The organism is Vibrio variabilis, assembly GCF_003263785.1.
In the GTDB taxonomy this organism is placed as follows: domain Bacteria; phylum Pseudomonadota; class Gammaproteobacteria; order Enterobacterales; family Vibrionaceae; genus Vibrio; species Vibrio variabilis.
In genome coordinates, this window is sequence record NZ_JYJK01000139.1 from 1 (window position 1) to 81,360 (window position 81,360).

General features: G+C 47.8%; 58 protein-coding genes and 22 pseudogenes. 46 read left to right on the forward strand and 34 right to left on the reverse strand.

Annotated elements, in window-relative coordinates; genetic code table 11:
- Positions 1-344 precede the first annotated feature (344 nt).
- The 3 genes and pseudogenes from hemG to TZ48_RS23075 form a co-directional block, all read right to left on the reverse strand.
- A complete protein-coding gene (gene hemG / locus TZ48_RS23065; protein ID WP_112481022.1) occupies positions 345-872 on the reverse strand; it encodes a menaquinone-dependent protoporphyrinogen IX dehydrogenase in 528 nt (175 codons plus the stop codon).
- Positions 873-918: 46 nt separating this feature from the next.
- Positions 919-2,376, reverse strand: a complete 1,458-nt coding sequence (locus tag TZ48_RS23070; RefSeq protein ID WP_112460744.1) for a TrkH family potassium uptake protein — start codon at positions 2,374-2,376, stop codon at positions 919-921.
- A 31-nt stretch (positions 2,377-2,407) separates the two neighbouring features.
- Positions 2,408-3,030 (reverse strand): annotated as a pseudogene (locus TZ48_RS23075) (YigZ family protein).
- A 219-nt stretch (positions 3,031-3,249) separates the two neighbouring features.
- On the opposite strand from TZ48_RS23075, the pseudogene fadB reads away from it, so the two are divergent.
- From fadB to acuI, 3 genes and pseudogenes are all read left to right on the forward strand, one after another.
- Positions 3,250-5,417 (forward strand): annotated as a pseudogene (gene fadB / locus TZ48_RS23080) (fatty acid oxidation complex subunit alpha FadB).
- Between the two features lie 26 nt (positions 5,418-5,443).
- Positions 5,444-6,607 carry an acetyl-CoA C-acyltransferase FadA gene (gene fadA, locus TZ48_RS23085; protein WP_042478154.1) on the forward strand — a complete coding sequence of 388 codons (1,164 nt, stop codon included), beginning with the start codon at positions 5,444-5,446 and terminating at the stop codon, positions 6,605-6,607.
- 160 nt (positions 6,608-6,767) lie between these two features.
- Positions 6,768-7,747: pseudogene (gene acuI, locus TZ48_RS23090) on the forward strand (acrylyl-CoA reductase (NADPH)).
- 52 nt (positions 7,748-7,799) lie between these two features.
- On the opposite strand, the pseudogene TZ48_RS23095 reads toward acuI, so the two are convergent.
- Both TZ48_RS23095 and TZ48_RS23100 read right to left on the reverse strand, forming a co-directional pair.
- Positions 7,800-8,740: pseudogene (locus TZ48_RS23095) on the reverse strand (LysR family transcriptional regulator).
- Between the two features lie 159 nt (positions 8,741-8,899).
- Entirely contained in the window at positions 8,900-9,085 is a 186-nt protein-coding gene (locus TZ48_RS23100) for a hypothetical protein (protein ID WP_112481024.1), read from the reverse strand.
- Positions 9,086-9,218: 133 nt separating this feature from the next.
- Between TZ48_RS23100 and tusA the strand changes: the two genes are divergently transcribed.
- Entirely contained in the window at positions 9,219-9,467 is a 249-nt protein-coding gene (gene tusA / locus TZ48_RS23105; RefSeq protein ID WP_042502471.1) for a sulfurtransferase TusA, read from the forward strand.
- Positions 9,468-9,546: 79 nt separating this feature from the next.
- Here tusA and TZ48_RS23110 read toward each other — a convergent pair whose 3' ends face one another.
- Positions 9,547-9,807: a hypothetical protein gene (locus TZ48_RS23110; protein WP_112481026.1), complete on the reverse strand. Its 261-nt coding sequence runs from the start codon at positions 9,805-9,807 to the stop codon at positions 9,547-9,549.
- A 140-nt stretch (positions 9,808-9,947) separates the two neighbouring features.
- Complete coding sequence (locus TZ48_RS23115; protein ID WP_112481028.1) at positions 9,948-10,502, reverse strand: TMEM165/GDT1 family protein; 555 nt, start codon at positions 10,500-10,502, stop codon at positions 9,948-9,950.
- A gap of 414 nt (positions 10,503-10,916) precedes the next feature.
- On the opposite strand from TZ48_RS23115, the pseudogene glyQ reads away from it, so the two are divergent.
- The 4 pseudogenes from glyQ to TZ48_RS23135 all read left to right on the forward strand — a co-directional run bounded on the left by glyQ (position 10,917) and on the right by TZ48_RS23135 (position 17,663).
- Positions 10,917-11,838: pseudogene (glyQ, locus tag TZ48_RS23120) on the forward strand (glycine--tRNA ligase subunit alpha).
- A 2-nt stretch (positions 11,839-11,840) separates the two neighbouring features.
- A pseudogene (gene glyS / locus TZ48_RS23125) lies at positions 11,841-13,920 on the forward strand (glycine--tRNA ligase subunit beta).
- 205 nt (positions 13,921-14,125) lie between these two features.
- Positions 14,126-16,209: pseudogene (locus TZ48_RS23130) on the forward strand (alpha-amylase).
- A gap of 195 nt (positions 16,210-16,404) precedes the next feature.
- A pseudogene (locus TZ48_RS23135) lies at positions 16,405-17,663 on the forward strand (valine--pyruvate transaminase).
- 89 nt (positions 17,664-17,752) lie between these two features.
- On the opposite strand, the gene TZ48_RS23140 reads toward TZ48_RS23135, so the two are convergent.
- From TZ48_RS23140 to dnaA, 5 genes and pseudogenes are all read right to left on the reverse strand, one after another.
- On the reverse strand, positions 17,753-18,187 hold the full coding sequence (locus TZ48_RS23140; RefSeq protein ID WP_112481031.1) for an Hsp20 family protein: 435 nt from the start codon (positions 18,185-18,187) through the stop codon (positions 17,753-17,755).
- A gap of 482 nt (positions 18,188-18,669) precedes the next feature.
- Positions 18,670-21,086, reverse strand: a pseudogene (gyrB, locus tag TZ48_RS23145) (DNA topoisomerase (ATP-hydrolyzing) subunit B).
- Positions 21,087-21,098: 12 nt separating this feature from the next.
- A complete protein-coding gene (gene recF / locus TZ48_RS23150; RefSeq protein WP_042478135.1) occupies positions 21,099-22,181 on the reverse strand; it encodes a DNA replication/repair protein RecF in 1,083 nt (360 codons plus the stop codon).
- 15 nt (positions 22,182-22,196) lie between these two features.
- Entirely contained in the window at positions 22,197-23,297 is a 1,101-nt protein-coding gene (gene dnaN / locus TZ48_RS23155) for a DNA polymerase III subunit beta (RefSeq protein ID WP_042502452.1), read from the reverse strand.
- 87 nt (positions 23,298-23,384) lie between these two features.
- Positions 23,385-24,791, reverse strand: coding sequence for a chromosomal replication initiator protein DnaA (gene dnaA / locus TZ48_RS23160; protein WP_038224178.1), 1,407 nt, complete (start codon positions 24,789-24,791; stop codon positions 23,385-23,387).
- 407 nt (positions 24,792-25,198) lie between these two features.
- Here dnaA and TZ48_RS23165 point away from each other — a divergent pair, with 407 nt between their 5' ends.
- From TZ48_RS23165 to glmU, 23 genes and pseudogenes are all read left to right on the forward strand, one after another.
- Complete coding sequence (locus tag TZ48_RS23165; protein ID WP_112481033.1) at positions 25,199-25,963, forward strand: amino acid ABC transporter substrate-binding protein; 765 nt, start codon at positions 25,199-25,201, stop codon at positions 25,961-25,963.
- A 69-nt stretch (positions 25,964-26,032) separates the two neighbouring features.
- Positions 26,033-26,704 carry an amino acid ABC transporter permease gene (locus tag TZ48_RS23170; protein WP_112481035.1) on the forward strand — a complete coding sequence of 224 codons (672 nt, stop codon included), beginning with the start codon at positions 26,033-26,035 and terminating at the stop codon, positions 26,702-26,704.
- A pseudogene (locus TZ48_RS23175) lies at positions 26,701-27,434 on the forward strand (amino acid ABC transporter ATP-binding protein). Before TZ48_RS23170 ends, TZ48_RS23175 begins: the two are co-directional and overlap by 4 nt.
- A 221-nt stretch (positions 27,435-27,655) precedes the next feature.
- A pseudogene (rpmH, locus tag TZ48_RS23180) lies at positions 27,656-27,792 on the forward strand (50S ribosomal protein L34).
- Positions 27,793-27,834: 42 nt separating this feature from the next.
- Positions 27,835-28,157 (forward strand): annotated as a pseudogene (gene rnpA / locus TZ48_RS23185) (ribonuclease P protein component).
- Entirely contained in the window at positions 28,124-28,381 is a 258-nt protein-coding gene (yidD, locus tag TZ48_RS23190; RefSeq protein ID WP_081936191.1) for a membrane protein insertion efficiency factor YidD, read from the forward strand. Before rnpA ends, yidD begins: the two are co-directional and overlap by 34 nt.
- Positions 28,382-28,383: 2 nt before the next feature.
- Positions 28,384-30,005 (forward strand): annotated as a pseudogene (yidC, locus tag TZ48_RS23195) (membrane protein insertase YidC).
- 98 nt (positions 30,006-30,103) lie between these two features.
- Positions 30,104-31,465: a tRNA uridine-5-carboxymethylaminomethyl(34) synthesis GTPase MnmE gene (gene mnmE, locus TZ48_RS23200; RefSeq protein WP_112481037.1), complete on the forward strand. Its 1,362-nt coding sequence runs from the start codon at positions 30,104-30,106 to the stop codon at positions 31,463-31,465.
- 23 nt (positions 31,466-31,488) lie between these two features.
- Positions 31,489-31,926 carry an FMN-binding protein MioC gene (gene mioC / locus TZ48_RS23205; protein WP_112481039.1) on the forward strand — a complete coding sequence of 146 codons (438 nt, stop codon included), beginning with the start codon at positions 31,489-31,491 and terminating at the stop codon, positions 31,924-31,926.
- 487 nt (positions 31,927-32,413) lie between these two features.
- Positions 32,414-34,309, forward strand: a complete 1,896-nt coding sequence (gene mnmG, locus TZ48_RS23210; protein WP_112481041.1) for a tRNA uridine-5-carboxymethylaminomethyl(34) synthesis enzyme MnmG — start codon at positions 32,414-32,416, stop codon at positions 34,307-34,309.
- The gene (gene rsmG / locus TZ48_RS23215) at positions 34,306-34,938 is read left to right on the forward strand and encodes a 16S rRNA (guanine(527)-N(7))-methyltransferase RsmG (protein WP_112481042.1); all 633 of its coding nucleotides are present in this window, start codon (positions 34,306-34,308) and stop codon (positions 34,936-34,938) included. The genes mnmG and rsmG overlap by 4 nt, the downstream gene beginning before the upstream one ends.
- A 13-nt stretch (positions 34,939-34,951) precedes the next feature.
- Positions 34,952-35,725: a ParA family protein gene (locus TZ48_RS23220; protein ID WP_042502439.1), complete on the forward strand. Its 774-nt coding sequence runs from the start codon at positions 34,952-34,954 to the stop codon at positions 35,723-35,725.
- 20 nt (positions 35,726-35,745) lie between these two features.
- Entirely contained in the window at positions 35,746-36,627 is an 882-nt protein-coding gene (locus TZ48_RS23225; protein ID WP_112481044.1) for a ParB/RepB/Spo0J family partition protein, read from the forward strand.
- Between the two features lie 190 nt (positions 36,628-36,817).
- Positions 36,818-37,207 (forward strand): F0F1 ATP synthase subunit I, encoded by a 390-nt coding sequence (locus TZ48_RS23230; RefSeq protein ID WP_112460758.1) that lies wholly within the window; start codon positions 36,818-36,820, stop codon positions 37,205-37,207.
- Positions 37,208-37,215: 8 nt separating this feature from the next.
- Positions 37,216-38,019: a F0F1 ATP synthase subunit A gene (atpB, locus tag TZ48_RS23235; protein WP_112481046.1), complete on the forward strand. Its 804-nt coding sequence runs from the start codon at positions 37,216-37,218 to the stop codon at positions 38,017-38,019.
- Between the two features lie 57 nt (positions 38,020-38,076).
- Entirely contained in the window at positions 38,077-38,331 is a 255-nt protein-coding gene (gene atpE, locus TZ48_RS23240) for a F0F1 ATP synthase subunit C (RefSeq protein ID WP_006073065.1), read from the forward strand.
- A gap of 82 nt (positions 38,332-38,413) precedes the next feature.
- Positions 38,414-38,884: a F0F1 ATP synthase subunit B gene (gene atpF, locus TZ48_RS23245; protein ID WP_112481048.1), complete on the forward strand. Its 471-nt coding sequence runs from the start codon at positions 38,414-38,416 to the stop codon at positions 38,882-38,884.
- Between the two features lie 14 nt (positions 38,885-38,898).
- A complete protein-coding gene (gene atpH / locus TZ48_RS23250) occupies positions 38,899-39,432 on the forward strand; it encodes a F0F1 ATP synthase subunit delta (protein ID WP_042478162.1) in 534 nt (177 codons plus the stop codon).
- Positions 39,433-39,445: 13 nt separating this feature from the next.
- The gene (atpA, locus tag TZ48_RS23255; RefSeq protein WP_006073059.1) at positions 39,446-40,987 is read left to right on the forward strand and encodes a F0F1 ATP synthase subunit alpha; all 1,542 of its coding nucleotides are present in this window, start codon (positions 39,446-39,448) and stop codon (positions 40,985-40,987) included.
- 41 nt (positions 40,988-41,028) lie between these two features.
- Entirely contained in the window at positions 41,029-41,895 is an 867-nt protein-coding gene (gene atpG / locus TZ48_RS23260) for a F0F1 ATP synthase subunit gamma (RefSeq protein WP_042478116.1), read from the forward strand.
- 35 nt (positions 41,896-41,930) lie between these two features.
- Positions 41,931-43,334: a F0F1 ATP synthase subunit beta gene (gene atpD, locus TZ48_RS23265; protein ID WP_006073055.1), complete on the forward strand. Its 1,404-nt coding sequence runs from the start codon at positions 41,931-41,933 to the stop codon at positions 43,332-43,334.
- A gap of 18 nt (positions 43,335-43,352) precedes the next feature.
- The gene (locus TZ48_RS23270) at positions 43,353-43,775 is read left to right on the forward strand and encodes a F0F1 ATP synthase subunit epsilon (protein WP_042478114.1); all 423 of its coding nucleotides are present in this window, start codon (positions 43,353-43,355) and stop codon (positions 43,773-43,775) included.
- Positions 43,776-43,927: 152 nt separating this feature from the next.
- A complete protein-coding gene (gene glmU, locus TZ48_RS23275) occupies positions 43,928-45,289 on the forward strand; it encodes a bifunctional UDP-N-acetylglucosamine diphosphorylase/glucosamine-1-phosphate N-acetyltransferase GlmU (RefSeq protein WP_112481050.1) in 1,362 nt (453 codons plus the stop codon).
- Positions 45,290-45,381: 92 nt separating this feature from the next.
- Here glmU and TZ48_RS23280 read toward each other — a convergent pair.
- Positions 45,382-46,124: pseudogene (locus TZ48_RS23280) on the reverse strand (amino acid ABC transporter permease).
- Positions 46,125-46,216: 92 nt separating this feature from the next.
- Here TZ48_RS23280 and TZ48_RS23285 point away from each other — a divergent pair.
- Positions 46,217-46,993, forward strand: coding sequence for a transporter substrate-binding domain-containing protein (locus TZ48_RS23285; RefSeq protein ID WP_112481052.1), 777 nt, complete (start codon positions 46,217-46,219; stop codon positions 46,991-46,993).
- A gap of 73 nt (positions 46,994-47,066) precedes the next feature.
- On the opposite strand, the gene punC is transcribed toward TZ48_RS23285, so the two are convergent.
- Positions 47,067-48,272 carry a purine nucleoside transporter PunC gene (gene punC, locus TZ48_RS23290; protein WP_112481054.1) on the reverse strand — a complete coding sequence of 402 codons (1,206 nt, stop codon included), beginning with the start codon at positions 48,270-48,272 and terminating at the stop codon, positions 47,067-47,069.
- Between the two features lie 138 nt (positions 48,273-48,410).
- Between punC and punR the strand changes: the two are divergent.
- Positions 48,411-49,309: pseudogene (punR, locus tag TZ48_RS23295) on the forward strand (DNA-binding transcriptional activator PunR).
- A 41-nt stretch (positions 49,310-49,350) separates the two neighbouring features.
- On the opposite strand, the pseudogene ilvA reads toward punR, so the two are convergent.
- From ilvA to ilvG, 5 genes and pseudogenes are all read right to left on the reverse strand, one after another.
- A pseudogene (ilvA, locus tag TZ48_RS23300) lies at positions 49,351-50,887 on the reverse strand (threonine ammonia-lyase, biosynthetic).
- Between the two features lie 2 nt (positions 50,888-50,889).
- Positions 50,890-52,731 (reverse strand): dihydroxy-acid dehydratase, encoded by a 1,842-nt coding sequence (gene ilvD / locus TZ48_RS23305; protein ID WP_112481056.1) that lies wholly within the window; start codon positions 52,729-52,731, stop codon positions 50,890-50,892.
- 29 nt (positions 52,732-52,760) lie between these two features.
- Positions 52,761-53,702: a branched-chain amino acid transaminase gene (locus TZ48_RS23310; protein WP_042502418.1), complete on the reverse strand. Its 942-nt coding sequence runs from the start codon at positions 53,700-53,702 to the stop codon at positions 52,761-52,763.
- Positions 53,703-53,716: 14 nt separating this feature from the next.
- Entirely contained in the window at positions 53,717-53,998 is a 282-nt protein-coding gene (gene ilvM, locus TZ48_RS23315) for an acetolactate synthase 2 small subunit (RefSeq protein ID WP_042502416.1), read from the reverse strand.
- Entirely contained in the window at positions 53,998-55,644 is a 1,647-nt protein-coding gene (gene ilvG, locus TZ48_RS23320; RefSeq protein ID WP_112481057.1) for an acetolactate synthase 2 catalytic subunit, read from the reverse strand. The genes ilvM and ilvG overlap by 1 nt, the downstream gene beginning before the upstream one ends.
- Positions 55,645-56,124: 480 nt before the next feature.
- Between ilvG and TZ48_RS23325 the strand changes: the two genes are divergently transcribed.
- Complete coding sequence (locus tag TZ48_RS23325; RefSeq protein ID WP_112481059.1) at positions 56,125-57,648, forward strand: YifB family Mg chelatase-like AAA ATPase; 1,524 nt, start codon at positions 56,125-56,127, stop codon at positions 57,646-57,648.
- Positions 57,649-57,662: 14 nt separating this feature from the next.
- Here TZ48_RS23325 and TZ48_RS23330 read toward each other — a convergent pair whose 3' ends face one another.
- The gene (locus TZ48_RS23330; RefSeq protein ID WP_112481061.1) at positions 57,663-58,616 is read right to left on the reverse strand and encodes a DUF2860 family protein; all 954 of its coding nucleotides are present in this window, start codon (positions 58,614-58,616) and stop codon (positions 57,663-57,665) included.
- A 142-nt stretch (positions 58,617-58,758) separates the two neighbouring features.
- On the reverse strand, positions 58,759-59,748 hold the full coding sequence (locus TZ48_RS23335) for a DUF2860 domain-containing protein (protein ID WP_112481063.1): 990 nt from the start codon (positions 59,746-59,748) through the stop codon (positions 58,759-58,761).
- A gap of 198 nt (positions 59,749-59,946) precedes the next feature.
- On the opposite strand from TZ48_RS23335, the gene TZ48_RS23340 reads away from it, so the two are divergent.
- Positions 59,947-60,831 carry an acyltransferase gene (locus tag TZ48_RS23340; protein WP_112481065.1) on the forward strand — a complete coding sequence of 295 codons (885 nt, stop codon included), beginning with the start codon at positions 59,947-59,949 and terminating at the stop codon, positions 60,829-60,831.
- A gap of 51 nt (positions 60,832-60,882) precedes the next feature.
- Here the strand turns inward: TZ48_RS23340 and TZ48_RS23345 are convergent, their stop codons facing one another.
- From TZ48_RS23345 to TZ48_RS23365, 5 genes are all read right to left on the reverse strand, one after another.
- Positions 60,883-61,482, reverse strand: a complete 600-nt coding sequence (locus TZ48_RS23345) for a thiol:disulfide interchange protein DsbA/DsbL (RefSeq protein ID WP_112481068.1) — start codon at positions 61,480-61,482, stop codon at positions 60,883-60,885.
- A 53-nt stretch (positions 61,483-61,535) separates the two neighbouring features.
- Positions 61,536-62,519 carry a serine/threonine protein kinase gene (locus TZ48_RS23350; protein ID WP_112481070.1) on the reverse strand — a complete coding sequence of 328 codons (984 nt, stop codon included), beginning with the start codon at positions 62,517-62,519 and terminating at the stop codon, positions 61,536-61,538.
- A 59-nt stretch (positions 62,520-62,578) separates the two neighbouring features.
- Positions 62,579-63,997, reverse strand: a complete 1,419-nt coding sequence (gene ccoG / locus TZ48_RS23355) for a cytochrome c oxidase accessory protein CcoG (protein WP_112481072.1) — start codon at positions 63,995-63,997, stop codon at positions 62,579-62,581.
- A gap of 247 nt (positions 63,998-64,244) precedes the next feature.
- On the reverse strand, positions 64,245-64,511 hold the full coding sequence (locus TZ48_RS23360) for a YihD family protein (RefSeq protein WP_112481074.1): 267 nt from the start codon (positions 64,509-64,511) through the stop codon (positions 64,245-64,247).
- 116 nt (positions 64,512-64,627) lie between these two features.
- Complete coding sequence (locus tag TZ48_RS23365) at positions 64,628-64,870, reverse strand: hypothetical protein (protein ID WP_162674702.1); 243 nt, start codon at positions 64,868-64,870, stop codon at positions 64,628-64,630.
- Between the two features lie 236 nt (positions 64,871-65,106).
- Here TZ48_RS23365 and TZ48_RS23370 point away from each other — a divergent pair.
- Both TZ48_RS23370 and trhA read left to right on the forward strand, forming a co-directional pair.
- Positions 65,107-65,905 (forward strand): annotated as a pseudogene (locus tag TZ48_RS23370) (sporulation protein).
- A gap of 70 nt (positions 65,906-65,975) precedes the next feature.
- On the forward strand, positions 65,976-66,626 hold the full coding sequence (gene trhA, locus TZ48_RS23375; RefSeq protein ID WP_112481078.1) for a PAQR family membrane homeostasis protein TrhA: 651 nt from the start codon (positions 65,976-65,978) through the stop codon (positions 66,624-66,626).
- A 17-nt stretch (positions 66,627-66,643) separates the two neighbouring features.
- On the opposite strand, the gene TZ48_RS23380 is transcribed toward trhA, so the two are convergent.
- From TZ48_RS23380 to def, 5 genes and pseudogenes are all read right to left on the reverse strand, one after another.
- Positions 66,644-68,089 (reverse strand): TrkH family potassium uptake protein, encoded by a 1,446-nt coding sequence (locus TZ48_RS23380; protein ID WP_112481080.1) that lies wholly within the window; start codon positions 68,087-68,089, stop codon positions 66,644-66,646.
- A 9-nt stretch (positions 68,090-68,098) separates the two neighbouring features.
- A complete protein-coding gene (trkA, locus tag TZ48_RS23385) occupies positions 68,099-69,475 on the reverse strand; it encodes a Trk system potassium transporter TrkA (RefSeq protein WP_042478065.1) in 1,377 nt (458 codons plus the stop codon).
- 101 nt (positions 69,476-69,576) lie between these two features.
- Positions 69,577-70,856 (reverse strand): annotated as a pseudogene (gene rsmB, locus TZ48_RS23390) (16S rRNA (cytosine(967)-C(5))-methyltransferase RsmB).
- Positions 70,857-70,946: 90 nt separating this feature from the next.
- Positions 70,947-71,893: pseudogene (fmt, locus tag TZ48_RS23395) on the reverse strand (methionyl-tRNA formyltransferase).
- A 36-nt stretch (positions 71,894-71,929) separates the two neighbouring features.
- The gene (gene def / locus TZ48_RS23400) at positions 71,930-72,439 is read right to left on the reverse strand and encodes a peptide deformylase (RefSeq protein WP_112481082.1); all 510 of its coding nucleotides are present in this window, start codon (positions 72,437-72,439) and stop codon (positions 71,930-71,932) included.
- Between the two features lie 114 nt (positions 72,440-72,553).
- Here def and TZ48_RS23405 point away from each other — a divergent pair, with 114 nt between their 5' ends.
- The 5 genes and pseudogenes from TZ48_RS23405 to TZ48_RS23420 all read left to right on the forward strand — a co-directional run bounded on the left by TZ48_RS23405 (position 72,554) and on the right by TZ48_RS23420 (position 75,845).
- A complete protein-coding gene (locus TZ48_RS23405; protein WP_112481084.1) occupies positions 72,554-73,471 on the forward strand; it encodes a LysM peptidoglycan-binding domain-containing protein in 918 nt (305 codons plus the stop codon).
- Positions 73,462-73,632 (forward strand): hypothetical protein, encoded by a 171-nt coding sequence (locus tag TZ48_RS24520; protein ID WP_162674703.1) that lies wholly within the window; start codon positions 73,462-73,464, stop codon positions 73,630-73,632. The genes TZ48_RS23405 and TZ48_RS24520 overlap by 10 nt, the downstream gene beginning before the upstream one ends.
- 11 nt (positions 73,633-73,643) lie before the next feature.
- A pseudogene (dprA, locus tag TZ48_RS23410) lies at positions 73,644-74,743 on the forward strand (DNA-processing protein DprA).
- A 2-nt stretch (positions 74,744-74,745) separates the two neighbouring features.
- A complete protein-coding gene (locus TZ48_RS23415; RefSeq protein WP_042502388.1) occupies positions 74,746-75,222 on the forward strand; it encodes a DUF494 family protein in 477 nt (158 codons plus the stop codon).
- Positions 75,223-75,267: 45 nt separating this feature from the next.
- Positions 75,268-75,845 (forward strand): annotated as a pseudogene (locus tag TZ48_RS23420) (DNA topoisomerase family protein).
- Positions 75,846-75,892: 47 nt separating this feature from the next.
- Here TZ48_RS23420 and TZ48_RS23425 read toward each other — a convergent pair.
- Both TZ48_RS23425 and purE read right to left on the reverse strand, forming a co-directional pair.
- Complete coding sequence (locus tag TZ48_RS23425) at positions 75,893-77,023, reverse strand: 5-(carboxyamino)imidazole ribonucleotide synthase (protein WP_112481086.1); 1,131 nt, start codon at positions 77,021-77,023, stop codon at positions 75,893-75,895.
- A 2-nt stretch (positions 77,024-77,025) separates the two neighbouring features.
- Positions 77,026-77,511 (reverse strand): 5-(carboxyamino)imidazole ribonucleotide mutase, encoded by a 486-nt coding sequence (gene purE, locus TZ48_RS23430; protein WP_042478050.1) that lies wholly within the window; start codon positions 77,509-77,511, stop codon positions 77,026-77,028.
- 183 nt (positions 77,512-77,694) lie between these two features.
- Here purE and tsaC point away from each other — a divergent pair, with 183 nt between their 5' ends.
- The 4 genes and pseudogenes from tsaC to TZ48_RS23450 all read left to right on the forward strand — a co-directional run bounded on the left by tsaC (position 77,695) and on the right by TZ48_RS23450 (position 80,361).
- Positions 77,695-78,252: an L-threonylcarbamoyladenylate synthase type 1 TsaC gene (gene tsaC, locus TZ48_RS23435; protein WP_112481089.1), complete on the forward strand. Its 558-nt coding sequence runs from the start codon at positions 77,695-77,697 to the stop codon at positions 78,250-78,252.
- Between the two features lie 9 nt (positions 78,253-78,261).
- A pseudogene (gene hemF, locus TZ48_RS23440) lies at positions 78,262-79,102 on the forward strand (oxygen-dependent coproporphyrinogen oxidase); the annotation flags it as partial.
- 163 nt (positions 79,103-79,265) lie between these two features.
- Positions 79,266-80,096, forward strand: a complete 831-nt coding sequence (gene aroE / locus TZ48_RS23445) for a shikimate dehydrogenase (RefSeq protein WP_112481091.1) — start codon at positions 79,266-79,268, stop codon at positions 80,094-80,096.
- 1 nt (position 80,097) lies between these two features.
- A complete protein-coding gene (locus TZ48_RS23450; protein WP_112481093.1) occupies positions 80,098-80,361 on the forward strand; it encodes a DUF1488 family protein in 264 nt (87 codons plus the stop codon).
- 11 nt (positions 80,362-80,372) lie between these two features.
- Here TZ48_RS23450 and TZ48_RS23455 read toward each other — a convergent pair whose 3' ends face one another.
- Entirely contained in the window at positions 80,373-80,921 is a 549-nt protein-coding gene (locus tag TZ48_RS23455) for a gamma carbonic anhydrase family protein (RefSeq protein ID WP_112481095.1), read from the reverse strand.
- Between the last annotated feature and the right edge of the window lie 439 nt (positions 80,922-81,360).

Genomic DNA, 81,360 nt, shown 5'->3' on the forward strand with positions numbered 1-81,360 from the left:
TAATTTGATACCGAGGTATCTAATTTGATTATCATCAACGAGTGCCCACACAGATTGATAGGTTTATATTGTTAAAGAGCTTGTTTCGAGCTTCGCTCAAAACGGACGGCCATTTTAGCGAGATAAGTTTTCGTGTCAACCACTTTTTTAACTTATTTTGCTAAGCTTCTTAGAAACTTGTGACCTTCTGACTCGTTGAGGATTTCGTTGTCCTTTCCCGTGTCAGCGAGGGGGCATTATAGAGATCGGATTAAAGTTGGCAACCCTTTTTTTAAAGTTTTTCGCTTTTTTTTATCGTTCGCTTAAAAACGAGCCAAAACGGCGTAAAAACCAACATTTTCTCTCTATAGCTGGGCAAATTTCTCAGCAAACAACCCCACTTTATCCCAATTTGTATACTCAACTTCCTTAGTGGTATCCGTTTCGCCACCTGTCATGGTCATAATTAGCTTAATCATAAAGCGATCAAACGAATTATAACGAGGGTAATAGAGGGCACCGGCAAATACACCAATAAGGGTCGGTTGCCAACGCGACTTTTTAAGAAACGTCTTTATGTAGGCACTGCCTTCTGGCGTATCTTTACCTTGGTCTTCTTTTCTTGCCGTCAGGTTCACGCAGAAAAACGCCGCCTTCATCTCACTCAGTTGCTGTTGGTTTGCTTCAATAAACTGGTACAGCTTCTTATTCAGATGGCCATAGCGAATAGAGGCACCAATGAGTACTTTGTCATAGTCACTCAGATTGACATCTGGGTTTTCATGCAGGTTAATAGAGGCAGCATCATTGTGACCAAGCTGCTCAGCGATACGTCCGATGATTTTCTTTGTTTGTCCTTCGCGAGAAGAATAGAGATAGAGAACTTTTTCCACGATGTTTTCCTTCGCTGCCATCTATTAGTAAATTGGTATTGATGAATTAGCTTCGCCAGAATGCTGGCGTTAGTAGTATAAGAAGAGTAAACACTTCTAATCGCCCAAATAGCATCGACACAATCAGTACCCATTTCGCCTTGTCGTTCACATCACCAAAGTGAAGCGCCACCTCACCAAGACCTGGACCAAGGTTATTTAGTGTCGCCGCTACGGCAGAGAAAGCACTGAGCTCATCCATACCCGTTGCGATAAGTGCCAACATACACACCACAAACACCAATGCATACGCGGAGAAGAAACCCCAAACTGCATCGACTACGCGCTGTGATAGAGCGGTTCCGCCGACTTTGATGGTATAGACCGCTCTTGGGTGAACCAAGCGCTTCATTTCACGGGCGCCTTGCAGTGTCAGTAGAAGGATACGAATAACCTTCATACCACCACCCGTTGAACCCGCGCAGCCACCAATAAATGATGAGAACAGCAGAAGTACCGGCAAGAACAGTGGCCACTCAGAGAAACCCGTTGTCGTAAAACCGGCCGTCGTCGATATTGAGACTGACTGGAACAGAGCCTGATCGAACGCATCGTACATGGAATTGTAGGAGTGATGCTCAAGTAAGATAAGGAAGCAGACCAAAAACAGAACCACCTGAATAAAGATGAAGGCTCTAAACTCAGGATCTTTCCAATAATATTTAGGATGCACGCCGCCAGAGGCAAAAGCCGCGAAGTGCAAAGAATAGTTACACGCAGAGATCAGCAGGAATACAACGGTAATCATGTTGATAGCCGGGCTGTTGAAATAACCCATACTCGCATCGTGTGTCGAGAAGCCGCCAATCGCAATCGTCGAGAAACTATGGGCGATGGCATCAAATGGTGTCATACCTGCCACCCAAAATGCCGCCGCACAGGCAATAGTTAAACTGAGATAGATGTACCAAAGCGCTTTTGCAGTCTCTGCAATACGTGGCGTCATCTTACTGTCTTTAACTGGCCCTGGGATCTCTGCTCGATAAAGCTGCATCCCACCGATGCCAAGTACCGGCAAGATGGCCACAGCAAGTACGATGATACCCATACCACCAAACCACTGAAGTAGCTGACGATAAAACAAAATCGCTTTGGGAAGCTCATCCAAGCCGACGATCACTGTCGCCCCTGTCGTGGTTAGTGCCGAGAAGGACTCAAAGAAGGCATCGGTGACAGAAACATTAGGATAATCAGAAATCAAAAATGGCAGTGCACCCGCACTACCGATTACGGTCCAAAACAGTACGACAATAAGGAAGCCATCTCTGGCTTTGAGCTCGTGTTTATGACGACGGTTTGGAAACCAGAAAAACCCGCCGCAAACAAGTAGGACGAAAAAGGTGGTAACAAAAGGCACACCCGCACCATCTCGATAAATCAGTGCGACTAAAGCGGGTGCGAGCATTGAAACGCTAAACAGAGCGAGTAGCAGTCCGACAATGCGAATTATGGATCGAAATTGCATATGAGTTGATGAAGCGGTGCTTCGTTACGTCCTAGTTGTTTTCTACTGGGGAGACCATTGCCTTGGCTCCGCTTTTATTAATGATACTCTGCGTCAGTGCATCAACATGGTTCACTTCTAACTCAACAATAAGAATGACCTTGTCGGTGTAGTGCGACTCGACCTCAACCGCTTCGAAACGACTCAGCTCGGCTTGAGCTATAGACACGAATGCATAGTCTAACTCTAGACGTAATTGTGTGGTGATTTTTTTTCGATTGTTTGAATCAGCTTAAGTGCTTGTTGTACGCCACCACCGTAAGCCTTCACCAAACCACCCGTGCCAAGTTTGATGCCACCAGAATAACGCGTGACCACAGCGGTAAGCTCTCCAATACCAGAACCACTGAGCTGCGCCAAAATTGGCTTACCTGCGGTACCAGACGGCTCACCGTCGTCACTAAAGCCCCACATCATCGAATTTTCAGGACGTCCCGCCACAAAGCCCCAACAATTATGTCGGGCACTACTGTGCTGTTTCTTCACTTGATCAACAAATGCTTTCGCCAACTCAATACTCGGCGTATGAGCGATTTGCGTGATGAACACGCTCTTTTTGATCTCTTCTTCAAAAAGAACGGGGTGCTCAGGTATCAAGTATGCAGTTGAGTTCATTGGCTTTTACGAGGTTTGTCGCCTAAAAGGGGTATTCTAGCACGAGCATTAGCAATTGACTCCAAGATTGGACACTGGTCATAATGTTAAACAGTTGTTTAAAAAATGTATTGAAATTAAATTCGATGCGGTACACACTTAAATAACTGGTCTAACCAGAAGTAAAACTATAACAACCGCTTTCACACAATCACGGATTGTCTGTCACGGAGAATGACAATGATTTACCAATCTGAAACTCTACAGGTAAAGGAAGTACGCAGCGGCATCGCCGAGCTGTGCTTTAGCTCTCCCCAGTCGGTCAATAAACTTGATCTGGCTACTCTCGAATCTTTAGACAAAGCCCTCGATGCGCTTGCTGCATGGAGCGATCTTAAGGGACTTATCCTAACGACGGATAAAAGTGCCTTTATTGTGGGCGCTGACATCACTGAATTCCTTGGTTTGTTTGCCAAGCCAAAGGCCGAACTCAAAGAATGGCTAGGATTCGCTAATAACATTTTCAATAAGCTGGAAGATTTGCCAGTACCCACGCTATCTGCACTAAAAGGCCACACGCTAGGCGGTGGTTGTGAGTGCGTATTGGCGACTGACTTTAGAATTGGTGACAAGACCACCAGCATCGGTCTACCAGAAACAAAACTGGGTATCATGCCGGGTTTTGGCGGTACCGTTCGTTTGCCAAGATTGATTGGCGCTGACAGTGCCATGGAGATCATCACACAAGGCAAAGCATGCCGAGCAGATGAGGCGCTAAAAGTCGGCCTACTTGATGCTATCGTCGAAACTAATGCGTTGTATGACTCTGCATTGAACACTATTGAGCTAGCCATCAATGAAAAGATTGATTGGAAAGCGCGTCGCCAAGCAAAAGTGTCACCGCTAACGCTCAGCAAGCTTGAATCTATGATGAGCTTCACCATGGCGAAAGGTCTGGTGGCACAAAAAGCTGGACCTCACTACCCAGCGCCAATGGCCGCAGTTAAAACGATTGAAGAGGCTGCTCGCTATGGTCGTGATGAAGCGCTTGATGTAGAAGCGAACTACTTCGTCAACCTTGCAGGCTCTGACGTAGCCAACGCATTGGTTGGTATTTTCCTCAATGACCAATACATCAAAGGTCTTGCTAAGAAAGCCGCTAAGTCTGGTAAAGACACTGAGCGCGCAGCAGTACTAGGTGCAGGTATTATGGGTGGCGGTATCGCTTATCAGTCTGCGCTTAAAGGTGTACCTGTCATCATGAAAGATATTGCTCAAGCCTCACTTGAGCTAGGTATGACCGAAGCCTCTAAACTGCTCAACAAACGTTTACAACGTGGACGTATCGACGGATTTAAGATGGCTGGCGTGCTGGCTTCTATTACCCCGAGCCTGCATTACGCCGGTATTGAGCAAAGCGATGTGATTGTGGAAGCGGTGGTAGAGAATCCAAAAATCAAAGCCGCAGTGCTGAGTGAAGTCGAAGAGATGGTGGGCGAAAACACCGTCATCGCCTCGAATACCTCAACCATTCCTATCAATGTTCTTGCGAAGTCACTTAAGCGCCCAGAAAACTTCTGTGGTATGCACTTCTTTAACCCAGTACACCGCATGCCATTGGTCGAAATCATTCGCGGTGAGCACACCTCGGAAGAAACTATCAACCGCGTTGTTGCTTACGCAGCAAAGATGGGTAAATCCCCTATCGTTGTCAACGACTGCCCAGGGTTCTTTGTTAACCGTGTTCTATTCCCATACTTTGGCGGCTTTAGTCAGCTTCTGGCGGATGGCGCGGACTTCATTCAGATCGATAAAATCATGGAGCGTAAGTTTGGCTGGCCAATGGGTCCTGCGTACCTACTTGATGTGGTAGTATCGATACCGCGCACCATGCACAAGCGGTGATGGCGGAAGGCTTCCCTGAGCGCATGGCAAAAGATCAGCGTGATTCTATTGATGTGCTGTTTGAAAACACCCGTTATGGTCAAAAGAATGGCTCGGGGTTTTATGCGTACACTACAGACAAGCGCGGTCGTCCTAAGAAAGCACCAAGTGAAGACATCAATTCACTGCTTGAGTCCGTCAGCAAGCCAGCACAATCATTCGATGATGACACCATTATTCAACGCATGATGATTCCAATGATCAACGAAGTCGTACTGTGTTTGGAAGAAGGCATCATTGCAACACCACAAGAAGCAGATATGGCGCTGGTTTATGGTCTCGGCTTCCCTCCATTTAGAGGTGGTGTGTTCCGCTATCTAGACAGTATCGGTATCGATAACTACGTTGTGATGGCGAAGCAATATGAGTCGCTAGGTGCAATGTACAAGGTGCCTCAGTCGCTGGTCGATATGGCAAGCTCTGGCAAACGCTTCTATGACGTGCAGCAAGCTAGCTCACTGTAACCACCGATTGGATGAGGAATATCAAAATGAAAAATGTTGTCGTTGTTGATTGTCTTCGTACACCTATGGGTCGTTCCAAGGGTGGTGCATTTAGACATCAGCGTGCTGAAGACTTATCGGCACATCTAATGAAAGGTATCTTGGCTCGCAACCCACAAGTGAAGCCAGAAGAGATTGAAGATATCTACTGGGGCTGTGTACAGCAAACCCTAGAGCAAGGTTTTAACGTTGCTCGTAATGCCGCGCTGCTGGCAGGCCTACCGATTGAGATTGGTGCCGTCACAGTAAACCGTCTGTGTGGCTCATCTATGCAAGCATTGCATGACGCTGCACGTTCAATCATGGTTGGCGATGCGGAGATCTGCCTAATTGGTGGCGTTGAACACATGGGACACGTTCCTATGACGCACGGTGTAGACTTCCACCCTCAGCTTTCTAAAAACGTCGCGAAAGCAGCGGGCATGATGGGTCTCACCGCCGAAATGCTGGGTAAATTGCATGGCATCAGCCGTGAGCAACAAGATGAGTTTGCAGCGCGAAGCCACCAGCGAGCGCAAGCAGCAACGCTTGAAGGTCGCTTCAAGAACGAGATCTTGCCGACCGAAGGTCATGCTGAAGATGGTTCACTGTTTACCCTCGATTACGATGAAGTGATTCGTCCAGAAACCAATGTTGAAGGGCTATCTAAGCTTCGTCCCGTCTTTGATCCTGCAAATGGCACGGTAACCGCAGGTACATCATCGGCACTGTCTGATGGTGCGTCTGCCATGCTTATCATGAGCGAGGAGAAAGCTAACGAGCTTGGTCTAACCATTCGCGCGAAGATCCGCTCTATGGCCATTGCTGGCTGCGATCCGTCGATTATGGGTTACGGCCCGGTACCAGCCACGCAAAAAGCACTGAAGCGTGCAGGTCTAACGATGGACGACATCGATATTGTTGAGCTAAACGAAGCCTTTGCGGCTCAATCTCTGCCATGTGCTAAAGATCTTGGTCTACTGGATGTGGTCGATGAAAAGGTTAACCTAAATGGCGGCGCCATCGCATTGGGTCACCCATTGGGTTGCTCGGGCTCTCGTATCTCAACCACGCTTATCAATATCATGGAAAACAAAGACGCTAAGATCGGTCTTGCCACTATGTGTATTGGTTTAGGTCAAGGTATCGCAACCATCTTTGAAAGACCGTAGCCCTCTCATTACGGCTCTTCAACGCAAACAGCCCCGCTTTCGGGGCTGTTTTTATTTATGCACAAAATGCATACGTCTAATGTTGAAGTTTCATTGTTTTTTTTCTAATTTCTCACCTACACTTTGTAGCAGATAACACGTCAACTCATTGGAGAACATCATGTTCAAAGCACTGTTACTTAACCAAGAAGACAAAAAAACAATCGCTACTATTTCTCAAGTAGACGAGTCACAGCTTCCAGAAGGTAATGTAAAAATAGATGTAAAATATTCATCTTTGAACTACAAAGATGGGTTGGCGATTACCGGTAAAGGTAAAATCATCCGCAATTTCCCAATGGTACCGGGTATCGATCTTTCTGGCGTAGTGTCGCAATCAGACGACCCTCGTTACAAGGAAGGCGACGAAGTGGTTCTCACTGGCTGGGGGTCGGTGAGAATCACTGGGGTGGCATGGCTGAGAAAGCAAGCCTAAACGGTGACTGGCTAGTGCCAATGCCAGCAGGTCTCGATGCAGAAAAAGTCATGGCTATCGGTACTGCAGGTTTTACTGCGATGCTGTGTGTACAAGCCATTGTTGATGCTGGCGTAAAACCAGAAGACGGCGAAGTACTGGTCACAGGCGCAAGTGGCGGTGTGGGTAGTGTGTCCGTTACGCTACTTAACCAACTAGGTTATAAAGTGGCGGCAGTAACAGGTCGCGCTTCAGCGAACGGCGAACTACTAAAATCACTCGGTGCATCACGCATTGTTGAGCGTAGCGAACTGGAAGAGCCAGCAAAACCACTAGAGCGCCAACTATGGGCTGCAGCTGTCGATACTGTGGGCAGTAACATGCTTGCTAAAGTGCTTGCGCAAGTAAACTACAACGGTGTTGTCGCAGCATGTGGCCTAGCGGGTGGCTTTGATCTACCAACCACAGTGATGCCATTTATCCTGCGTAACGTGCGTCTACAAGGTGTTGACTCTGTAATGTGCCCACGCGAAAAACGCATCAAAGCTTGGGAACAGCTAGCAACCCTACTTCCTGAGTCATACTACGCACAGGCAAGCAAAACCGTAGCACTAGAAGATGCAATTCAAGCGGCGGAAGACATCACTAACGGTGCCGTAACGGGTCGCGTGACTATCAAAATCTAATTAGCGATAACCTCGCTATAGAAAAGGCTCTCATTACGAGAGCCTTTTTCATTCAACCTAAACCCACATCTTCAATACGCTTAGCAATCAATTTTCCACACTCTTCTTTCACCACCGAGCGCAGCCACTTTTGGGATTCCGAGGTATCGCATCGAGCATGCCAGATCAAAGAATAGTCGAATGGCGTAAAGGCGAAAGGTAGTGGTTTAATCACCAAATCGTAGCGCTCAGCCACTAAGTAAGCGAGATCAGCCGGAACAGTAATGATAAGCGGCATACTGTCGACGATCGCTAACGCAGCTTCTAGGTGATACGCGCGCAACACCATTTTTCTTGGATTTTGATTAACTAGCGCAGCATCCAATAACGCTTTGACGCCATCACTGATAGCAATCATTGCATGAGGCGCATTAATGTAATCTTCAAGCGATAACGCTTATCCGCCAAAGGATGATGCTTGGAAACCAAACAAGAAACGCCCACAGGTCCAAGCACTTCTTGATGCAAAGGCGTCACGGACCCAGTGGGACGGCAAATTGCCATATCGACTTTGTCGGTACTGAGCTGTTTAAAAAGGCTTTCATGTTGCAGCGGCGCAAACTCTAAAGAAATATTTGGTGCGAGCTGATAAATCTTAGGCAGCGCGTAGGGCAAAATGGTTTGCATCGCATAGTCAGTGGTAGCAATAAGGAAACGCTCATTACAATAGTAAGGATTGAACTCGCTAGGGGTTAACAACTGACGAAAGGACTCTAGTGGCTGGTCGATTTGTTTACATATCTCGAGCGCCTTACTGGTCGGGATAATACGTTGCCCCTGGCGAGTAAATAGCGGATCGCCAAGCAGATCTCGCAGCCTCCCTAGCACTCGACTGGTCGCAGATTGGCTTAGGTTGAGCCGCACAGCCGCCTGACTGACACTGCCCTCTTCAACCAATACCTTCAGTGCCACCAACAAGTTAAGATCGCGGCGATAGATTTCTTCGAGTTCCATAAGCTCTTCCTATGTAATGCTTTATTTAGTCTACACTGGGTTGGCTTTTCTTCAGATAAAAAAAATCCCGCCTTTCAGCGGGGAAGCCCAAGAAAATGGGGATAGTGTCGGAATGTCGTAGTGTGTTGAATCTATTTAATGACAAATGTTTATTAATTGTTAATTTTCTTGCTCCTCAGAAGCCTCTTGCCAGCGTCTCATCTCAAGCCACAATCCCACGATTGCAGCGCTCAAACCAATTAAAGGTGTCCACCCAGCTTGTGGTGAAGGCTGGAGTACCAAGGCACAAAACGCAATCACGCACAGTACCGAGTATATTGTTAATCTATCTAGTGCGGTCAACATAGCTACTTCCTTGTCTCTTTGTTACCAACTTGTTAATAAAGTTAAAGCAAAAAGATCCATTTGCCAAGGGGTTATTGCATATTTTTTCTTCATAAGTAGAATTTGGGCTGTTTTCTAGAGAAAAGAGTTCCCCATGACAATCAATACAGACCTTGCCACGCAAACGCTTGAGGCCGAAGGATTGCGCTGCCCAGAGCCAGTGATGATGGTCAGGAAGACAATTCGTAAAATGGAAGATGGTGATGTGTTGTTGGTGAAGGCCGACGATCCTTCCACCACTCGCGATATTCCCAGTTTCTGTCGTTTTATGGATCACCAATTACTTGGTGCGCAAACAGAAACGGTACCCTACCTTTACCTCATCAAAAAAGGCATGGCATAACGCATTAAAAAAGGCTGCATTGGCAGCCTTTCTACTATTCGTCTCGTTGAAGCTCTTCGTCTTGTTCGAACCATTCAAGTTATTCGTCATATTCCAGCGTTCTGACTTCCGATTGAAGTTTCTTGATCTGCTTTTGCATCGAACGTATTTCATTGTGCATTGGAATGATATGCTGAACCCGAATCCACGACTCGACAGCCAACCCAGTCATCACGATCGCGCCTACCACCATAGGTAACCACATATCCGTAAGTACCATACCAAGCAGTGTTAATACCAAACCGAACGTAAACAAACGGCTTTGGCTTTCTGCGGTCATTCCTGTGTAACGTGTCAGCATCATCTCGCCCTCTCGCTAGGATCCACATGATTAAAGTACCATGACAATTATGACACTAATATGTCATTCATCACGAAATTCATCAGATCCGAGCGAGAGTTTGATCGCGACAAAAATTCAATACTCAGTTGATATTGTTATTAAAAAATCGCCGAACCAATGGCTAGACCAACAAACAAAATCGCGGTGATACGGCGAATCCAATCGAGGGGAAGTGTATTAGCAGATAACTTACCAATCAGTACAACCGGTACATTGGCAAGCAGCATACCCACCGTAGTACCAATGACCACCCAAGTTAGGGCATCGGCATATTGCGCACCAAGAATCGAGGTAGCAATCTGTGTTTTATCACCAATCTCAGCAACAAAAAACGCGATAAAACTGGCGATAAACGGACCACGACTTGAAATACTCTCATCGTCATCCAGTTTATCCGGTACCAAGATCCACGCCGCCATGGCAAGGAAGCTGACCACCAGCACCCATTTAAGCACATCGGGAGATAAGTAATCGGCCACCACAACCCCCAACCAAGCAGCTAACGCATGATTAGCAATGGTTGCCAGAAAAATGGCCGCAATAATAGGGATTGGTTTACGATAACGACTGGCTAAAAGCAGAGATAATAATTGGGTCTTATCGCCAATTTCGGCGAGTGCCACGGTAGTAATTGATATAGCTAAAACGCTCACGACATGCTCTAAGGGGCAGGGTTTATAGTATTTAACCTATAGACAAACCTCGCGCCCCACCCCGGTTCACGATGTTTATCTATGGTCTTGCTAAACTTGCGGGCACAAGTCTCGAGCGCCATGGTGATTTTGCACCAATTATGTTGACGAACGAATCCAAACACTTGCAAGCGTATGGATAAGCTACTCCCCAAAGAAGCCGGCATTGTAATCACACAATCAATCTGTTTCAACAATAATGTTCTTCACACACCACGACACAGCGAATAACGCCGAAAAACCGCATTTTTTGCCCTGATGATGATTAAATCGTCACGTTTACCCCTACTCCCCTTACCGAATAGTGGGTATACTTATTTGTTATTTTCTGACTATCAGACAGACCTTTTCACTTAGAGAATTGCGCGAATTACTATGCAAAAATACGATATCAAAACCTTCCAGGGAATGATCCTCGCGCTGCAGGATTACTGGGCACAGAACGGTTGTACTATTGTTCAACCTCTAGATATGGAAGTAGGTGCAGGCACCTCTCACCCAATGACATGTCTACGTGCACTTGGCCCAGAGCCAATGTCTACGGCATACGTTCAACCTTCACGTCGTCCGACCGATGGTCGCTACGGCGAGAACCCGAACCGTCTGCAGCACTATTATCAGTTCCAAGTTGCGCTTAAGCCGTCTCCTGACAACATTCAGGAGTTGTACCTAGGCTCACTTGAAGTGCTTGGTATCGATCCGCTAGTTCACGATATTCGCTTCGTTGAAGACAACTGGGAAAACCCTACGCTAGGCGCATGGGGTCTTGGTTGGGAAGTCTGGCTAAACGGTATGGAAGTGACTCAGTTTACTTACTTCCAGCAGGTTGGTGGCCTTGAGTGTAAGCCAGTGACTGGCGAGATCACTTATGGTATCGAGCGTCTCGCTATGTACATCCAAGAAGTCGATTCTGTTTACGACCTAGTGTGGAACATCGCACCAGACGGCAGCAAGGTCACTTACGGTGATATCTTCCACCAAAACGAGGTTGAGCAATCAACGTACAACTTCGAACACGCTGACGTCGATTTCCTATTCACTTACTTTGACCAGTGTGAAAAAGAAAACCAAAGCGCTGCTGGAGCTAGAGAAACCTCTTCCTCTGCCAGCGTATGAGCGCATTCTTAAAGCGGCTCACGCGTTCAACATCCTTGATGCTCGCAAGGCTATCTCTGTCACAGAGCGCCAACGTTACATCCTTCGTATCCGCAACCTAACTAAAGCGGTTGCAGAAGCATATTACGCATCACGTGAAGCCTTAGGCTTCCCAATGCTTAAAAAAGACGAGGAGAAGTAATCATGGCAAAAGAATTTCTAATTGAACTGGGTACTGAAGAGCTACCACCAACGCAGCTTCGTACCCTAGCAGAAGCTTTCGCAACAAACTTCGAAGCCGAGCTTAAAGGTGCAGATCTCGCACACGAGGCGTGAAATGGTACGCGGCTCCTCGTCGTCTCGCACTTAAGGTGGCCGGTCTTGCTGAAGGTCAAGCTGATAAAGTCGTTGAGAAGCGTGGCCCTGCTGTTTCTGTAGCATTCGATGCTGACGGCAATGCAACCAAAGCGGCTCAAGGCTGGGCTCGCGGAAACGGTATCACGGTTGAGCAAGCAGACCGTCTAGTCACAGACAAAGGCGAATGGCTACTGTTCAAACAAGAAGTCAAAGGCCAAGCAACGACTGAAATCGTTGTAGACCTAGCAGCAAAAGCGCTCGCTAACCTACCTATCGCGAAACCAATGCGTTGGGGTAACAAGACGACTCAATTTATCCGTCCTGTTAAAACACTGACTATGCTAATGGGCTCTGACTTGATTGAAGGCGAGATCCTAGGCGTAGCTTCTGACCGCACTATCCGTGGTCACCGCTTCATGGGTGAGCAAGAGTTCACTATCGATTCTGCTGAACAATACCCTGCGATCCTAGAAGAGCGCGGTAAAGTCATGGCCGATTACGAAGCACGTAAAGCATCATCCTAGCAGATTCTCAAAAAGCAGCGGCGGCGGTTGGCGGTATCGCTGATCTAGAAGATGACCTAGTTGAAGAAGTGACTTCTCTCGTTGAATGGCCAGTAGTACTAACGGCGAAGTTTGAAGAAGAGTTCCTGAAGGTGCCTTCTGAAGCGCTGGTTTACACCATGAAAGGTGACCAAAAATACTTCCCAGTGTATGACGAGAACAAGAAGCTTCTGCCTAACTTTATCTTCGTTTCTAACATCGAATCTAAAGAGCCTCGCTACGTAATCGAAGGTAACGAGAAGGTGGTACGTCCACGTCTAGCGGATGCGGAATTCTTCTTTAACACGGACCGTAAGCGCCCTCTTATCGACCGTCTGCCTGAGCTAGAGCAAGCTATCTTCCAGAAGCAGCTTGGTACTATCAAAGACAAGACCGACCGCATCACTGAACTTGCTGGCTACATCGCTGAGCAAATCGATGCTGACGTAGAGAAATCTAAGCGTGCTGGTCTTCTAGCGAAGTGTGACCTAATGACCTCTATGGTATTCGAGTTTACCGATACTCAAGGTGTAATGGGCATGCACTACGCCACTCACGATGGTGAAGATGAGCAAGTAGCACTGGCGCTTTACGAGCAGTACATGCCGCGTTTCGCCGGTGACGAGCTACCAAGCACTGGTATCTCTTCAGCAGTCGCAATGGCAGACAAGCTAGACACGATTGTCGGTATCTTTGGTATTGGCCAAGCACCTAAGGGCTCTGACCCATTCGCACTTCGTCGTGCGTCGCTAGGTGTACTTCGTATCATCGTCGAAAACGGCTACAACCTAGACCTAACTGACCTAATTGCAAAAGCACAGTCACTATTCGCCCTAGAAGACGGTACTAGCAAGCTAACCAACGCGAACGTTGCAAACGACGTCATCGACTTCATGCTTGGTCGTTTCAATGCATGGTACAAAGACGAAGGCTTCAGCGTGGATATCATCCAAGCAGTACTGGCTAACCGTCCAACCAAACCAGCGGACTTCGACCAACGCGTTAAAGCGGTATCTCATTTCCGTGAGCTAGAAGCAGCAGAAGCACTAGCGGCAGCGAACAAGCGTGTAGGTAACATCCTAGCGAAATTCGACGGCGAACTGGCAGCAGAGATCGACCTTGCACTTCTACAAGAAGATGCAGAAAAGACGCTAGCAGAAAACGTTGAAGTGATGACTGAAGCCCTTGAGCCAGCATTCGCGACCGGTAACTATCAAGAAGCGCTAAGCAAGCTTGCAGACCTACGTGAACCTGTAGATGCATTCTTCGATAACGTGATGGTCATGGCCGATGACGAAGCGCTTAAGAAGAACCGTCTAACGCTACTCAACAACCTACGTAACCTGTTCCTACAAATCGCCGACATTTCACTTCTTCAGAAGTAGTCATCGATTCTGGTAACAAGAGTGATTTAAAAGGGAAGCTGAGGCTTCCCTTTTTTGTCCCTTTCAACCCGCATCAAGTTATTGTTAGTTCTGTGAACTAGTAAGAAAATTGTAGGAGTTTGCCTGCAAACTAGCGGTTATAGCACTCAGAATGTAGAGGTCGATATTTGATATAAACGTGGGATAACTTCAAGGAAGAGAACCCATGAAAAAGACCCTAATCTCTCTATCTGTGGCAATGCTCGGTGCCTGTAGTCAGATGCCAGATAATGCGTTACTACTTAGCTTAGATGACCAACAAGTGGCTTTTGCTGCCAATGAACAAGGTTTGCTGGTTGCAGAAAAGAAGCTTGATAAAGGCAGCTACACCTTTGCGATTGGTGATAATGCCCAAACCTGTGGCAGCACCTTTGCTCTGGCGGAAGACGCACGCATTAAGTTCAATCGCCCACTAAAGCTCGATGATTGTGCCGGGGAATCAGCGATTCCAATGCGAGTATTCAAGGCAAACACTTACCAATTCACGCTCAATCCCGCCAACAATGAGCTCACTGTGAAGGTAAAACCGAAACAGAGTAACGAACTTACCTTCACCTGCCCTGTTGCTAGTGACAGTCCAAAAGTCATCGACGTCAGCGCCACCTTTGCCGATGGCACAGTGCTTAGAGATGCGCTGAGCGGGCAACAAGCGACGGTCAGCCGTGGCAAGATTGCGCTGCAGCCCAGTGCAAACAGCCAAGGTCTATTACTGCTAGAACCTGCTGAGCAAGCACCAAAGGCGGAATTCGATTGGGACAACGCGACGGTCTATTTCGTCATGACCGATCGCTTCTACAACGGCAACCCTGATAACGATAACAGCTATGGGCGGAGCAAAGATGGCGAACATGAAATCGGTACCTTCCATGGTGGCGATCTGGCTGGCTTAACTGCAAAGCTTGACTATATTGAATCGCTTGGTGTGAATGCCATCTGGATAACCTCACCTCTGGAGCAAATTCATGGCTGGGTTGGTGGCGGTGATAAAGGTGACTTCAAGCACTATGGCTATCACGGTTATTACCATCAAGATTGGACCAAGCTCGATGCCAACATGGGCACCGAGGAAGAATTGCGTCAGTTTATCGATACTGCTCATGAGAAAGGTATCCGCATCGTATGGGACGTGGTCATGAACCATACCGCTACGCCACGCTAGCGGACATGCAAGAATTTGGCTTCGGTCAGTTGTATCTCTCTGATGAAGAGGCAAAACAAGAGCTCGGTGAAAACTGGACCGATTGGCAACCAAAATCAGGGCAAAGCTGGCACAGCTTTAATGATTACATCAAGTACAGTGATGACGAAGCGTGGGATAAGTGGTGGGGTAAGGATTGGATCCGTACCGACATCGGCGACTACGACGCACCGGGATACAACGACAGAACCATGTCACTCAACTTCTTGCCGGATCTAAAAACCGAATCGACGCAAAAGACAGGTCTACCGAACTTCTATCGTAATAAAGAGACCAATGCCAAAGACATTCAAGCCACACCAAGTGAGCATTTGATCACCTGGCTCACCGATTGGGTTCGCGAGTATGGCATCGATGGTTTCCGTGTTGATACCGCTAAGCACGTCGAAATGGAAAGCTGGGCCAAGCTCAAGCAAGCCAGCAATGAAGCACTGGCAGAGTGGAAACAAAACAACCCAGACAAAGCACTGGATGATAAACCGTTCTGGATGACCGGTGAGGTTTGGGCTCATAGCGTGGTGAAAAGCCCGTATTTCGATAACGGCTTTGATTCTATCATTAACTTCGAGTTCCAAGGAGATGTTGCCCCTAAGGCACTGAAGTGTTTCGCGAACCTAGACAGTGACTATCGTCGCTATGCAGAGCGCATTAATAGCGACAGCGAGTTTAATGTGCTGAGCTACCTCTCTTCGCACGACACCTCACTGTTCTGGGCATCTCGAAGCCGAAGCATTGATGACCAAATGCGCGCCGCGAATGCGCTTATGCTCAGTCCAGGTGCGGTGCAGATCTACTATGGTGATGAGATAGCAAGAGATCTAGGTGCCAGTGGCTCTGACTCACATCAAGGTACGCGCTCAGACATGCCTTGGGACAAGATAACGGGTCAACGCGAAACCCTATTGAAGCACTGGCAAGCACTTGGTGATTTCCGCCTACGCCACCCTGCCATTGCTAAAGGTGAGCATATTACCCACCAGCAAAGCGGGTACTATGCGTTTGAACGTCGTTACCAAGATGACAAGGTACTCATCGTTTACACTGGCGAATAATCAATGGATTAAGCCCTACTCAATCACATCAAAAGGAGCGCTACTGCGCTCCTTTTTCATTGCTCATTTTCTTTGCGCTCAAATAGTGCTTTGCCTGCTGTAATCATTGCTGTATGTTCAAAGGTTCATCTTGCCACCAGCAGGATAAAACCCCTTATAAACACAACAAGTGAACACAATGAACTAGGTACAGCAATGCAATTTTCGAAGTTTGGTGAAAAATTTAATCGTTACTCAGGTATTACCCAATTAATGGATGATCTTAATGATGGCCTTCGCACTCCAGGTGCCATCATGCTCGGAGGGGGTAACCCAGCCGCTATTCCTGCCATGCTCGAGTATTTTCACCAAGCCAGTAGTGACCTCCTCGCCAGTGGTGAGCTGGTGGCCGCCATGGCCAACTACGACGGTCCACAAGGAAAAGATGCGTTTGTTAAATCGCTCGCTAAACTGCTGCGTGATACCTATGGCTGGAACATTACCGAAAAGAACATCAGCCTAACCAATGGCAGCCAAAGTGGTTTTTTCTATCTATTTAACCTACTCGCCGGTAAGCAAAGCGATGGTAGCCACAAGAGAATCTTGCTGCCAATTGCGCCAGAGTACATTGGTTACGGTGACGCCGGCATCGACGAAGATATCTTTGTCTCCTATCACCCAGAAATAGAGCTGCTTGATAATGGCCTGTTCAAATACCATGTGGATTTCGAACACTTAGAAATCGATGATTCGGTTGCCGCGATTTGTGCCTCACGCCCCACCAACCAACGGGTAATGTATTAACCGACGAAGAGATCCACAAGCTGGATAAACTAGCTCGTGAAAATAACATCCCATTAATCATCGACAACGCCTACGGCTTGCCATTCCCAAACATCATCTTTGAAGATGTGGAGCCGTTTTGGAATGAGAACACCATTCTTTGCATGAGCTTGTCTAAGCTAGGTCTGCCAGGGTTGCGCTGCGGTATTGTCATTGCCAGTGAAGAAGTCACCCAAGCGATGACCAATATGAATGGCATTATTAGCCTGGCGCCGGGCAGCTTTGGTCCTGCACTGGCTCATCACATGATTGAGAAAGGTGATATTCTTGAGCTCAGCTCGAATGTCATTAAGCCGTTCTACCAACAAAAATCCCAACACGCGGTTGAGTTATTGCAATCGGCAATTACCGATCCGCGCTTTCGAATCCATAAGCCAGAAGGCGCTATCTTCTTGTGGCTATGGTTTGATGAGCTACCCATTACCACTATGGAGCTCTACCAACGCTTGAAGGATCGCGGCGTGTTGATTGTACCTGGGGAATATTTCTTTATCGGTCAGGAAGATGAGTGGGATCATGCTCATCAATGTCTGCGCATGAACTACGTGCAAGATGACGACAAAATGCAGCAAGGTATTGCGATCATCGCGGAAGAAGTGGCTAATGCATACGCGCAAGGCACTCGCGCTTAAGGCTGTTGATAAAATAGAATAAATACAAAAAGAGCGCCTTCTGGCGCTCTTTCACTCTTTATATCAGGGCTTTCATTTCAGCGAAATGATTAGCCTTCAATCAGTTTGTTGCCACCAATCTCAATTTTACGTGGCTGCATCGCTTCTGGAATTTCGCGCTCTAGATCAACGTGAAGAAGACCATTTTCCATGCTTGCACCGACGACTTTCACGTAGTCAGCGAGCTGGAACTTACGCTCGAAATCGCGCTCTGCGATACCTTGGTACACGTAGTTTTTACCTTCTTCGGCTTTACGCTCACCCTTAACAATCAACATGTTCTCTTTTTGAGTCAGATCGAGTTGGTCTTCAGCAAAGCCAGCCACAGCCATAGTAATACGGAAGTGGTTCTCGTCTTGTTGCTCGATGTTGTATGGAGGGTAACCGCCAGAAGAGTTTTTCGCTGAGTTCGCTTCCATCATGTTGAATAGACGATCGAAGCCAATTGCGTTGCGGTATAAAGGAGTGAAATCTACAGTTCTCATAATGCTATCCTCATAGTAAGCAATAGTCTTAGCCGTGAGTTTTCACCTACACCCAGCCTATAAACGGGTGTAGTGACGACTAAGGGATTCATCCACCACTCCACTGACAGCCTTGCTGTTCGGGGACGTAGTAATAAATCAGTTTTTAAAGTGTGCCGTTAAAGCTATCCTCCACTGAGCGATACTTTGCTGGCGTTTAAAAGGTCTGTTTCTTCTCTCTTGAGCAAGACAGCTCCCTCTTCATAACTAGATATAGGGATGACGAAATTCGCTTTCAAGCCATTTTCTTAAATTATTTTTATAACGGTTATTTTTCATAGAGTTAAAAACAAAAAAGACCGCCGTGTAAGGCAGTCTTTTTTGTTTTTAGATTGATTTTTCGAAGCTGGGTGAACTGAGTTCAAGGAGAAGGCGCGCAGTTTATAATCATAAATGAGCACCTTCGACGCGGAAATCAGTTCAGCCAGCCAAGAGAAATCAATCTAAACGTCTAGGTTAGCTACTTTGAGTGCGTTCTCTTCGATGAAGTTACGACGCGGCTCTACTTGGTCGCCCATTAGCGTCGTGAACAGTTGGTCTGCGCCAACCGCATCTTCAATCGTAACTTGCATCATACGACGTGTTTCAGGATCCATTGTGGTTTCCCAAAGCTGATCTGGGTTCATCTCACCTAGACCTTTGTAGCGCTGTAGGCTCAGACCGCGACGCGATTCTTTGATTAGCCAGTTTAGGGCATCTTCAAAGTTGCTCACCGGTTGAGTACGCTCACCACGTTTCACGTAAGCACCTTCTTCGATCAGACCTTCTAGAGCTTCTGATAGAGACGCTAGCTTGCCGTACTCTTTCGAGTTCAGTAGGTCGATACTCAGTACATGCTCATGGGTCACACCGTGAGTACGCACGATAATTTTCGGTAGGTTCAGACCTAGCTCAGCATGCTGTTCTACCTCAAAGCTGTATTGCTTGCGCCCACTTCTTTGGCATTTAGCTGCTCAACAAGCTGCTTAGACCATGCTTCAACCGCCGCTGCGTCGTGACACTGCTCAGCCGTTAGGCGTGGCGTGTACATGAATTCACTCACAAGGGCGTGTGGGTAACGACGAGCCATGCGCTCGGCAACCTTCACTGCACCGTTGTACTGTTGCACCAGCTTCTCTAGTGATTCACCGGCTAGTGCTGGCGCTTCAGCGTTGACGTGCAGAGCGGCGTTATCCAATGCCAAAGACACTTGGTACTGGTTCATTGCATCTTCATCTTTAATGTACTGCTCTTGTTTACCCTTCTTCACTTTGTAAAGCGGTGGCTGAGCGATGTACACGTAACCGCGCTCGATAAGCTCTGGCATTTGACGGTAGAAGAAGGTCAACAGCAGCGTACGGATGTGAGAACCATCGACGTCCGCATCGGTCATGATGATGATATTGTGGTAACGCAGTTTATCTGGGTTGTACTCGTCACGGCCGATACCACAGCCTAGAGCTGTAATTAGCGTTGCCACTTCTTGTGAAGACAGCATCTTATCGAAACGCGCTTTTTCAACGTTTAGGATCTTACCTTTTAGTGGAAGAATCGCTTGGTTCTTACGGTTACGACCCTGCTTAGCACTACCGCCCGCAGAGTCACCCTCCACTATGTACAGTTCAGAAAGCGCTGGGTCTTTTTCTTGGCAGTCAGCCAGTTTACCAGGCAGACCCGCTAGGTCTAGAGCGCCTTTACGACGTGTCATCTCACGCGCTTTACGCGCTGCATCACGTGCGCGAGCGGCGTCAATGATCTTAGTACAAACAATCTTCGCTTCTGCTGGGTTTTCCACTAGGAACTCAGACAGTTTCTCACCCATTGCAGACTCAACCGCGGATTTCACTTCTGATGAAACCAGCTTATCTTTGGTCTGGCTTGAGAACTTCGGATCTGGCACTTTCACCGAAATGATGGCGGTCAAACCTTCACGAGCATCATCACCTGATGTCGCTGTCTTAGCTTTCTTAGAGAAGCCCTCTTTATCCATGAACGAGTTCAGCGTACGCGTTAGTGCGGCACGGAAACCCGCAAGGTGAGTACCACCATCACGTTGAGGGATGTTGTTGGTAAAGCAGTAAATGTTTTCTTGGTAGCCATCATTCCACTGCATCGCCACTTCAACTGTGATGCCATCATCACGCTCGTTATCAAAGTGGAAGATTTTCTGAATGATTGGTGTCTTGTTGGTATTTAGGTGTTCAACAAATGCTTGGATGCCACCTTCAAACATGAAGTGATCCATTTTGTCTTCTTCGCGCTTATCGACAAGCTTGATTGAAACACCAGAGTTTAGGAACGACAGTTCACGTAGACGCTTGGCAAGAATGTCGTAGTGGAACTCGACGTTTGAGAAGGTTTCCTCACTTGGCCAGAAACGGATCTCTGTACCCGTTTTATCGGTATCACCAATCACAGCCAGTGGCGCCTGTGGCTCACCGTGGTGATAAGTTTGAGTATGAATGTGACCGCCACGATGGATTGTCAGTGTGACTTGTTTGGACAGTGCGTTTACTACCGATACACCTACACCGTGCAGACCGCCCGATACCTTGTACGAGTTGTCATCGAACTTACCACCAGCGTGAAGTACCGTCATGATAACTTCTGCGGCAGACACTTGCTCTTCTGGGTGCATTTCCGTTGGAATACCACGGCCATCATCGCTAACAGAAACAGAGTTGTCCTCATGAATAGTCACGATAATGTCGCTACAGTGACCAGCTAACGCTTCATCAATTGAGTTATCAACCACCTCAAAAACCATGTGGTGTAGACCGGTTCCATCGTCCGTGTCGCCGATGTACATTCCCGGACGCTTACGTACCGCATCCAGACCCTTTAGTACCTTAATACTCGATGAATCGTAATTTTCTGACATGAGTTTCTCTCACTATTTACCTTGCTCTATTGTGCCATGTTCCACATGAAACATCTTGCCATTTTCGTCAATCATGTCGGCAACTTGGCTTTCGGTAATAGAGCTTACAAAAACTTGAGCCTGAGTCTGTTTTAAGTAATCCGCTAAGCGTTTACGACGCAGGCTATCTAATTCTGAAGCAAAGTCATCTATCAGATAGATACATTGCTTTCCGGTCAACTCTGCAAGATGCTGCCCTTGCGCAAGGCGCAGCGCACACATCATCAGTTTTAGCTGACCACGAGACAACACATCCTCTACAGGGGTGTTGTTCACTTTAATTCTTAAATCGGCTTTATTGGGGCCACTAAAGGTGTATCCCAAACTTTGGTCACGCTCAAAGTTACGCTCCAAGAGCTCGCCATACGGCGTGTCTTTTTCCCAGCCACGGTAATAACCGAGTTTGATTTCAAACTCCGGCAGAAAAGACTGACACATTTCTTCAGCCAAGGTTTTCATTTGCTCGACATAGGTGCGGCGCCAACCATCGATTTGTTCAGCCAACTGGGCTAAATCTCTATCCCAGTAGCTCAATTCTCGGTAGCTGGTGGCCGTCTTCAGCAGCGCATTGCGCTGCTTACTGAGACGCTTAAAACGACCCCAAGCCTCAAAAAAACCTGGCTCAGAGTGAAATACACCCCAGTCAATAAATGCCCGGCGAAACTTAGGGCCATCAGTGAGCAATTCAAAGCCCTCTGGATGGATAAGTTGCAGCGGCAGAACCTTGGCAAGCTGAGCTAACTTTTGCCCAGATTGACCGCCTATTTTAACCTCTGTTGAGCCATCGCGCTGCTTATTAATGCCAATGGGTATCTCAAATTGATCCGAGTTCAAAAAACGGCCATGTACAAACAGCTCTTGGCAGTCATTTTGTATCACTCGACCGGTGAGCGAACTCTTAAATGAGCGCCCATGACCAAGCAAATAGATCGCCTCCAACAAGCTGGTTTTGCCACTGCCGTTGGGGCCAATAATAAAGTTAAAGCCTGTAGATAGTTCAATATCACAGGCTTTAATATTTCGAAATTGCTGTACGATTAAACGCGTAAGCGGCATAACATCATGCTCGTCTTAGAGACGAATCGGCATCACCACGTACATGGCACTGTCATCTTCACTATTTTCAATCAACGCACTGGCGTTGGCATTGGACATCGACATGCGTACCTGGTCGCAGCGAAGCGTGTTAAGTACATCGAGAACGTAAGAAACGTTGAAACCAATCTCGAGCGCGTCACCTTGGAAGTTGACGTCAAGCATCTCTTCGGCTTCTTCTTGCTCTGGGTTATTCGCCGTAATGCGCATCTCGTTGTCCGCTAGGTTGACACGAACACCGCGGAATTTCTCATTCGATAGAATCGCGGCACGAGAGAACGCCTGACGCAACTCATCACAGTTTGTTTCGAGTGTTTTGTCGGTATTTTGCGGCATTACGCGGCGATAATCTGGGAAACGACCATCAACAAGCTTAGAAGTGAAGACATAGTTGTTCACTTCAGCACGGATGTTCGAGCTACCAATTTGCAGCGTGACTGGCTGCTCTGGCGCATCTAGAAGCTTAGAAAGCTCCTGTACACCTTTTCGCGGCACAATGATCTGTTTGTTGTCAAAGCTGCCTTCTAGCGCCACCGTTGCCACCGCCATACGGTGACCATCAGTCGCCACTGAGCGCAATGTTGTTTGGTCTAATTCAAACAGCATACCGTTTAGGTAGTAACGCACATCTTGGTTCGCCATTGAGAACTGAGTCTTGTCGATCAATGACTTAAGCTCAGCTTGAGTCACCGTCACCGCCACTTCTTGCTGCCAATCTTCAATGTTTGGGAAATCGCTCGCTGGCAATGTGGATAGGGAGAAACGGCTACGACCAGAGCGCACTTGTACGCGATCGCCTTCTAGTACGATAGTGATTGTTGAGTCATCCGGTAGCCCACGACAGATATCGAGGAACTTACGTGAAGGTACGGTCACACTGCCCGCTTCAAATTCACTCTCTAACGTCACCTTACTTACCAACTCGACCTCAAGGTCTGTTGCGGTAAGAGAAAGCACCCCTTCTTCTACTTTAAGAAGCAAGTTGCCCAAAATAGGTAATGTAGGACGGCCGCCTAATGCACCAGAAACTTGTTGTAACGGCTTTAGTAGGTGATGACGTTCGATAGTAAATTTCATAGATAACTCTTCGTAAAGATGGCAATCCATGCCACTTATATGCGAAATACAATAACTTGAATGCTAATTATAGTGATTATGCCACTATTATGAAGAAAGCGTGCGAATTAAGTTGGAATAGTCTTCCTTAATGTCATGACTCTCCTCACGCAGCTGAGCGATTTTACGACACGCATGCAACACGGTCGTGTGGTCACGACCACCAAACGCATCGCCAATCTCTGGCAGGCTGTGGTTGGTCAACTCTTTCGCTAGTGCCATCGCCAGCTGACGCGGGCGAGCCACAGAGCGAGAACGACGCTTAGAAAGCAGATCCGCAACTTTAATCTTGTAGTATTCGGCAACCGTCTTTTGAATGTTATCAATGGTCACCAACTTCTCTTGCAGAGCGAGCAAGTCACGCAGCGCTTCACGAACAAAATCGATGGTAATTGGACGACCGGTAAAGTTGGCGTTAGCAATGACACGGTTTAGGGCACCTTCCAGCTCACGAACGTTTGAACGCAAACGCTTAGCAATGAAGAAGGCCACTTCATCGGCTAGGTGAATTTGGTGGTCTTCGGCTTTTTTCATCAAGATCGCCACGCGAGTTTCTAGCTCAGGTGGTTCGATCGCCACGGTCAAGCCCCAACCAAAACGAGATTTCAGGCGATCTTCTACGCCATTGATCTCTTTCGGATAACGATCCGATGTCAGGATGATCTGTTGGTTACCTTCAAGCAGCGCATTAAAGGTATGGAAGAACTCTTCTTGCGAGCGCTCTTTATTGGCGAAGAATTGAATATCATCGATAAGCAGCGCATCAACACTGCGGTAGTAGCGCTTAAATTCTTCAATTGCGTTGTTTTGTAGCGCCTTAACCATGTCCTGAACGAAACGCTCCGAGTGCATGTACACCACTTTTGCGTTTGGCTTGTTATCAACAATGGCGTTGCCCACAGCGTGCAATAGGTGAGTTTTACCCAAGCCTGTTCCGCCATATAAGAACAGCGGGTTATAGGCCGCACCAGGGTTATCCGCCACCTGACGTGCCGCAGCAAGACCAAGCTGGTTCGACTTACCTTCAACGAAGTTGTTGAACTTATGCTTAATGTTAACGTTCGAGCGGTGGTTGATGTCCGAGACTTCTGCCTCATCATCCCAGGTTTTATGCACAGGTTGGCGCGCTTGCAGCTGCGCAGGTGCAGAAGACTCAGCCGCAACGTCGGCCGCGGTCTTTACTGGCTTGGGCGCTGGCGGCGCAGAAACCGGCTTGCTGCCGACTTCGAAACGTAGATTCGGCACATCATTACCACAGTACTCTTTCAGTAAGCGGTTAATGCTGTTGAGGTATCTGTCGCGCACCCAGTCGAGTACAAAGCGGTTAGGCGCAAATAGAGTTAGGGTGTTGTCATTAAGCTCAGCTTGTAGGGGTCTAACCCACATGCTGAATTCGGTAGCGGGTAGCTCTTCTTGTAGACGTTGCGAACATTGCAACCAAAGCGAAGATGACACGGTGCTCTCACTCTATTTATTGGAATTGGAAAAGATTGGTAATTTTACCTGTTGATAACCAAGATCGCCAGCAAATGATCGGCGATCCAGTGAATAAGATCTAAGTTATTCACAATTTTTTCGGTCGATTTGGCTTGATCCACACAAATTGCCCTAATTTTACTCACAAACGCATGCACAAAACACAGATCTACCCACAAAATGCGAAACATGATCTAACTTGTGTATAGATCCGTGTTCAAGCTGTCATCGAGTTTGATCAAACTCTGAACAAAGATGAGCAAAAAGTCAGCGTTCAACCACGGATTTGTTATGGTTAATAACAACTCGTTATTTAACTTATCGACAGTTTTACCAGTAACATCCCCTGCATAAATTGAATCCCCATAAATGGTAGGAGTAGTACAATGAAAAACTGGATTAAAGGCCTACTAACGGCATTAGCGCTTTCTGCAACCGTATCTCAAGCAGTTTATGCTGCAACCGCACAAGAAGTGAAAGTCGGCATGTCTGGTCGCTACTTCCCATTTACCTTTGTTAAGCAAGACAAGTTGCAAGGGTTTGAAGTTGACCTTTGGGACGAAATTGGTCGCAGAAACGACTACAAAGTCGAGTACGTGACTGCGAACTTCTCAGGTTTGTTTGGTTTACTTGAGACTGGTCGTATCGACACTATCTCTAACCAGATCACTATGACCGATGCACGTAAAGCGAAATACCTATTTGCCAACCCATACGTGATTGATGGTGCACAGATTACCGTTCGCAAAGGCAATGACAGCATTCAAGGTATTGAAGACCTCGCAGGTAAAACGGTGGCGGTAAACCTGGGTTCTAACTTTGAACAGCTACTACGCAGCTACGATAAGGACAACAAAATCAACGTGAAAACCTACGACACAGGTATTGAACACGATGTAGCCCTTGGTCGCGCTGATGCCTTCGTGATGGATCGCCTATCTGCACTTGAACTTATCAAGAAGACAGGCCTACCTCTGCAGCTAGCGGGCGAACCGTTCGAAACGATTGAGAACGCATGGCCATTCGTGAACAACGAAAAAGGTCAAAAGCTGCAACAAGAGGTGAATGCGGCACTGGCAGACATGCGTGCAGATGGTACGCTAGCGACTATCTCTGAGAAGTGGTTTGGCGCAGACATCACTAAAAAGTAAGTGATCACTATTATTACGCCCACTACGCTTGTTAGTGGGCGTTTGTTTTTCTAGAAGTTTGGTAACGTTATGGGATTTGATTTTCAATATATGCTGGAGCTGATGCCGATACTGCTCAAGTATCTTGGCACTACGATGGAAATGGCAGTATGGGGACTGTTGTTCTCTCTGATCTTGTCAGTCATCTTAGCGAATATTCGTGTTTTCAAGATCCCTGTCCTCGATCAGCTCAGTCAGCTTTATATTAGCTTTTTCCGCGGCACCCCACTTTTGGTGCAGCTGTTTTTGCTTTACTACGGTCTACCACAAATTTTCCCATGGATGGTTGGACTGAATGCGTTTAGTGCGGCCGTCATCGGTTTAACGCTCCACTTCGCCGCTTATATGGCAGAAAGTATTCGCGCTGCCATCATCGGTATTGATCGCAATCAGATGGAAGCGAGCTTGTCTGTGGGTATGACGACCAGCCAAGCCATGCGCCGCATTATTCTGCCACAGGCGACCCGTGTCGCTTTGCCATCGCTGATGAACTATTTCATCGACATGATCAAATCGACATCGCTGGCCTTTACGCTCGGCGTGGCTGAAATCATGGCCAAGGCTCAAATGGAGGCGTCATCCAGCTTCCGCTTCTTTGAAGCTTTCTTGGCAGTGGCTCTGATCTACTGGGGCGTGGTGTTAGTGCTTACTCGCGTGCAACTGTGGGCTGAACAAAGATTGAACAAGGCATATCAACGATGATTAAACTGGAAAATATCCACAAGCAGTTTGGCGATACAGAAGTCCTAAAAGGTATCGATATTGATATCAAACAAGGTGAAATCATCGTCATTATTGGCTCAAGCGGTACCGGAAAATCGACGCTGCTGCGCTGCGTAAATTTTCTTGAGCAAGCAGACAAGGGTACGATCACCATTGATGATGTGACGGTCGATTGTCAAAACCACACTAAAGCCGAAGTATTGGCACTGCGCCGTAAAACCGGCTTTGTATTTCAAAACTACGCGCTGTTTGCGCACATGACGGCGCGTCAGAACATTGCCGAAGGTCTTATCACAGTAAAAGGCTGGAAAAAAGACCAAGCGCTTGAAAAAGCACAGCAAATTCTCGATGACATCGGTCTAGGCGATAAAGGGGATCAATACCCTGCTTCCCTGTCCGGTGGACAGCAACAGCGTGTCGGTATTGGCCGCGCTATGGCGCTCCAACCGGAGCTGTTGCTCTTCGATGAACCAACTTCAGCACTCGATCCTGAGTGGGTTGGTGAAGTACTTAACCTTATGAAAAAGCTCGCAACTCAGCATCAAACCATGTTGGTTGTGACTCACGAAATGCAGTTTGCTAAAGAGGTCGCTGATAGAGTGATCTTCATGCTAACGGCCACATCGTAGAACAAGGAACGCCGGAGCAAATATTCAATGATCCACAGGATATCCAACTTAAAAAATTCCTAAATCAGGTTGGGATCTAATAATGATCCTTGCGCTCTAGCTCACAAAAAGTATAATTCGCCGGCTGGAATTGAAGTTGAACTGATTATTGACTCTTGACGAGTCAGTGATTACAATTCCGCCTCTTTGTTGAGAGGCGTCGGATTTCCTCTCTATCTCTATATAGAGAATAAGACGGGAAATAAGTCCCACGCCGGGTTCAACGAGAACCTAAAACTACTGATCAGTAAAGGTAATAACCATGTCTAAACGCACTTTTCAACCTTCAGTTCTAAAGCGCAAGCTACTCACGGTTTCCGTGCTCGCATGGCGACTAAGAACGGTCGTAAAGTAATTAACGCACGTCGTGCTAAAGGCCGTGCTCGCCTTTCAAAATAATCTTCTATTTTGAAAAAGCATGCCTTTATTCGGGAGTTACGCTTGTTAACTCCCGAGCATTACCAAAATGTATTTAAGCAAGCTCACCGAGCTGGCTCCCCCATTTCACCATCATTGCCCGCAAAAACTCGCTATCACACCCTCGCCTTGGTCTAGCGGTTCCTAAAAAGCAGATTAAAACAGCTGTCGGCAGAAACCACTTCAAGCGCTTGGTACGTGAAAGTTTTCGTAACAAACAACACGAACTTCCTAGCAAAGATTTTGTTGTAATTGCGAAAAAGAGTGCGCAAACTCTGAGCAATGAAGAAATGTTCCAACTTCTAGATAAGCTATGGCATCGCCTGTCTCGCCCCTCGCGTGGTTAGCAATCGGTCTCGTCTATTTGTATAGATGGGTCATCAGTCCTCTTATTGGGCCACGTTGTCGGTTCAACCCAACTTGCTCTCTTTATGCAATAGAAGCTCTTAAAGCTCACGGTTTTGTAAAAGGGTGTTGGTTATCAGGCAAACGTCTATTAAAATGCCATCCTTTGAATGAAGGGGGTTTTGACCCCGTACCACCAGCCCAAAAACAAGACAGAGATAAATAACGATGGATTCTCAACGTAATATTCTGTTAATCGGTTTGGCTTTGGTTTCTTTTTTGCTGTTCCAACAATGGCAATCTTATAAGAATCCAGCGCCAGTTCCGACTCAGCAGACGCAAAGCAGTACTCTACCTGCGCCATCTTTCGCTGATGAGCATGATCCTGCACCAGGCCACACAACAGCGGCCGCAGATAAAATCATCACAGTGAAAACCGACGTACTGACCCTAGGTGTCACAACTGTGGGCGGTGATGTTGTTACCGCAAACCTAAACGAGTACGCAACCGAGTTGGAATCTAGCGACCCGTTTGAGCTACTAAAAGACTCACAAGGTCACCAGTTTATTGCTCAAAGTGGTCTGGTAGGCCCTCAAGGTATCGACCTTAGCAGCACAAGCCGTCCAGCTTACTCAGTATCTGCAGACAGCTTCACGCTGGCTGACGGTCAAGACGAGCTACGTGTACCAATGACATTCGAAGCGAATGGCATCAGCTACACCAAAACCTTCATTCTAAAACGTGGCAAATACGACATTGATGTTGAATACACGGTAAACAACAACTCTGGTCAAAATGCAACGTTCGGCATGTACGCTCACCTTCGTCAAAATCTTCAAGACAAAGGCGGCAGCATCACAATGCCAACCTACAATGGCGGTGCTTACTCAACTCAAGACACTCGCTACAAGAAATACAGCTTCGAAGATATGCAAGATCGCAACCTGTCTCTTAACCTGACTGATGGTCAAGGTTGGGCAGCGATGATCCAGCACTACTTCGCAGCCGCGTGGATCCCACGTGAAGCACCAGGTACTAACCTTTACACTCGCGTGATTGGTAACCTAGGTGATATCGGTGTTCGTATGCCAAACACGACGATTGCCGATGGCCAAGCAGCGACACTTACAGCAACGCTTTGGGCAGGTCCAAAACTGCAAGACGAAATGGCGGAAGTGGCCCCAAACCTAGACCTAGTAGTGGACTACGGCTGGCTATGGTTCATTGCGAAACCACTTCATACACTACTGTCGTTCATTCAAGGTATTGTGGTGAACTGGGGTCTAGCTATCATCTGTTTGACCTTCATCGTACGTGGTGCGATGTACCCACTAACGAAAGCACAGTACACCTCTATGGCGAAAATGCGTATGCTTCAGCTAAGCTGCAAGCAATGCGTGAGCGTATCGGCGACGACCGTCAGCGCATGAGCCAAGAGATGATGGAACTGTACAAGAAAGAGAAAGTTAACCCACTGGGTGGCTGTCTACCAATCTTGCTACAGATGCCTATTTTCATCGCTCTGTACTGGGCACTAATGGAATCGGTTGAGCTTCGTCACTCACCATTCTTTGGTTGGATTCATGACCTTTCGGCTCAAGACCCATACTTCATTCTGCCTCTACTGATGGGCGCAAGTATGTTCCTGATCCAGAAGATGAGCCCAACGACGGTAACGGATCCAATGCAGCAGAAGATCATGACCTTTATGCCGGTTATGTTTACCTTCTTCTTCCTATGGTTCCCATCAGGTCTGGTTCTATACTGGTTGGTTTCTAACATCGTGACGCTTATCCAGCAAACGCTGATCTACCGAGCGCTCGAGAAGAAAGGTCTGCACTCTAAGTAGTCCAAACCGATTCGATTAAATAAAAGGCGACCTTAGTGGTCGCCTTTTTCATTGACCATGATTACAATTTGGCTAAAGCACGGCGAATAGGCAATTCAATGACAACAGACACCATTGTGGCACAAGCCACAGCCCCAGGCCGCGGTGGCGTGGGCATCATTCGCGTTTCTGGCCCTTTGGCTCAAGAAGTCGCACAGCAAGTAACAGGCAAAACTCTCAAGCCTCGCTACGCTGACTACCTGCCATTCAAAGATGAGAATGGCGGCGAACTCGACCAAGGTATTGCGCTTTATTTCCCTAATCCGCACTCCTTTACCGGTGAAGATGTGCTTGAACTTCAAGGCCACGGTGGTCCTGTGGTTATGGATATGCTGATTAAACGTATTTTGCTCATTCCAGGTGTTCGCCCTGCAAGGCCAGGTGAGTTTAGTGAGCGTGCGTTCCTCAACGACAAAATGGACTTAACCCAAGCCGAGGCGATTGCCGACTTGATTGATGCCAGTTCAGAAGAAGCGGCAAAATCAGCCCTGCAATCACTGCAAGGTCAGTTCTCGAAACGCATTCAAGTGCTGGTGGAATCACTCATCCATTTGCGCATCTATGTTGAGGCCGCGATTGACTTCCCTGAAGAAGAAATCGACTTCCTCGCCGACGGTAAAGTGGCGGGCGATCTGCAAACCATCATCGATAATCTCGATTCTGTGCGCAAAGAAGCCAACCAAGGCGCCATCATGCGTGAAGGCATGAAAGTGGTCATTGCTGGGCGCCCAAATGCGGGTAAATCAAGCCTACTCAACGCCCTTTCTGGTAAAGAGTCAGCGATTGTGACTGATATTGCCGGCACCACTCGTGACGTTCTACGTGAGCACATCCATATTGATGGTATGCCACTGCACATCATCGATACCGCAGGTCTGCGTGATGCGTCTGATGAAGTGGAACGCATTGGTATTGAGCGAGCTTGGGAAGAGATCGAGCAAGCAGACCGTGTATTATTTATGGTTGATGGCACCACAACTGACGCAACGGATCCAAAAGAGATTTGGCCTGACTTTATTGATCGCTTACCTGAGTCCATCGGCATTACAGTGATCCGCAACAAGGTCGACGAAACCGGTGAAACACTGGGGATCTGCCACGTTAACGATCCGACGTTAATTCGCCTTTCTGCGCGCACAGGGGAAGGCGTACCCGCCCTTCGCGAGCACCTTAAGTCCATTATGGGCTTCTCTGGTGCCAGTGAAGGTGGCTTTATGGCTCGTCGCCGCCACCTTGATGCCTTGGAGCGTGCTGCCGAGCACCTTGATATTGGCCAGCAGCAGCTAGAAGGCTATATGGCGGGCGAAATTTTGGCAGAAGAGCTGCGCATTGCTCAGCAGCACTTGAATGAGATCACCGGTGAGTTCAGCTCAGATGATCTACTCGGACGCATCTTCTCGTCTTTCTGTATTGGTAAATAAGCGGTATTGAAAAAGGAACATCAATGATTCATATCATCACAGGCAGTACACTTGGCGGCGCTGAGTACGTGGGCGACCACCTAAGTGATTTGCTGGTAGAGCAAGGTCTAGAGACCACCATACATAACCAACCAGAGCTCGCAGACATACCTGCACAAGGTACTTGGCTGGTTATCACCTCAACACACGGTGCGGGTGAATACCCAGATAACATTCAGCCATTTATTGCTGCGCTGCAAGCGACCCCACCTCGCATGTCTGAAGTCAAGTTTGCCGTGGTCGGTATTGGCGACTCTAGCTATGACACCTTCTGCGCGGCAGGCAAACACGCCTACTCGCTACTTGAGGATATTGGTGGCACGCCACTGACGGACTGCTTGGAGATCGACATTCTCAACCATCCCGTGCCAGAAGATGCGGCGGAAGAATGGCTCAATGAGCACCTGAGCAAGTTTCAATAGACACCCGTCTTATCAAACACCCTGCGTGTGAAAAAAGCGGCATAAGCCGCTTTTTTTGTACCTGTGAGTAACTTTTTCTACCAAACAAAACTCAACTGCACATTATTTAACCTATCATTCTGTGGATAAAACATGATCTTTTCGGTGAAAAACCTATATTTATCCAAAGAACAAGTTTTGATCGCCCCTTCCCTTGTGTATAAAATGCCATTTTGATCCCAGTTAATACAGCCCTAGATCAACACTAGATCACAACAATCGATCTCAAAAAGATCCATGGTATTGTTGATCATTTTTGAGTTATCCACAGAGATCGTGGATCCTAATAATAGATCTAGTAAAAGATCATATATATAGATCTTATCTTTATATTCTTATTTCTTAGATCCAAAATGTTTTAAAAGCGATTTTCTCAATACCAGAAAAGCGGTAGAATACCGCTCCTTTTGGTTTGTCTATTTTATCGATTGAATACTGAGGTCGGTTCATGCTTTATCACGAAACATTTGACGTCATCGTTGTAGGTGGCGGACATGCAGGAACGGAAGCCGCACTCGCATCTGCTCGCACAGGGCAAAAAACACTTCTGCTAACGCACAACATTGATACGTTGGGCCAGATGTCATGCAACCCAGCAATTGGTGGCATTGGTAAAGGTCACTTAGTTAAGGAAGTCGATGCTATGGGTGGTCTAATGGCTGAAGCCATCGATCATGCTGGTATTCAGTTCCGTACGCTCAATGCCTCTAAGGGCCCTGCAGTTCGTGCCACTCGCGCGCAAGCAGATCGTGCGCTTTACAAAGCGTATGTGCGTCATGCTCTTGAAAACACACCAAACCTGACACTATTCCAACAGTCTGTCGATGACTTGATCGTAGAACAAGATCAAGTACGCGGTGTCGTCACCGAGATGGGACTTAAGTTCCACGCACAGTCTGTTGTTCTCACTGTGGGTACCTTCCTAGGTGGTAAGATCCACATTGGTATGGAAAGCTCATCGGGTGGTCGTATGGGCGATCAACCTTCCATTGCGCTTGCTCGTCGTCTTCGAGAGTTGCCATTTAGAGTGGATCGCTTGAAAACAGGCACACCACCGCGCATCGATGCTCGCAGTGTGAACTTCTCTGAACTTGAAGTACAACATGGTGACAACCCAACACCTGTATTTTCATTCATGGGTCAACGCACCCAGCACCCAACGCAGATCCCATGCTTCATTACGCACACCAATGAAAGCACTCATGAAGTGATCCGCAATAACCTTGATCGTAGCCCAATGTATGCCGGTGTGATCGAAGGTATTGGCCCGCGCTATTGTCCATCGATTGAAGACAAAGTGATGCGTTTTGCCGATAAGAACAGCCACCAGATCTTTATTGAACCTGAAGGTTTGACGACTCACGAGCTGTATCCAAATGGTATTTCAACCAGTTTGCCGTTCGATGTTCAGGTGCAAATCGTTCGTTCGATGAAAGGCTTCGAAAATGCGCACATCGTTCGTCCTGGCTATGCCATTGAGTACGATTTCTTCGATCCACGCGATTTGAAGCAAACCTACGAAACCAAATTTATCTCAGGTCTGTTCTTTGCTGGACAAATCAACGGTACAACAGGCTATGAGGAAGCAGCTGCGCAAGGCTTGATGGCCGGTCTGAATGCAAGCTTGTACTCACAAGGCAAAGAGGGCTGGAGCCCACGTCGCGACCAAGCTTACATGGGCGTTCTGATTGATGACCTATCAACGATGGGGACTAAAGAGCCGTACCGTATGTTTACCTCTCGCGCGGAGTACCGTTTGTTGCTGCGTGAAGACAATGCCGATATTCGTCTGACCGAAAAAGCCCATGAGCTAGGTTTGATCAACGAACAACGTTGGAGCCGTTTCAACGAGAAAATGGACAATATGGCCAAAGAGCGCCAGCGCCTGAAAGAGACATGGATTAATCCAAAATCGCAAGGGGTTGAAGCACTGAATACTCTGCTAAAAACGCCGATTTCTCGTGAAGCAAGTGGTGAAGATCTATTGCGTCGCCCAGAGCTAACCTATGCACAGTTAACGGCGCTTGATACGTTCGCTCCGGCTCTTGAAGATAGCCAAGCAAGTGAACAAGTCGAGATCCAAGTGAAATACGAAGGCTACATTCAGAGACAGCAAGACGAGATCGAAAAGTCGCTGCGTCACGAAAATACTAAGATCCCAGCGGATCTCGATTACAGTGATGTTAAAGGACTCTCTAACGAAGTGGTGGCCAAGCTAACGGAAGCCAAGCCGGAAACGATCGGTATTGCGTCACGTATTTCAGGCATTACGCCAGCGGCGATCTCAATCCTGTTGGTGTATTTGAAGAAACAAGGCGTGCTTAAAAAAGGTGAAGCTGCGTGAGCAACTTAAGAGTAAAACTTGATCAACTTATCGCAGAGACCTCATTAGAGGTCTCTGAACTTCAACGTGAACAGCTTGTCGGTTACGTTCAGCTTCTTGACAAGTGGAACAAAGCTTACAACTTGACCTCGGTTCGCCGTCCTGAAGAGATGTTAGTGAAACATATTCTTGATAGCATCATCGTGGGTGAGCACCTTGAGGGTGAGCGTTTTATCGATGTCGGCACAGGCCCTGGATTACCAGGTGTCCCGCTCGCTATCATGCATCCTACTAAGTCATTCACACTGCTTGATAGCCTTGGCAAGCGAATTCGTTTCATTAAGCAGGTTGCGCACGAACTGAAGATTAAAAATGTCAGTCCAGTCCAATCTCGAGTGGAAGAATTTGACGCGGGAGAAGGCTTTGATGGAGTATTGAGTCGTGCATTTGCGTCGATGACAGACATGGTTAACTGGTGTAAGCATTTACCAAAACCTGAGTCTGGTCGCTTTTATGCTTTAAAGGGTCAACTCCATGATCAGGAGATCGCTGAGCTGCCGTCGTGGTGTTCTGTGATCGAAATCAAACCTTTGCAAGTTCCTGAGTTGGAAGGTGACCGTCATCTTGTAATCTTATCCAAGAAGGGATAACGGAGAGCTTGTCGTGGGAAAAATTGTCGCTATCGCGAACCAGAAAGGTGGAGTTGGAAAGACGACCACTTGTATTAACTTAGCTGCCTCGATGGCGGCGACAAAGCGTAAAGTGTTGGTGATTGACCTCGATCCACAAGGCAATGCGACAATGGCCAGTGGGGTCGATAAGTATCAGGTTGAAACAACTGCTTACGATTTGCTGGTTGATGAGCTACCTTTTGAGCAAGTGGTGTGCACCGATACCTCTGGCCAATTTGACCTAATTGCAGCGAACGGGGACGTAACGGCTGCAGAAATCAAGCTTATGGAGGTGTTTGCGCGCGAAGTTCGCTTAAAGCATGCGCTAACGCCAATCCGTGATAACTATGATTTCATCTTTATCGATTGTCCTCCCTCTTTGAACCTACTTACAATTAACGCGATGGCTGCAGCAGACTCTGTGCTTGTGCCGATGCAATGTGAGTATTTTGCTCTGGAAGGTCTAACCGCGCTGATGGATACCATCAGTAAGCTGGCGGCGGTGGTCAACGAAAACCTTAAGATTGAAGGTTTGCTTCGTACCATGTATGACCCACGAAACCGTTTAGCCAACGAAGTTTCAGAGCAATTGAAAAAACACTTCGGCGACAAAGTTTACCGAACCGTTATCCCTAGGAACGTACGCCTCGCAGAGGCACCGAGCCACGGCAAACCCGCGATGTACTACGATAAGTACTCCGCGGGAGCAAAAGCGTATTTAGCGCTGGCTGGTGAGATGCTACGACGAGAAGAAGTAACGGCTTAACGCTCTTAAGGAAAGATTCGATGTCTAAACGTGGTTTAGGGAAAGGACTAGACGCCCTGCTGTCGACTAGTTCGCTTGCACGAGAAAAGCAGCAGGTGGCAACTCAAAGTCAGACGCTTTCCAGTGATGGACAGCTTACTGAACTGTCAATTAACAGCCTTCGACCAGGTATTTATCAGCCAAGAAAAGATATGGCGCCTGAAGCACTGGAAGAGCTGGCTGCATCCATCCAATCTCAAGGTATTATCCAACCGATTGTTGTACGAAATGTCGGACACGATCAATTTGAGATCATCGCCGGTGAACGCCGTTGGCGTGCCGCTCGACAAGCGGGATTAAAAATGGTCCCTTGCTTGGTGAAAAATGTCCAAGATCGCGCGGCGGTAGCGATGGCGCTGATCGAAAATATTCAACGTGAAGATCTCAATGCTATCGAGGAAGCTCAAGCGCTTGAGCGTTTGCAAGATGAGTTTGAACTCACCCACCAGCAGGTCGCGGATGTGATTGGTAAGTCACGAACCGCAGTCAGTAACCTGCTGAGGCTTAATCAACTCGAAGCACCAGTGAAAAAACTGGTAGAGAGCAAACAAATCGATATGGGTCATGCTCGTGCTCTGCTCGCGCTCGAAGGGGATGTGCAGTGCGAGATCGCACAAACTGTCGCGAAAAAGCAGCTCACTGTACGACAGACTGAAGACTTAGTGAAAAAGTGCTTAAAACCGAACTCTTCCGAGAAAAAACAGTCAGAAGACCGTGATGCACAAGAAATTTCGCTACGTTTGAGTGAAAAACTCGGCGCGAAAGTGTCTTTGGTAAGAAACGCGAGTGGAAAAGCCAAGGTGACGATAAGTCTTGATGAACCTCACAAATTGGAGCAACTTATTGCCAAGCTTGAGAGCTAAATGAGATAATTGACCTACATCAATTATTTATAAATGCAATTTATGTGCGAAAGTTATGGTTTTGTGAATGAAAGTGTATCTTTTTGATACGCTTTGATTGCAATAACTTTGGTAGAAAGTATAATTTTCGCCAATCTCCCAGCACAGTAGTTATTAGGTGCAGTGTGGATAGAACTAAAGGTAAGAATACATGGTAGCGGCATTAGCTAAACCAGGGCGAGCGCTTGCAAAGCGTTTGCTACTGATACAGGCCAGTGCGGTTGCGTTAGTAGCTGTTGGGATGACAGTGGCTGTAAATGCTGAGTGGGGAATTTCAGCGCTCATTGGTGGTGGCAGTTTTGTTATCGCAAATGCTGTTTTCGCGTTGTGCGCATTTCTTTTTAGTGGGGCTCGAGCAGCAAAAAAAGTTGCCGCGTCTTTCTATGCGGGCGTCGCTCTGAAAATCCTTATTATAGCCTCCCTATTCTCAATAGCTTACATGTATATTCAGGTGGAAGTGATTCCCTTGAATCTCACATTTTTACTGGTCGTCTTAATTAACCTTATGGCTCCAGTAATTTTCGTTAACAACAAAAAATAGGATGAGTTATGGCTGCGCCAGGTGAAGCGCTAACATCGGCCGGATACATCACTCACCACTTGACCAACCTTTCACTAGGTAGCTTGGGTCTTGTGGACGAGTCGAGTTTCTGGAACGTACATATCGATAGCCTGTTTTTTTCTGTGCTTACTGGATTAATTTTCCTAGGAATTTTCCGTTCAGTAGCAAAGAAAGCAACAGCTGGTGTGCCGGGCAAACTGCAGTGTCTTGTTGAAATAATCGTGGAATTTGTCGATGAAAACGTCAAAGACACGTTTCATGGACGCAATGCACTTATCGCGCCCCTAGCACTAACTATCTTCTGTTGGGTATTCTTGATGAACTTGATGGACCTTGTGCCTATCGACTTCATTCCTTATCCTGCAGAGCAGTTGGGTATCCCTTACTTGAAAGTGGTACCGACGACTGATGTCAATATCACCATGGCGATGGCGCTAGGTGTTTTTGCTCTGATGATTTACTACAGCATCAAAGTGAAAGGCCCAGTGGCATTTATCAAGGAGTTGACACTACACCCATTCAACAATCCAATCATGATCCCATTCAATATGCTTATCGAAGTGGTGTCTTTGCTTTCAAAGCCACTGTCTCTCGGCATGCGTCTGTTTGGTAACATGTTTGCGGGTGAAGTTGTTTTCATTCTTTGTGCGGCAATGCTGCCATGGTATTTACAATGGATGGGCTCACTACCATGGGCGATATTCCATATTCTAGTTATTTTGATTCAGGCCTTCGTGTTTATGATGCTAACGATCGTTTATCTATCGATGGCTCACGAAGACAATCACTAATATTAACGCGTTTTATTTAGGCAAATTTTAGCCAACAACTATAAATTGGAGATAGTAATGGAAACTTTACTGAGCTTTTCTGCAATCGCCGTAGGTATCATTATCGGTATGGCTGCTTTCGGTACTGCGATCGGTTTTGGTCTGCTAGGTGGTAAATTCCTAGAAGGTGCTGCTCGTCAACCTGAAATGGCTCCTATGCTTCAAGTTAAGATGTTCATCATCGCTGGTCTACTTGATGCGGTTCCTATGATTGGTGTTGTTATCGCACTTCTATTCACATTCGCGAACCCATTCGTTGGTCAGCTAGGTTAATCAGTTTTTGTCTTGGCAAGTTTCGGACTTGTCACCTGATTACACTTTAGCTCGTCAATGAATCTTTAGAGGGGTAGCTGTTGTGAATATGAACGCAACTCTGCTAGGTCAAGCAATCTCATTCGCAATGTTTGTGTGGTTCTGCATGAAATATGTATGGCCGCCAATCATGAATGCGATTGAAGAGCGTCAGAAAAAAATTGCTGACGGTCTGTCAGCGGCTGAACGCGCTGCAAAAGACTTGGATCTAGCACAAGCCAACGCTTCTGATCAATTGAAAGAAGCGAAGCGCACTGCAACTGAGGTTATTGAGCAAGCAAACAAGCGTAAAGCTCAGATTATCGATGAAGCTCGTGAGGAAGCTTTGGCAGAACGTCAAAAAATCCTAGCGCAAGCGGAAGCGGAAATCGAAGCGGAACGTAACCGTGCTCGTGATGACCTGCGCAAACAGGTTGCAACTCTGGCTGTAGCTGGTGCTGAGAAGATTCTTGAGCGTAGTATCGATAAAGATGCGCAAAAAGATATTCTCGACAATATTACTGCGAAACTTTAAAGCGAGGGGCGCCTATGTCTGAATTGACTACAATCGCACGCCCCTATGCTAAAGCAGCATTTGACTTTGCGGTGGAAAAACAAGCGCTAGACCAGTGGGTCGAAATGCTAACGTTTGCCGCTGCAATCGCTAAGAACGATGAAATTGCAGACCTGATTTCAGGCTCTGTAACAGCGACGCGAGTGGCTGAAATTTTCAACGCAATTGGTGGTGAACAGTTTGATGAATTTGGTCAAAACCTGATTAAGGTGATGGCTGAAAATGGTCGACTAGTCGCGTTGCCTGATGTGTTAGTTGAGTTTCTAGAGCTGAAAAAAGAACTAGAAAAGCAAATCGATGTAGACGTGATTTCTGCATCTGAGCTAACCGAAGAGCAGCGCACTGAGATCAGCAACAAACTTGAAAAGCGTCTTGAGCGCAAAGTTAAGCTGAATTGCAGTGTAGATGAGACCCTACTTGGTGGGGTTATTATTCGAGCCGGAGATCTTGTAATTGATAACTCAGCACGTGGTCGTTTGAACCGCCTGAGTGAAGCAATGCAGTCTTGATGGGGATTGGAGCATGCAACTTAATTCCACAGAAATTAGCGACCTGATCAAGCAGCGTATCGAATCTTTCGATGTTGTGAGTGAAGCTCGTAATGAAGGTACTATCGTATCGGTAAGCGATGGTATCATTCGCATCCACGGCCTAGCGGACGTGATGCAAGGTGAAATGATTGAATTACCGGGTGGCCGTTATGCACTAGCACTTAACCTTGAGCGTGACTCGGTTGGTGCGGTAGTAATGGGCCCATATGCTGACCTTAAGGAAGGCATGAAAGTAACAGGTACTGGTCGTATTCTTGAAGTACCAGTTGGTCCTGAACTGCTTGGTCGTGTTGTCAACACGCTAGGTGAGCCAATCGATGGCAAAGGTCCAATTGAAGCGAAACTTACGTCACCAGTAGAAGTGATTGCACCGGGTGTAATCGACCGTAAATCGGTTGATCAGCCAGTACAAACTGGTTATAAGTCAGTTGACTCAATGATCCCAATCGGTCGTGGTCAGCGTGAGCTTATCATCGGTGACCGTCAGATCGGTAAAACCGCGATGGCGATCGATGCAATCATCAACCAGAAAGACTCTGGTATCTTCTCTATCTACGTAGCGATTGGCCAGAAGGCATCTACTATCGCAAACGTTGTGCGTAAACTGGAAGAGCACGGTGCACTACAGAACACTATCGTTGTTGTCGCATCTGCATCTGAATCTGCTGCACTGCAATATCTTGCGCCATACTCTGGTTGTGCAATGGGTGAGTACTTCCGTGACCGCGGTGAAGACGCTCTGATTGTTTATGATGATCTATCTAAGCAAGCGGTAGCTTACCGTCAGATCTCTCTACTACTTAAACGTCCACCAGGCCGTGAGGCATTCCCAGGTGACGTATTCTACCTCCACTCACGTCTACTAGAGCGTGCAGCTCGTGTAAACGAAGAGTACGTAGAGCGTTTCACTAATGGTGAAGTGAAAGGTAAGACGGGTTCTTTGACGGCTCTTCCTATCATCGAAACTCAAGCGGGTGACGTATCTGCGTTCGTACCTACGAACGTAATCTCGATTACCGATGGTCAGATCTTCCTACAAACTGAAGCCTTCAACGCGGGTGTACGCCCAGCGGTTGACCCAGGTATCTCAGTATCTCGTGTAGGTGGTTCAGCACAGACTAAGATCATTAAGAAGCTATCTGGCGGTATCCGTACTGCACTAGCGGCTTATCGTGAACTAGCGGCATTCGCACAGTTCTCATCTGATCTAGATGAAGCAACGAAGCGTCAGCTAAGCCACGGTCAAAAAGTGACAGAGCTAATGAAGCAGAAGCAATACGCTCCTATGTCTGTATTTGACCAAGCGCTAGTTATCTTTGCTGTTGAGCGCGGCTACCTAGATGATGTTGAAATCAACAAGATTCTAGACTTCGAAGCAGCGCTTCTATCGTATGCTCACAGTCAATATGCTGATCTTGCAAAAGAGATCAACACTACGGGTGCTTACAACGACGATATCGAAGCTCAGCTTAAGAAACTGACTGACGATTTCAAAGCAACTCAGACTTGGTAATTGGTGGGTGACCTTTTGGTCACCACTTATGGAGAGTAACGATGGCCGGCGCAAAAGAGATACGTAATAAAATCGGTAGTGTGAAAAGCACTCAGAAAATTACGAAAGCGATGGAAATGGTAGCAGCTTCAAAAATGCGTCGTTCGCAAGACGCGCGTGAAGCTTCTCGTCCATACGCTGAAACTATGCGTAAAGTGATCGGTCATTTGGCTAACGCAAACCTAGAGTACCAACATCCGTACCTAGAAGAGCGTGAAGCCAAGCGTGTTGGTTATGTCATTATTTCTACCGACCGTGGTCTTTGTGGCGGCTTGAACATTAACTTGTTCAAAAAAGCTGTCCTAGAGATGCAGGATTGGAAACAAAAAGGTGCTGAAGTTGAGCTGGCTGTGATTGGCTCAAAAGCAACGGCATTCTTTAACAACAGCGGTGCTAAAGTAGCGGCACAGGTGTCTGGTCTGGGTGATGAGCCTAGCCTGGAAGACCTAATCGGTACTGTAGGCGTGATGCTGAAGAAATATGACGAAGGCGAATTGGATCGCCTGTACGTAGTGTATAACCACTTTGTGAACACTATGATTCAGGAACCAACGATCGATCAATTGCTACCTCTGCCTAAATCTGACAGTGACGAGATGCAGCGCGAACATTCATGGGGCTACATTTATGAGCCTGAGCCAAAACCACTACTAGATGCACTATTGCTTCGTTATATCGAATCTCAAGTGTATCAAGGTGTGGTAGAGAACCTTGCTTGTGAGCAAGCGGCTCGAATGATTGCAATGAAAGCTGCAACGGACAATGCGACCAACTTGATTGATGATCTAGAGCTTGTGTACAACAAGGCGCGTCAAGCGGCTATCACACAAGAACTATCAGAAATCGTTGGCGGCGCAGCTGCGGTTTAAGCTTAGGTAAAACGAAATAGATTAGAGGATTAACGATGGCTACAGGTAAGATCGTACAGATCATCGGTGCGGTAGTCGACGTAGAGTTCCCACAGAGTGACGTACCAAGTGTATACGACGCTCTAAACGTAACGGACTCTAAAGAGCGTCTTGTTCTTGAAGTTCAACAACAGCTAGGCGGTGGCGTAGTTCGTTGTATCGTAATGGGTAGCTCTGATGGTTTACGTCGTGGCGTAACAGTAGAGAACACAGGCGCGCCAATCTCAGTACCAGTAGGTACTAAGACTCTTGGTCGTATCATGAACGTACTTGGTGATGCGATTGACGAGTGTGGTGAGATCGGTGCGGAAGAAAGCTATGCGATTCACCGTGAAGCGCCAAGCTACGAAGAGCAATCTAACGAAGTCGCTCTTCTAGAAACGGGTGTTAAAGTAATCGACTTGGTTTGTCCATTCGCTAAGGGTGGTAAAATCGGTCTATTCGGTGGTGCAGGTGTAGGTAAGACCGTTAACATGATGGAGCTTATCAACAACATCGCACTACAACACTCAGGCCTATCCGTATTTGCGGGTGTAGGTGAGCGTACTCGTGAAGGTAACGACTTCTACTTTGAGATGCAGGAAGCGGGCGTTGTAAACGTTGAGAAGCCTGAAGAATCAAAAGTAGCAATGGTTTACGGTCAGATGAACGAGCCACCAGGTAACCGTCTACGTGTTGCATTGACTGGTCTAACAATGGCAGAGAAGTTCCGTGACGAAGGTCGTGACGTACTCCTGTTCGTTGATAACATCTACCGTTACACACTTGCAGGTACAGAGGTATCGGCACTTCTAGGTCGTATGCCATCTGCGGTAGGTTACCAGCCAACTCTTGCAGAAGAGATGGGTGTACTACAGGAGCGTATCACGTCAACGAAAACGGGTTCTATCACGTCTGTACAGGCGGTATACGTACCAGCGGATGACTTGACTGACCCGTCTCCAGCAACAACGTTCGCGCACTTGGATGCAACGGTTGTACTTAACCGTAACATCGCTGCTATGGGTCTATACCCAGCGATTGACCCACTAGATTCAACATCTCGTATGCTTGATCCTCTAGTGGTTGGTCAAGAGCACTACGAGGTTGCTCGTGGCGTGCAGCAAACACTGCAGCGTTATAAAGAGCTGAAAGACATCATCGCGATCCTAGGTATGGACGAGCTATCTGAAGAAGATAAGCAAGTGGTATCTCGTGCTCGTAAGATTGAGCGTTTCCTAACTCAGCCTTACCACGTAGCGGAAGTATTTACTGGCGACCCTGGCATCTACGTACCTCTTAAAGAGACTCTACGTGGCTTCAAAGGTCTACTAGCTGGTGACTACGATGACATTCCAGAGCAAGCGTTCATGTACTGCGGTACTATCGACGATGCTATCGAGAATGCTAAGAAGCTATAAGGCTAAATAGGAGGCGATATGGCAGCAATAACCTTTCACCTAGACGTAGTCAGCGCTGAGAAAAAGCTTTTCTCTGGTCGCGTAGAAACGTTCCAGGTGTCCGGTAGCGAAGGTGAACTTGGTATCTTCCATGGTCACACACCGCTGCTGACCGCTATTCAGCCTGGTATGGTGCGTATCGTTAAACAGCACGGCCACGAAGAGTTCATTTATGTCTCTGGTGGTATTGTAGAAGTTCAGCCTGGTACAGCGACTGTACTGGCTGATACGGCTATCCGTGGTGAAGAACTAGACGCAGCAAAGGCAGAAGAAGCCAAGCGCAAAGCTGAAGAATCTATTTCTAATCAGCATGGCGACATGGACTTCGCGCAAGCGGCCAGTGAACTGGCTAAAGCCATTGCTCAGCTTCGAGTAATCGAACTGACAAAGAAACGTCGTTAATCTAGCTCGATTAGATTGACCGCGATGAAAAAGGCGACCGTTAGGTCGCCTTTTTGCTTATTTTTTATAGAGAATTTGCATCATAACGTTAACAGTAAGGGTATTCATGGCTAAAATGACGAGAATAGATTTCCAACTATATGGTTAGATAGATGAATTTTAGTACGGTCGTACTCGCCGCGGGAAAGGGAACCCGCATGTATTCCAATAAACCGAAAGTATTGCATACCCTAGCGGGTAAGCCGATGGTGAAACATGTCATCGATACTTGTGAAGGTTTGGGCTCTCAAAACATCCACCTAGTGTATGGTCACGGTGGCGACCTTATGAAGTCGGCTCTTGAACAAGAGACAGTCAATTGGGTACTACAAGCAGACCAACTGGGTACAGGTCACGCAGTTGACCAAGCGTCACCTCATCTAGCTGATGACGAGAAAGTTCTAGTGCTTTACGGTGACGTTCCACTGATTTCAGAACAAACCATTGAAAACTTATTGGACGCGCAGCCAACAGGCGGTATTGCACTGCTTACAGTGGTGTTGGATAACCCAATGGGCTACGGTCGTATCGTGCGTAAGAATGGCCCTGTAGTGGCTATTGTCGAGCAAAAAGACGCGACTGAAGAGCAGAAGCTAATTAAAGAGATCAACACGGGTGTGATGGTCGCAACGGGCGGCGATCTTAAGCGCTGGTTATCAGGCCTTAGCAACGATAATGCTCAGGGTGAATACTACCTGACAGACGTGATAGCAGCGGCACATGACGAAGGCCGTGCCGTTGAAGCGGTACACCCTGCGAATCCAATTGAGGTTGAAGGTGTTAACGATCGCGCTCAGCTAGCGCGTCTAGAGCGTGCATTCCAGTCGATGCAAGCACAGAAGCTGCTCGAGCAGGGTGTCATGCTACGTGATCCAGCACGCTTTGACCTACGTGGTCAGTTGCAGTGTGGCATGGATGTCGAAATCGACACTAACGTCATCATCGAAGGTAGCGTCACGCTAGGTGATAACGTGGTGATTGGCGCTGGCTGTGTGTTGAAAGACTGTGAAATCGATGACAACACCGTCGTGCGTCCATACAGCGTAATTGAAGGTGCGACGGTCGGTGAGCAGTGTACTGTAGGTCCATTCACTCGCCTGCGTCCGGGTGCAGATATGCGTAATGACTCTCACGTGGGTAACTTTGTTGAGGTCAAGAATGCACGCTTAGGTGAAGGCTCGAAAGCAAACCACCTTACCTATCTTGGCGATGCAGAGATCGGTCAGCGTACTAACGTTGGGGCAGGTGTGATCACCTGTAACTACGATGGCGCGAATAAGTTTAAGACCATTATCGGAAACGATGTGTTTGTTGGCTCCGACAGCCAGCTAGTGGCTCCAGTGACAATTGCTGATGGCGCAACGATTGGTGCGGGTACCACGCTAACCAAAGACGTAGCGGAAGGTGAGTTAGTGATCACTCGCGCTAAAGAGCGCAAAATCACAGGCTGGCAGCGTCCAGTAAAGAAAAAGTAATCACGATTACATTTATATAGAAAAGGGTCTCATTGAGACCCTTTTTAGTTTTTGATGTTTGATTAATCGTTATGGCATAACGTGCTGGTGGATTAGTGACTCGGGATCTCAATTCTTTTTTCTAGCCAGCGTACGGCTTGAGAAACCAGCAGAATCAGCACTAAGTATTCCAATACTAGGAAGGTATAGATCTCCAATGGTAAGTACTCGTTAACCACCAACTCGTTGGCGCGTCTAGTCAGGTCGCTTAAGCCAATGACACTCACCAGTGAAGACATCTTTAAGATGTAGACAAACTGGTTCCCCAGCGGTGGCAGTATCTGCCTAAATGCCTGAGGTAAAATTACCAGGCGCATTTTCTGCCAATAGTTGAGCCCAAGTGACTCCGCCGCTTCATGTTGACCACGAGTCACGGCTTGAATACCACCACGAAAGACCTCGGCCATAAAAGCACTCTCCGCGACAGTCAGTGCTATCACACCTGCCCAGAAATGGTTGAGTGAAATGTCTAGCAGCGTCGGCATACCGTAATAGACCCAGAGTAGCAGTACCAGGACAGGAATAGAGCGTATGACTTCGACGTAGATACGGTTGATAGCACGTAGCCAAGGTTTTTCAGAAAGCGCAGGGAAGGCGACAAGCAGACCCAACAGCATGGCAAACACCATACTGAGCAGTGACACATAGATGGTGTCCTTAAAACCGGCTAACAAGAAGCGAGATTGGTTTTTCCTTGTTCGGTGGAGGGGTCGAGCACATACCAGCCCCACTCGTAATCAGAACAACCACTTAGTAGTGGTAGGCACAAAACAGCAGCAAGTAATCGATAGCTCACAATCGTCCCTAATTATTCCTGAAAATTCCATCTGTTACTGCTATGTTATCAAGGATGTACCACGAATGTTTAATAATTTTAGGGACTATTCAATGAAGAAGTGGATTCTGGGCTTTATTATTACTTTTCTTTCTATCAGTCAGGTAGCGGCGGAAACCAGTCGTCTACAAGAGATCTTAGACTCAGGTGTGCTTAGGGTCGGCACCACGGGAGACTGGAACCCGATGACCATGAAAGATCCGGCGACCAACTCTTATCGTGGATTTGATATTGATGTGACCACTGAGCTTGCCAAAGATCTTGGCGTTAAGGTTGAGTATGTGGCGACCGATTGGAAGACATTGGTTAACGGTATTACCGCCAACAAATACGATATCACGGGAAGCGCGTCACTTAACATGTCCCGCGCTAAGGTCGCAGGGTACAGCCAACCGTATTTCTACTTAGCCTTTGTGCCAGTGGTACAAAAGAAAGATCTTGAAAAGTATGCGGATTGGGCAGATTTTAACAAACCTGATGTTAAGGTGGCGGCAACACTAGGTACGGTGCAAGAGAAGATGGTCAAAGATTTCTTCCCAGATGCCGAGCATATTGTCATTGAAGCGCCTGCTCGTGATTTCCAAGAGCTATTGGCTCGCCGCGCTGATGTCTCTGTGACCTCAAATGTGGAAGCGGCTACTTTGGTGACTAAGTTTAAGCAATTGGCGATTGTGCCAGTCGCGGAGCCTCGTAAGCCAACACCTATTTCTATGTTGCTGCCGCAAAAAGACCAAGTATGGATTAACTACGTGAATCACTGGGTAGAGCTCAAGAAGACTCAGGGCTTCTTTGATGCTACCGCAGAAAAGTGGGGACTGAAAAGTCTGTAACTGTAGTCGATAATAAGTACAGTCGATAAATAGAAAGGGCGACCGCGCATATGCTCGGTCGCCCTTTTGGCAGTTATTCGTCGCTTACTACGCGGGCGTTATCTGGAACCGTTAACTCCTCCGTGATTGCTGGGTTGGCAATCAAATAGCCAATCCACATGACCGCTAAGCAGCCAAGAATCACATAACCAACCGCAGACTGTGCCATCACAGCAAATGCCGCCACTATGGCACTGGCTAGGCTGCTAACACCAATCTGTAGGCTATTTTGCAGACCGGCAGCCGTTGCCGAGCAATGCGCTGCACTGGATAGTGCACGGTTTACCACGATTGGGTAGAGCGCACCGTTAGCGACGGCTAGTAGACAGAATGGCAACAGGATTGGCCATACACTGCTAAGCGCCCACTGACATGCCACAAACACCATCAAGATGGCCACGGTTTCTAAGCCAAGAAGCTGCTTGAGTACAGCATCATCACCGAGTTTTGCCACCAGCTTTTTACCCGCATAGCCGCCGACCATAAACGCCACAGTTTGAGGGATAAAGCTAAGACCAATGTCTTTTGCCGAGTAACCCAGTTGGCTCATGATTTCTGGCATACCGGTTAGGTACGCAAAAAATGCCGCTGATGCTACGCCGTACATGATCACATTACCCATGTACTCTCTCGATCCAAACAGACTCTTAAGATCAGCGCTAATGGACGATCGTTGCTCGATGGGTTTTGGCTGATCTTTAAGTGATAGGGTGATCATTGCCAGTAGTGCACCTGTGATCGCAAGCACCACAAAAATACTATGCCAGCCCCACATTTCTGTCAGGAGTACACCAAGTTGTGGCGCGAGCGCTGGCGATAACGCGACCAGAGGCATAATGGTGGCAAAAACCTGCTGGCTGGTTTTCTTATCAAATTTATCGATAACCATAGACTGCCAGATCACAGCGGGTGCACAGACACCAATCGCTTGCAGCAGACGCAGCGATAGCAACTGCCATACTTGTTCACTCCAAGCTAAACCAAATGACGCGATGGTAAAGATAGTCAGTCCAGCAAACAGTGTTTTGCGGTGACCAAAGCGATCGCTGGCCAGTCCCCATACAAATTGACCCAGACCCATACCGACAAGAAACACCGTCAGTGATAGTGCGATCTGCTCTGGTCCAGTAGCAAAGTCCTGCTCAATAAGTTTAAATGCAGGCAAGTACATATCCGTGGCAATGAAGCCCAACATGGATAATGCGGATAAGTAGATAAGTTGAAGTTTAGAGATTTTCATTGTTATTCCTTGAAATAATTTCACAGGAATGGTTTGGCGCCAGCCCATACTGCTGATGACGAGTATTCTATTTTTGGAAAAAAGAAAAATAAAACGCTATATTTTGTGGTTATCCATCAAATATTTTGAAAGCTCGTTATGTACTCACGTTCTTCACTAGAAATGCTCGATGCCGTTGCGCATCTGGGGAGTTTCAGCGCGGCAGCACAAGTGCTGCATAAAGTCCCTTCTGCGATTAGCTATAGTGTTCGCCAAATAGAACAAGAGCTTGGTGTACAACTCTTTACTCGTTTACCACGTAAAGTCGAACTGACGCCCGCAGGGGAAGTGTTCATATTGGAGGCTCGGCAGATGTTGCGCCGTATGGATGAGCTTACTCATCAAACTCGCCGTACAGCACAAGGCTGGCAAAGTAGCTTAAAGCTGACCTTAGATAATATCGTTAAGGTCGACAAACTTTCAGAGCTGATTGAAGACTTCTATCGCGAGTTTGAGTTTGCTGAGCTGCAGATCAATATGGAAGTCTACAATGGCGCTTGGGAGGCCATATCCCAAGAGCGTGCCGATATCGTAATTGGCGCCACATCCGCCGTGCCAGTGAGTGGTGAGTATGGAGTCAAAAAAATAGGTAGTCTAGATTGGGCTCTGGTGATGTCGCCCACTCATCCATGTGCGCTGGTGGATGTCTTGGATGAGTTGGTTGTGAGCCAATATCCCGCCATTTGTATTGATGACACCTCACGTGAGCTGCCCAAACGCCACACCGAACACTACCCGCAGCAGCGCCGATTGTTGCTACCGAACTGGTTTACGGCGATTGAGTGCCTAAAAAGTCATGTGGGAATTGGTTATATGCCAAGTCATATGGCAAGACCGCTTATTGAGCAAGGTTTGTTGGTTGAGCGCGTACTCCCAGATGCCAAACTTTCTAGTGAGTGTGCATGGTGTGGAGAAAGCATGATAACCATAAGCTACTAGAGTGGTTACTTGATTACCTTGGTGAGGAAGATAAGCTTTATCGAGATTGGTTGGCATAAAAACGGGAAGCGATGGCTTCCCGTTGATCTTTATTTCCAGCCTAGGATAAGAAGAATTTATAGGACGGGTTATCCGTTTCATCTTTACACTGGTAGCCAAGCTCTCGAAGGTGAGTGGAGAACTCGCTAAGATCGCTATCTTCAAGTTCAAATCCACACAATACGCGCCCGTAGTCGGCACCATGGTTGCGATAATTGAACAGGCTAATGTTCCAATGCGTACCCAGCGTGCTCAAGAACTTAAGCAGGGCGCCTGGGTATTCTGGGAACTCAAAGCTGTATAAGCGCTCTTTAAGCTGCTTAGATGCTTACCGCCGATCATATAGCGAATGTGCAGTTTCGCCATCTCATCGTCAGAGAGATCAGCGACAGGATAGCCACCGGTTCGTAGATCACTGATGATGCCATCCAGCTCATCTTGGCCGCCAACCAGTCTTACACCCACAAAAATATTTGCGAGATCATCGTCGTTGTAGCGGTAGTTAAACTCAGTAACGGCACGCCCGCCAATGATATTGCAGAATTCAAAGAAAGCCCCCTGGCGCTCTGGAATAGTCACCGCGAGTAAGCCCTCACGTTTTTCACCCAGTTCACAGCGCTCAGAGACGTAGCGAAGACCGTGGAAGTTGGTGTTTGCGCCAGACAGCACGGTACCCAGCTGCTTGTCCTTCAGTTGATGCTTTTCGGCAAATTTCTTTAGACCAGCCAGCGCCAATGCGCCAGAAGGCTCAGCAATGGCACGAGTATCTTCAAAGATATCTTTTACCGCAGAGCAAATCTCATCGCTAGACACAGTAATGTGGCCATCAATGTACTGCTGACACAGTCTAAAGGTCTCGTTACCGATGATCTTCACTGCGACGCCGTCAGCAAACATGCTCACTTGATCAAGCACAACGGGTTCACCGGCATCAAGCGCGGCTTTAAGGCAAGCTGAATCTTCAGGTTCAACCGCGATCACTTTGATTTCAGGCATAAGCTGCTTAACCAGCACGGCGACACCCGCTGCCAGACCACCGCCGCCACAGGGACAAAGATGTAATCAAGGTGACCATTTTGCTGCAGCATTTCCATACCGATAGTGCCTTGTCCTGCAATCACCAAAGGGTGATCGAAAGGAGGGACAAAGGTATAGCCATGCTCTTTTGAGAGGCGCTCAGCTTCGGCTTTCGCTTCATCAAAGTTGCTGCCGTGAAGTACCACGTTGCCACCAAAGCCGCGTACTGCTTCGACTTTGATGTCTGGTGTGGTTTTTGGCATCACGATGGTGGTATTGATGCCGAGCTTAGTACCTGACAGCGCCATGCCTTGAGCGTGGTTCCCCGCCGAAGCGGCAATGACACCAGCACGCTTTTGCTCATCGCTAAGGTTCGCCACCATGTTGTAGGCGCCGCGAAGCTTGAATGAGTGAACCGGCTGTCTGTCTTCACGCTTGATTTGGACTTGGTTACCGATGCGAGCGCCGAGTCTTGGCATATCTTGAAGCGGCGACACGGTCGCCACTTCGTAGACAGGTGCTCTGAGAACCTGACGCAGATAATCTGCGCCAGATACGGGATGATTATCTACGTCACTCATGATTAGCCCTCGAGTTTGGACTTATCACGTACCGCACCTTTATCGGCGCTGGTGGCTAGATTAGCGTAAGCTTTTAATGCAAGAGAAACCGTACGTTCACGATCAGCCGGTTTCCAGCCCAGCTTATCTTGCTCTGCGCGGCGAGCGGCTAGCTCATCTTCAGAAACCACCAGCGTGATCTCACGGTTTGGAATGTCGATGTTGATCATATCACCATCTTTCACCAAACCAATGGTACCGCCATTAGCCGCTTCTGGAGAAGCGTGACCGATAGAAAGACCCGATGTACCGCCAGAGAAGCGGCCGTCAGTCAGTAGCGCACACTCTTTACCTAGACCCATAGATTTTAGGTACGTGGTTGGGTATAGCATCTCTTGCATGCCAGGGCCGCCTTTTGGACCTTCGTAGCGGATCACCACCACATCACCGGCTTTCACTTTGCCGCCCAGGATGCCATCTACTGCATCTTCTTGGCTTTCGAATACCACCGCAGGGCCTTGGAACTTAAGGATGCTCTCATCCACACCTGCTGTCTTAACGATACAGCCATCCAGTGCGATGTTGCCTTTTAGTACCGCAAGACCGCCGTCTTGGCTGTACGCATTTTCTTTAGTGCGGATACAACCATTTTCACGGTCGTCATCAAGGGTGTCCCAGCGACAGTCTTGCGAGAAAGCTTGAGTGGTACGAATGCCTGCAGGACCTGCGCGGTAGAAGGATTTCACTTCTTCCGAATCCGTCAGCATGATGTCGTATTGAGACAACTGCTCTTCCATTGTCAGGCCAAGTACCGTTTTGGTTTGGTTGTTCAATAGACCTGCGCGGTTAAGCTCACCTAGGATACCGATAACACCACCCGCGCGGTGTACGTCTTCCATGTGATACTTAGGCGTTGATGGCGCTACCTTACAAAGGTTTGGCACGCGGCGAGACATCTGATCGATGTCTTCCATATCAAAGTCGACGTCGCCCTCTTGCGCCGCGGCAAGTAGGTGAAGAACCGTGTTAGTAGAGCCACCCATGGCGATATCTAGCGCCATTGCGTTCTCAAATGCTTCTTTACTGGCGATATTACGCGGCAGTGCTGAGGCATCATCTTGCTCGTAGTAGCGCTTGGTAAGATCAACAATGCGCTTACCTGCATTCTTAAACAGCACCTCGCGATCGGCGTGCGTGGCAAGTAGAGAGCCGTTACCTGGCTGAGATAGACCCAGCGCCTCTGTCAGACAGTTCATTGAGTTAGCGGTAAACATACCAGAGCAAGAGCCACATGTCGGGCATGCAGAGCGCTCTACTTGCTCACTTTGCTCATCAGAAACCGTTGGATCGGCGCCTTGGATCATCGCATCAACTAGATCCAGCTTGATTATCTGATCAGAAAGCTTAGTTTTCCCCGCTTCCATTGGACCGCCAGAGACAAAGATCACTGGGATGTTAAGGCGCATTGAAGCCATGAGCATTCCTGGAGTGATCTTGTCGCAGTTTGAGATACATACCATTGCATCGGCGCAGTGTGCATTGACCATGTACTCTACCGAGTCAGCGATAAGCTCGCGTGATGGCAGTGAGTACAGCATGCCGCCGTGACCCATTGCGATACCATCATCCACAGCGATGGTGTTGAATTCTTTCGCGATGCCGCCTGCTTCTTCGATCTCGCGAGCGACGAGCTGACCAAGATCTTTTAGGTGTACGTGACCTGGAACGAACTGAGTGAACGAGTTCACAACGGCAATGATAGGTTTACCGAAGTCTTCATCTTTAACGCCAGTAGCGCGCCACAGAGCACGCGCACCAGCCATATTGCGACCATGAGTTGTGGTGGCAGAACGATATTTTGGCATTGTAATACTTCCTTAAATTTACCTGGTGCTTACTGGTTATCTTGTGGGTAGACGTAGTCCAACCAGCCCCACTTATCTTCTGTGGTGCCGTTGAATAGACCGAAGTACGCGTCTTGCATCACTTTAGTGATAGGACCGCGTTTGCCTTCGCCTACCTCTATCTTATCGATAGTACGCACTGGAACGATTTCAGCGGCCGTACCTGTCATGAACACTTCATCAGCAAGGTAGAGTGCTTCACGAGCAATATTGGCTTCACGCACTTCATAACCCATGTCTTTTGCTAGCGTCATGATAGAGTCACGCGTAATACCAGGAAGGATAGCGCTGGTGGCTGGCGGTGTTGTAATCACACCATCTTTAACCACAAAAATGTTCTCACCAGCACCTTCAGATAGGTAGCCATCCACGCTCAGCGCGATGCCCTCATCATAACCATGACGACGAGCTTCACCACCAACCAATAGCGAAGATAGGTAGTTACCACCCGCTTTGGCAGCCGTTGGGATCGTGTTTGGTGCCGCGCGGTTCCAGCTAGAAATCATCGCATCAACGCCGTTTGCGAGTGCTTCTTCACCCAGGTAAGAGCCCCATGGGAAAGCGGCGATGATAAGATCCATAATGGTGCCTTCTGGTGGACAGACACCGAGACCAACGTTGCCAACAAAACCAAGCGGACGAATATACGCTGATTCCAGTTTGTTTTGACGTAGTGTTTCACGCGTTGCTTCCATGATTTCTTCTTCGGTATATGGAATAGGGAAGCGATAAATTTTTGCTGAATCTTTTAGACGCTTAGCATGCTCAGGATGACGAAACACCACAGGCCCTTTTGGCGTGTTGTAACAGCGAACCCCTTCAAAAACAGATGTGCCATAGTGCATTGCGTGAGTTAAGACGTGAACGTTCGCCTCTGCCCATGGAACCATCTCACCGTTAAACCAAATAAAATCTGCTGTTTTAGTAGCCATTTAGCATTCCTTCCTTATGCATTCTGTTCTTGTAGGTTGTGATTGGTCAGTTCGTTGTTTTTAAGTTCTGTGACCTCAACGGTTCTGATGTCCCAAAGTTTCTCAATTTGGTTGATCAAGGTAGTGATGGGTCGATCGCTATCTACAATGATCTCAACGCTGGCAATCTTACTTTCATGGTTTTGGGTCGCAGCCACTTGTTTGATAATAAAGCCACGGTGGCGAATCACGCGCAGTACGCGCTCAAGCAAGACAGGTTTGTCGTCGGCTTTGATGTCTAGTAGATATCTGTCCATTAGGTATTCTCCAACATGTCACTATTTGAGGCACCTGGTGGAACCAAAGGCCATACGTTTTCTTCTTCATCGATCAGCACGTGCAACATGTAAGACGTCTTAGACTCGAGCATTTCTTTTAGCGCTGGCTCGACTTCTTCTTTGCGAGTGATGGTCTTGCCTGGAATATCAAAGGCTTTAGCAAGCATGACAAAATCTGGGTTGTCATCCAAAATCGTCTCACTATGTCTGCCGTCGAAGAACAGTGACTGCCACTGCCTTACCATACCAAGACGTTGGTTATTTAACAGCACAATTTTCACTGGGATTTGGCGACGCTTCAGGGTGCCGAGCTCTTGAACGTTCATCATGAATGAACCATCGCCAGTGATCAGGACAGATTGGTCATCAGGGCGTCCTACTGCTGCGCCCATTGCTGCAGGTAGACCAAAGCCCATGGTGCCGAGACCTGCTGAAGTAATGAAGTTCTCAGGCAGTCTTGGCTGAATATGCTGAGCTGCCCACATCTGGTGCTGGCCAACGTCGGTGGAGACGATAGAATTCTCCGGCATCATGTCTGAAAGCTGTTTTAACAGCAGCGGAGCGAAAATTAGGTCACCCGGGTGGTCGTAGCGCCATTTGAAGCCTCTGCGCAGACTTTCACTGTGATGCGCCCAAGCGTTAATGTCTTTTGATAGCTCTAGTTGAGGCAGAATCGCATTGATGTCACCACGCAGCGCCGCATGCGCTTCACGCAGCTTATTGAACTCTGCCGCATCGATATCGATATGAATCACCTTCGCGTGCGGTGCGAACGTATCCAGTTTACCCGTCACACGGTCATCGAAACGGGCACCAACGACGATGAGTAGGTCACACTCTTGTACCACCAAGTTCGCGGCTTTAGTGCCGTGCATACCCAGCATGCCCAAATAGTGAGGGTCGTGTCGGTCAATCGTGCCAAGACCTTTGAGTGTGCTGACGCTTGGCATCGGGTTGATGCGCAGGAACTCACGAACGGACTCAGTTGCATTTGCAAGTTGAACACCACCACCGACATACAGCACTGGGCGAGAGCTTTCGTCAAGCAATTGCTGAGCGCGTTTTACTTGCTGCTCATCGGCAACCGGGATAGCAGGGGGAGTAAACGGAGGAAGCACATCCACCGGAGCATTAGCAAGTTGGACATCTTTAGCGATATCAACAATGACAGGACCGGGTCTGCCAGTTTTCGCAACTTCAAATGCTTCGGCTAGAGTGGGAGCAAGTTCGTTGATATCAGTCACGAGGTAACTGTGTTTGGTACACGAGAGAGACATACCGATCACATCCATTTCTTGGAAGGCATCAGTACCGATATGTGAACTAGCAACTTGGCCAGTGATAGCAACGAGAGGGATAGAATCGAGGAAAGCGTCGGCAAGGCCGGTAACAAGGTTGGTGGCTCCAGGGCCTGAGGTTGCCATGCAAACAGCAACCTCTTTGGTGGCTCTTGCCATTCCGATGGCTGCCATTGCAGCGCCTTGTTCGTGTCGGCAAAGGATATGTTCCACACCACCGTCATACAAAGCATCGTAGATGGGCATGATGGCTCCACCTGGGTAACCAAACACGGTCTCGATACCTTGCTGCTTCAATGCGGCTACAACTAATTCAGCACCTGTCATTATAGCCTCCTTGAGTGCCACGCTTATCGTGACGATTTGTCGTTCGCTTGCACATGTTGTGCTCCATTTCTTCCTGTCATCTCAGCCCGTTGGCGTTCAATGAGTGATCACTATCAAATTACTATTATGAGTTTGTAAAAAAACCCCCGGACTTCTCAGTGCGGGGGTTTTTAAAATCTTGTGGCTATTTAACGCCCACATGCCCCCGTGCGGTACCAATCAGGACCACAATAATCAGGCTAATCAGAGTGTGAGAGTGTGCGTTAAAAGTCATTATCTTGTTTATTAATCGTTGCGTTGTGTCTAACGAAAATGTTTGCGTCCCTAGTGGTATCACAAATTTCTGTTAGCTGACAAGCAAAAAATCATACTTTCTTCACATTTACTCAGCATTAAATGTCGAGATATAACATAGGTTATATATAAAAATCTGACTTTTAACCGATGAGTGAAGAGAAGTCGGAATAAAAAAGGGATTCTATGGGATTATCTATTATTTACAGTCGTGCCAGCGTTGGCGTGGAGGCACCTCTGGTGACCGTGGAAGTGCACATCAGCAATGGCATGCCAGGCTTTACACTGGTAGGACTTCCCGAGACGACAGTCAAAGAATCTAAGGATAGAGTTCGTAGTGCGATCATTAATTCTCGATTCGAATTTCCCGCCAAACGGATCACTGTGAATCTTGCCCCTGCCGATCTCCCTAAAGAAGGTGGCCGCTTTGATTTGCCGATAGCGCTGGGAATACTGGCGGCTTCCGATCAACTGCCTCACGATAAGCTGCTGGCGCATGAATTTGTTGGTGAGCTGGCACTGTCCGGTGAGCTTAGAGCCGTAAAAGGCGTATTGCCTGCCGCACTCGCCGCCAATAAAGCGCAGCGCTGCTTATTGGTACCTGAGGAGAATGGCGATCAAGCAGCACTGGTTGGCAAAGATAACCATAAATCGGCCTCATCACTTCTCGACGTCTGTAGTTACTTGATGGGACAGCAGACTTTGTCTTTGGCAACTAGCAAGCCTGCTTCTCAAGTTGTGACAAAGAATCGAGACTTGCAAGATATCATTGGTCAGCAGCAAGGAAAAAGGGCGCTAGAAATCGCGGCTGCAGGTAATCACAATTTACTTTTTCTCGGTCCTCCTGGCACAGGGAAAACCATGTTGGCCTCTCGACTTTGTGATTTATTGCCAGAAATGAGTGAAGATGAAGCCATGGAAACGGCCTCGGTGGCTTCCCTTACTCAGCAAGAAATTAACGAGAGCAATTGGAGAACCAGACCCTTTCGCGCACCTCACCATTCGAGCTCAATGGCGGCGCTTGTTGGTGGTGGCTCTATTCCTAGACCTGGTGAAATTTCTTTGGCGCACAACGGATTGCTGTTCTTAGATGAGATGCCGGAGTTCGAGCGCAAAGTACTCGATTCACTGCGTGAGCCACTGGAGTCCGGTGAGATCATTATTTCTCGCGCACAAGGAAAAACCCGCTTTCCAGCGCGCTTTCAATTGGTTGGTGCGTTAAATCCAAGCCCGACAGGCTATTACGAGGGCAATCAATCTAGAACCAACCCGCAGCTTATTCTTCGCTATTTGAGTCGTTTATCCGGGCCTTTGCTCGACCGATTTGATATGTCGATTGAGATCCCCTCACTACCCAAAGGCACCTTAGCTGAAGGCGGAGATCGAGGAGAAACCACACAAACCGTGAAGCAACGTGTGTTGGTTGCAAGAGAGACGATGTTATCGCGCAGCGGCAAAGTGAATGCCCTGCTGCAAAGCCGCGAAATAGAACATTATTGCCGCTTAGAAAAAGCCGATGCTGAGTTTTTAGAAAATGCCCTTCATCGACTTGGCTTGTCGATTCGTGCTTATCACCGAATCATCAAAGTGGCGCGTACGATTGCCGATTTGGCTAATGAGCCCACCATACGAAGGGCTCATATTGCAGAAGCGTTGGGTTATCGTGCCATGGATCGGCTACTCAAGCAGCTCACGGCGCAAGCGGTGTAGTTAGAAGGCGAAGTTCACACCGATAGAGTGATCCAGTCAGCGGAATCGTAGAATGCAATAGAGGAGTCTGTCGCGTTGTAGCCTGAAAGTGAGATCAGAGATAGAGATTGCAGTGCAAGGTACTCATAAGCAAGGAACGCGCTGTACTTGTCATCGATACGGCCAGACTGGTCAAAGATGGCGTTTTGGCCACGATACTCATGATTCATATAGCTCATGGTTGCCGCAATGCTATGTTTTTTATATGCATACAGAGCGGTTAGCTCACCGCCGGCACCTTGGTTATTCATCGCTTCACCCTTGGCATCATCAAGCAAGTAAATGAGTGAAGGAAACAGTGTCCAAGCATTACTCATTGCGAGCGTGTAGGAGCCTTTGGCGTAATACATATCGCTGTTTCGGTCGTACTGGCTCGACAGGTTATTGCTGAGGTTGGTCGCAGAGCTTTCACCGGTTACCTCGCGGTTGCCATACGCCATATCGATCGTGAACAATGAGCCAGCAATGTTTTCAATCTGTAAGCGGTAAGCCTCGCCTTTGGCCTCTGTCTCTTCAAGCTGGTCAGCACCGACGTAAGGGTTTTTCCAGATCGGCTCTCCAATGACGGTTGGGAGGTAAGAGACGCTCCAAATAGAACCATCTTCGAGCTGCTGACGATATCCACCTTCGAGTACAAAGGTACCAACCGCAATGTCATTGCGCGATGTACCGAGGAACCATTCTTTGTTCCGCTTCGCACCATAGGTGTATTTGACCATACCCAGCGGCATCCAGAATTCATCGTAGGCTTCTTCTGCGCTGCTGATTTTGGGATCGGAGCTGGCAACGAAGTTGGATTTGTCACCGATTTGCGCATTACTGATGGAGATCTCGCCACTAAAGCCGGATTCTGGCGCCAATGCTGCGATGGCGGATTGGCTAATAATAGTCAATAGAGCAGTGGAAACGAGGGGCTTAAACTTGGTCATACAATATCCGTCAGTAGGCTCATTAGAGTGCTCAATCTAAGCATCTATATTTTATGCGGATACTTTAATGACAAAAAATGGCTTAACAACATGTTTTGTTAAGCCATATATTGATAGTTTTAATGCTTCGCGTTGGGTTCTATTAGAACTCCCAATTTAGACCCACAGAAGTAATCCAATCTTTCTCATCATAGAAGGCAATATTGGAGCTGCTGTTGTTCACGCCACCAAATGCGACCAAAGAGAGGTTGTCCGCATAAAAGATGCCCGGATATTCATACGCTAAAAACGCTTTCCATTCATCGTCTTCTCGAGTGACATTGTCGAACACTGGGTTCGCGCCATCATACTGACGGTTGAGATACGTGACGGTGAAAGCAAACTGGTGATTGCCAGCGGAGACAAATGACGAAATTTCTGCGCCATAAGTATTGCTCTTCATCGCGCTGCCATTTGCATCTTGTTGGGTGTAAATCAGCGCAGGGAACAGTAAAACCCCTTTGTTGACTGGCAGCATCATTTTGAATTTGCCGTAGAAAATATCGGCGTTTCTGTCGAGTGTCGCCATTTGATCTGCAGTTAAGTTCGCACCAGAGCCAGATAACTCTGAGTCCAGCTCACGCTTACCATAAGCAAGATCGAGGCTAAACAGCGAGCCGGCAATGTTATCTATCTGCATACGATAGGCCGTGCCTTTCTCGTCGGTGGTGCTTCGAGCTTGGTTTTCAAGGTAAGGGTCGCGCCATACCTCACCTTCAAGAATGGTTGGCAAAATCGCTAGGCTCCACTTAGTCCCATCTTGAAACTGATAACGGTAGCCGGTTTCAAGTGCCAGCGTACCCACGGCCACATCGGCTCGAGAAGTACCTAGGAATACTTGGTGGTTGGAACGTGAACCCCAGGTGTATTGAACGTTACCCAGTGGCAGAACTAAGGCGCTGCTGTTCTCTTGCGCCTCACCGGTATAGGTACGAAATTCATCGTCGGTATTGCTAAGGTTTGACGTTTTGCTCGCGTAAGCGGCGTTTAGTGCAATTTCACCACTAAAGCCATTACTTTCTCCTAATTTAGCTGCAGCACCATAAGAGACAACACTCAGTGACACTGCTAAGACACTCCATGCCCTTTTCATAACGGTTCCTTATCACATTCTGATTTTGAGGTAACGGTTGTAATTATATGTTTATGTTATGTTATTGGTTCAGAATAAGTGTGTTTTTTGCAAGTTACAACACAAATCAGACCAATAAATTAATCGTTGCGCAGTGCCTTCCCCCTTGTACAATTAACCGCCATAAAACTGCCACAAATACTTCATAGAACGTTAGATATGCTTGGATACCTAATTTTTGTAATGAGTTCGTCGCTCGTCATCCTCAATACCGCATTTTGTTCGATCCCTATTTTAGGTTTTGGGCTGATGAAACTGGTGCTGCCGTTTAAGCCGGCTCAGGCATTATGTACCACGCTTGCCAATAAATTCATGTGGCTATGGGCAACGGTGAACCACGGCATACTTCATTTGGTCAACCCAAAGCTTGAATGGGAAATCGAAGGGCTCGAAGCGCTGCGAAAAGATGGCTGGTATTTGATGATCAGTAATCACCTGAGTTGGACGGATATCGTCGTGCTGTGTAGCGTGTTTAAAGATCGCATTCCTATGCCTAAATTCTTTCTTAAGCAGCAACTTTTGTATGTTCCCTTTGTCGGTATGGCGTGCTGGGCGCTGAACATGCCGTTTATGAAGCGCTACTCCCGTGAATACTTAATTAAGCATCCAGAAAAGCGTGGTCAAGATTTAGAGACCACGCGTCGCTCTTGCGCCAAATTTAAAGATACGCCAACAACGGTGGTGAACTACGTAGAAGGCACGCGCTTTACCACTGAGAAGCAAAAGCGAAGCAAGGCGGGCTACCAGCATTTGCTGCAACCTAAATCAGGCGGTATCGCGTATACGTTGGCCGCGATGGGTGAGCAGTTTGATAGCATTATAGATGTCACCTTGGCCTACCCAGAAAATAGAGTCGAGCCATTCAAAGCCGCATTAATGGGCAACATGACCAAGATAGTGGTCAAAGTGCGTACTTTGCCCATAGATGAAAACGTATCGGGAGACTACTTCAACGACAAACCCTATAAGCGTCGTTTCCAGCAATGGCTTGGGGATCTCTGGCAGCAAAAAGATGATGTGTTGAAAGAGATTCATCGCAAATAAAAAAACCGAGCCTGATTGATATCAGGCTCGGTTTTTCTTTATAGAGTTGGGTTACTTTTTCAAGAGGAAGTTAACCAGCTCGAAGTACTCATCAAGAGAGGTAATACCACCTGCTTCAACAAGGTACTTGTTGTTAACGATAACTGCTGGAACACCGGTTAGGCCGCTATCTTTAAACTGCTTGTCGAAGCGGCGAACCATGGAATCAACGGCAAAACCATTAAACGCTGAATCGAATTTCTTAGCATCTACCTCTTCATCTAGGAAGATTTGACGCAGTTCTTCATCGTTTTTTGGTGGCTTCTGTAAGTTGTGAATGCGGTTAAACATCACTGGCGTCATTTTGTCTTCAACTTTAAGTGCAATCATCGTCGCGTAAGCCTTACTCATTGAAAGACCCATTGGACCACCCATAAAGGAAACATGGTTTTTCTGGAACTTAGCGTCGGCAGGGATCTTCTTTTTCAGCTGAGCGATGATAGGCTCAAAGCTGTTACAGTGCGGGCAGTAGAATGAGAAGTACTCAGTCACGACTGGCTTTGAGGATTTTTCCAACTCCAGCACCTTGTAGTGTTTGCCTTCTTCAAACTGGGCGGCACTGACGCTTAGGCTGACGAGTAGCGTCGCAAAAAGTGCGATGATTTTTTTCATTATTTTCTCCATGTGTAAAACTCAAATCCTATTGATGGATTTCGACTAGTTTGTCACCACTGCGGCTGCAATGAAAGTGGCTTTTCGTTAAGAGCGGCAATTTGCTCTTTAAAACCAAGTACCTGACCTTCCCAGTATTTCGCATCATTAAACCAAGGAAACGCTAGCGGGAAAGCAGGATCATGCCAGCGCTTAGCTAGCCATGCCATGTAGTGCACCATACGTAGACCGCGCAATGGTTCAATAAGTTTCAATTGACTGCTAGGTAAGTCACTGAATTCTTGATACCCCTCCAAGAGTACGTCGAGCTGCATCAGCTTGTCTTGACGGTCGCCATTGAGCAGCATCCACAAATCTTGAATTGCGGGACCATTACGCGAATCGTCAAGATCGACAAACAGTGGGCCATCACGCCATAAGATATTGCCTGGATGGCAGTCGCCATGCAGTCTAATGGTCTCTGCGGGCTGCCAGTGAGTTTCAATTTGGCCGATCAGCATATCCAAGTCGCTAAAGAAGGCGTTTTCTAGATGTGAGGGAATAAAGCTGGAGCTTTGCAGTAACTTACGTGGCTGGTACAGGTATTCTTCCAGCCCTAGGGTAGGGCGATGCACAAAAGGCTTACTGGCGCCGACTTTGTGGATGCGGCCAAGGAAGCGTCCAACCCATTCAATTTGCTCAAGGTTATCCACCTCAAACTGTCGGCCGCCTTCGCTGGCAAACAGGGTAAACAGATAGCCTTGATATTCATGAATCGTCTGGCCATTGATGATTAAGGGTGCAGAAACAGGGACTTCGTGTTCTAGCAGTTCATGAGCAAAATCGTGCTCTTCTTGGATTTGTGCTTGGCTCCAACGCTGAGGGCGATAGAACTTAACCACGTAGCGCTTACGTTCTTCATCAGTGAACTGATACACACGGTTTTCATAGCTGTTGAGAGGAAGCAAGCCGGATTCGGCTCTAACACCAATGCTTTCAAGGGCGTACCACATAAAATCGGGAGTGAGGGCGTCAAAGTTAAACGCAGTATCTGTCATCGTGATGATAAAAGGGCTCGTTGCCGAGCCCTTTCCTATTATTGGTTGCTGCTAGAGAGCTAGAGCTTTTTGATAAATCGACTTTCCACTTGTACGGAGAAGTCGTTGCTGTCACTCAGTATAAACTGAATTGTTGAGACAGGTGAACTTAGCGCATCCGGATCGGCGCCAAGGCTCATTGGCAGGTTATACACTTCACCCGGTTCGACGGTAATGGTTTGTCTGCCATACCAAGTCGCACCCTCTAGACCTGAAACACGTAACGTGTACTGCTGCTCTTGTTGAGTCTTATTGATGACTTTTAGGGTGTAGGTATTTTCAACTAAGCCATCGCTGTTGACTCGGAACAGCTGGTTGCGGTCGCGCAGAACGCTCAGGCCTGCGGGATCTACAGCCGATATTTGCACAAAAAACAGAGCAATCATAACCAGTAATACCGCGCCATAGCCGAGCAGTTTTGGTCGCAGGACCTTGGTGTGTTTGCCTGATAAGCGGTGTTCGGTGGTATAGCTGATAAGCCCCTTGTCGTAACCCATGCGATCCATGGTTTTGTCACAGGCATCGATACAGGCACCACAGTTAATACATTCGTATTGCAGACCATCGCGAATATCGATACCCGTTGGACAAACTTGTACGCAGAGATCGCAGTCGATACAGTCACCTAAGCCAAGCTGCTTCGGATCCGCTTTGCGAGAGCGAGGGCCACGCTTTTCACCGCGCTTGGTATCGTAACCGACGATAAAGGTGTCTTTGTCGAACATTGCCGACTGGAAGCGCGCGTATGGGCACATGTGGATACACATAATCGAGCGCATCCATCCCGCATTGGCATAGGTACATGCGGCGAAGAACACGACCCAAAACACAGGCCAAAAGCTGGCATTGAAGGTGAAGAAGTCGCTGACCAGTGGACCAATGGGTACAAAATAGCCAGTAAAGGTAAAGCCGGTGGCAAGGGCAATCGCAATCCAAGCGGCATGTTTAAGACCTTTACGTGCAATAAGGTTACCGGTGAGCTTACCGCTGTCTTGTTTGCGGCGCTTGTTGGCACTGCCCTCCAGTTTTTCTTCAAACCAGATGTACATAAAGGTCCAAACGGTTTGCGGGCATAAGTAGCCACACCATACGCGACCTAAAAAGGTGGTGATAAAGAATAGACCAAACGCGGCGACCATAAATAGCAGCGCGAGTAGGGTGAGATCTTGCGGATAAAGGGTGGTACCAAAAAAGTTAAACTGCTGATTACCGATATCGAGCAGCACCGCTTGTCTCTCGCCATAAGGTATCCATGGCACTAGGGCAAACAACACCAGTAAGAACCAGCCGCCATAGCGTCTTAGTTTTTGAAAGGTCCCTTTGCTCTCTCGAACATAGATCCGGTTGCTTGGGTTGAATCTGTCGCCGTTGCCTTTGTGGGTTTTGGGGTTAAACGTTTTAGGCGTTACATCCTTTACGTCGATTTTGTCCTGACTCATTGTTGAGTGTCCTTCTTGGGCTGACGGTGCGTTTCAGACGCACTCTATCTTTTCCGACATTGCAGTAACTGTGTACGGTGTCATGCCACACTGTTCGGCATTGTTATTCAGTACGCAGTATGAAAACCCAAAGATTATAACCTTGATAACAATTTCATTTCTTTAAGGCTATCAACCTTTAACAACAAAATGAGTGAGCGGTCATAGAAAAAACGACCCTATAAAGGGTCGTTTTTATAACTCATGGTTATTTGATGATGCCGCGAGCTTTGAGCAAAGCGGTCTTGAAATCATCTTCTTGGTCTTTGGCGAGACCTGGAATCATCTCGTCTTTTTTACTATTGCGCATCTTGAGATGGTAGATAAGCACATCATCAGTGAGATCTTCGAGTTTGCCTTCGTAGCCAGCTTCGCTGGCAAGCTTAACCAGGAACTCAAGCAGGTTGAGATCGGAATCTTTTTGCCATTCAGGGTGAATGAGCTCGATCAGTTCGTTGACGCGGTGACACTTCATAACTTTCTCCACAAAATTTATAGGTATTTTTGAGTAAAAATATCAAAGTTCATTGAGAATACCAATATGTGGCGAAATGGAAGGCAAAAAAAAGCGCAGACTGACTGCGCTTTTTATTAAGCTGCTTTAATAACGCTTGTTGGCGTTGATGTCATTCGGACACCTTGCTCAACGAGGGTCATTGAAGGAGCGACTTTTTTCGCGACAGGTGCAGCGACAAAGCCACTGCGACGACGCATTAACGCACTACGGTTAGCCGAGTACGAAAACCTGACGGGTGTTGGGCGCATATTGTTGTAACCTAACAAGTCAGGCAATTCCGTTGCCAAATACATGGCCTGATCACCTATGAGAAACACTGAATAGACTCCCAATGTCGCTCTTTTTTGACTGATGCCACTCCAAATAAGTAATCAGGAATAACGGTGTGCATGCACACCACGCATAGAATAGCAGTAAGCGTCTGGATATTCGATAGATCCCATAAAAAAAGTGGTTATTTTTTCTTCACTGACTCTGTGCGCGTAACGTTTGTTTTCTCTCTCGATTTACGATACAACACTAGATGTGTCTTTGGTTATAAAGGGAACTAAGTATGTCTTTTTTCAAAAAAACCTTAGCAAGTTTTGGAATAGGGGCAGCCAAAGTTGACTCTGTTCTGCATCAAGAGTTTCTCCACCCAGGTGAAACCGCAAAAGTGACCATTCATGTTTATGGTGGCAAAACCGCGCAAACCGTAGACAACATCAAGCTTAAGCTCTGCTGCCGCTACATCGACGAGGTAGCGCAAAACCAAAACGACAACAGTAACCATCCTCGCGCCAAAAAAGAAAGTCTCTAAAACTTATGAGCTGCATTCTTGGACCTTGCCGTATGCGTTTACCATAGAGCCGGGTGAAACCCGTGACTTTGACGTTGAACTGGACGTGCCATGGAATACTCCGGTGACAATCGGCGACTCACGTGTGTGGTTAGAAACCGGCCTCGATATCGCCATGGCAGCGGATCCGACAGACAAAGATATGCTGACCGTTCGCCCCGATCCTCTCATTGATGGCATTTTTGTCGCGCTTGAAGATCAAGGGCTGCGCATACGCCAAGTGGAATGCGAAGCGGCGAAAGGCTTTGCTATGCCTTTTGTTCAAGAGTTTGAGTTTGTACCGACCACTGGCCCTTACCACGGCCGCTGGCGAGAGTTAGAGATCATCGCGTATCGAAGTGAGGATGAGCTTAAGCTGTGGTTCGAGATTGATCGCAACAAAGAGGGGGTTAAAGGGATGCTGTCTAGCTTGATTGGCCTTGGCCAGCTTAAACGCGAGCTCACTTTGCCAAGCTCTCTTTCCGGTGAGGAAGCGGGCAAACAGGTTTTAGACTACTTAGAGCAAACCACCTAACTTTGAGCTAACACATGTTCGCTGAATATGGCATACTCTGATTTTGTGACCAAAATGAGAGTATGCGGGTATGTCGACGATCACTTCCCATTACAGCGCACGTGAAGAGTGGGCTAATAGTGTTACTCATGGCGTTGGCGTTCTGCTGTCGATCGTAGGCTTGATATTGTTGTTGCAGCGCTCGCTGGCCGCTGGTGCCGATGTGATGACCTTGACCAGCATGAGTCTGTATGGCGGCAGCATGATCACCTTGTTTCTCGCCTCAACCTTGTATCACTCCATCGCGCACCCGAGCAGTAAGCGTTGGCTTAAGACTTTTGATCACTGCGCTATTTTCTTATTGATCGCGGGTAGCTATACCCCATTTATGCTGGTGAGTTTACGCACGCCACTTGCTATTGGGTTGATGGTGGTGATTTGGGCGCTTGCGGTAATTGGCATTATCATGAAGCTGTTTTTTGTCTATCGCTTCAAACGCGCGTCATTGATTACTTATCTAGTGATGGGGTGGTTATCGCTGATCGTGATTTACCAGCTTGCCAAACACCTTGATCCTTCCGGCCTTATCTTACTCGCTGCCGGCGGGGCAATTTACACACTGGGCGTAGTGTTCTACGCCAACAAGCGCATACCCTATAATCACGCTATCTGGCATCTGTTTGTGCTAGGGGGAGCGGCGTGTCACTTTTTTGCTGTGTATTGGTACGTGACACCCATGTAACCGAGATAACGCCGCGACTAGCGGCGCCAGAATGCAGGGAAGAACAGTACGATCAGCGTGAGAATTTCCAAGCGCCCCATTAGCATACCTAAACTCAGTAACCATTTTGCCGCATCGGGCAGCGGAGCAAAGTTTCCTGTTGGACCAATGATTGAGCCCATCCCAGGTCCCACATTGGCAACGGCGGTAATCGCCCCAGAGATGCTGGTGGTAGGGTCTAACCCCATCGCGCTTAGTGCCCCTGCAAGGACGATAATAGTGACGAAGAACATCAAGCCAAATGCCACCACTGAGCGCACGATGTCATCATTTACTGGCCGCTGGTTGTAACGCTGTACGAATACGCCAGAAGGGTGAATAAGCTTCATCATTTGTTTGTGCAGCAGAGTTACTGCGATTTGAAAGCGAAAGATTTTAATGCCGCCAGAGGTTGAGCCTGAACATGCCCCCACCATCATCATAAACGCAAAAACTACCGATGGTAGTGGACCCCAGGCGGTGAAATCTTCCAAGCCAAATCCTGTTGTCGTGACCACTGAGACGATGTTGAACATAGAGACGCGGAAGGCATCGTCTAAGGCATAGCCGTCTTCGATAAACAGCCAAAGAGCCACAACCGTACTGGCTACCAAGAATAGATAACCAAAGCCGCGCACCTGAGCATCATTAAATAGCACTCTCGGATCGCGTTTTGACAGTGCGGCGACAAACAGCAAGAAGGGTAAGCCACCTAAGAACATAAACACGGTACCAACCCAATGTGACCCTTCTGAGAAGTGGTTCATTGAGCCATCAGAGGTGGAGTAGCCGCCAGTGGATAACGTGGTAAACGAGTGGTTAATGGCATCAAATAGGTTCATGCCAGTAGCAAGATAGCCGAGTAGGCACAGTCCCGTCAGCACTAAATACACCACCACAATGTTTTTCGCGACGGTCTTCGCTCGCGGACTGCTTTTATCAGACCAATCAGAAGACTCGGTCTGGAACAGTCGCATCCCGCCGACGTTGAGCATTGGCAAGACGGCTACCGCCATTACAATAAAGCCGATACCGCCGAGCCACTGCAGTATTGAGCGCCACAGCAAGATACTCGGAGCCATGTTGTCGAGGCCACTGAGTACGGTCGAGCCTGTGGTAGTGATGCCTGACATGGTTTCAAAGTAGGCATCGGTAAAGCTTATGTGGTTGATGAACACAAAAGGCAGCGCCGCAAACGCACTGGCAATGGTCCACACTAAACTGGTGATCAAGAACATGTCTCGAACACCCAGCTTAAAGTGTTTGGTTCGGCCGATGGATAGGCACAGGAAAGCCGCAACGTGGGTGATGATGACTGCAAGACCAAAGTCTAAAAAGCCGTCAGTACCCGTAAAGAAGGCGACCAGAGTTGGTACGTACATGAATAGGGCGAGCTTAGAGAGCACCAACCCTATAACAAACGAGACCGGACGGGCGTTAACCATAAAATTGCCTTACAAGAAGAACGCGCTCGGCTGGAATAATGCCTCAACATCAGGCACGTATTTCTTATCAACCAAGAACATGACCACGTGGTCATCTTGCTCGATAATGGTTCGGTCGTGGGCAATTAATACTTCTTCACCACGCACAATCGCACCGATGGTGGTACCCGGTGGAAGCTTGATATCGCCAATGGCCTTGCCAACCACTTTGGAGGTGGTTTCATCGCCATGCGCAACCGCTTCGATAGCCTCGGCAGCGCCGCGACGCAGTGAAGATACGTTAACGATATCCGCACGACGAACGTGAGTAAGCAAAGCCGAAATCGTCGCTTGCTGAGGAGAAATCGCCACATCAATGGTGCCGCCTTGAACCAAGTCAACATAAGCGCCGCGCTGGATAAGCACCATCACCTTCTTTGCGCCCATTTTCTTCGCCAGCATCGCCGACATGATGTTAGTTTCATCTTCGTTGGTGAGTGCAATAAACACATCGACTTGGTCGATGTTTTCTTCTGCAAGCAGCTCTTGGTCTGCGGCATCACCACAGAAGACAATAGTGTTTTCTAGCTCTTCAGAGAGCTTCTCTGCACGTTGATAGCTGCGCTCAATCAGTTTCACGCTATAGGTCTGCTCTAGGCGTTTGGCAAGACTGGCACCGATGTTACCACCACCCACAATCATGATACGGCGATAAGGCTTCTCTAGGCGCTGCAGTTCGCTCATTACTGAGCGAATGTGGTTGCTTGCCGCGACGAAGAACACTTCATCATCGGCTTCGATAATGGTGGTGCCTTGCGGACGAATAGGGCGGCCTTGACGGAAAATCGCTGCTACGCGGGTGTCGATATGCGGCATGTGCTCACGTAGAGTCGATAGGGCATTACCTACTAACGGTCCGCCGTAGTAGGCTTTTACCGCGACGAGACTGACGCGTTCATCCGCAAAGCTGACCACTTGCAGTGCGCCAGGGTACTGGATCAATCGCTCAATGTAGCTGGTGACAAGCTCTTCAGGGGCAATCAGGTGGTCAACTGGAATGGCACCGGAGTTAAACAAGCTCTCTTTTTCAATCAAGTATTCACGAGAGCGAATACGCGCGACACGGTTAGGGGTGTTGAAGAGCGAAAATGCGACCTGACAAGCCGCCATGTTGGTTTCGTCCATATTGGTGACGGCAACCAACATATCGGCATCTTGTGCGCCGGCCTCTCGTAGCACATCTGGGTGACAAGCGTAGCCATTGACGACACGCAAATCATACTTATCTTGCAGCTCTCTTAAACGGTCGCTGTCGCGGTCTACGATAGTGATATCGTTGTTTTCCCCCACCAGGTTCTCCGCTAGGGTGCCACCAACTTGACCAGCTCCAAGAATGATGATTTTCATAACATTTCGCTCTTCTGTTTTTATAAACTCGTTACGTCAATAGCATAGCCATCAATAAGTTAGCATGCTATTGATTTTTAAGTTCCCTACACAATGCTCGATTACTTTGTCTTTTGTAGGACAGCGTAATAGAAGCCGTCCATATCGTGCTCACCCGGAAGAATCTGACGTCCAGGGTTCTCTTTATCTGAGCCAATAAGCTCAGCGTTTTCTGTGCGAGCCAAGAACGCAATCACTTGGTCTTTGTTCTCTTGCGGCGTGATAGAGCACGTTGCGTACACTAAGGTGCCACCCACTTTCAGTTGCTGCCACATGGCATCAAAAATCTCGCGTTGCAGCTCTGCAAGTGCCTCAATGTCATCCGCGCGACGCAGCCATTTGATATCAGGGTGACGACGAATCACGCCCGTCGCAGAACAGGGGGCGTCCAACAAAATACGGTCAAACTGCTCACCTTGCCACCACTCTTGTGGCGTTCTTGCGTCACCGCATACGACTTTCGCTTGTAGGTTGAGGCGCTTCAGGTTGTCGTGGACACGTTTTAGTCGTGTCTCGTCACAATCAATCGCCACCACTTGGCTGTTTTTGGTGCGCTCAAGAATGTGAGCGGTTTTACCACCTGGCGCTGCACAACAGTCTAAAATCAGCTCACCATCTTGTGGTTGTAGGTAGTTGATCGACAACTGCGCTGCGGCATCTTGAACCGATACCCAGCCTTTTTCAAAGCCCGGAAGCTTGGTCACATCGCAAGGGGCGGCCAATTTTAGGGCATCTTGTGCTTCTGGGTGAGGGTGGAATCTATGCCTTCATTTTTGAGAAGCGCTTGATAATCGTCACGAGGCAGGTGCTGATGGTTCACGCGCAGCCACATTGGCGCTTTCATGTTGTTGGCTTCAACAATGCTTTCCCACTGTTCTGGGTAGCTTTGCTGCAAAAGTTTTAATAGCCAGCTTGGGTGACCGTACTTACCTGCATTGTGGCTGACCGACTTTTGATCTAACTCTTCTTGATTGCGTTGGTAGTTACGCAGTACAGCGTTGATTAAGCCGCGCAGCCTCGGACCTTTCAGTGCTTTGGTTGCTTCCACGGTTTCGCCAACGGCAGCGTGAGCCGGAATACGCATATGACCGATTTGGTAAAGACCCACCAAAATCAGATGATGAAATACGCGCTGTTTGCCCTTGAGTGGTTTATCCATTAATTCGGATGCGACAGATTCAAGGCGAGGTAAAATCCGAAGTGCACCAAAACAGATTTCTTGAAGCAGTGCTTGGTCGCGAGGTTTCACCTGCTGCTGACCCAATGGAAGTGCACTCGAGAGCGATTGGCCTTTATCAACCACTTGGAAAAGGATATTAGCCGCGACAGCGCGAACGTTCATGTTAGTTACCTAAATTTGTGTTGCTATGAAAACAAACTAGGGCCTGTACTGGTCAGTACTGGCCCTAAATATCGTATGCGGTGTGTATCACTAACCTAAGATACTGCCGACTTCAAACCAGCTGGCTTTGGAATTGAGTACGTCACTCACTGGCATCGCTTTTTTACCTGGGATCTGAATTTGCTCTAGAACCAAGGTCTCGTTACCTGTTGCAACGTAAATTCCTGTTTTATCGGCCTTAAGGATAGTCCCCGCAGGCGCCTGTGTCGCACCCGCTTCAACGCGAGATTGCCAAACCTTGATGTTGTTCTCTTCCACAGAGAAGAAACTCATCGGCCATGGGTTAAAGGCGCGCACACAGCGCTCGATAAACGCGGCGTCTTGAGACCAATCGATCTTAGCTTCGTCTTTGCTCAGTTTGCTGGCGTAATTGGCTTGCTCATCGTCCTGTTTGATAGGGTTAGCCTTGCCTGCAGCGATATCACCAAGACAATCAACCAGAGCTTCTGGCCCTAACTCAGCAAGCTTGTCATACATGGTGGTGCTGGTATCAGTAGCTTCAATCGGAAGCGTTGCAATTTTTAGCATGTCACCGGTATCAAGGCCGATATCCATCTGCATGATGGTCACGCCAGTCTCGGCATCGCCTGCCAGATAGAGCGCTGAATGGGTGCAGCACCGCGCCAACGAGGCAAGATAGAACCATGTACGTTTATGCAACCCAGCTTTGGAGTATCCAGTACAGCTTGAGGAAGTAACAGGCCGTATGCGACGACAACCATGATGTCGGCATTGAGATCTTTTAACTCTTGCTTTGCCTCATCAGACTTGAAATTGACCGGTTGATAAACCGGGATGTCATGCTCAAGCGCGATGTTCTTTACAGGACTTGCGGTAAGTTTTTTACCACGACCTGCTGGGCGATCTGGCTGGGTATAAACCGCGATAACCTCATGCTCCGAAGACAATAACGCCGCCAAGTGACGGGCGGCGAAGTCTGGAGTACCGGCAAACACAATACGTAATGATTGGCTCACACTGACCTCTCTTAACTTAAATTCTTGTTCGTTGGCTTATTGCTTGGCGTTAAAGCGCTTAATTTTTTCAAGCTTATCTTTGATGCGCTTACGCTTTAGAGGGGACAGGTAATCAACAAACAGTTTACCCTCTAGGTGGTCAAGTTCATGCTGAACACAGATAGCCAATAGGTCATCCGCATCGAAAGTGAACTCTTCACCATCGCGGTTTAGCGCTTTAACGGTGACTTCTGCAGCGCGAGGTACCAAAGCGCGAGCGCCAGGAACAGATAGACAGCCTTCTTCGATACCGTCTTCACCACGTTTTTCCGTGATTTCAGGGTTGATCAGTACCATAGGCTGGTCGCGAGTATCTGAAATATCAATCACAACAATTCGCTGATGAACGTCAACCTGGGTTGCTGCCAGACCGATACCTTCTTCGTCATACATGGTTTCAATCATGTCATCGACGATTTTTTGGATTTCCGGCGTTACTGCCTCAACGGGCTTTGCTACCGTTCTTAGGCGATCATCCGGGAAAGTTAATACTTGTAATACAGACATATACACTCAAAATGTTGAACTGTGCCGAATAGGTTGGACTTCGTTGGTTCAATTCTAGACATTTTCTAACCTAAATGACAGCATCCCTTGAAACAAAGCGAAGGATTGCGGTGTATGAAACAGGGAAATGTGCTGGTATTGAGGGTTTACATTGTTGTTATCACACTCGCCCTGAGCTTTTCTTCATTCGCTGATAATCCACTCACTATAAAAGGGAGTGTCCCTGCTGTTTATCAGGTAAAACAGGGCGATACTTTGTGGGGTATTTCCAGCCTGTATTTGAACTCGCCATGGCGTTGGACTGAACTATGGAACCATAACCAGCACATTGGTGATCCTGATCTCATTTATCCTGGCGACAAACTGATGCTGACTTGGGTTGATGGCCAACCGAGGTTGGTGCGTAAAGCCACGAAAAAGCTGTCGCCGACAATTCAGGTAACGACCAAGGCGCCCATCGCAGCTATCAACGCTCTAACCCAAGCTCGCTATACCCAAAGAGAGGGCTTGGTACTTGAAAGTGAACTGGCTAACTTCCCGAAAGTGATTGGCTCTAGTGATGGGCTTAACTACATGACCGCTGAAGATGCTGTCTATATTGACTATCGAGGTGACGAAACCGAGTGGGCTATTTATCGCGTTAGCCAGCGCTTTGCTGCGCAGCAGCCAGAATACAACATGCAGCAAGTTAGAATGGTGGCAATAGCACGCAGTCAATCTCAAGAAAATGGGGTTACGACCCTTATGATTGAACGGTTCATTCATGAAATAGAGCAGGGTGATGTTGTGATCCCTCTTTCTGCCATACAAACTCCAGAACATATCAATCACTTTCAGCCTCATGCCGGTCCCGCCATTGACGATCTCAGCATAGCGGGAATGATGGATGCGGCGAACTATGTTGTTAGGGGGCAGGCTGTAGTGCTAAATCGCGGCTATGTGTCCCAGGTGGAACCAGGGAGTAGCTACTCTTTAGTGAAACCGGCGCATGGCTTTCAATTTTCCAAAGGTGAATTAGGCTGGTGGAGCTGAATGAAGAAGAGACATCGCTAACATTGCCAACGATTGAAGTGGGGCAACTTGTGGTGATCCGCAGTTATGCTTTTTTTAGCATTGCGGTGATCGTTGAGGCAAGTGAGCCAATTACTCAGCAGATGTTGGTTGTTTCCGTTTCTAGACGCGCAAAAAGCTAATGGACACCTTCATGGATGACAGTAATGCCTTAGCGTGGCTGCGACTTTCGCTATGTCCCGGTATTGGCCCTGTAACATTCTATAAGCTGCTTGCAGTGGACGATCCGCGCAATATTGTTGAATCGGATGAGCAGACATTATTAGCAGTTGGACTGAAGCCCACTCAGGTTAGTTTTATTCGCAAGCAATCTATTGAGATCGCAGAGCGAGCCTTGGCTTGGCGAGAGAATGCGAATAATCATATTCTTCTTCAACAAGACCATGAGTATCCAACGTTACTGCGAGAGTCCAAAGGTTGTCCGCCAGTTCTTTTTGTACAAGGTGACGCTGCGCTATTATCAGAGCCGCAAATTGCCATGGTTGGCAGCCGAAACGCCAGTGCTGGTGGTTTAGAAACCGCGCGCAGCTTTGCTGCGGAGTTCGTTAACTTTGGCTACTGCGTAACAAGTGGATTGGCGCTGGGTATCGACGGTCATGCCCACCAAGGAGCGCTAGAGGCAAATGGCAAGACCATCGCCGTGTTGGGATCAGGGTTGGATTCCATTTATCCTGCTCGGCATAAATCGCTCGCACAGCGCATCGCTCAGCAAGGTGCGCTTGTCAGTGAACATCTACCTTGGATAAAACCGAGAGCGGAGCACTTTCCAAGACGAAACCGAATTGTCAGTGGTCTGTCGCTGGGCGTTGTGGTGGTGGAAGCCGCGGAGAAGAGTGGCTCGTTAATTACAGCAAGGTATGCGGCAGAGCAGGGGCGTGAGGTGTTTGCGGTGCCTGGGTCTATTCGTCATGCCTATCATCAGGGGTGTCATTCATTAATACGAACCGGTGCCTGCCTCGTACAAAAGGTGGAAGATGTACTATGTGAAATAGAATCTCTGTCGAACTGGTCTAAAAAAGTACAACCAACACTTTTCGACCAAGTTATTGATAAAGAAGAATTGCCATATGCAGATCTGTTGGCTAACGTAGGAATAGAGCAACGCCGGTTGATATTTTGTCTCAAAAGACCCATATTCCTGTTCAAGAGGTCATGCAACAGCTTTTAGAGCTCGAATTACTGGGTCATGTTGTTGCGGTTAACGGTGGTTATATTCTTAAGGGGAGAGGCTAGCTATGATGATGGACATACTGATGTACCTGTTCGAAACCTACGTGCATAGCGATGCAGATCTGCAGGTAGACCAAGACGAACTTGAGGATGAGCTACTAAGGGCTGGTTTTAAGCAAAAAGATATCTACAAGGCACTAGAGTGGCTTGAAGATCTTGCTGAGCTGCAAAACACCGATGAGCATTCTGCGATTGCGATGAGTGCCGCGACCTCTACGCGAATCTATACCCAACAAGAAATGACGCGTATGGACGTCAAAAGCCGTGGCCTGCTTATGTTCTTAGAGCAGATCGGCGTCTTGACCACCGAAACTCGCGAGATGGTCATTGACCGAGTGATGGGGCTGGAAACCAACGACTTTGAGCTCGATGACCTGAAATGGATCATTTTAATGGTCTTGTTCAATGTTCCTGGCAACGAAAACGCGTACACTCTCATGGAAGAGCTTATCTACACCGCTGAAAGAGGTGTGGTGCATTAATCCTCCCAGCCCAACTCAATGGGCTGCTTGCGTTAAGAGAACTCCATGAGTGGTAAAATCGACAATCAACTTTTCTCGCTCATGAACACGCCTTAGATCATGAGCCTTGTCCTCAATGCCAGTCTGGTAAGCTGCTCCTCAAAAATGGTAAACATGGCCCTTTCCTAGGCTGTGATCAATACCCTGGCTGTGACTACATTAAGCCATTGCATCAAAACGATGGTCATATCGTCAAAGAGTTAGGCGTACCTTGTCCGGATTGTGGCTCTGAGCTGCTGCTGCGCCAAGGACGCTTTGGGATGTTCATTGGGTGTAGCAACTACCCTGAATGTCACTTCATTCAATCACCTAATAAGCAAGAAGAGCCTGAGCAGACTGAACAAGCATCGGTTTCTTGTCCTGAGTGCGCTAAAGGAGCACTCAAAGAGAGAAAGTCTCGATTCGGTAAAACCTTCTATGCTTGCGACCAGTATCCAAAGTGTAAGTTTGCGGTCAATCACCCGCCTGTCGAGGGGCACTGTCAATTCTGCGGATTTGAGTTGCTGGTGGAAAAAAAGCGAGCATCTGGAACCGTGCAAGAGTGTGCATCAAGGCGATGTCATAAGATACAAGATACAGAATAAGCAAAATGGCTCCCAAGGGAGCCATTTTTTAAAGGTTTAAGCTGAGCTTAAAGGGCTTCAGCGGCTGGTTTCAGCGCGGGAAAAGCCGCTTCATCAAGTAGCTCTGACAGGGCAAGTAGTTGCGCCTTAAGCGCCGCTTTGTCATTGGCCGTGACATTGATGTGACCCATCTTGCGGCCAGCACGTTTGTCTTTACCATACCAGTGAACGTGGCAGCCAGACAGGCTGTGTACCGCTTCTGGCAATGTATCTTCGCCTAAAATGTTCACCATAGATGTGGCACGAATGGCTTGTGTCGAGCCAAGAGGCATATCGCATACCGCACGCAGATGGTTTTCAAACTGACACGTATCCGCACCTTGTTGCGTCCAGTGCCCAGAGTTGTGCACGCGAGGTGCAATCTCATTCACTAGTAGCTGGCCATTCACATCGAAGAACTCAAGTGCAAGCACGCCAACATAGTCCAAAGACTCGGCTACAGCGGTAAACATTTGTGCCGCTTGAGCTTGCAGTTCTGGTTCATCAATCGCTGTTGATAGCGTCAGTACGCCGTCAGTATGTACGTTTTCAGCCAGTGGGTAGATAGCAATCTCACCTTGCTTGTTGCGCGCACCAACCAGTGACACTTCGCGCTGGAAAGGGACAAACTCTTCAGCAACGATCGCTTGGCTTTCTGATTCTGCAATACATTTAGCCATTTCTGCCCAAATTGTGTCGACATCATCAAGCGTTTTAAATCGCCACTGACCTTTTCCATCGTAGCCACCCAATGCGCTCTTGAGCACCATAGGCAGACCAACGTGGGTAATTGCCGAGTCAAAATCTTCGCGTGTATTGATAACCGCATATTTGGCGTTTTTCACACCTGCACTGTCGAGAAGGCCTTTTTCAATGCGGCGGTCGCCACCGGCTTTGATGGCGTCTGTCGATGGGAGGAACTTGCCACTTTTCTCACAGATCGCGAGGACATCGAGTGGAATGTGTTCGAACTCAGCCGTGATAACGTCAGCTTCAGCAATGGCATGTTCTAGACCGTTACCCAGCACTTCAAGTGTCAGTGGGTGAACGATATTCTCACTGCGCACATCAAATGCTGAGATTTTGATATTCAGAGGGGCACCGGCTAGCGACATCATACGCGCCAGCTGGCCTGCTCCAAGAACCAGTACGTGTTTCATGATTAGTCCTCAGAAGGATCTGGGTTAGCAAGTACGGTTTCTGTTTGTTGGCTGCGGAACGCTTCAACTTTTTCCATTACGGCGTTGTCATGAACACCAATGATCTGCGCGGCTAGGATACCCGCGTTTGCTGCGCCTGCTTCACCGATAGCCAGTGTGCCAACCGCGATGCCCTTTGGCATTTGAACGATAGACAGTAGAGAGTCCATGCCTTTCAATGCGCGGCTTTGAACAGGAACACCCAATACAGGAACACTTGTGAACGCGGCTGCCATACCGGGAAGGTGCGCAGCGCCGCCAGCACCAGCGATGATAACTGAGATACCGCGTTCTTTCGCAGAAGTCGCGTAGTCAGCGAGTAGTTGCGGTGTGCGGTGAGCAGAAACAACCTTGGTTTCATAATCTACACCAAACTGATCCAGCATTTCTGCTGCTAGTTTCATGGTTGGCCAATCTGATTTTGAACCCATAATAATGCCGACTTTCATCCGAAGCTCCTTCAAGGCGTGTGGAAATGGACTAATTTGCGCGCATTATACGAGGATTTTTTTCTTGGGAAAACGTTTGCGTGAGTGATTTTTGTGTTTTTTTCTGGATTCTCACTCGGGTTTTGAGCATAGTGCCGTAGAAATGTAAAATATTTGTTTAGCTTTTAATAAAAGGAAGTCTCGGTGGATAATTTTCAAACCACAGTTGCGGCGCTTCAATCCGGTGAAGTAATTGCTTATCCAACGGAAGGGGTATTTGGCGTGGGTTGCGACCCAGACGATACGCAAGCCATTGAAAAGCTTCTTGCTGTCAAAGAGCGTCCGGTTGAAAAAGGACTTATTTTGATCGCTGCGAATTTTGAGCAGCTTCGCCCTTATATTGATGAGACTCAACTGACAGAGCAGCAGCTAGAAAGTGTTCAGCAAACTTGGCCTGGCCCGTATACCTGGATCATGCCAGCAAGTGCACGTGTTTCCCCTTGGCTAAGTGGCGCGTTTGATACCATCGCTGTGCGTGTCACGGATCATGAGTTGGTGCAAAAATTGTGTTTGGCCTATGGCAAGCCAATTACTTCGACCAGTGCTAATTTATCAGGCATGCCATCTTGCATGACAACTGAAGAAGTTAAGCAGCAACTGGGTTCTCGTTTGTCTTCAATTCTTGAAGGCGAGACGGGCGGCCGTAATAAGCCGAGCGAAATCCGTGACGCTCGCACCCTTAAAGTATTACGACAAGGCTAAGGAGTTCCCGTGCAGCAAGTCGACAAACATCAAGTAAAAGCGTTTCTTCTTCAGCTCCAAGACGATATCTGCCAAAAACTCGAACAACAAGATGGCGCCGCGACATTCCAACAGGATGAGTGGCAACGTGAGCAGGGTGGTGGTGGCCGCAGTCGCGTTATGAAAGATGGCCAAGTGTTTGAGCAAGGTGGGGTGAACTTCTCCCATGTGTTTGGCGACAAGATGCCGGCATCTGCCACCGCGCACAGACCAGAACTCGCTGGGCGCAAGTTCGAAGCATGGGTGTATCGCTGGTGATTCATCCCAAAAACCCGTATATCCCAACGTCACATGCCAATGTACGTTTCTTTATTGCTGAAAAAGAGGGAGAGGATCCGATCTGGTGGTTTGGTGGCGGGTTTGACTTAACGCCATTCTACCCATATGAAGAGGATTGCCAGCACTGGCATGATACGGCGAAGCAGATTTGTCAGCCATTCGGTGATGAGGTGTATGCGGAGCACAAAAAATGGTGTGATGACTATTTCTTCCTACCACACCGTAATGAGACGCGCGGTGTTGGTGGCTTGTTCTTTGATGATTTAAATCAGTGGGGCTTTGAACGCTCGTTCGCTTACATGCAAGCGGTGGGTAACGGCTACACCGATGCATACCTGCCAATCGTTGAAAAACGCAAAGCCGAGCAATACGGTGAGCGTGAGCGCAACTTCCAGCTTTATCGCCGTGGTCGCTATGTTGAGTTCAACCTTGTTTACGACCGTGGCACGCTATTTGGCTTGCAAAGCGGGGGCGCACTGAGTCCATTCTTATGTCAATGCCGCCATTGGCTCGCTGGGAATACAGCTATGAGCCACAAGAGGGAAGTGAAGAAGCGCGCCTCTATCGCGACTATCTAAAACCAAGAGAGTGGTAATCTATCCAACAGCCTTTGTTCAACTTGGCGAATGTGTGCCGAAGTGATAGTGTCGAACTATACATTTCGGTACCCATTAGCAAGGACAGTAGGCATAAACATGAGCAAGCCCGATCAATACGTGGTGTTTGGTAACCCCATCTCGCAAAGCAAATCACCGTATATCCATACGCTCTTCGCAAGACAGACCTCGCAAAATCTTGAATATGCTAGCCAGCAGCCTGAGCCTGATGCGTTTAAGCAGGCTGCCACCGAATTTTTCCAATCGGGTGGTAAAGGATGCAACATTACCGCACCCTTTAAAGAAGATGCTTTTCAGTTTGCAGGTCTCCTGACCGAGCGTGCTCAGCTTGCGGGCGCAGTGAATACTCTCAAGAAGCTGGATGATGGCGAGATCATTGGCGATAACACCGATGGCGAGGGTTTAGTTCAGGACTTACTGCAACATCAAGTTCAGCTGGAAGGCGCTTCTATATTAGTGATTGGTTCGGGTGGGGCGGCGCGTGGTGTATTAAAGCCGTTACTCGACCAGCTACCTGCCTCTATTACTATTACCAACCGTACGTTTGAGAAAGCGCAGCAGCTTGCTGAGCTATTTAAACCTTTTGGTCAGATTAATGCGGTACCTATGAGTGACGTTTCTCGTGCCTATGATGTGGTGATTAACTCTGCTTCAACCAGTCTGTATAAACAGCTGCCTGATATCAGTGATGCAATCTTTGCTGACCATACGGTGAGTTACGATATGACCTATGGACAGGGTTTGACGACTTTCAATCAATGGGCGAAAGAGTCGGGTGCTAGGTTTGCCTATGATGGTTTAGGCATGCTAGTGGGTCAGGCGGCAGAAAGCTTTATGCTATGGCGTGGCTTAAGACCAGGCACGAAACAGATCTTACGTGAGTTAAGAAAGAATCTAGAAGGTCTATAACATGAACCAATCAATTTTGTTTTCAGATCAGCTTGAATGGAACCAAGAACTAGGCATGGTTGAGTTTCACGCCCAACAAGCAGGGATGTTGATTGTGTGTCTTGTTGGGCTGGAGAAGCTTGCTAGATTAAATGGTTTGAATGAGGTTGCTAAGGAACAGGCGTTTGAGTGCTTTGAGGCGGTTCGTTTTGATCTAGAAGAGATAGCAGAAAGCCTCATAGAGGATGAAGCTTTCGATGAACAGGGCCGTGTAGTCATTAACTAAGCCATCATTCGCTAACGAATGGCGTGCACATCCTGCATGTAGTCATTTTTATTCTGTACATAGTTGTTGGCAGAGCGAAGTAAAAAGGCTCTTTCTTTTTCGGTAAGAGGACGAGCCTGTTTTACCGGACTGCCCACATACAGATAACCACTCTCTAATACCTTGTTCGGTGGTACTAAGGAACCTGCGCCAATCATTACATCAGATTCAATGGTAGCGCCATCAAGCACAATACTGCCCATACCGACAAGAACGCGATCTCTTATAATGCACCCGTGCAGCATCACCTTATGACCAATGGTGACATCATTACCAATTAGTAGCGGGTAACCCTCAGGGTTCTCTGTGTTCTTATGAGTAACATGTAACACGCTATTGTCTTGAATATTGGTGCGCTCGCCAATTTCTATATGGTTAACATCACCACGCGCGGACACAAGCGGCCATACACTGGCATCTTTGCCAAATCGAACATCGCCAACAATCACACTGGTTTCATCTATATAGACGGAGTCGTCTAGCTGCGGGGCAATGCCTTTGTAACTACGAATTGAAGTCATATGAGTCTCTAAATCTATGGGACAAGGCTATTTTGGCGATTTATTGCGGCAAATTACAGCGTCAAAGCACAAAAAATAACCATACGAACAAAAAAAGCGAAAAAACTGTATTTAGGGTATTGCCAATGTGATTTCGATCTCTATAATGCCCCCTCGCTGACACGGGAAAGGACAACGAAATCCCCAACGAGTCAGAAGGTCACAAGCTTCTAAGAAGCTTAGCAAAATAAGTTGAAAAAAGTGGTTGACACGAAAACTTATCTCGCTAAAATGGCCGTCCGTTTCAAGGGAAGCTTTGAAACAAGCTCTTTAACAATATAAACCTATCAATCTGTGTGGGCACTCGTTGATGATAATCAAATTAGAAACTTCTCTTAATAAAGAGGGGCTTCAAATTAGGTTTCAATGAACTGAGTGACCAATTCAAGTCTTCGGACTT

What these genes read in the sequence shown, in the direction of transcription:
- trhA (WP_112481078.1), top strand. Translation starts at nt 65,976, where the DNA reads ATGTCGACGATCACTTCCCATTACAGCGCACGTGAAGAGTGGGCTAAT.
- atpD (WP_006073055.1), top strand. Translation starts at nt 41,931, where the DNA reads ATGGCTACAGGTAAGATCGTACAGATCATCGGTGCGGTAGTCGACGTA.
- TZ48_RS23270 (WP_042478114.1), top strand. Translation starts at nt 43,353, where the DNA reads ATGGCAGCAATAACCTTTCACCTAGACGTAGTCAGCGCTGAGAAAAAG.
- TZ48_RS23170 (WP_112481035.1), top strand. Translation starts at nt 26,033, where the DNA reads ATGGGATTTGATTTTCAATATATGCTGGAGCTGATGCCGATACTGCTC.
- mnmG (WP_112481041.1), top strand. Translation starts at nt 32,414, where the DNA reads ATGCTTTATCACGAAACATTTGACGTCATCGTTGTAGGTGGCGGACAT.
- TZ48_RS23455 (WP_112481095.1), bottom strand. Translation starts at nt 80,921, where the DNA reads ATGACTTCAATTCGTAGTTACAAAGGCATTGCCCCGCAGCTAGACGAC.
- TZ48_RS23405 (WP_112481084.1), top strand. Translation starts at nt 72,554, where the DNA reads ATGAAACAGGGAAATGTGCTGGTATTGAGGGTTTACATTGTTGTTATC.
- TZ48_RS23450 (WP_112481093.1), top strand. Translation starts at nt 80,098, where the DNA reads ATGAACCAATCAATTTTGTTTTCAGATCAGCTTGAATGGAACCAAGAA.
- atpH (WP_042478162.1), top strand. Translation starts at nt 38,899, where the DNA reads ATGTCTGAATTGACTACAATCGCACGCCCCTATGCTAAAGCAGCATTT.
- yidD (WP_081936191.1), top strand. Translation starts at nt 28,124, where the DNA reads ATGGCATCGCCTGTCTCGCCCCTCGCGTGGTTAGCAATCGGTCTCGTC.
- ilvD (WP_112481056.1), bottom strand. Translation starts at nt 52,731, where the DNA reads ATGCCAAAATATCGTTCTGCCACCACAACTCATGGTCGCAATATGGCT.
- tusA (WP_042502471.1), top strand. Translation starts at nt 9,219, where the DNA reads ATGACAATCAATACAGACCTTGCCACGCAAACGCTTGAGGCCGAAGGA.
- TZ48_RS23325 (WP_112481059.1), top strand. Translation starts at nt 56,125, where the DNA reads ATGGGATTATCTATTATTTACAGTCGTGCCAGCGTTGGCGTGGAGGCA.
- TZ48_RS23345 (WP_112481068.1), bottom strand. Translation starts at nt 61,482, where the DNA reads ATGAAAAAAATCATCGCACTTTTTGCGACGCTACTCGTCAGCCTAAGC.
- TZ48_RS23350 (WP_112481070.1), bottom strand. Translation starts at nt 62,519, where the DNA reads ATGACAGATACTGCGTTTAACTTTGACGCCCTCACTCCCGATTTTATG.
- TZ48_RS23285 (WP_112481052.1), top strand. Translation starts at nt 46,217, where the DNA reads ATGAAGAAGTGGATTCTGGGCTTTATTATTACTTTTCTTTCTATCAGT.
- TZ48_RS23335 (WP_112481063.1), bottom strand. Translation starts at nt 59,748, where the DNA reads ATGAAAAGGGCATGGAGTGTCTTAGCAGTGTCACTGAGTGTTGTCTCT.
- TZ48_RS23330 (WP_112481061.1), bottom strand. Translation starts at nt 58,616, where the DNA reads ATGACCAAGTTTAAGCCCCTCGTTTCCACTGCTCTATTGACTATTATT.
- atpE (WP_006073065.1), top strand. Translation starts at nt 38,077, where the DNA reads ATGGAAACTTTACTGAGCTTTTCTGCAATCGCCGTAGGTATCATTATC.
- TZ48_RS23100 (WP_112481024.1), bottom strand. Translation starts at nt 9,085, where the DNA reads ATGTTGACCGCACTAGATAGATTAACAATATACTCGGTACTGTGCGTG.
- dnaN (WP_042502452.1), bottom strand. Translation starts at nt 23,297, where the DNA reads ATGAAATTTACTATCGAACGTCATCACCTACTAAAGCCGTTACAACAA.
- TZ48_RS23340 (WP_112481065.1), top strand. Translation starts at nt 59,947, where the DNA reads ATGCTTGGATACCTAATTTTTGTAATGAGTTCGTCGCTCGTCATCCTC.
- atpB (WP_112481046.1), top strand. Translation starts at nt 37,216, where the DNA reads ATGGCTGCGCCAGGTGAAGCGCTAACATCGGCCGGATACATCACTCAC.
- recF (WP_042478135.1), bottom strand. Translation starts at nt 22,181, where the DNA reads ATGCCGCTTACGCGTTTAATCGTACAGCAATTTCGAAATATTAAAGCC.
- TZ48_RS23415 (WP_042502388.1), top strand. Translation starts at nt 74,746, where the DNA reads ATGATGATGGACATACTGATGTACCTGTTCGAAACCTACGTGCATAGC.
- trkA (WP_042478065.1), bottom strand. Translation starts at nt 69,475, where the DNA reads ATGAAAATCATCATTCTTGGAGCTGGTCAAGTTGGTGGCACCCTAGCG.
- TZ48_RS23380 (WP_112481080.1), bottom strand. Translation starts at nt 68,089, where the DNA reads ATGGTTAACGCCCGTCCGGTCTCGTTTGTTATAGGGTTGGTGCTCTCT.
- TZ48_RS23165 (WP_112481033.1), top strand. Translation starts at nt 25,199, where the DNA reads ATGAAAAACTGGATTAAAGGCCTACTAACGGCATTAGCGCTTTCTGCA.
- ilvG (WP_112481057.1), bottom strand. Translation starts at nt 55,644, where the DNA reads ATGACAGGTGCTGAATTAGTTGTAGCCGCATTGAAGCAGCAAGGTATC.
- aroE (WP_112481091.1), top strand. Translation starts at nt 79,266, where the DNA reads ATGAGCAAGCCCGATCAATACGTGGTGTTTGGTAACCCCATCTCGCAA.
- mnmE (WP_112481037.1), top strand. Translation starts at nt 30,104, where the DNA reads ATGACAACAGACACCATTGTGGCACAAGCCACAGCCCCAGGCCGCGGT.
- TZ48_RS23425 (WP_112481086.1), bottom strand. Translation starts at nt 77,023, where the DNA reads ATGAAACACGTACTGGTTCTTGGAGCAGGCCAGCTGGCGCGTATGATG.
- purE (WP_042478050.1), bottom strand. Translation starts at nt 77,511, where the DNA reads ATGAAAGTCGGCATTATTATGGGTTCAAAATCAGATTGGCCAACCATG.
- TZ48_RS23140 (WP_112481031.1), bottom strand. Translation starts at nt 18,187, where the DNA reads ATGAGAACTGTAGATTTCACTCCTTTATACCGCAACGCAATTGGCTTC.
- mioC (WP_112481039.1), top strand. Translation starts at nt 31,489, where the DNA reads ATGATTCATATCATCACAGGCAGTACACTTGGCGGCGCTGAGTACGTG.
- TZ48_RS23110 (WP_112481026.1), bottom strand. Translation starts at nt 9,807, where the DNA reads ATGCTGACACGTTACACAGGAATGACCGCAGAAAGCCAAAGCCGTTTG.
- punC (WP_112481054.1), bottom strand. Translation starts at nt 48,272, where the DNA reads ATGAAAATCTCTAAACTTCAACTTATCTACTTATCCGCATTATCCATG.
- ccoG (WP_112481072.1), bottom strand. Translation starts at nt 63,997, where the DNA reads ATGAGTCAGGACAAAATCGACGTAAAGGATGTAACGCCTAAAACGTTT.
- atpA (WP_006073059.1), top strand. Translation starts at nt 39,446, where the DNA reads ATGCAACTTAATTCCACAGAAATTAGCGACCTGATCAAGCAGCGTATC.
- glmU (WP_112481050.1), top strand. Translation starts at nt 43,928, where the DNA reads ATGAATTTTAGTACGGTCGTACTCGCCGCGGGAAAGGGAACCCGCATG.
- def (WP_112481082.1), bottom strand. Translation starts at nt 72,439, where the DNA reads ATGTCTGTATTACAAGTATTAACTTTCCCGGATGATCGCCTAAGAACG.
- atpG (WP_042478116.1), top strand. Translation starts at nt 41,029, where the DNA reads ATGGCCGGCGCAAAAGAGATACGTAATAAAATCGGTAGTGTGAAAAGC.
- ilvM (WP_042502416.1), bottom strand. Translation starts at nt 53,998, where the DNA reads ATGGACAGATATCTACTAGACATCAAAGCCGACGACAAACCTGTCTTG.
- TZ48_RS23360 (WP_112481074.1), bottom strand. Translation starts at nt 64,511, where the DNA reads ATGAAGTGTCACCGCGTCAACGAACTGATCGAGCTCATTCACCCTGAA.
- TZ48_RS23225 (WP_112481044.1), top strand. Translation starts at nt 35,746, where the DNA reads ATGTCTAAACGTGGTTTAGGGAAAGGACTAGACGCCCTGCTGTCGACT.
- TZ48_RS23070 (WP_112460744.1), bottom strand. Translation starts at nt 2,376, where the DNA reads ATGCAATTTCGATCCATAATTCGCATTGTCGGACTGCTACTCGCTCTG.
- fadA (WP_042478154.1), top strand. Translation starts at nt 5,444, where the DNA reads ATGAAAAATGTTGTCGTTGTTGATTGTCTTCGTACACCTATGGGTCGT.
- TZ48_RS23310 (WP_042502418.1), bottom strand. Translation starts at nt 53,702, where the DNA reads ATGGCTACTAAAACAGCAGATTTTATTTGGTTTAACGGTGAGATGGTT.
- TZ48_RS23230 (WP_112460758.1), top strand. Translation starts at nt 36,818, where the DNA reads ATGGTAGCGGCATTAGCTAAACCAGGGCGAGCGCTTGCAAAGCGTTTG.